This is a genomic window from Lactobacillus melliventris, assembly GCF_013346935.1.
Classification (GTDB): Bacteria; Bacillota; Bacilli; order Lactobacillales; family Lactobacillaceae; genus Lactobacillus.
Genome location: NZ_JAAEEB010000001.1, coordinates 1 through 115,343 on the forward strand (window position 1 = coordinate 1; position 115,343 = coordinate 115,343).

Consider the following 115,343-nt stretch of genomic DNA (forward strand, 5'->3'; position numbering starts at 1 on the left):
TATTCGCGTTCTAGTTTAGCTAAAGAGGTTTGGTGGGATAAGTATTTACTGCAAATTTCCATTTTCAAAGTAGTTGAATATTTAGTCATGAAAAAAGTGCTCCTAATAGTCAGATTAATGTCTAACTATTATGGAGCACTTCAAATCTAGAGGGTTAACTTCAAAGGCAGTGCTTTTTTGTGCTTCTTTTTTAATATAAAAAGAGCATAAAATGGTCAATTGTTGATTATGCTCCATTTACTTGTTAGGATTAAATTAAGGAAATATTGAAAAGGAGGAAAATTTATGGGAGAAAAAATACCAATGGTTGAGTTCAAAGATGTATCCAAGATATATCCTAAAATGAAAAATCCGGCTGTTAACCATATCAGTTTTGAAATAGATAAAGGTGATTTTTGCTGCCTAATTGGCACCTCCGGTTCAGGAAAGACTACTTTGATGCGGATGATTAATCGCATGAACAGCGTAACTAAAGGCGAGGTGCTGGTTAACGGCAAAAACGTTAAAAGTTTTAATCCCGTCAACTTGAGACGTCATATTGGGTATGTTATTCAAAATAATGGTTTGATGCCTCATATGACCATTAGGGAAAATATCATTTTAGTACCTAAGTTATTAAAATGGCCTAAGGAAAAATTGGCTGGTGAAGCGCAAAAGTTAATTCAAATGGCTGAATTGCCGGAATCATATTTAGACAGATATCCGACTGAGCTATCTGGTGGTCAACAACAAAGAATTGGAGTTGTACGCGCACTGGCAGCAAACCAAAATCTCATATTAATGGATGAGCCTTTTGGTGCATTAGATCCGATAACTCGTGAAAGTTTACAGAATTTGGTACAAAACTTACAAGTGCGATTAGGCAAAACAATTGTTTTTGTCACTCATGACATGGATGAGGCATTAAAGCTTGCAACTAAAGTAGTTGTTTTGCATGATGGGCAGTTGATTCAAGTAGGAACGCCTGAGGAAATTTTACATCATCCTGCAAATGACTATGTTAAAAGTTTGATCGGTGAAGAGCGCCTGTCCGAAGCAAAATATGAAACCGTAAAAGTTAAAAACGTGATGCTAACTAATCCGATTAAGATTGACTTGGGTGCTTCTTTATCCGATGCCTTAACCATGATGAAGGAAAACCGTGTTGATACCCTTTTAGTGGTTGATAACAGCGATCACCTGAAAGGCTATATTTCAATTGATGATTTGCAACGAAATTATTCTAAGGCAAGCAGCGTTAGTGATATCTTGATTACTAAAGTAAGCACAGTTGGTCCGGATGAATATTTGCGTGATAACTTTAGTCGTATTATGAGCCGTAACAAGAGTTATATTCCGGTAATTGATTCGGATAATAAATTAGTCGGTATAGTTACTCGTGCAAGTTTGGTTAATGTCGTTTATCAAAAAATATGGGGCGATAAGGGCCACATGCAAAATAATACGGGAAAAGAGGCGAACTGAAATGTCAGCCTTTTTTGCACAACATGGCTCAGAATTATTGGTAAAAACTTGGCAACAAATATATATTTCAGCTATTTCACTGGGCGTGGGAATTGCTGTAGCAGTTCCATTAAGTATCATATTAATGAAATTTCCGCGCGTGGCAAAAGTCGTGATTGCTATTGCCAGTATGTTACAGACCATACCTGCTTTGGCATTGCTTGCGATCATGATTCCATTTTTTGGTGTTGGTAAGCTGCCCGCAATTATTGCACTTTTTCTCTATAGTTTAATGCCCATTTTGCGTAACACATATGTGGGTCTGATGGGGGTAAACCCGGACACTATTGATTCTGCACGTGGCTTAGGTATGACTAATCTGCAATTAATTTTGAAAGTTGATATTCCTTTAGCAATGCCTGTAATCATGGCGGGAATAAGACTTTCTGCTATTTATGTTATTGCGTGGGCGACTCTAGCTTCTTATATAGGTGCTGGGGGCCTTGGCGACTTTATCTTTAATGGCCTTAGTTTATATCAGACTGATCTAATTTTTGGTGGTACCATTCCTGTTATCATATTGGCACTTCTAACTGATTATCTCTTGGGTAAGCTTGAACGTAAATTAACACCAAAAGGAATATAAGGAGGTATTCATCATGAAAAAGTATTTTAAAAAGATATTCCTGATGATAACAGCCTTGTTTATTATGTTAACTACTAGTGCTTGTGGCTTGCCTGGACTTTCTGATAGTCAAGGCAGTCAGGAAAATATTAGAATTACGGCACTAACAACTACTGAATCACAAATTATGGCTAATATTGTTGCCCAATTGATTGAACATGAAACTTCATACAAAACTTCAATTGTTAATAATTTGGGTTCTGCTCCTATGCAGCATCAGGCTCTAATTCGTCATGACGCCGATATTCAAGCTGCTGCTTATGATGGTGGTGAATTAACTGCAAATCTTTTATTGCCAGCTATTAAGGATTCCAAAAAGGCAAATGATACGGTCAGACGTGAAGTAAAAAAGAGATGGGATCAAACTTATTTGCATACATATGGCTTCGTTAATAATTATGCTTTTATGGTGAGAGCAAAAGACCAAAAGAAGTACCATCTGTATCAGATTTCTGATTTAAAGAAAGTTAAAGATAAATTTTCTTTCGGTGTAGCATCCGAATGGGTAAATGCTCCAGGAGTCGGTTATCCTGCTTTTCAAACAGCTTACGGATTAACCTTTTCTAAAGCACACCCAATGAATATCGGCTTAGTATATTCAGCACTGAAAAGTGGTAAGATGGATGTTATTCTAGGCTATTCTACTGATGGCCGAATTGATAGCTACAATTTGCACCTGTTGAAGGATGATAAGCATTTCTTTCCGCCATATAATTGTGGCATGCTAATTAATAACTATTTATTAAGAGAGCATCCTGAACTAAAGGCAATTCTGGAAAGATTAGTGGGTAATGTGAGTGTTCATGATATCCGTAAAATGAACTTCCAAGTAGATGACAAGCTACTTGAACCCGCTACGGTTGCACGGCAGTTTTTAGAAAAACATAATTACTTTAGGGGGGAGAAATAATGTCTCATTTATCTTTATGGCAGCAATTTATTTACTATTATGTCCATAATGGTAGTTATGTATTAGCACAATTTAATCGTACTTTCCTCATTTCAATCTATGGCGTTTTATTTGCAGCTATTATTGGTATACCGGTTGGAATTTTTATTTCGCGCAATGGACATTTAGGAGATTTTGTTGTAGAAATTGCGAACTTTATTCAAACGATTCCTTCGCTTGCCCTTTTGTCTATTGTAATGATTGGTTTGGGTCTAGGCGTTATGACCGTTATTGTCACCGTTACGCTTTATTCACTTTTGCCAATTATTAAGAATACATATACTGGTATGAGGAACGTTAATAAGAATGTCATTGATTCAGGAAAAGGAATGGGAATGACAAAGCTGCAACTGCTTTATATGGTGAGATTACCGCTCTCAATGTCTGTTATTATAGCCGGCTTGAAAAACGCTTTGGTAATAGCAATTGGTATCACTTCAATTGGTTCGTTCGTTGGAGCAGGTGGCTTAGGAGACATAATTATTCGCGGCACCAATGCTACTAATGGCAGTGCGATTATACTAGCTGGTGCCCTTCCTACAGCATTGATGGCAATCTTGGCAGATGTGATTTTGAATTTCTTGCAAAAAGTTTTGGAACCCAAAGGCCTTAAAAAATAAATTAAAAGTTTTTTGCATTTTTTTCGTATTTAATAATGTGAATAAAAATAATAAACATTTGTTCGCCTTTTTTCTTGCAAATATACACTAAAGCAAAGTATAATTATTACGTACTAAATTAAAGAAATTTTGATAGAGGAGGACAAGAGTCTTGGCCAAGGATGAAAAACAAGCTGCACTGGAAAATGCGCTTAAGAAAATTGAAAAGAATTTTGGTAAAGGCGCTGTTATGCGTATGGGTGATAAAGCTGACACCAAAATCTCGACCGTTCCCTCAGGTTCGCTTGCTCTTGATGCAGCCCTGGGAGTTGGTGGCTATCCCCGGGGTAGAATAGTAGAAATTTACGGACCAGAATCTTCTGGTAAAACAACGGTTGCATTACATGCAGTAGCTGAAGTGCAAAAAAGAGGTGGTACAGCCGCTTATATCGATGCCGAAAATGCTATGGATCCGGCTTATGCGGAGGCATTAGGTGTTGATGTTGATTCACTTATTTTGTCTCAGCCAAATACTGGTGAAGAAGGTTTACAAATTGCTGATACGTTGATTACAAGTGGTGCAATTGATATTTTAGTTGTTGACTCTGTTGCAGCACTTGTGCCTCAAGCTGAAATTGACGGAGAAATGGGTGACAGTCATGTTGGTCTGCAAGCTCGTTTAATGAGTCAAGCTCTGCGTAAGCTTTCGGGTAATATTAATAAGACCAAAACTATTGCAATTTTTATCAATCAAATTCGTGAAAAAGTTGGAATTATGTTTGGTAATCCTGAAACTACTCCTGGTGGTCGGGCACTGAAGTTTTATGCCACTATTCGTTTGGAAATCAGAAGAGCGGAAAAGATCAAGCAAACCGGTGGAGAAATTACTGGTAACCGTGTAAAAATCAAGGTAGTTAAAAACAAAGTTGCACCGCCTTTTAAAGTTGCTGAAGTTGACATGATGTATGGCAAGGGTATTTCACAGAGTGGTGAACTGTTGGATATGGCGGCCGACAAAGACATTATAGCCAAGGCCGGCTCCTGGTATTCATATCACGATGAACGAATTGGTCAGGGCCGAGAAAATGCTAAGAAGTACCTTGAGGATCACCCTGATGTCTATGACGATGTTCAAAAGCAGGTTCGTCAAGCTTTCGGTATTGATGAAGAATCAGTTGCTGAAAGAGAAGATCCTGAAAAAATAAAAGCTAAGAGAGCCCAAAAGGCTGCTGATACAGAAAAGGAAGCTTCTGCTAAAAAAGAAGCAGACAGCAAAAGCTAATTACGAGGAAATAAACCTTGACCTGTGAAAATGGGTTAAGGTTTTTTCATGTCGTTTGACATAAGTCCCATCGTTCTTTATTATTAATATTGTGTGAATAATCTAAAAAAATAAAAAAGGCGATAGAAATCATGATAAGTAAATTTTTGATTCCCGTCGCGATAGCTATAATTTCAATTATTGTTGGCGTTGTTGTAGGATACTTTATTCGTAAAAGGATCTGGGAGAAAAGGGCTCAGAACGCTCAAAACGATGCCGACCATATTTTAACCGAAGCAAAAGCACGAGTTGACGCTGCTAAAGCTGAAGTCAATGCACAAAAGCAAGCGGCTGATGCTATTAAACAAAGTGCGCAAAACACTAAAAAAGAAAAAATTCTTGAAGCTCAAGAACAAATTCAAGACTATCGACAAAAAGTTGAAGATGAATTAAACGACAAACGTGACAAAATTGCACGCGATCAAAATCGCTTAACCCAACGAGAGGATACTCTTGATCATAAAAACTCTTTGCTAAAAGAAAAAGAGGATGATTTAACTAAAAAAGATGAACAGCTAGAGCAAAAGCAAACAGAATTAGCTGCTAAATTGCAAAAAGCTGATGCATTAGTTGAACAGACTACGCAGAAGCTTTACGAAGTGGCTCATTTAGACAAAGAGCAGGCAAAAAAGCTTGTTTTAGATCAATTAGCAGATGAATTAGTTAAAGAACGGGCAGAGTTGATTAGTAATAGTAATCAAGAAGTAAAAGCTAAAGCTGACCATTATGCGCGCAAAATAATTATTGATGCAATTCAAAGTAGCTCGGCAGATACAGTAGCTGAAACAACAGTATCTGTAGTTGATTTGCCTAATGAGGAAATGAAGGGTCGAATTATTGGTCGTGAAGGACGTAATATTAGATCTTTTGAAGCTCTTACTGGAGTTGATCTTATAATTGATGACACTCCAAAAGTTGTAACTTTAAGTGGTTTTGATGCCATCAGGCGTGAAATTGCGAAAAGGGCAATGGAACGTTTGATTAAGGATGGACGCATTCATCCGGCTCGAATAGAGGAAACAGTTGATAAAGCTCGTAAAGAAGTAAACGATGATATTTACGAAGCTGGAGAAAGCGCTCTAATGGAGCTGGGAATTCATAAAATGAATCCAGAACTGGTTAAAATATTGGGTAGACTCAAATACCGGACATCTTATGGTCAAAATGTTTTGGGTCATTCAATTGAAGTTGCAAAATTAGCTGGTACAATGGCTGCGGAGCTTGGATTAAATGAAAAATTAGCCGTTCGCGCGGGATTATTACACGATATTGGAAAAGCAGTCGACCATGACATTGAAGGTTCACACGTAGAAATTGGTGTAGAACTGACAAGGAAGTATCATGAGCCGGATGTGGTTGTTAATGCAATTGCAGCACACCATGGGGATGTGCCTAAGTTATCATTTATTGCTGAATTGGTAGTTGCAGCGGATACCATTTCTTCTGCAAGACCTGGTGCTAGAAGCGAAAGTTTGGAAAATTATATCAGAAGACTTACCGACCTCGAGCAAATAGCAAATAGGTATGATGGAGTCAAACAAGCGTATGCTATTCAAGCTGGTCGAGAAGTCCGCGTGATGGTTGAACCTGACAAGATTTCAGATGATCGTATTACAGTTTTAGCACGCGACATTCGCAATCAAATTGAAAAAGAACTTGATTACCCGGGTAATATTAAAATAACAGTTATTCGTGAAAAACGTGCTGTATCAATTGCAAAGTAAATAAAAGGATTGAATGCAAAATTCAATCCTTTTTTGTTTTGTAATATATCTTCAAAATATGGCGTAAATTAACATAAAAAAGCGCAAAAAAGCACATTTTGGTAAAATGAAAGGGTATACAATACGGATTGAATGGAGGAACCTGCTATGAATCTAAAAATAACAACTGAATTAAAAGATTTCCTACTAGAATTAGGTTACCCATTTAATTCAATTTCTGGTTTACTTGATTCTAGCGTAATGGACAAATATCTGAATGCAAAGTGGATTAAAAATTCTCATGTATTTGAAATGTTAGACAAAGAAGCAAATGATAAACAGCTGTTGAAGTGTAGTGATGTTCGTAATTTTTACCAATTTGTTCCCCCATATTTTGCAGCTTTGTCAAGCAAAAATGGCTTACAGGCAATTTCCCGCCTAGCAGCTTACCAGCAGCTTATAGGTCCAATTGAAATGGGAACTTTTGAGGAAGGTGAAAAATTAAGAATTCATATTAAATATTTGGACAAATATCGTAAATTTTCACGTTTTAGCCTATTAGTAGATCAAATTTCTTTAGTAAGTCTGATTAGAGCAGGTACAAATAAATGTGTTATACCCGTATCTATTGGGAGCAAATATGAGTATGGATCAAGAATAAATAAATATTTAGGTATTGAAGCTCAAAATAGCTTAGACAATTATTTGGTGTTTAGAAAGTATGATTTGGAGCAGTCATTTGTAACCAAAAATGATGTAATGTGGAATTTCATGGAGCCTGGTTTGAAAAAGTACATAAAAGAATTAAATATAAATCCTCCAATTTCTGCAGTGGTACAAAACACTCTGTTTAAATTGATAGCCGGAGGTAATTTTCAGGTAAAAGACGTAGCAAATAAACTGGGTATTTCATCAAGAACATTACAAAGATGGCTGCAAAATGAAGGCACAACTTTTAAAAAACAGTTAAGTATTGTGCAGAAAATTTTGGCTCAAAATCTACTTCAAGACAGAACTTTAAATACTGTAGAAGTAAGTTTTCTAGTTGGCTTTAATAGTGTTTCTTCGTTCTATAAAGCCTTTAAGAAATGGACAGGAGTGACTGTTAAAGAATATAGGCTTCAAGCAATATTAAAAACTAATAGTATAAATGCGGTAATTTAATTAGGAGGAAACAAAATGTTTTTAAAAGATAACGAATCATGGAATGCAACTTATGATGTTGTGGTAATCGGTTTTGGTGGAGCAGGTGCTACAGCAGCACGTTTCGCTGCAGATAAAGGAGCAAAAGTCCTTTTAGTAGATAGTGCACCAGAGGGACATGAAGGTGGTAATACCAGATATTGTGGACAGATTGTTGAAGCAGGTTATGATTATGAAAAGCTAAAAAAGTATTATCAAAAAATGACTGCTCCACTTGATTTAGATGAGCAGGTGCTAGAAACTTTTGTAAAAGGGATGGTCAATTTACCAGATTACTTCGAAAAGTATCTCGGTGGTAAAGCATTCAGCGTTAAAAATAACCCAGGTAACAAAAATGTTGCTATGTTGGCATACATGAGTGCTGAATATCCCGAATTTGAAGGTGCAGATACAAACGACGACTTGTTAGTGCATGATCAAATATTCGATGCTGCTCTTTGGAAGAAATTGCGCCAGAATGTTTTAGATCGCAGCGACAAGATTGATGTGCTTTATTCAACGCCAGCAAAGCATTTAATTCAGGATACTGATAAGACAATAATAGGTGTACAGATTAAAAATAAAGGCAAGTTGTTCAACGTCCATGCAAAAAATGGTGTAGTTTTAGCACTTGGTGGATTTGAAAATAACGAACAAATGGTGCAGGATTATTTAGGTGAAACTAATTTATTACCATACGGTACGCTTTATAACAATGGCGATGGCATCAAAATGGCTATAGAAGTTGGTGCAGATTTGTGGCACATGAATAATTATGAACCAGGTGGAACTGTTAATTTAGCTGCTCCCAAAGGCCAAAGAGCTCATAACATTATGGCCTGGAAAGCATTATTTGCCGGTTCACTGATCACAGTTGGCGATGATGGTACACGTTATGTAGCAGAAGACGATCCAACCCGTCATGGTCATCGCTATAATCATGGTATTTGGAGAATCCCTTTAGCCCAAGTGCATCCTCATATGATTTTTGATCAGAATAAATACGATGAACTATTCTCAGCTGAGAATGATGAATTTCAAAAGGAAGCTTTAACTAAAGTGGTTAAGTCAGAAACTATCGCTGACTTAGCTCAAGAAATAAAAGTTGATCCGGCAGTTTTAGAAAATACTTTGAACACGTATAATTTCTTCGTTGATCGAGGAGTTGATTACCAATGTGGACGTAAGCCAGAGTCAATGACCAAAATTTCACTTACGGGTCCATTTTATTCGTTAGCTCAACAACACACCATGTTAAACACCCAGGGTGGCCCACGCCGAAATAAAAATGCTGAAGTATTAGATACAGATCAGAAAATTTTGCCACACTTATATGCTGCTGGTGAACTGGGTCATATAGGTGCAAATCAATATAATGGCGGGGGTGACATGGCTGACTGCTTAATATTTGGTAAGATAGCTGGAGAAAATGCCGCCAAAATTAAAGATGATCAAGTTGTTTCAGGTGCCAGTGTTAGTGAAAATAATGCTGATACTGCATTTCCTGAATCAGATGTTAAAGAAGAAAGCTATTCAACTGCTGAAAATCAATACATTGGTAAATCTTCAAGTGGCATGGGCAATGAAATCGTAGTGCGAGTAACAGTTGACAGTGATAAGCGTCCAAGCAATATTGAAGTTTTAAAAGAAAGCGAATCACCTGACTACGGTGAAAAAGCAATTAAGGAAATGAAAACAGAAATGCTAGCTAAGAAAACAGCTAACGTAGATGCTGTTTCTGGAGCTTCTGCATCAAGTCGCGCATTTAAAGAAGCTGTAGTATCTGCTTTGAAGCAGGCATAGATTTTAACGAAAGGATAAGAAATGGCAAATTTAAAAGATGGTATTTATCAGGGAAAAGGCTCTGGTAATCGTGGTGAAGTCAAGGTTTCGGTAAAAGTCAAAGACAATAAAATTACGGATATAACAATTGATCAACAAGATGAAACTTCTGGCATAAGCACTGCTGCTTTAAAAAAAGCACCGAAGCTAATTGTTGAGCATCAGTCATATAATATTGACGCAGTCACCGGAGCAACTATTAGTTTTCAAGCTGTACAAAAAGCAGTCAAAGTTGCTGTTTCAAAAGCTGGCGATCCCAGTGGTCTTGATAAAAGAGTTGATCTTAGAAATACAGTGAAAAAGGATGATGGTAAGGACTACCGTAACGTCAATCCAGATGATTTGCAATTTGAAGATCATGCTGACGTGTTGGTAATTGGTGCTGGAGCTGCTGGACTTGCAGCTTCCATTACAGCAAGGCAAAAAAGTGCTTCCGTAATATGTTTGGAATATACATCAAGCTATATGCTATCTGATATGACTCTGTCTGGAGGTTATTACAATGCTGGTGGTGGTACTAGCTTGCAAAAAGCGCAAGGTATTAAAGACTCTAAAGACAATTGGAATAATTATTTGAAAGCAGTCGGTCAAGGATACGAAGATGCGGATATGCGTGAAATAATAGTAGAACATGCTGCTGAAGATTATGAATGGCTTGCTGGAGAAGTTGGGGTCAATTTCCAAGAAGTACAAGAAATTGGCAATGAAGAAGCAATGAAAGAATATGCGACTCCGGCAGCAAGGTCTCATTTAACTGTCGAAAAAAGTGGCTATGGTCTTTCAAAGCCACTTTACAATAAGGCAAAAGCAGTTGGCACAAAATTTATTTTTAATATTACAGCTGAGAACTTAATTACTGATGAGAAAAATAATGTAGTTGGTGTACATACTAATAAAGGTAACTACAAAGCTCAAAGCGTTGTTATTGCAACTGCAGGTTTTTCACGCAATAAAGAAATGCTTAAAAGCTTTGCACCAGATTTTGCTGTAGGAGAATCATATGGTTCTATTAGGCAAATGGGTGATGGTATCACAATGGGTGCAGAAATTGGCGCCAAGTTAAAAGATATGTGGATGCCAATAGCAAATTCTATTGGAACTCAATCAGGCGATAATGTTTGTATTGGGCCTTTGTGCACAGCTTGGACAAAACCTTATATTTGGGTTGGAACAGATGCTAAAAGACACTTTAGAGAAGATATGTATTTCGAATACGCTTCTAAGAAAATTGCTGATCTAGATCATGGTTTCGTGTGGCTGATTTTCGATGAAGGAATGGCAAATGAAATGCCAGCTGCCTTTTCTGCCCCAGCTCCTTCACCGCATTTAAAACGCGAAGTAGAAGATGGCTACTTTAAAAAAGCAGATACTATCGCGGAATTAGCAGAGCAAATTAATTTAAACCCTAATGTGTTAGAGAAAACAATTGCTAAATGGAATAATGATGTAAACAATGGTCAAGATACGGAATTTGGTCGCCAAAAAGATTTAACTGCTTTTAAGGCTCCATACTATGCCGCTAAACTTGCGCCATCAACACCGGATATGGCTGGAGGATTGTGCATCAATACTAAAGCAGAAGTTTTGGATAATTTTGATAGAAAAATTAGTAATCTCTTTGCTGCTGGTAGTACGACAGGCGGATGGCGAGGAATGACCTATCCAGGTTGCGGAATGGGTATTACAAACGCTATTGTTTTTGGCAGAATTGCCGGTGAAAGTGCTGCAAAGAATGCTCAAGTAAAAACTGATACTAATTCTGGTGCTTCACAGAATTAGTTTTTGGAGTTAAATATAATTAAAACTGGATACATTTGCATCCAGTTTTTTATTTGGAAATATTTATGATAATCAACCTAATTTGTGCATTTTTGCTCTACCCTGTATAATTAAGACAACTTTAAATGAAAGTAGCCGACTATGTTTAAAATTATTGTTGAATTATTCTTTTTAGTGATTATACAGGCTGCGATCACACCTTTTATTAGGCGATTAGCTTTCGTATTAGGTGCTGTCGACATTCCCAATAAAAGAAGAGTAAATAAAAAACCGATGCCAACCCTAGGGGGATTGGGTATTTTTGTCACCTTCAATATAGGAGCTTTTATTCTCCTGCGCGATCAGTTTCCAACTCATGAAGCATTTAGCATACTTTTAGGCTCAAGTGTAATTGTCTTGACTGGCATAATCGATGATATTATGGAGCTGAAGCCAAGACAAAAAATGCTGGGTATTTTTATTGGCGCTTTAGTAATTTATTTTCTTGCCGGTATTAAAATGAATGTTCTCAACCTGCCATTTTTGAATAAACAAATAAATCTGGGATGGTGGAGTCTGCCAATTACCATTTTTTGGATCTTAGCTTTAACTAATGCTGTTGACTTAATTGATGGACTTGACGGATTGGCTGATGGTGTCTCTATGATTTCACTCATAACGATGGGAATTGTCGGCTATTTCTTTTTGCACACCGGCCAACTCTATATTCCGATCGGCTGTTTTATGCTGGCAGCTTGTTTACTGGGCTTTTTACCATATAATTTTCACCCGGCTAAAATATTTTTAGGCGATACCGGTGCTTTATACATCGGATTTATGATTGCCGTATTTTCTCTAAAAGGCTTGAAGAACGTAACTTTCATTTCGCTGCTTGTGCCGGTTACTATTCTAGGCGTGCCGATTACCGATACGCTTTATGCTATGATTCGGCGCAAACTTAATAATCGACCCGTTTCCCAAGCTGATAAGCACCATTTGCATCATCAACTAATGAGAATGGGCTTAACCCACAGACAAACGGTTTTAAGTATTTATGCAATATCACTGGTCTTTTCTTTTATTTCCCTGTTATTTTTATTGTCACCAATGTGGGGCATGTGGGTCTTAATTGCTGGTCTGGCAGTTGCACTTGAATTTTTCGTAGAGTCCATTGGGCTTTTAGGTGAAAAATATAAGCCTCTGCTGAATTTAACCCAAAAATTAATTAATTCACGCAGTAAAAAAGATCCAACAGTTGAGGTATGGCATTTGGGACAAGATAAACCTGAGCAATTAAAAAAGAAGAAAAAAGAATAAATTTTAAACTTGACTCACATTTCACATGTGAGTCTTTTTTACTGCTCATGGTAGTTGTGTTGAGTGACAGGTACTTCGTTATATCTTTGGGGAAGAAGCTCAAATTCTACTTTGCCCGCCAAAATATTGATTAAGTCATTTTCAAGCTGCTTTAACTTATCTTCATCAATAAAAATGGAAATTGTGACTTTCGCTCCATAATCTATATTATCAATGAAAATCTTTTTTTGATTAAGATAATGCTGAGTTTCGTCAAATTTTTTATAATCGACTTGAAATTTCAAGCCCTGTTGCTGCACGCGCTTAACCACTCCAATAGCTTCAACAGCCTTAGTGACACTGTTGGAATAAGCACGGATTAAACCGCCAGCTCCCAGTTTTATCCCACCAAAATAGCGCGTTACTACCACGGTAACGTTTTTAAGATTCATTAATTGAAGTGCCTTTAACTCCGGGACACCTGCGGTTCCAGATGGTTCACCATTATCGCTTGCTTTAACATGCTCGTCGTTTAATCCAATAGTGTAAGCAAAAGTGTTATGGGTAGCATCACGGTATTTTTGGGTAACAGCATTAATTGCTTTTTCGGCCTCTTTAACGGTTAAAGTTCTTATAACAGTGGCAATAAAGCGACTTTTTTTAATTATTAATTCGTGGTCACCGTTTTCCTTAATGGTTAAATAATCTTCTTTTTCGTTTTCGTTCAAAAAAATCAGCCCTTTTTTGCGTATTTATCATTGGAGGACAAAATGGAAAATATTTCTCATCTTGCTGGTCGTCAATGGCTTAGTAGTCAACTGGATTTTAGCACAAAGAAAGGTATAACAAAAATCAAGTCTGTTATCAACGATCGGTGTTCACGCTGCAATGCTAAAGTTTGGGCTAAATTGCCGAATGGCAAAAGATATTGTCGCGAATGTATCGGTTTAGGAAGAGTGGTTGAAGGCGATTATCTTATTCGTAATGAAGAGAAAGTAAACTTTCCCCGCACAAAAAACGGTGGCTTAACTTGGAGTGGTAAATTAACAGCTCAACAAGAAAAAATTGCTCAGGATTTGGTTAAGAACTATATGAATAAGCAAAATACTTTAGTTCATGCAGTAACCGGTGCTGGTAAAACTGAAATGATGTTTCCTTTGATTGCTCACTGTTTAGCAGAAGGTAAGCGGTGCTGCATAGCCGCACCAAGAATCGATGTAGTTAATGAATTATTTCCCCGCTTGCAAGTGGCATTCACTGAAATCAAAATTGGTAAATATCATGGGCATGAATACCAAGAGCCAGGCTTAGAGCAATTAACCATCTGTACCACCCATCAATTATTAAAATTTTTCTGTGCTTTTGACCTATTGATCATTGATGAAGCTGATTCTTTTCCATATGTGCAGAACCCTGAGCTTAATTTTGCTTCGAAAAATGCGCTTAAGAATAATGGCCAGATGGTCTATCTGACAGCAACACCTACAAAAGATTTATTAAAACTGGTTAAAAAGGGCCAAATTCAGCAATTAAAGTTAAATAGACGTTTTCATGGCTATTCCTTGCCTGTACCAAAAGAAAAACTGTTTTTACGTCCATTTTTAGAAGGTAAACGAATTAATCCAAAACTTGTGCAAGAAATTAGCAAAGTAATTAAGTCTAAGCATCCACTACTTTTATTTTTGCCCAGAATTGATTTGATTAAGCCATATGTTAGCGCACTTAGAAATGAGCCTGAATTTAAGCAAATAACAATAGAGGGTGTACATGCTAATGATGTACAGAGAATTGCAAAAGTTGATAATTTCAGGCGTGGACAAATACAATTGCTTGTTACCACTACTATTTTGGAACGTGGTGTAACCTTTAATCATGTTTGGGTGATTGTAGTTCAAGCAGATGATAAAATTTATAATACTTCTAGTTTAGTCCAAATTGCTGGTAGAGTTGGTCGCGCTAAGACTGATCCAACGGGTTTAATATTATTTTGCTACCAAAAATATACTTCAAGTCTGCGTAATGCTATGAAACAAATTCGTGAGATGAATAAATGAAAAAATGCCTATTATGTGGACAATATTTTATTTCAAAAATGTCATTTTTAAATTTATTTTCCTTGCACCGAAAGGATCGAAAAAGTATTTGTGACCACTGTTTAAAAAAGTTCATTCATGTACCTGAAAAGCATTGTCCAATATGCTCAGGCAGTTCGAAGCAAAATCAGATTTGTTCAGACTGTGTGAATTGGCAAAAAATATACGGCGAAAAGTTGTTAATTAATCACTCTGTGTATTTATATAACAGAGCATTTCATGATTTAATGGTTAACTATAAGCGCTATGGTGACTACATTTTATACGCTGCACTGCAAGAATTGTGTGTTAAAGAACTATCTGAATTTAAAGCTGATGTTTATGTTCCAGTTCCAACTTCTCCTGAGCACATCGCTAAAAGACAATTCGATACAATCACTGCACTGTACGGTAGTCTTGTTCCTTTAACAAACATGCTGGGTAAGAAAGCAGGACTAGGAGCCCAAGGAGAGAAGAATCGGGCCGAAAGATTAACTAGTGAGCAAAGTTTTTTTGTTAAGGAAAACTTTACGATTAATTTTCAAAAATGCACTGTCCTCTTGCTGGATGACATATACACTACTGGCAGAACGCTTTATCATGCTCGAGATGCGCTGGCAAAAATTTTCCCTAATGCGAAAATCAGTAGTTTTACCTTATGTAGATAAAACAAAATTGTTCAGCGCTTTCATGTTTTGTTATAATTTTGCTATAATATAGATAACATAAGACTGCCTCTAGCAGTTGAAAGGAGAATCTCATATGTTAAAGTATAATGTTCGTGGTGAAAATATCGAGGTAACGGATGCTTTAAGAAGTTACGTAGAAAAGCGCCTTAAAAAATTAGAAAAATATTTCGATTTAAATCAAGATATGATTGCTCATGTTAATTTAAAGGTGTATCGTGATCACAAGGCTAAAGTCGAGGTAACTATACCACTACCATACTTAGTATTGAGAGCTGAAGAAACAACTGACGATATGTATCGCAGTATTGATTTTGTTTCTGAAAAATTGGAAAGACAAATTAGAAAATATAAGACACGTGTAAATCGTAAGAGCCGTGAAAAAGGAATTAATGATTTCTTCGTTGAAAGTGCGGAGGAAGATTCGAAAGACAAAGAAAGTAATGAATTTACAATTGTTCGTAATAAACAAATTGGGTTGAAACCAATGAGTCCTGAAGAAGCAATCTTGCAAATGAATATGCTAGAGCATGATTTCTTTGTTTTTCAAGATGGTGAAACCAGCGGTACAAGTGTGGTCTATCGCAGAAATGACGGCCGTTATGGTTTGATTGAGACCAAATAGTAATAATATTATTAAGTAAGGGCCCCACATTTAGTGTGAGGTCTTTGTTTTGTTTATTTTTCATTTAGCGCTAATCATGGTAAAATTATAATGTGTTTTTATACTTTAACTACATATAAGGATCGATTAAATGGTAAACATTTTAAAGAAACTATACAATAACGATAAAAGAGAACTGAAAAAATTTGAAAAAATTGCAGATAAAGTTGAAAGTCATGCAGACGAATACAGTCGGCTTTCAGACGAAGAATTACAGGCAAAAACACCTGAATTTCGTGATAGATTGAAAAATGGTGAAAGCTTAGATTCGCTCTTGCCGGAAGCTTTTGCAGTTTCTCGTGAAGGAGCTAAAAGAGTTTTAGGCCTATACCCATTTCATGTTCAAGTATTAGGTGGTATTGCGCTGCACTACGGTAACATTGCCGAAATGATGACTGGTGAAGGTAAGACCTTAACTGCGACTATGCCTGTTTATCTGAATGCACTAACAGGAAAAGGCGTTCACGTTGTTACCGTTAACGAATACCTGTCCAGTCGTGATGCCGAAGAAATGGGCCAGTTGTACAAATGGTTAGGCTTAACCGTTGGTCTTAATTTGAATGCTATGTCTCCTGATGAAAAGCGTGAAGCATATAATTGTGATGTTACTTATTCCACTAACTCAGAACTAGGCTTTGATTATCTGCGTGATAATATGGTCGTTTACAAGGAGCAAATGGTTCAACGTGAACTTAACTATGCTATTATCGATGAGGTTGACTCAATTTTAATTGATGAGGCCAGAACTCCATTAATTATTTCTGGCGAAGCAGAACAAGCTAATGGTGACTATATTCGTGCTGACCGCTTTGTTAAAACTCTTAAAGAAGACAAAAGTGATGATGATGCGGATGATGATAAGGACTATGGTGATTACAAAATTGACTGGCCAACTAAGACTATTTCTTTAACTAGAACTGGTATTCAAAAAGCTTGTGATCATTTTGGCCTTAAAAACTTGTATGACGTTGAAAATCAGAAATTAGTGCATCACCTTGATCAGGCTTTAAGAGCAAATTACATTATGCTTAAAGACATCGATTATGTTGTGCAAAACGGTGAAGTCCTGATTGTTGATTCTTTCACTGGTCGTGTTATGCAGGGACGGCGCTATTCTGATGGCCTACACCAGGCTATTGAAGCTAAAGAAGGCGTTAAGATTCAAGAAGAATCCAAGACGCAGGCGACAATTACTTACCAGAACTTCTTTAGAATGTATAAAAAACTTGCCGGTATGACAGGTACTGCTAAAACTGAAGAAGAAGAATTCCGTGAAATTTACAACATGCAGGTAATTACTATCCCGACTAACCGTCCTTTGATCAGGATAGATAATCCGGATATTCTTTATCCTACTTTGTCATCCAAGTTTGCGGCAGTAGTTAATGAAATTAAAAAGCGGCACTCAAAAGGTCAACCGGTATTAGTTGGTACCGTTGCGGTTGAAAGTTCTGAAAGACTGAGTAAGTTACTTGACAAAGAAGGAATTCCTCACGCCGTTTTGAATGCTAAAAACCATGCTAAGGAAGCTCAGATTATCATGAACGCCGGTCAACGCGGTGCGGTCACTATTGCGACCAACATGGCTGGCCGTGGTACCGACATTAAATTAGGGCCAGGTGTGAAAGAACTAGGTGGACTTTCTGTTATAGGTACTGAACGTCATGAGTCTCGTAGAATTGATAACCAGCTCCGTGGACGTTCAGGTCGTCAAGGTGACCCTGGTGTTACTCGTTTCTATCTCTCACTTGAAGATGATTTGATGAAACGCTTTGGTGGCGATAGAGTCAAAGACTTCCTTGACCGTTTGTCTGACAATGATGATGACAAGGTAATTGAGAGTCGCTTGATCACTAGACAAGTTGAGTCTGCTCAAAAACGTGTTGAAGGTAATAACTATGATACCCGTAAGCAAACATTGCAGTATGATGATGTTATGCGTATTCAACGTGAGATTATTTATGGTGAACGGATGCAGGTTATTGGTGAAGAAAAGTCACTTAAGGATGTTTTAATCCCAATGATTCGCCGTACTATTAATAGTCAAGTTGATATGTTTACACAGGGTGATCGTAGTAAATGGCGGCTTGATTCACTGCGTGACTTCATTTCTTCAAGTTTGACGAACGAAGAAGAAACTGATGCAATTGACTTCAAGACAATTACGGTTCCTGACTTAAAGCAAAAGCTGTATGATATCGTTGAAGCCAACTATGAAGAAAAAGAAGCGATTTTGGCTGATCCTTCAGAAATGCTTGAATTTGAAAAAGTAGTTATCTTGCGGGTAGTTGACGATCGCTGGACTGATCATATAGATGCTATGGACCAATTACGGCAATCAATCAGTTTACGTGGCTACGGTCAACTTAATCCGCTGGTAGAATACCAGGATTCTGGCTACAACATGTTTGAAGAAATGGTATCAAATATTGAATTTGACGTGACTCGTTTATTTATGAAAGCTGAAATTAGACAAAATCTTAGTCGTTAATAGTTAAGATGGGAGGAGAAAGCAGCTGCTTTCTCTTTTTTACTGAAATTTTATTAAAAATAAAGGAGCTATTGTAAAATATGGAAATAAGTGACATTCAAAATGAATTGGATAGTTTGAAAAAGCGGTTAGACCACTTTAGGGGGTCTCTTTGACTTAGATTCAATAAACGAAAGTATCATTGTTAATGAAAATAAGATGCAAGATCCGACTTTTTGGGATGATCAGGAAAAAGCACAAGGTTTGATTAGTGAGACAAATGTGTTGAAAGAAAAACGTGATTCTTTTGTCAAGTTGGAAAAGGATTATCAAAATGAAATAACAGCACTAGAATTACTGCGTGAAGAAGCAGATCAAGATTTACAAAAAGAAGTTGAAACCGATCTGCAAAAACTGCAAACTGAGTTTCATGATTATGAGTTAGATTTACTCTTATCTGGCAAATATGATGATCACAATGCGCTGATTGAAATTCATCCGGGAGCAGGTGGCACTGAGGCGATGGACTGGGGCCAAATGCTCTTGCGGATGTACCAGAGATATGCCGATATTTGCGGCTTTAAATTTGAAATTAGTAATTATGAACCTGGAGAAGAAGCTGGTCTTAAAAGCGTTAGTGCCAAGATTACTGGTAAAAATGCCTACGGCCTGATGAAATCGGAAAATGGTGTTCACCGTTTGGTGAGAATTTCTCCCTTCGATTCGGCCAAGAGGAGACATACATCTTTTGCTTCGGTTGAAGTTATTCCGGAAATTGATGAGAGTATTAAGGTGGATATCGATCCTAAAGATCTCCGTGTTGACGTTTACCGGTCGAGTGGTGCAGGCGGTCAGCATATTAATAAAACATCAAGCGCTGTCAGAATCACTCATTTACCGACAGGAATCGTAACTACGTCTCAGGCGCAGCGTTCACAGTTGCAGAATCGGGAAACCGCAATGAATGAACTGCGAGCAAAATTATTTCACCTGGAAGAAGAAAAGAAACGTAAGCACAAGCAGGAGCTTAAAGGTGACCAAAAAGAAATTGGTTGGGGCTCACAAATTAGATCTTATGTTTTTCATCCTTATAATTTGGTTAAAGATCTGCGCACAGGCTATGAAACTTCCGATACAAGTGGTGTAATGGATGGCAAGCTGCAACCGTTTGTTTATGCATATTTACAATGGCTTTTGAGCCAGGAAAATCCAGAGTAGGTGATTAGATGAGTTTTTGGGGAATTGTTGGTTTAGTATTATTGGCAGTTGTTATTTTAAGTATTATTTTTGCCATATTTCACATCTTTTTCATGATATTACCGGCAGCCTTAGTAATTATTGGTATTATCTGGTTAATCAATCATTTTACCAAAAATGATGATAATAATGCTGGACACTCTGATCTTAATTCTGGTTCTTATAGCTGGGACAATTGGAATGAAAATAATCAAACTAAACCAAAACGGAAAAAAGTACGCGATGCTAAAACCAAAGATGTCGACAAATAATAAAGGGGCATTTTGAAATGACAAACGCTGTTAAATTAAGAAATTTAATTCGTGATAATAAAATTGTTCATGTTGTGCAGGGAAAACAATATATCAATAATAAGGAGATTGTTGTATCTGATATTTATAGACCAGGACTGGAGTTAACAGGCTACTTTGACTTTTACCCCCGCCAGCGTATTCAGTTACTTGGGCGTACAGAAATTTCTTATGCCGCTAGACTAGACCACGATAGTTTAGTGCAGGTTTTTAAAAAACTTTGTACTCCTGATACGCCCTGCTTTTTTGTATCGCGTTCTCTGCGAATACCACCGGAACTAGCTCAAGCTGCTGATGAGGCAGAGATTCCTATTCTTTCTTCACCAGAGTCAACTACCTATGTTTCCAGTATTTTGACGGAATATTTAAGAGAGCGACTAGCTGTCCGTGATACGATTCACGGCGTCTTAGTTGAAGTTAAAGGTATGGGCGTGTTACTGACTGGTGATTCAGGTGTTGGGAAATCTGAAACTGCTTTAGGCTTAATTCATCGTGGTCACCGTTTAATAGCTGATGATCGAGTTGATGTTTATCAAAAAGATGTGGAAACCGTGATGGGTGAAGCTCCGGAAATATTAAAACACCTAATGGAAATTCGTGGTATTGGTATCATTGATGTTATGGATTTATTCGGTGTTGGAGCTGTTAAAAACCGTGAAAGCATCCAGCTGGTTATCAAACTTGTCAATTGGGATAAGAAAGCTAATTATGATCGTTTAGGTTTTGAGGAAAGCAAACGAGATATTTGTAATGTTGAAGTTCCCCAAATCACTATTCCTGTTAAAGTCGGTCGTAACATGGAAGATATTATTGAAATTGCAACTATGAATTTCCGCGCCAAGAGAAGCGGCTATAATGCTACCAAAACTTTTGACAGTAATTTAACGAAATTAATTAAGAAAAACTCTCAAGCAGACACAGCAAAGGATAAGAATAAATGATATTGACCATCAATCCTGTAGCATTTAAATTAGGAAACCTAAGTGTCAAGTGGTATGGCATTATTATGGCTGTCGCAATTATTTTAGCTGTCTCAATGGCAATTTTTGAAGGGCGTAAACGTCAAATTGAAAGTGATGACTTCATGGATTTGCTGTTATGGGCTGTTCCTCTTGGATATGTGGGTGCACGCATTTACTATGTTATTTTTGAATGGCATTATTATTCTCAGCATCTTGACGAGATAATTGCTATTTGGAATGGTGGCATAGCTATCTATGGCGGCTTACTGGCCGGATTGGCAGTTTTACTGGTATTTTGTTATAAGAGAATGTTGCCACCATTTCTGATGCTGGACATCATTACGCCAGGAGTAATGGCTGCTCAAATATTAGGCCGCTGGGGTAATTTTATTAATCAAGAAGCTCATGGTGGGCCCACAACCTTGGCGTTTTTACAAAGCTTACACTTACCTGATTTTATTATTAATCAGATGAAAATCGGTGGAGTATACTATCAGCCAACTTTTCTATATGAATCTTTTTTTAATTTGATTGGTTTACTGATAATATTGTTATTAAGACACAGAAAGCATCTGTTTAAACAAGGCGAAATATTTATGCTCTATTTGGCATGGTATTCTGTCGTACGTTTTTTCGTAGAAGGCATGCGGACAGATAGTCTTTACCTTTGGGGATCGATTCGGGTTTCGCAAATGCTTAGTGTAATATTGCTGATAGTGGTTATAGTATTATTTATTTATCGCAGGCGAATTGTTAAACCCAAATGGTATTTAGACGGCAGTGGCTTGAAATACCCTTATAGTCGAGATTAATAATTATTTTAGTGAAAGAGAGTAAAAAATGACAAAAATTGCAGTTTTAGGAGCAGGTTCATGGGGTACGGTTTTAGGATCAATGCTTGCTGATAAAGGATATAATATCGTTCTGTATGGTAATAACGAAAAAGTTAATGACGAAATTAACCAGAATCATACCAATGAGCACTACATGAAAAACTGGCAGGTAAATAAAACGGCTGTTGCGACAGGTGACTTAAATGAAGCTTTAACGGAAGCCGAAATTGTATTATTTGTTTTACCTACTCAAGCTATTCGCAGTGTTGCTCAGAATGTAAGTAAAATTTTAAGACAAACTAATTCAAAGCCGCTTATAGTCACTGCTACCAAAGGTATTGAACCGGGTTCCAAAAAACTGATATCGGAAATTTTAACTGAAGAAATCTATCCGGATGATGAGGATAAAATTGTAGCTATTTCAGGACCTAGCCATGCTGAAAGTGTTGCTCAAAAAGATTTGACTGCCATTTCATGTGCTTCAAGCAGCATGGAAAATGCACAAAAAGTGCAGCGGTTATTTTCAAATGACTATTTCCGTTTATATACCAATAGCGACTTGATTGGTGTCGAAGTAGCTGGTGCGGTTAAAAATGTTATTGCAATCGCGGCTGGGATTTTAGTTGGTAAGCACTATGGTGACGATGCTAAGGCGGCTTTAATGACCCGAGGTTTAGCAGAGATTACACGCCTAGGAGTTAATTATTTTGGTGCCGACCCAATGACTTTTAGTGGTCTTGCAGGAATAGGTGATTTAATTGTTACTTGTACATCAGTCAATTCTCGTAATTGGCGCTGTGGTAAGCAATTAGGTGAGGGCAAGAGTCTTGACTATGTCTTGCAAAATATGGGTCAGGTTGTTGAAGGTGCTACAACAGTAAAGGCTGTGCACGAATTATGCGCAGAAAAGCATATTGATATGCCGATTAGTGAAGCTATCTACCGCGTTTTATACCAAAATTCTAATGTAGATGATGAAATTACCCAGATGATGGGTAGAAGTCCTAAACAGGAGATTAGACTTTAACATGCAAATCGTTGTAATATTTACTTACGAAAAATAAGAAAGTACTGGGGGTAAAACTATGACGGAAAAATATGACGTAATCATTATCGGAGCAGGACCTGGTGGCTTAACTGCTGCTCTTTATGCTTCTCGTGCAAACCTTTCAGTGTTAATGCTTGATCGTGGTTTGTATGGTGGGCAAATGAATAACACCGATGCAATTGATAACTATCCCGGCTTTAGTGAAATTAAAGGACCAGAGTTGGGCGAAAAAATGTACAATTCTGTTATGAAGTTTGGTGCCAAATTTGAATATGGCGACGTTCAATCTGTAACCACTGATGGTGACCTAAAAATAGTTAAAACAGATACTGGCGAGTACAGTGCACCTGCCTTAATTATTGCTACCGGAGCGGATCATCGTCATTTAGGTGTTCCTGGTGAAGATGAATATTCCGGTAAGGGTGTTTCTTATTGCGCTGTTTGTGATGCTGCCTTTTTTAAAGATGAAGATATTGCGGTTATAGGTGGCGGCGATTCAGCTATTGAAGAAGGAATTTACTTGGCTCAAAGTGCTAAGTCAGTTACGGTTATTCACCGGCGTGATCAACTACGCGCTCAACCAACTCTGCAAAAACGTGCTTTTGCCAATCCTAAAATGCATTTCATTTGGAATGGCTTAACTCAATCTATTGATGGTGACGGCAATAAGGTGACTGGCGTTACCTATAAAGATAAAGAGACCGGTGAAGAAAAACACTTAAAGACTCGCGGTGTTTTTATCTACGTTGGCGTTATTCCTCAAACTGCTCCTTTTAAAGATTTGGGCGTAACTGATGAGAATGGTTGGATTCCAACAGATGAGCATATGAGAACTAAGGTTGATGGTATTTTTGCCCTGGGTGATGTAAGGGCAAAAGACTTGCGCCAAATTGCTAATGCAGTTGGTGACGGCAGTATTGCTGGCCAACAGGCATACAATTATTTGCAAGATTTAAATGATCGGAAAATATAAGGATTACAAAAAGAATTCAGCTTAAATGAATTCTTTTTTTATTTTTACAGATAGCAATAGTGATAAATGCTAGAATATAATTTATGAAAACGAATTAAAAGCTAGAAAAAGAGGAACTTTACTGAAATGAAAGCAAGAGAAACATTTCAAAAATGGCAACAGACACAAAATTTGCCCGATTATTTAAAAGATCAACTGTCTAAACTTGGTCAAGATTCAAATTGGATTGAAGATGCGTTTGGGCAAGATATTAATTTCGGTACTGCCGGTATGAGAGGCAGACTGGAGCCGGGGACTAATCGCATCAATTTATACACTGTTGGCCGTGTAACAGAAGGTTTAGCTCGGTTAATAGATGAAAAGGGTGAGCAAGCTCAAAATAATGGGGTAGTAATTTCTTTTGATTCACGTTATCACTCACGTGAATTTGCGGATCATGCGGCCAGAATTCTAGGAAGCCATAATATCCATGTTTATCTGTTTGATGATTTAAGACCGACACCTGAATTATCATTTGCTGTTAGGTACTTACACGCTGCAGCCGGAATTAATATTACTGCTTCTCATAATGCCAAACAATATAATGGATACAAGGTCTATGGTGCTGATGGCGCCCAAATGGGTCCTGAAGATGCAGAGCGAGTTTTTGAGTATTCTCAAAGAGTAACAGATATTTTTAACGTTAAAGCAGCGCCAGTAGGGCAACTCCGTGCACGAAAAACTTTACAGCTGATTGGTGAAGACATTGATGAAGCATATTTAGCAGCATTGAAAACGGTAAATGTTAACACCGACCTTATCCGGCAAAATGCCGACAAATTAACCATTATTTATACCCCATTGCATGGTACAGGTAAAATGATTTATGATCGCGCATTCAGGCAAGGAGGTTTTACTAATGTAATTCCGGTTCCCAGCCAGACAATCATTGATCCGGAATTTCCAACAACTAAAAAACCAAATCCGGAATACCGTGATGTTTTTGATCCGGGAATAAAGTTAGCAAATGAAAAACAGGCAGACTTAATCATTGCCACCGATCCTGATGCTGATCGAATGGGTGCATGCGTGCGTACTAAAAACGGTGATTTTCAGGTACTAACTGGTAACCAAATTGCCACGCTGATGATTTATTATTTGCTGGTTAATTTAAAAAATAATGGTCAATTAGCCAGCGATTATGAATTAATTACCTCGGTAGTTTCCAGTAGCATGCCGTTTAAAATTGCCCAAGATTTTGGTATTAAAACCAAATATGTTTTGACCGGTTTCAAGTTTATTGGCGAAGAAATCGATCGCATGAGTAAGATGCATGATGGTAAATTCTTGATGGGCTTTGAAGAAAGCTATGGCTATCTTTTTAAGCCTTTTGCGCGAGATAAAGACGCTATGCAGGGTGCACTAATGTTTGCTGAAGTAGCTTCTTATTATGCTTCACGCAACATGACCGTGCTAGATGGTCTCAATGAAATTTGGCAAAAATACGGTACTTCATACGAAATTACTAAAGCTATTGAAATGCCGGGTATTGGTGGACAAAAGAAAATGGCGCTTTTGATGTCAAAATTACGTTCAGAGCATTTAGAAGAAATAAATGGGGTTAAGGTTAACAAAATCCAAGACTTTTTAAAGCAGCAAGAAATTACCGAGAATGGTGGTAAACCGCTAGCAGGGCTACCTAAATCCAATGTATTAAAATATTATTTGGCAGATGAAACTTGGCTGGCCTTAAGACCATCTGGTACAGAACCAGTAATTAAAGCCTACGTCGGAGTTAATAAGCCCGATATTGCAACTGCTCATGAGGCGGCTGAAAGTTATCAAAAGGCAATGGCAAAACTGTTAAAATAAGACAAAAAGGATGCGAAAATACGTTCGAGAGAGTAAAATATAATAAGTCAAATAAGAGTTGGGCAATTTTGTCCAACTTTTTCTACGAGGAGTCTTTCGATGATTAAACGACAAGAAGAACGTAAATTTGAACTCGTTTCTAAATTTAATCCAGCAGGCGATCAGCAACAAGCCATTGATAAATTGGCTGCTGGCTTTAAAAAAGGGTATAAAGAACAGATTTTGGAAGGTGCTACCGGTACTGGTAAAACTTTCACTATGGCCAATATTATTGCTAAGTTAAATAAACCCACTTTAGTCATTTCTCATAATAAGACTTTGGTGGGACAGCTATATGGAGAATTTAAAGAGTTTTTCCCACATAATGCCGTTGACTATTTCGTGTCATACTATGATTATTACCAACCTGAAGCATATGTGCCGCAATCAGACACATATATTGAAAAGGACTCAGCAATTAATGATGAAATTGACCAGTTGCGTCACCAAGCTACCAGCGACTTAATGGAACGTAACGATGTTATTGTCGTAGCGTCAGTTTCATGCATTTACGGCTTAGGTGACCCGAAAGAATATGCTGCGAGTGTGATTACGGTTCATGAAGGTGAAGAATATAACAGGAATACTTTGCTGCGTGATTTAGTTAATATTCAATATGATCGCAATGATATTGACTTTCAACGTGGTCGTTTTCGCGTTCGTGGAGATGTTGTAGAAGTTTTTCCTGCAGGCAACTCTAACCACGCTTATCGGATTGAATTTTTCGGTGATGAAATTGACAGAATTGTAGAAGTTGATGCCTTAACTGGTGAAGTTATTGGTGAAAGAGAGAGTATTTCACTTTTCCCAGCAACGCACTTCATGACCAATGAAGAGCAAATGAGACGGGCTCTTAAGGCCATTTCACAAGAAATGAAAATTCAAGTGAAAAAGTTTGAAGGCGAGGGAAAGTTGCTGGAAGCTGAACGTATTAAGCAACGGACCACTTTTGATATGGAAATGATGGGTGAAGTTGGCTATACCAACGGTATTGAAAACTATTCTCGTCATATGGAAGGAAGAAAAGAAGGAGAACCCCCTTATACTTTACTTGACTTTTTCCCCGATGATTTTCTCATTCTAATTGATGAGTCTCACGCAACTATGCCGGAAATTAGGGCAATGTACAACGGAGACCGCAACCGTAAAAAGACTTTGATTGATTACGGCTTTCGTTTACCTTCTGCGCTTGATAACAGGCCCTTGAAGCTGGCTGAATTTGAAAAACACGTTAACCAAATATTATATGTTTCAGCAACCCCGGGAGATTATGAACTAGAGCGTACTGATCACAAAGTTGAGCAAATCATCAGACCAACTGGTTTGCTTGATCCTAAAATTGAGGTTAAACCGGTTGAGGGTCAAATTGATGATCTAGTTGCTGAAATTAACAAGCGGATTGAAAAGAATGAACGTGTTTTCGTTACTACATTAACGAAAAAAATGGCTGAGGACTTAACAGATTATTTGAAAGATCTCGGGATTAAAGTGCAATATTTACACTCTGACGTGAAGACACTGGAACGGATGCAAATATTACGTGATTTACGTACTGGCAAGTATGATGTTCTAATTGGTATTAACTTATTGCGTGAGGGTATTGATGTACCGGAAGTTTCACTGGTCGCAATTCTTGATGCTGATAAAGAAGGCTTTCTACGTGCATACCGGCCACTAGTGCAAACAATGGGGCGTGCTTCCAGAAACGCAGATGGGGCTGTAATTATGTATGCCGATACAATCACAGACTCAATGCGGGAAGCTATTGATGCAACGCAGAGAAGACGTAAATTACAGATTAAGTTTAATGAAGAACATGGTATGAAACCAAAAACTATCGTTAAACCGATCAGGGATGTTATTTCTGCTACAAAAGTGGCGGATGAAGATACGCAAACTGATAGTTTTGCTGATTTGAACTTTGACGAATTAACCGTTAAACAAAAGAGAACCATGATTAAAGACTTGCGTAAGCAAATGCAGGAAGCTGCTAAGAAACTTGATTTCGAAGGTGCTGCAACCTTGCGGGATGCTATCATGGAACTGGAAAGTTCAACTAGAAGTCCAATTAAGAAAAAAGGGAAAGCATTAAATGGTAAATGATAAAATTGTTATTCGGGGTGCGCGTGAACACAATTTAAAAGACATTAACCTGTCTATACCTAAGGATAAATTAGTTGTTATTACCGGCCTGTCGGGTTCTGGCAAAAGTTCTTTGGCTTTTGATACTTTGTATGCCGAAGGGCGCAGAAGATATGTTCAATCACTGTCAAGCTATGCGCGCCAATTTTTAGGACAAATGGATAAGCCGGATGTTGATTCAATTGATGGCTTAAATCCTGCAATCTCAATTGACCAAAAAACGACATCGCATAACCCCAGATCAACCGTGGGCACGGTTACTGAAATAAATGACTATCTCAGATTATTATGGGCTCGAGTTGGGCACCCAGTTTGTCCTAACGATGGTACTTTAATTGAAAGACAGTCGGTTGAGCAAATGGTTAATCGCATTTTGGCTTTGCCTGAACGTAGCCGTATTCAAATTTTGGCACCAGTAATTAGAGCTAAAAGAGGAGCACATAAAGAAGTCTTTAAACGGGTACAAAGAGCAGGCTATGTTCGTGTAATCGTTGATGGCGCTATGCATGAAATCGGTGAAAAATTTGATTTAGAAAAAAATAAGCGCCATTCAATTGATATCGTGGTTGACCGTTTGATTGTTAAAGAAGGCATTCGCTCACGGCTTTTTGATTCGGTAGAGGCAGCTCTGCGCCTATCAGACGGCTATATGAATGTCGATGTTATCGGCGCAGAAACGATCAACTTTTCAGAATACTATGCTTGTCCTAAATGCGGCTTTACTGTAGGAGAAATGGAACCACGGCTTTTCTCTTTTAATGCGCCGTTTGGCGCTTGTCCTGATTGTGACGGCTTAGGCGTTAAGTTAGCAGTTGATGAGGACTTGGTTGTTCCGGATCAAAGCAAAACTTTAGCCGAAGGGGCAGTTGCACCTTGGAAAAATTCTAAGTACTACGGGGAAATGCTTGAACAGGCATGTACGGCTTTGAAAATTCCGCTTGATAAACCATTTTCTAAGTTGACGAAGAAGCAACAAGAGACAATTTTACACGGCTCAACTAAAAAAATTAAGTTTCATGTTACCGGTGATTTCGGAGTTAATAATACGACAGCGCCTTTTGAAGGCGCTATGGAGAATGTTGAAAGACGTTATTATCATCCGATGTCCAAATTCATGCGTGATGTTATGGGCAAATATATGACAGAACTTACTTGCTCAACTTGTCATGGTAAAAGATTAAATCGTAAAGCATTAGCGGTTAAAGTTAATGGTAAGGATATCGCTGAAGCATCAGAATTGGCAATCAGTCATGCCCTTGAATTTTTCAATAATATCAAACTTGATGAGCAGGAATCTGTCATTGCTAAGCCAATACTAAAGGAGGTGCGCGACAGGCTTACTTTCTTAAATAGCGTGGGCCTGGACTATTTGACTTTGTCGCGTTCTGCTAATACTCTTTCTGGTGGGGAAGCTCAGAGAATCCGACTTGCGACCCAAATTGGTTCCAATCTTTCAGGAGTCATGTATGTTTTGGATGAACCATCAATCGGTTTACATCAGCGTGATAATGACCGGCTGATAGCTGCTTTAAAGCGCATGCGTGATTTAGGTAATTCCTTAATTGTAGTTGAACATGATGACGAGACTATGAGACAAGCCGATTACCTGATCGATATGGGTCCGGGTGCTGGGACTTATGGCGGTGAAGTCATGGCTGCCGGTACGCCTGAAGAAGTTGAACAGAATGAAAAATCTCTAACTGGACAATATATGGCAGGTAAAAAGTTTGTACCTGTTCCGTTAAAAAGGCGTAAAGGTAATGGTAAAAAAATTACGATTACCGGTGCAGCTGAAAATAATCTCAAAAATTTAAAGGTTGAATTTCCTTTAGGCAAATTAATTGTGGTTACTGGAGTTTCAGGTTCTGGTAAATCAACTTTGGTAAATATGATATTAAAACGTGCTTTAGCACAAAAATTGAATCGAAATCAAACTAAACCTGGCAAATATAAAACTATCAGTGGCTACCAAAACATTGAAAAAATCATTGATATTGATCAAAGTCCGATCGGTCGCACTCCTCGAAGTAATCCCGCTACTTATACCAGTGTTTTTGATGATATTAGAGCTTTATTTGCCCAAACAAATGAAGCCAAGCTTCGTGGTTACACTAAGGCGCGCTTTTCTTTTAATGTTAAAGGCGGTCGTTGTGAAGCCTGCCATGGCGATGGCATTATTAAAATAGAAATGAATTTTTTACCGGACGTCTATGTTCCGTGTGAAGTTTGTCATGGCAGTCGTTATAATTCTGAAACTCTTGAAGTAACCTATCGCAAGAAAAATATTGCACAGGTTTTAGATATGACAATTAGTGAGGCTTGCTTGTTCTTTAAAAATATTCCTAAAATTGCGCGCAAATTACAAACAATTGTGGATGTCGGTTTAGGTTATGTCAAACTAGGTCAGTCTGCTACTACCTTATCTGGTGGTGAAGCGCAAAGGATGAAGCTTGCTGCGGAGTTGCAGAAGTTATCAACAGGTAAGAACTTTTACATTTTAGATGAGCCGACAACTGGTTTGCATACAGATGATATCAAGCGTTTACTGGAAGTATTGCAAAGACTCGTTGATCAAGGCAATACAGTTTTGATAATCGAACACAATTTGGATGTGATTAAAAATGCTGATTGGTTAATTGATCTGGGTCCTGAAGGAGGAGAAGGTGGTGGCCAAATAGTTGCCACTGGCACACCAGAGCAGGTAGCACAAGTTAAGGAAAGTTATACCGGTCAGTATTTAAAGCCAGTTCTTATGCGTGACACGTCACTAACAAAAAAGGCTAGTGCAAAAAGTAATTAAATAGTATTAATTGTTTGTGATAAAGTGTAAAATATAGCGCAAGGAGGAATAAAAATGGATAATTTTTCTAGTTACGGACAAAATCGTGGTTTTAATTGGGCCGCATTTATTTCTGGTATTTTAATGGTAATTGCCGGGTTATTTCTATTGCGGCACCCTGGTAAAGCACTACACGCATTTGTCTTGCTGTTTGCTATTGTCTCTATTGTCCAGGGATTTGTTTGGCTGGTATTTTACAGCCGTTTTCGGTATTTTATCCCTTCTAGCTGGTGGTCAATTGTTTCAGGAGTATTGGACATTATCGTTGGAATTTTGTTTCTTTACTCATACGACGCTGCTGGATTAACAATTGCCTACCTTTTTGCTTTTTGGTTCTTATTTGATTCGATTACCGGTATAGTTTTTTCATGGCAGATGAGAAGAATTTCTAATTTCTTCTTTTGGCTAAACCTAATATTAAATATACTAGGATTATTGATAGCAATCAGCCTGATGTTTAATCCGGCATTGTCTGCTTTAACACTAATTTGGTTAGTGTCATTCTGGTTATTAATTTTTGGAATTAATCAAATTATTGCAGCTTTTGTTAATCGCTAATAAATAAAAAGTTCATTAGAACTTTTTTTTACTCAAAAAAGTTAGGAAAAACCTGGTATGGTATAATTTTATTAATAGGGGGGTAGTTTGAAAATGGCTGAGCACAAAAAGCAACTACTGATTATTACAGGAATGAGTGGAGCGGGCAAAACCGTGGCTTCTCATGCTTTGGAAGATATGGGCTATTTTATAGTTGATAATTTGCCTCCATCGCTTTTACCTAGTTTTTGGGAATTAATTGTCAGGTCGGATGATTTTACTAAAGTAGCAGTGGTAATTGATTTACGAGTTAGACGGTTTTATAAAGACTTAGATAACGAGATCAATTCGCTTGAAGATAATGGCAACGCTCAAACTAGAATTGTATTTCTGGATGCTTCCGATAACACTTTAGTAGCCCGTTACAAAGAGACAAGGCGTGTGCCACCATTGGCAAGCAATGGTCGTCTGCTTGACGGTATTTTAGAAGAAAGACGAATTTTAACAGGTATAAAGAATCGAGCTAATGACATTATAGATACCTCTAATTTGTCACCTAAGGAACTAAAGCAGGAGCTGATTAATAGATTTAGTAAACAGCATAAACAGCCATTTTCCATTGAAGTGTTATCTTTCGGCTTTAAATACGGTATGCCGATTGATGCAGATATTGTGATGGATGTCAGGTTTTTGCCTAACCCATTTTATATACCTGAATTAAGGCCATTTACGGGACTCGATAAACGGGTTTTTAATTATGTAATGGATAAAAAACAAACCCAAACTTTTTATCAAAAATTTTTGGATTTGTTAAAAGTCGCTTTGCCAGGGTACATTAATGAAGGCAAAAGCAAATTAACTATTGCAATTGGATGTACGGGTGGTCAGCATCGCAGCGTTGCAATTGCACAGCAATTGGCACATGATTTGGCTGAAGACTATACAGTTGATATTACGCACCGCGAAATTAGTCGTTACACTAGAAAAAGGTGATTTTCATGACATATGCTGAAAAAGTGATTCGTGTAACTAGAAGTAGAAGACCACAGATTGTGGTCATTGGTGGTGGAACTGGGTTGCCAGTTGTTTTGAATGCGCTTAAAGAACAAGAAGCTGAAATTACTGCCATTGTGACGGTATCAGATGATGGTGGTTCATCAGGATCAATTCGCAACTTTATTAATGTTGTTCCACCTGGTGATATTCGCAATGTTTTGGTTTCTTTAAGTGGAATTTCACAGGAAGAAAAAGATATTTTTCAATATCGCTTTGATTCCTCCGATTCATTTTTTTCAGGGCATGCTATCGGAAACTTAATCATTGCTGCTTTGAATGAGATGCATGGCAATATTTTTGATGCTGTCCAGTCTTTGTCTAAAATGATGCATGTAGATGGACACGTGTATCCTGCCTCTAACGAGCCCTTAACACTTAATGCTGAGTTTGTTGATGGGACCATTCAAGCAGGAGAAAAAGAAATCACTGATAAGGATAAGAGGATAAAACGAGTTTGGGTTACCAATACAAACTCAAATTCTGAACCAAAAGCCGTGTCTAAAGTGCTAAATGCTATTAAAAATGCTGATGCAGTAGTGTTAGGACCCGGAAGCTTGTTTACTTCAATCTTACCTAACCTGATGATACCTAATTTAGGCGAAGCTGTTAGGAAAACTAGTGCAGAAGTAATATATATTTGCAATATTATGACGCAGCTTGGTGAAACCGATCATTTTTCAGACTGTGATCACGTTAAAGTAATTAACGCACATCTTGGTGGTCATTATATTAATACTGCTTTAGTTAATGGTGCCAAAATTGACATGTCTAAGTTTAATCCTAGTGATTACGATGCCTATATTGAGCCGGTGAAAAGAGACTTTAACGGACTGCGCGAGCAGGGCTGTCGGGTGATTACCGATGATTTTATTGACCAGCGTAGCGGATTGGTTTTTCATGACGGTAAGAAAGTAGCAAAAGAGATCATCAACCTGGCATTTGCCGCAATGGCTCGCAGGAAGGAATAACAAATAATGGCCAGCTATGCTAGTAACGTAAAAAAAGAGTTGACTTCGCTGCCCATTCACCGTGAACATGCCAAAGCTGAATTGGCTGCTTTCCTGCGTATGAATGGCGTTTTGAATTTTCATGAACACAAATTTAGTCTTGATATCACTACTGAAAATCCTGCCATAGCTAGACGTATTTTTTCATTGATAAAAACTGCATATAAGGTTGAACCACAACTGATAGTTTCTCGCAAAATGAAGCTTAAAAAAAATAATCAATATTTGGTGAGATTACAAAATCACGTTAAAGAAATACTGAATAATTTGGAAATTTTGACCCCAAGCTTGAATTTAATTACTAGCATTCCTAAAAGAATAATTAATTCACGGGAAGGGTCGATGTCATATTTGCGTGGTGCTTTTTTAGCCAGTGGCAGTGTGAATAATCCTAATACGAGTCGGTATCATTTGGAAATTTATTCTATTTATAAAGACCATAATGACGATTTGCTTCATATTATGAATGACCGCTTTAATCTGAATGCTAAAAGTACACCAAGAAGGCGTGGCTATATTGTTTATTTAAAAGAAGCCGAAAAAATTGGTGACTTTTTACATATTGTCGGAGCATTAAATGCAATGTTGTCTTTTGAAGATTTGCGCATTATGCGGGATATGCGTAATTCTGTTAACAGGTTGGTCAATTGTGATACAGCTAATTTAAAAAAGACGGCTAATGCAGCAGCCAAGCAGGTTGAAGATATTGAGTTGATTGAACGTAAAATTGGGCTAGAAAACATTCCTGAAAAATTGCAGGGATTAGCACGATTGCGACTTGAAGAGCCTGAATTGTCTTTAAAAGAAATAGCGCAACAGGTGCCGGATGGTCCGATTTCAAAATCTGGCGTCAATCATCGTTTTAAAAAAATTCACGATATTGCTGCAAGCTTAGAGCAATAAAAAAAGAAGCTCATCAATTGATGGGTTTCTTTTTTATTGCAGTTTATTGATATTATTTCTTTTGATTGACCATAATTTCATCGATTAAACCATAGTCTTTAGCTTGCTGTGCGGTCATGTAATTGTCCCGTTCAGTGTCCTTTTGAATCTTTTCTAAAGGTTGACCAGTAGTTTCATGTAAGATCCGGTTAATTTTTTCACGGCTCTTTAAAATTTCATTGGCTGCAATTTGAATATCAGTTTGCTGACCCTGTGCACCACCTAAAGGTTGATGGATCAAAACAGTCGAATTAGGTAATGCAAAACGCTTACCTTTTGCTCCGCTAGTCAGTAAAATGGAAGCCATAGAAGCTGCCATGCCGATGGCAATAGTTGAAACATCTGATTTAATAAAGTTCATGGTATCCATAATTGCCAAACCAGAAGTAATCACACCACCCGGTGAATTAATGTAAAGTGAAATATCCTTGGTGTTGTCTTGAGCATCAAGAAATAGTAATTGTGCAATAATTGAATTGGCCATATCATCGTTAATTTCGCCGCTAAGCATGATGATTCTGTCTTTCAATAAACGTGAATATATATCATATGCGCGTTCGCCACGTGCAGTTTGTTCAATAACTGTAGGTACAAGCATCTTTCTACCTCCTAAATATAATTAGCACTCTATCAAGTACAGTGCTAATTAAATCACTTACATTACTTGCTGTCAATGAAAGTGTATTAATTTTGTATTCTTTTTAGTGAGAGTTTTATTATATAATTTAAAGGTAAACTAAATATTGGAGGATATATTTTGAAGCTTTATAAGAAAAAATTACCATATTTACTGACATTGGTTGTCGGATTACTAGTTTGTACCGGCTTGTCAACTACATCAGTTGCGGCAGATTCGAATAGCGCTCAACCGCCAGTTCAAGATGACAGCAACAAGTCATCAAGCAACTCAACTGATGTAAATAATGATAATAATGCCACTAATGATCAAACAGGTAAATCTGATCAAACTGGGACAGACGACACCAATACTAAAAAACCTAAGCCTAAGCAAATTGTTACTGGTTTTTCTATGATGACCAAAGTTGCGGGCAACAAAAATTATAAGGTCTGGAAAGAAGTAAATAACGGAAAAGTTAGCACCAAAGTAGCTGACGGCATTAACTTTCGTTACAGTCATATTCAATCAGACCAGTTGATTGAAACTAAAAAATACCGCTATTGGCGCATTTATGTTAATGGCAGACAAGTAGGGTATGTTAATGAACGTTACTTTGCCAGAAATCAAATTGCGGTTCCTAAGACTATATCTCTAGTGCGCAATGAGTTCTACAACTTCCCTACCAGAGATGCTATTTCTTATATAACTAACAGCATGGGTACAGTAATTGACAACAGTCAAGTAACTGTATCAAAAGATAGCATTAATTGCGGGACTCCTAAGACATATAAAGTTAAATATACTTATGGAGATGCAACTGCTACAGTTAAAATAACTGTTAGAAAGAGTAAAAAAGAAGGGGTGGTCGATGCGAATACCGTTGCCTCCTTCCCAGCGCAACCTGGTACAAATGATTATCAGGCTTGGAAAACTCATTACGGTTCATCATTAAATTATATTAGCCCTACAGAATACACGCCTGAAACCAATAAACATACTTTGACTAGTGGTGATTTGACCTTAAAGACACGGTTATATCAACCAGTCTTATTAAGTGTAGCTGATCCATCAGACGATAATATTAACCGTGTTGGTCACATTCCAGAAGGTGTTACCGTTTCTAATGGCTGGGCATATACCAGTCTTTTAAGTCACACAAATTTGGTATCTGGTCATATTGTTGGTTATGATTTGAAAACTTTAACTGATCCGTTTGATGCGCAACATTTACTTGATATGTCGCAAAAGAAGTTTAACAATTATGTTAAAAACATCAAGGTAAGTCCCTATATTCCAATTGGTCATGGTCAGGCATTGGGCGCAAGTGATAAGTATATTTATGTGTTAAATAATGATAATACGCTAAATGACACTAACGACTCTGAAGAATTACTTCAAATCCGTAAGAGTGATTTGCAAATTAACAAGATTTGGACAATCAAAACTTGGATTGATGATGGCAAGAGTAATCGCTATTTCCAAAATGGTGTAATTGTATCAGATAAGGATATGTACACTGTTTACCATGACACAGAAAATAATTGTTATGAATACTGGGAATTCACTCGTACTGGAGATAATTGGTATCCAAAATTAGTCGGTAAAACCGATGGCAACTTTGTAAACAATAATTCACCTGTTCAAGGTTTTACTTATGATACCAAGAATAAAAACTTTTACTTGGCATTCAATGACTTAATCTTTAAGATTGGCCGCGATGGCAAGTTAAAAGATACTTATTCTTTTGATACCGGTCGTGAAATTGAAGGTTTATCAGTTAGTGATAATAAATTGTATGTAAACCTTGCACAAAGAGCTGAATTATTGGTAAGCATGAATATTAAATAAAATAAATATTTTTAGATGAGAGCTGAAAAGCTCTTATTTTTTTGGTTTAGGAAATGTCGTAAAAAACCTGAAAGTTATCTATTTTAGGAATTTTGCCATATTGTGATTGAGATATTTATTAAGAAAGTAACATAAAAAGACTAACCTAAATCAAATATTGAAAGTTAGTCCATAATTCGAATCTGATTGCTGTCTGAATTTTAAGATTTTGCATCTTTCAGCTCTTTTTTTCTTTGCTTTGGCAGTCAGGACAAAGGCCATAGATTTCAACGTGGCTGGATGAAGTGACAAAACCAGTTTGCTTATCTGCTTCAGTTCTCATCTGTTCTTCAATTCTACCAAAGTCAGGATAATAAACATCGGCGATTTTACCGCACCTTTTACAAATAATATGAAAGTGTGGTTTTACAAAATAGTCATAGTGCAGAGAATCATCACCATTTTTTATTTCAGTTACGATCCCCGCGTCTACTAATTTGTTGAGATTGTTATAAACGGTTGCACGATAAGCTGGCTCGTCTCCACTAATTGCTGTAAAAATTGTGGAAGCGGTGGGATGATTATGATGTACCATTAAATATTCAAGTATTTTTAAACGCGGTTTAGTTACTTTTAAGTGATGGCTACGTAGCAGACTTCCTGCTTCATCAGAAAAATTAGGCATGATTCTCATCTCCTCAATTAATTATAGTGTAGCATTTTTTATGTAAAAAAACCGCCTATTGCTAGGCGGTTAAGTATTATTTAGCTTATTTTTCTTCTTGTTTTCGTCTGATTGTTGGCATAATTAAACCAAGTAGGAATAATACCACTGGAGTGGCAATATTTAAACAAAGTGTGAATGGATCATTTGAATACATTCCCATTAAACAACAAGCAACTGTAACGGCTAATCCCCAAATTCCGGCAGTATAGGCTAACCACTGATGCTTAGTCATTTGATAGTTATCAGTACCGTTATGGAATTTTTCATGTTGTTTACGCAAAGCTAAGTAGGCAATGAAAACCCATAAATAACGCATTGGCATCACTATCGAATTTAGTTTAACTAATTGTGCCATTACGGTTTGTGCATCAGGCATAACGGCTTGCAATGCAATGATACCGCCAGAAAGAATGACAATCATCCAGATACCGTTAATATAAGCTCCATGTTTATTGACTTTTAATAACTTTTTCGGGATAAAGTCTTTTGCTTCTTTGCCTCCTAAAAGCATTCTCAAAGGAGCATCAATACTAATAACCAGTGCGGAAAATTGTCCAATGACGTTGCACCAGGCATAAATATAGAGGAATAATCCGCCCACGCCATAATATTCACCTAATTTTTGAAAAGCAATGTACGGACCATTTGAAATGTATTCATTCAAATTACCATTAACTACTTTAGGATCAAACATTAATGCTAAAGCAATGGTACCTAAGATGGCAGAAATCATAACCATTCCCGCTAATCCTAGCATAGCTTTCGGGAAATTTTTTGCAGGCTTTTTCAACTTGTTAACATATGGCGAAATCTTTTCAGCTCCACCTATAGCAAATACCAAAATTGAAAGTGAAGTAAAGTACTTCGTATTAAAATCTGGCATAAAGTTTTGCCAATTCCAGTTTATGCTGTTAAAACTAGCATGCGGATTAATCATCGGTGCCGCAAACATCATGATAATAAAAAGAATTGACATGATAAACATTGAAGTTCCAGCAATTGTTGATAAAGTTTTAATTACTGGAATCCCCCGGCTGGCTACCCAGCAAAAGAACAAAAATACTGCCAGCGTAGCTAATTGCGTCCAAGCTGTTGGCAAACTATCATACCATTTAGTATTACCAAAAATGCCCCAAGCCATGCCTCTTAAGCCCGTTGTACCTTTACTGGAAATATAAACCACATGTACTGCCCAGAATGTCCAACCAGCATAATAGGCCCATTTAGGTCCGATAGTGGCGTTAATCCAAGAAGCAACGCCACCCTCTGAATCTTTAAAAACTGATCCGAGTTCACCGACCATCAAGGCGTAAGGAATAAAGAAAAGCAGGAAAATAATAATCCAGCTGAAAATTACCTTGGTACCATCAAAGTATATGAATCCGTTAACAACGTTGCCAAAGCTCCACACAATAGAGAAAGCCATAGTGGCCAGCGTTGTCCACATCATCTTTTTAGAATTGTTTGGTGTTTCACCCATGAAACTTCTCCCTTATATAAAAATAACAATTTTTTATTTTAACTTAAATGTTTTTAAAAATCTAATAATAAGTCACTTGAAATTAACAACAAAAATAATTATTGATATATGAATTAAAAAAGTGTAAAACTATTATTATATAATAGAAGAAGGGGGTTGTAAGTTTAATGAAAAGAAAATTTAAAAGCAAGCTGCTGGTTGCTGGGACAATAGCTGCACTTGGCTTATTTGTTGGGAGTAATAATTCTTATATTTCTGCAAAAACTTACCACAAGGCTGTTACTAAAATAGCCGGTAATGGTAATTATGCAGTTTATCATTATGCTTCAAAAATGGGACCATCTGGCAAGTTTACGTCGACTAAATATTTTAAGCACGCACAGATTCAATCTAAACAGTCAATTGCCACTAAGAAAGGCAAGTTTTGGAAGATAATTGTTGACGGGCGTACGGTCGGCTGGGTTAACCAGAACTTTTTTGCCAGAAACAAGATTTCTGTTGCGCAGAACGTAAGTTTAGTGCAAAACAATCAATATTCGTTTAATACTAAAGACGCCATTAACTATGTGACTAATAGTGCAGGTACTGCTGTAGATACCAGCAAGGTAACAGTTTCTAAGTCAAAAATTAGTTCGGGCACTCCAGGTAAGACCACGGTTGACTATAGTTATGGCAAGGCTAAGGCAACAGTCAATGTTACTGTTCGCTCAGATAAGAATGAGGGTATAGCAAGAGCTGATAAAAAGCCTATGAATGAACCAAAGGAAGTCTCAACTTGGAAAGGTAGTTCCAAGTCTTCTTCAAGAAACTGGAACGCAGCGCATCATTATACTTCCGAAACTAGATCTAATACATTTAAAGCTAACGGTTTAACTTTAAAAACAAAGCTGTTCCAACCTCGTTTTGTCAGTCTTGGTTACAATCAATCTGGTGATAAGATGGGACAAGTAGGTGTAATTCCTGAGGGCATTACCGTGAATGGTTCAAACTTTACAGTTGCATTATTTAATTCAAGTAGTGCACAAAAGGGTCACTTAGTTTCTTATAATTTAAAGCATATTAATAAATTTAAGGCGCAAAATTTACAAACATTGAGCTGGTCAACCTTCAAGAAATATGCTTCACATATTAAAGTTAGTCCTTATATCAAGTTGGGTCATGGTCAGGCTATCGGCTCATCAGCTAATTACATTTATGTAATTGCTAATAACAACACTTCCAGCAATTCAAATGCTTCTGAAGAAATTTTACAGATACGTAAATCAGATATGAAGATTAATCAAATCTGGACCTTTAGAATTTCTAACTATGGTAGTCCTAGATACATTCATAATGCCACCTTTGCCGGTGACAACACGATGTATTGCCTCTTCCATAACGGTGGAAACGGCTATTATGAATATTGGAAAGTAACTCGCAATGGTGATTCCTGGATTCCAGTTGAAGTAGGGGCTACTAAAGGCAACTTTGTAAGCAATGGTTCACCAGTACAAGGATTTACGTACGATCAAAATCATAACCAATTTTATATCGGTTTTAATGATTATATCTTTAAAGTTGGTGAAGACGGAACCTATAAGAGCACCCATCACCTTCACGTAAGGCGTGAGATTGAAGGCTTGTCTTCATCAGGTAATAAACTGTACGTTGAATTTGCCCAACGCGGAGAGTTAACAGCTGGTAACACAAATTAGAAAAATTATTTTAAGCATTTTGTTAATCATATAAGTGCTCGACAACTGGCAAAATCAGGATTGGCAATTAAATAAATTATGAAAGTCACTGAAATTTCTCAGTGGCTTTTTCATTTTAGTAAGACTTTTATTCCTAAAATATTTAAGACTTTCTATATTTGAATGTAATTGTTTTTCAAATAAACTTAGTTTCTGTATTATGGTAGGCGATAAGAAAAGTAAAGAATACAAAAAGGAGGATTTTTTGGTTAAAAAAGACTTTATTGATACTTGTACCTTTTCAAGAGACGAAATGCAATTTTTAGCTGATTTAGGTCTAAAAATTAAGGAGACTATCAACCATGGCTATTACCCTCAGCTTTTAAAAGGTAAAAGCTTAGGTATGATCTTTGATCAGGTATCTACTAGAACGCGCTGCTCTGCTGAAACAGCAATGACTGAATTAGGAGGACATGCTTTGTATTTAGCTCCAGGGCAGATACAACTAGGAGAAAATGGTCATGAGGGTTTGGCTGATACTAGTCATGCTTTAGGTGACTTAGTTGATATCATTGGAGTGCGAACGGCTAGTCAAGAAGATATTGTGGAAATTGCCCAAAATTCGCATGCACCTGTAGTTAACTTCATGAGCGATGATGACCATCCTACTCAGGCTTTAGGTGATTTGATTACAATTAAAGAATTTTTACCGCAAAGTAAAAAATTATCTGATATTAAGCTGGTCTTTGTAGGGGATACAACGCAAATTACTGTTTCTGCATTATTTTTATGCGCTCAAATGGGAATGCACTTTGTGCAATACGGTCCTAAAGAAAAGCAATTATCTCCAAAATTATTGCGCAAAGCAGAAAAAATAGCTCAGCAAAATGGCGCCACAATTACTCTATCTGATGATGAAAAAGTCTTAGAAAATGCTGATTTTATTTATACTGATGTTTGGTATGGTCTATATGATCAAGAGCTTGATCAAACAGAGTATATGAAAATATTTTATCCTAAGTATCAGGTTAACGCAGAGATGCTGGCTAAAACAAACAATTCTGCGGTTAAATTTATGCATTGTTTACCTGCAAACAGGGGTGAAGAAGTGACAGCTTCTGTGCTTGACGGTGAAAACTCGATTGTCTGGCAACAAGCAGCAAACAAAAAGACGGCAATGAGAGCAATATTTACTTATTTGCTTAAAGATAAATTAGCTAAAGAAGACTTTTCGAACCAGATTGATAATGAGTTTCAAAGAGATTTAAAAAACATGCTTGAAAATTAAAATAAAAGAGTAGCTACTGCTAGATTGCAACAGCTACTCTTTTTAAATTAATTCAATGGGTCCCCTGAGAGTCGAACTCAGATTTTAAGAACCGGAATCTTACGTGCGATCCATTACACTAAGGACCCGAATTTGCACAACAACAAGTATAACAGAAAAGAAACAAAAATTGAATTGTTTTTTATTGATATTGACAAAAGAGCTTCAGTTTTGCATGTTTTAGTATCAATATCGACTAATTTATTAAGACTTTCTAATTGCGGCAATTTAACTTGAATTATTTTTGGAGTGTTGCTATACTGTATTTGTCGATTGAGGAATGGCTAAATTGATTAATGTCAATTTACGTTTCTCATATATTTTTAGACAATCTGGGACACCTAATGACAACAATTGGGTCAATTTGGTCCCAGAAGAAGGAGAGAAATTAATGTACTCGGAATTTCCTGTGCTTGAAGCTCTCGTTCCTGACATCTTAAAAGTTTTTCGGCAAAGATATCTTGTTCTTGAGCAAATATCGCTTAATGCACCTGTAGGTCGCAGAAGCGTAGCTCAGTCTTTAGGACTATCTGAAAGAAACGTGCGAACAGAAACTGAGTATCTGCGTGATCGAGGTTTGATTGAGATTAAAAGCTTTGGCATGTTTATGACAGAGAAGGGCAAAAAGATATTGCAAGAGGCGGCACCTCTGATAGATCGGTTGTTTAACGCACGCAAAACAGAAATTGATTTAGCGCGTAAACTCGGTATCGAGCGCACAATTATTGTGCCAGGCGATAGTGATTTACAAGAACTGGTATATGAGAGAATGGGTGAAGAGCTTAATGCAGCTCTTGATTTACTGTTACCCCTGGGACATTCAATTATTACTGTTTTGGGTGGTGAAGCTCTTGCAAAATCGACTAGGAATTTGTCTAAAAGTTTAAGTAAAAATCGACAACTGGAATTTGTGCCAGGTCGTGGGGCTCTGGGTGAAAATGTTGCTATTCAAAGCAATACTATTGTTCAGAAAATGGCTGCTGAAACTGGTGGTAAATATAAAACATTGTATTTACCGGAGCAGATTTCTCAAGCAGCTTACAATTCTTTGATCCGGGAATCCACTTTTACTGACGTGCTGGAAGATATTTCTCAGACGGATGTAGTAATTCATGGAATTGGACTAGCTCACGACATGGCAAGACGCAGAGGATACGATTCAATTCGCTTATCTGAATTGCGTGAAAAAAAAGTAGTCACCGAATGTTTCGGGTGTTTCTTCGATGGCGAAGGGAAGATTGTCGACCGCGTACATCAGGTTGGTTTGCAGTTTGAGAATCTAAATAAAATACCTCACATATTTGCATTTGCTTGTGGTGGCCGCAAGGCTAAAGCAATCAAGGCTTATATGCCAAATGCTCCGCATCAAACCTGGTTAATTACTGATGAAGGAGCCTCAGAGAAGATTTTAAAGGAGAAGTAATTCTCATTTAAAATAAATTGATGTTTACAGTTCTTACATAGTTCTTAAGGAGGACTTTAGAATATGACAGTTAAAATTGGTATTAACGGCTTTGGCCGTATTGGTCGTTTGGCATTCCGTCGGATCATGGATTTAGGCGAAAAGTCAAAGGATATTGAAGTTGTTGCTATTAACGACTTGACTACCCCAGCACTTTTGGCACACTTGCTAAAATATGACTCAACTCATGGTACTTTTGACCACGAAGTTTCAGCTACTGAAGATTCAATCGTTGTAGATGGTAAGAAATACCGTGTATACGCAGAACCACAAGCTCAAAACATTCCTTGGGTTAAGAATGATGGTGTTGACTTTGTTCTTGAATGTACTGGTTTCTACACCAGCAAGGCAAAGTCACAAGCTCACCTTGACGCAGGTGCCAAGAGAGTCTTGATTTCAGCTCCTGCCGGCAATGACTTGAAGACTATTGTTTACTCAGTAAACGATGACACTTTAGATGCAAACGACAAGATCGTTTCAGCTGGTTCATGTACTACTAACTCATTAGCACCAATGGTTGACGCTTTGCAAAAAGAATTTGGCATCAAGGTAGCTACTATGACTACTATCCACGCTTACACTTCAACCCAAATGCTTTTGGATGGACCTGTTCGTGGTGGTAACATGCGTGCTGCTCGTGCTGCTGCAGTTAACATTATTCCTCACTCAACTGGTGCTGCTAAGGCTATTGGTCTTGTTGTTCCAGAATTGAACGGTAAAGTTAACGGTCACGCACAACGTGTTCCAGTTACTGATGGTTCATTAACTGAATTAGTTTCAATCCTTGACAAGAAAGTTACTGCTGACGAAGTTAACTCAGCATTGAAGAAGTACGAAAGCCCATCATTTGCTTACAACGATGACGAAATCGTTTCAAGTGATGTAGTTGGTATGACTGCTGGTTCAATCTTTGACCCAACTCAAACTATGGTAACTACTGCCGGTGACAATCAATTAGTTAAGACTGTTGCTTGGTATGACAATGAATACTCATTCACTTGCCAAATGGTTCGTACTTTGTTGAAATTTGCTACTCTTTAATCTGTAATATTTGATTACTGTTAAGTGGTGAAAGAGAAGGCGGAGGGAAATTCTTCCTTCCGCCTTTTTTTCAAAATAAAAATAATTAAGTTATCGGAGGATATAGATGGCTAAATTAATTGTTTCTGACCTTGATGTAAAAGACAAAAAGGTTTTAGTTCGTGTTGATTTTAACGTGCCAATTAAAGATGGTGTGATTGGCGATGACAACAGAATTGTTGCTGCACTTCCTACTATTAACTACATCATTGAAAATGGTGGTAAGGCAATTTTACTCAGTCACTTGGGACGTGTAAAGTCAGATGATGATAAGAAAGAATTGTCATTAAAACCAGTTGCTGACCGTTTGAGCGAGCTCTTAAAGAAGCCAGTTACCTTTGTTCCAGCTAACGAAGGTAAAGAAGTTGAAGATGCCGTTGCCAAGATGCAAGACGGTGACGTTGCTGTTCTTGAAAACACTCGTTTCCAAGATATTGACAATGACTTTGGCAAGCGTGAAAGCAAAAATGATCCTAAGTTAGGTGAATACTGGGCTTCATTAGGTGACATGTATGTTAACGATGCCTTTGGTACTGCTCACAGAAGTCACGCATCCAATGTTGGTATCGCTGAAGCTATGAAGAAAGATGGCAAGCCTGTTGCTGCTGGTTTCTTAATGGAAAAGGAAATCAAGTTTTTAGGTGATGCTGTTGCTAATCCTGTACACCCATTTGTTACCATCTTAGGTGGTGCTAAGGTTTCAGACAAGATTGATGTTATTACCAACCTAATTCCTAAATCAGACCACATTTTAATTGGTGGCGGTATGGCTTATACTTTCTTAGCTGCCCAAGGTCATGAAATCGGCAAATCATTGTTTGAACCAGATAAAGTTGACCTTGCTAAAAAATTGTTAAAAGACGCTGATGGCAAGATTGTATTACCTGTTGACAATGTTGCAGCAACAGAATTTTCAAACGATGCTGCCCGTAAAGTTGTGGGCGATGACATTCCAGAAAACATGATGGGTCTTGATATCGGTCCTAAGACTGTTGCCAAGTTCAAGGATGTTTTAAAAGATGCCAAGACTGTTGTTTGGAATGGACCAATGGGTGCCTTTGAAATGTCCAACTTTGCTGAAGGTACTCTAGAAGTTGGTAAGGCTCTTGCTGATTTAACTGATGCTACTACTATTATCGGTGGTGGTGACTCAACTGCAGCCGCTAAACAACTTGGTATCGCTCCAAAGATCACCCACATTTCAACTGGTGGTGGTGCTTCTTTGCAATATCTTGAGGGTAAAGAATTACCAGGAATTGCCTGCATTTCAGACAAGTAAACTTTAAGAAAGGACATTATTTACATGCGTACACCAATTATTGCTGGTAACTGGAAATTACATATGAATCCTAAGCAAACAACTGAATTTGTTGCTGCTGTAAAGGATAAATTGCCAGAAGCAAGTAAGGTTGAAGCACTAATTTGTGCTCCTGCCGTCGATCTTGAAAGTTTAGCGAACGCAGCAGCTGGCACAAACCTGCGCGTCGGTGCAGAAAATGCTTATTTTGAAGATGAAGGTGCCTTCACTGGTGAAACTTCACCTAAAGTTTTAAAAGAAATGGGCATGAACTATTGTATTATTGGTCACTCCGAACGCCGTGGCTATTTTCACGAAACAGATGATGACATTAACAAGAAAGCTAAGGCTTTATTTGCTAATGGCGTTACTCCAATTATTTGCTGTGGTGAATCACTTGAAACACGTGAAGCTAACAAGCAAGAAGATTGGGTAGTTAGTCAAATTAAGGCTGCACTTGCCGGTTTGTCAGCTGATCAAGTTTCAAGTTTAGTTATTGCTTATGAACCTATCTGGGCTATTGGTACCGGTAAGACTGCCAGTTCTGACCAAGCTGAAGAAATGTGCAAGACTATTCGTGATACTGTTAAAGATCTGTACAACGAAGAAACTGCTGAGAATGTTAGAATTCAATATGGTGGTTCAGTAAATCCAGGTAATGTTAAAGAATTAATGGCTAAACCTGATATTGATGGTGGTTTAGTCGGTGGAGCTTCACTTAAACCTGATTCATTCTTAGAATTAGTAAATTACCAAGATTAATTTTTAACTGTATACGATAAAATAAGTCTCTGATTTTTCAGAGACTTTTTTTGTTTAATATTTCCACTATCGCTTGCTTTTATCATAGTGCGTGTCCATAATAGGATGAAATAATTCCAATATGGGAGGTAAAGACTATGAAATTACGTAAAACAATTACTTGGTCAGTTATTGTGGCTGCCTTAGCTGCAGCAAGTGGAATTAGTGTTAATCAGACGAATTTGGTTCAGGCGGCAAGTACTTCAAAAAATGCCAAAATTACTACTAATAAAACAAAATATGGCTTTAAGAGAGACTTTAAGTTTCCTAAATCATGGCGTGGTAAATGGTTTAGTAACACACATGATAAGGTAAGCAAAATGACCATTAAAAAGAATGGTTTCAATACGCCTTGGATCGGAGAATATGTCGAATTGGTATCTGCAGGTAAAGTAAAAGGTACTAATAAATACTTGTGGCAAATGCCGCAAAGTTGGTTTACCAAGCATGATAAAATTTTTAAACATTTAGGTAGAGTAACCACTAATAAGATTAGCAACAAAAAATGGCTTGTCTTTAGTCCAATAGATGAAAACAATATTGAAATTGGCTTCGCTTTTAGATTAAGGAATGAAAAAGTTGCAGGTAAAACGCAACAAGTAATATTTGAAGCTAATCCTAAAACCGGTGAAATCGTTGACCAGTTCTTCCGTTCACCAAAATTAGCGCAAAAATATCAACACTATAATTTTAAGGGTGAAACTTATGCACCTTCATTTAACCAGTATTAAGTAAAGTAAATATGTGATTTTAAAACTAATTCTCAATTAAGGAATTAGTTTTTTAATAAATTGAATTACTTTATACAATCAACCAGTTTATAATTATTACTATAAATAAAAACACGATATTGTTTTACAGGAGAGAAAAATGGCTAAAAAAATTATTACTATATTTGCATTAGCAGGCTTAGCTATACCTATGACAGTGCCACTTGCAAGTGTTCAACCGAAAACAGTGCAAGCTAAGAAAACCAATAAAAACAAATATGGTTTTGCAAAACAATTTAAATTTCCCAAAACCTGGCGTGGCAAATGGTATAGTAATAACAATTTTACCCCCAATCCAATGATTATTCATGCGTCTGCGATCAATATGCCGTTAACTAATGATTATTTTAAAGTAATAAAAGTCGGAATGGTCAAAGGCACAAAGAAATATCCTTGGGAAATGCCTTCAGCTTGGCAAGAGGAAAATCAGAGCGTTTTAGGAAAATATTTACGAGCATCTAGTAAAAAAATGCATGGGAGTAAGTGGATCATACTAAGTCCGGTACAGGAAAAAGCAATTAAAAACGGAAATGCTTTCACAGTTAAGACTGAAAAAATAGCTGGTAAAAAACATAAAGTTTTATTTCAAAGTAATCCAGAAGATGGTTTAGTAACTAACCAATTTTTTAAAACAAAATCTATAACAAATAAGTATAGTGCATTTGAATTTAAAGATATGAAATATAGTAAAGTTAACCCACGTTAATTATTGAAACTGTAGTCGCAACTAATTGTGATTACAGTTTTTAGTTTTAAAAAGGAGAAAAAGTGAAACTATTATTAACAGGAGATAGCATTATTGCTCGCAAAGAAGGTTTAAAATTACCTCGTATTAACAATGCAATTAAAGCAAAAATACCTGATATTGAGATTGCCAATACTGCAGTTTCCGGAGTAAACTCGGGAGCTTTTTATGCATTATTGCCTGACTTGATCCTAAAAGTTGAATGCTGCGATGAGTTGGTATTGCTTTTGGGAACAAACGATATAGCAAAACACAAGCGGGTACCTATCGCTCAATTCAAGAGAAACATGGCTCTTATTATATCTAGCATAATTTGTTTATATTATCCTCAAAATGTAATTTTAATTTCCCCGCCTGCTGTTGATCAAAATAGGCAAAATAAGCGGACCAACCGTGAAATTGCTGTTTATACTGTTGAGCTGATTAAGTTAGCAGAAACCTACAATTTAAATTTTATTAATCTATTCCAAGCTATGATTGATCATGGCAATTTAACAACACTCTGTAAAGGGCAATTGGATGACGGCTTACATTTTGGAAAAGAAGGATATAACCTATTAGCAAATTTAATAGTTAAAAAACTGCAAGAATAGGAATCAAGCTCAGTATTAGAAAAATCCTTGCTATGGAGCTAACTCTAAGGTATACACTTTATTACAAATTAATAAAGGAGTACCAAAATGATAGAAACAACACTAAATAATGGTATATCAATTCCTACTCTAGGTATAGGCGTTTTTCAAATAACTGACCTGACTATGGCTGAAAATGTAGTTGTGGATGCAATCCGAATAGGATATCGTCTAATTGACACAGCTTCATCATATGGTAATGAAGAGGCTGTAGGAAAGGCCATTAAAAACAGTGGAGTTGATAGAACCGATTTGTTTATCACCACTAAATTGTGGGTATCTGATACAGGTTATGAGGCAACCAAACGGGCAATTACCAATTCTCTAAGAAAATTACAGCTTGATTATTTAGATCTGTATCTAATACACCAACCTTATGGTGATGTTTATGGTTCCTGGCGTGCAATGGAAGAAGCATATAAGGCCGGAATTATCAGAGCAATTGGAGTTTCTAATTTTTCACCAGACCGTGTTCTCGATTTAAGTTTGTATAATGATATCCGTCCTGTTGTTGACCAAATTGAAATTAATCCTTGGATGCAAGAAGCAAAAGAAGTTTCTTTCCTCCAAGAAAATAAAATTCAACCCGAAGCTTGGGCACCTTTCGCGGAAGGAAAGCATCATATGTTTACTAATTCACTAATTAGGCAAATAGCTGCAGATCATCATAAAACAACTGGTCAAGTTATCTTACGCTGGTTAGTTCAAAGAGGAATAGTAGTAATTCCAAAATCAATTCATCACGATCGCTTGGTAGAAAACAGTAAAATTTTTGATTTTGAATTAAATCCAGCTGAAATGGCACAAATAAAAAATCTGGATAAAAATGAAAGTCAGTTTTTTGATCATCGTGATCCAGCATCAGTGAAAAATATTCATGATTTAATTAGAAACGTAGATTAAAGGAAAACGAATTTTGACAATAAACGAAATCAGTAAAAAATTTAGCTTATCTAAAGATACCTTACGTTACTGGGAAAAAGAAAAGCTGATACCTACTGTTAAGAGGGACAAAAATGGCTATCGCGTGTATGACACAAAAGAACAAAACTGGGTTTTTTACATTATGGTTTTACGTAAAGCAGGTATGTCTATCAAAAAAATAAAGAAGTTTGTCAATTTATATATGAAAGACTATTCAACTGCAGAAATACGGAAACATTTGCTAATTGTGCAACGAAGCCAGCTGAATAAGGAAATTATAAATATTAAAAAAACAGTTAATTATCTTGATTATAAAATTGATCATTTTGATGATCAATTGTTAAGTTTTGAAAAAGAAAAACTGGCATATGAAAAACGCATTTAAGCCTTGCCACGATAAACGCTCTTAAAACTAATTAGTAATTTTAGGAGTGTTTTTGTTATTGGTTAGAAGTTAAATTTGGAACAATTACAATTATATCTTGTTTAGCATAATTTAATTTGTTAATATTACTAATACATTAAAAAATAATTAAATTATTTGCTGAAATTATTTTACTGCCATGTGAACTAATAAAGGAGGGCCAAAATGTATCATTATCTCAAAAAACATGCATTTGCAGTTATAACATCTTGTCTATTACTTTTAGTAAATTCTGTATTGCAAGTTTTGGCTGCTACCAAAATGGCCGTACTGGCAAATTATTTAATTGCCGGCAAAATTAGGCCTTTTGTTAGCATGTTGGTAGTGATCTTTTTACTTTGGTTTCTCACGTTTCTTATTTCTTTTCTAGAAAGTTATATTCAAGAAACAGTTATACAAGATATTCTTAGCAATATTCGCAATGACATTGTTACTAGTCTAATTAAACTTTCTCAAAATGAATTTAAACAAAATCCAGTGGATTATTATGAGTCTTACCTGCAAAATGATGTCAATTTAATTCAAAAAGAAGGTCTGAATACCTTTTTTCTAATAATACGTTTTAGTGGTAATGCAATTTTTGCGTTAATAGCTTTATACCTTTATAGCAATATTCTATTTCTTGCAGCTATTTTATTAGTTTTAGTGATTATATTAGTCCCGCGTTTCTGCAAAAGATTTCTGACAGCAGGGGTTACTAAAATTTCTCAGGCTAACGAAAATTTTTTAAAATTTACTAGTAGCGGTTTACACGGCTATGATACTCTATACGCTTTTAACGCTTTGGGTGAAATCAAGAAGTTAGTCGCGACGGGATCACAAAGTTTAAAGCAGGCAAATGTACATAACACTGTCAGACGTTCCGCTGTGGATATTATTACAGGTGTAATCAATATTGGTAGTCAACTTCTTATTCTAGGTATTACAGGACTTCTTCATTTTCAAGGAAAAATTAGTGCAGGTGCTATTTTGTCCACTGCTGAATTAGCTACTAAGGTTTTTGACTCTGCCGGAATTATTAATCGTTACTTTGCACAATTGCTTTCTACTTCCAGTATTTTTGCTAAATTTAATGAGCTGAAAGGACAAGAGGAAAGTGAAAATGAAAATTTTGTTAAAACTAATTTTTCAATGGAGTTTCAGTCACTGGAATTTAAAAATGTCACCTTTTCATATCCTAATGCAAAAGAAAAAATTCTGCATAATTTTTCTTATGTCTTTAAAAAAGGTGATTTTTATAAATTAAATGGGATCTCTGGCCGGGGTAAATCCACGTTACTTAAATTAGCAACGGGTCAACTTACTCCTACTAAAGGCGAAATTTTACTAAATGGGATCAATATTACTGTTATACCCCGTAACGTAATAAACTCAATAATTATCTATCTGCCCCAGACAGTGACAGTGTTTCCTCGCAGTATTAATTATAATATCTTGCTGGGACGAAACTATAATAAAGCAAGTCTAGATAGGGTAAAACAAGATTTTGAAGTTAATGAAAATTGGCATTATAATTCCTTATCTGGCGGTCAAACTCAACGTATTGCGTTAGCTAGACTAATCGATACTAAGGGTAAATTAATTTTACTGGATGAGAGCTTTTCCAGTATTGACCTGAAAACAGCACAAAATTTATTGCAAAAATTATTAAATAGGGTGGAAAGCGTAATTGTTGTTTCACATCGAAGTGCAGAAGTTGCTAACTTTTCCTTCAAAAATTTGCTATTAAAATAATATTTTGTAAACTAGCCTAAAAAAGCGTTACTAGCAGTTTAGCTAAGCTATCATGCAAGTAGCGCCTTTTTAATTAAAATTAACATTATATTTACGACCAACGGGTGGAAAAGTTGGCAGTCGTAACGGGGTGGTATGCCATTGAGTAAAAAGCGTGGCACACAATAGGATAAAGGGTACATCTTCAGGACGATCAATATCACAAATTAAAACGACACCCTCACTGCGAACAACAGTCCTAACTGTGGCAACTTTTTTGACACCAAAAAGAAATTTATAGCTTCCTTTTTTAATACTGCCAGTAACTATGTAGTTTAAGCGAGTAACATAGAAAAGGTTAGCTACCTTATTGTTTAACCTTTTAACTTTAACCAAAGAGTGATTAACCACATCAATGGTGTAAGAAGAGATAATGCCATTACCATCAGTGTACAGTCGTCCTATTTCTTTGCCGGTAAACCTTTTTAAGTACAGGGTGTGATTAGGATTATCTAAATTACCTTGAATAATATATTCAATTTGGTCTTCTTCATTTGCGACAGGTATTTGACCATATTCCTGTTTCTGAGTTAATTCCAATAAGTAGCGCATTTAAGCACCTCTATTCTTTTGCGTTATTTTTAATAAATTTCCTTAAAATATAAGCAACTCCATTATCATTGTTTGATTTAGTCCGGACTTGTGCTAATTTCTTAATAGCGGGTACTGCATTTGCCATAGCTACTCCAACACCTGCATCCCTAATCATACTGGCATCATTGAGATTATCCCCAATTGCGGCTACTTCCTCTGTTTTGATACCTTTTTTTCTGGCATAATCTAAAAGAGCAGGGCCTTTCTGTGCTTTAATATCGTTAATCTCAATGTTAGCTGCAGAGCTTGATGTCACAACAACACCGTCTACATCCTTGATTTCTTTTTTAACTTTAGTAAAAGCAGCAGGTCCGTGTGCATCAAAAGCAATTATTTTCATAATTTCGGTTTTGGGGTTAGTTAATAACTTATCAAAGTCTTTTTCCAATGTCATACTAAACATAGCGTTACTACCAGCCGCGGTTGCAACTGCTTTTTTAAAAGTTACTCCTGGATTCAGAGTCATTAGTGCACGAGCTAAGTTAACCACACGTTTACTGATATCACTTGAATATATTTGCTCGGCGGTAACTAATTCAAAATAAATATTGTTTTGTTCAAGAATATTTGCGATTACACGTGCCTTCTCATTAGGTAATTTATGCTTAATCTGCAAATTATCATTTTCATCATATACTAAGGCACCATTGATATTAATAAAACCCGTTTTTAAGCCATAATCTCTAATAGTTTTCCGTGATTGCCGTGGTGCACGCCCCGTAGCTACTAAAAATTCAATTCCATTTCTTTGTGCTGCTCGAATTGCAGACGCGTTTTCGTCTGAAATTCTCATATCGCTGTTAAAAAGGGTTCCGTCTAAATCACAAGCTACTAATTTAATCACAGATAATTAACTCCTCCTAGTTACAGATCATTTCTTTATCTACCATATTACCATATATGAAGAAATTCTTACTTTTATAATTTTAGATAATAAAAAGAGCTAAAATGTATTAAATTTCACCACATCGATAATTAATTTCATGATACCATAAAAGTTAGTGAAAGAGAGGCCTGTTGAAGTAATGAAAAAGTTTATTGGTAACGACTGGGATGAAATATTAGCTCCCGTTTTCGCAAGCAAAGAATATCAGCAATTACATGAATTTTTAAAAACAGAATATGCTACAAAGAAAATTTATCCTGATATGTATCATATTTTTACTGCTTTCAAACTAACCTCGTTTGCAAATACGAAAGTTGTGATTTTAGGACAAGATCCATATCACAATCCTGGTCAGGCAACTGGAATGAGTTTTTCGGTTAATCCGGGAGTGAAATTGCCTCCTTCCCTTCAAAATATTTATAAAGAATTATATGACGATGTTGGTTGCCGTCCAGTTAATCACGGCTACTTAAAAAAATGGGCAGATCAGGGAGTATTATTGTTAAATGCTGTTTTGACAGTTCCTTATGGTCATGCTAATGGTCATCAGGGAAAGGGCTGGGAAGCTGTGACCGATGCCGCAATTAAAGCTTTGAGCGATCGTGGTAAAGTAGTCTTTATTTTGTGGGGGCGCTTTGCTCAAAACAAAATCGTTTTAATTGACCAAGACAAAAATTTTGTGATTAAATCAGCTCATCCAAGTCCATATTCAGCTGACAGGGGATTTTTTGGTTCAAGACCATTTTCGCGTTGTAATGAAGCGCTGAAAAATTTTGACGAAACCCCAATCGATTGGCAATTACCCACAAAGGTTACACAAGCAGATTTAGCATAGGTAGGAGATAAATGAGCGTTTTTGATCTATTAAAAAATAAGGTGCAAAATTCGAAAAAAGTATATCAAATAGTTTTTCCGGAAGGAAATGACATACGTATTTTAAATGCAGCCAGTCAGTTATCCCTGGCAAATATTATCAAGCCTATTTTATTAGGTAATACTGAAAAAATAACCAATATAATCCGCAAAAACAATTTAGCTTTTAACGAATTAGCAATAGTTGATCCGATTCACTATAAAAGCAAAAAAGCGATGGTCCAGAGCTTTGTAAAGGCACGTAGAAAAAATGTCCCGCAGGCTGATATTGCTGAAATATTAAATGAGCCCAATTATTTTGGTACTATGTTGGTGAAAATGGGTCTGGCCGATGGCATGGTATCTGGAGCAACTCATTCAACCGCTGAAACGGTTAGACCTGCTCTACAATTGATTCATACCTCTGAAGGGATGAAACGCGTTTCTGGCAGTTTCATTATGGAACGCCAAGATGAGAAATATATTTTTGCAGATTGTGCTATCAATTTAGAGCCAGATAGTGAAACATTGGCGGAAATTGCATACCAATCAGTTCAAACCGCACAAATGATTGATATAAATCCTAAAGTTGCATTTTTGAGTTTTTCAACTAAAGGTTCAGCTAAAGGCGATATGGTTACCAAAGTTAAGAAAGCCGCTGCGCTTTTTCATAAAGAGCACCCTGAAATTCCAGCAGATGGCGAACTGCAATTCGATGCCGCTTTTGTGCCGGATGTGGCGGCTAAAAAGGCTCCTGCTTCCGCAATAAAGGGCCAAGCAAATATCTTCATATTTCCTGAACTGCAATCTGGTAATATTTCCTATAAAATTGCTCAGCGTTTGGGCAATTTTGCAGCTATTGGTCCTATTTTGCAGGGATTACAGAAACCTGTTAACGACCTGTCACGCGGTGCCAGTACACAGGACGTTTATAATATCGCAATTTTAACTGCTGCGCAGGCGTTATTAAGGGATGAAAACAATGAAGCTTAGTATTGATTCTGCTCAGAAAATGCAGGAGCTTGGTGCAGCTATTGCTCAGACTGCCCAGGCACATGACTTATTGCTGTTAAATGGCGATCTCGGAGCTGGTAAAACGACTTTAACTCAGGGAATTGGCAGGGCACTGGGAATTAAACGCCCAGTAAAAAGTCCCACTTTTACTATTGTGAGGGAATATCCTGAAGCCAAACTGCCTCTATTTCATATGGATTTTTATCGCTTAGAAAATGATGATTTATCTTCCATCGATTTAACTAACTATTTGTCTGAACCGGGAATAGTTGTAATCGAATGGCCAGACGTAATCCAAAAAGAGCTTCCTGAGCAATTTTTACAACTGACCATTAAAAGAGTAGATGATAGTTGGTCTTCAACTAAACGAGTAGTTGAATTTGAGGCAAAGGGTGAAAGATATAAACAATGGGTCAAAAATATTTTGCAGCTACTAGCCTAAAAAGTAGGGTTTTTAAACCCTGCTTTTTTGCTTATATTTGGTAGACCAAACCTTTGAGAGCCTCGTCTCCATATTTTTCATTTTGTGCTATCAAAATACCTGCACAGGCCTCACTATCGCTAAGAGCATTATGATGGTGCCATAATTCCACATTAAGAGCTTTAGAAACTGTATCCAGTTTGTGATTAGGTAGCTTGGGTTCAAATAATTTGCTGGTCTGCAAGGTATCGATGACGAAATAATGCGGTTCAGGAATATCATAGCGAGCTAAGCTTTGCCGCATTACATTAGTATCGAACCGAGCATTGTGCGCTGTAACCAACATCCCAGGCTGATAAAGTGCCTTAATTTTAGGCCAGACTTCAGCCATAGTCGGGGCATCCTTAACGTCTTCTGCAGTGATATCGTGGATTTGAATATTGCGTGCATCAAAAGGCATTTGCGGATTAATTACCGTATAAAAGCGATCTACAATTTGGTTGTTGCGAACCATTACCAAGGCCAAAGAGCAGGCACTTTCAGGATGTCTGTTGGCTGTTTCGAAATCCATCGCAATAAAATTCATGTTATCTCCTTTAAATTTTAATTTTAGTATAACATATGATGAAGCTCTTAACTGAATGAGGTAAAATAGAAAAAGATTAGATAAAAGGGGATTTTGGTTTTGAAGTTATCAGATTTAACCAAAAAAGGTTTAGAAATAAAAAAACAGGTTCCACTTAGTAAATACACATTTACGAAAACAGGAGGTCCAGCTGAATTACTTGCTTTTCCTCACAGTGAAAGTGAATTAAGAGATTTAGTCCTTGCTGCTTATGATAACCAGATTCCCTTAACTGTAATAGGCAATGCTTCTAACCTAATTATACGTGATGGTGGTATTTCAGGTCTGGTTTTAATATTAACCGCGATGAACCAAATTAAGGTTGAAGGTAATCAAGTTGTTGCTCAAGCAGGAGCCACTATTGTGGATACGGCTTTTACAGCTGCACATCACGGCCTAAGTGGGTTAGAATTCGCAGCTGGGATACCAGGAAGTGTTGGTGGTGCAGTTTTCATGAACGCTGGTGCTTATGGAGGTGAAACTAGTAACGTTATTCAAAGTGTCAAGGTGATGACGCGGAAGGGAAAAATAAAGCAATATTCTTTGTCTGAAATGAATTTTTCTTATAGACATTCATTAGTCCAGGATAATGGTGATATCGTTATAGAGGCTGTTTTTGCATTAAAAAGATCTGCCAAAAGTCGTATTTTAGCAGAAATGAATTATCTTAATGCTTTGCGTAAATATAAACAGCCGCTTGAATACCCCTCGTGTGGCAGTGTTTTTAAACGACCGGCCGGTCACTATGTTGGTCCAATGATTATTAAGGCAGGATTACAAGGTAAGCAAATTGGTGGCGCTCAAGATTCCACCAAGCACGCCGGATTTATTGTAAATAAGGGTAATGCTACTGCGACTGATTACCTCAATTTAATTCATCTGATACAGGCAAAAATTAAGTCTCAATTTGGTTTGGATTTGCAAACTGAAGTTAGAATAATTGGCGAACCTGATGAATAAACTGCTACAATTATTATGTTCACACATTAGAGAAAGGAGTATTTATGCAAACTAGCGGAGCACATATTTTTACTTGGGGCAACTTATCTACGATTCTTGATGTCCTGATTATCTGGTTTGTAGTTTATCACTTAGTTATTTTAATCAGGGGAACTAAGGCTGTCCAACTAGCCAAGGGAATTGTGCTGATTTTTATCGTGCGTATTATTGCAGGGATACTGCAACTACATACCACGACTTGGCTGATTGACCAAATTGTTTCTTGGTCTGTAGTTGGAATTATTGTGATTTTTCAACCAGAAATTAGACGTGGTCTCGAACATTTAGGACGCCTGCCAATTTTTGGCGGTCGCGAGGACAGCGTGCGAAGTGAATCAATTAAATTCATTAATGAAATTGACAAAGCTATTCAATATATGTCAAAAAGAAGAATTGGGGCACTCATTACTATCCAGCAAGAAACTGGCCTGGAAGATTATATTGAAACTGGGATTAAGCTTAACGCCGATGTTACAGGAGAATTATTAATTAACATTTTTATTCCTAATACTCCATTACACGATGGTGCCGTGATTATTAACAAGGATCACAAAATTGCAGTGGCAGCAGCTTATTTACCATTATCTGATAATAGTATGATTCCTAAAAGATTGGGAACCCGTCACCGGGCTGCTGTAGGGATTTCCGAAGTGACAGATGCAATTACCGTCGTTGTGTCGGAGGAAACAGGTGGGGTAACAATTACCCGTAACGGTCGCTTTATGGTCGATATGACTCGGGATGAATATCTAAAATATCTTACTGCTGAATTGGTACCAAAGAAAAATGATAATGATAAATGGTATCAAAAAATTATCCGTAAAATATGGAAATGGGGTGCTGACCGATGAAAGAGTTTTGGAAAAAATCTTGGTTTATCAGGCTGGTTTCCCTTTTAATTGCAGTTTTATTAGTTATTTATGTCAATTCCACCCAAGAAGGATTTTTATCTCAGGGACAAACTGAAAAGACAAAGCAAACTGCTAATAAGACTGAAACTATCAAAGTACCTTTGCAGGTTTCAGTTGATACGGATAAGTATTACGTTGTAGGCTATCCCGAAAGAGTTAGTGTTACTTTGGAAGGGTCTACGGCACTTGTTACTTCTACGATCAATACCCAAAATTTTAGAGCTTACATTGACTTGACGAAAAAAAGCATTGGTAAGCATAATGTCAAAATTCATATTAATGGCATTAATAAGCAAATTTCTTATTCAGTCAAGCCGCGAAATATTACTGTTGACATTCAGCGACGTAAGTCAACTACAATGCCTGTACAAATAGAGTATAATAAGGGTGCTGTAGCCCCTGGTTATCAGAGAGGTCATTCCAGTGTTTATCCACAACAGGTGGAGGTAACTGGGGCTCGCTCAGAAGTTGATCAAATCGATCAGATTGTTGCCAGGGTGGTTTTACCTAATGGTATTGATCACACTTATGAGCGCCAGGTAAACCTGATTGCAGTAGATAATAAGGGCAGACAGTTGAATGTAATAATTGATCCTGCAACTGCTAAAGTAACAATACCTATTACAACGGCAAAAAAAGTAGTAAAAGTTCAGCTTAAGCCTGAACATGAAAAAACAAATAAAATTTACTCATTGACTGCTAAAACTAAATATGTAACTTTATATGGCAATGAAGATGCTCTGGCGAAAGTTAAGCGCTTGAAAGTTCCCATTGATTTAGGTTCTGTTAATGTTTCTGCTACCAAAACTATTACTTTCAATTTACCTGACGGTGTAGTTAAATCGAATCCAAGGCAAATCAATGTTGATATAAAGGTAGAAAATACAAAAGACACACAAAATGTTGATAAATAAGAAAGAAAGGTTGTTTTAGTAATGTTAAAATATTTTGGCACTGATGGTGTTCGTGGGGTGGCTAATCAAGATTTATCTCCTGAATTGGCATTTAAACTAGGGCGAGACGGTGGTTACGTCTTAACTAAAAACAAGTCTAAAGTAGAACAGGCCAAAGTTTTGGTTTCTCGTGATACCAGGATTTCTGGCCAGATGTTGGAATATGCCTTAATATCGGGACTTCTTTCTGTTGGAATTGAGGTCTTGGAGGTAGGTGTAATTACTACACCGGGATTATCGTATCTAGTTCGTGCTCAAGGCGCTGATGCAGGTGTTCAAATCTCTGCTTCCCATAATCCTGTGGAAGACAATGGTATTAAGTTCTTTGGCAGCGATGGTTTGAAATTGTCGGACGAAATGGAAGGCGAAATTGAAAAATTGATTGATGCTCCTGAAGATAGTTTACCTCGACCTTCTGCTAAAGGATTAGGTTCTGTCACCGATTTTCATGAAGGCAGTGCCAAATATTTACAGTTTATTGAAAATACTATTCCCGAAGACCTTAGTGGTATTAAGGTTGTGATCGATGGTGCTAATGGTGCTGCCAGCAGTCTAATTTCTCGCTTATTTGCTGATTGCGGTGTTGACTTCACTACTATTGCTATTCATCCCAATGGCCTTAATATTAATGATCACGTTGGAGCCACTCATACTGAAAAACTGCAGGAAGAAGTAGTGAAACAGGGTGCACAACTTGGTCTTGCATTTGACGGTGATGCTGATCGTTGTATCGCTGTCGATGAAAATGGTCATGAGGTTGATGGCGACCATATTATGTATATACTTGGCAGCTATATGGAAGATGGTGGCCGTTTGAAAAAAGATACAATCGTTACCACTGTAATGAGTAATCTGGGATTTACTAAAGCACTGCAAAGACGTGGTATTAAAAATGTTCGGACTCAAGTGGGCGACCGCTATGTTTCAGAAGAAATGCGTGCGCATGGTTATAATTTAGGTGGAGAACAATCTGGTCACGTGATTATGAGTGATTATCATAATACAGGTGACGGAATGTTGACAGGTTTACATTTGATGTTAGTGATGAAAAGAACTGGCAAAACTCTAACTGAGTTACTAACTGATTTTAAAGAATATCCACAGTGTCTGGTAAACGTTCCGGTAAAAGATAAGAACTCCTGGAAAGAGCATCAACCTATTTTAGATGTAATAAAAGAGGTTGAAAACGATATGGGTGACGATGGTAGAGTATTAGTGCGACCTTCCGGAACACAGTCACTTTTGCGAGTAATGGCTGAAGGACCAACCCAAGAGGAAACTGATGCCTATGTGAAGAGAATAACTGATGTAGTTGAAAAGGAAATGGGCGTGTAAGTAAAATAAACCCATTGCATTTTTGAGCTAAAAAGCAGGTAAATAAATAATAAGACCCCAAAATTGACTTCAATTTTGGGGTCTTATTATACAAACTTTACTCAAAAATATTTGTATTATTCTTTTACATCTTTTTCTATATTGGCTGGCGTGACATCAGCTGCTGTATTCACTGGCTTTAAATGTTTACCAAAAATATATTTAGCAGTAGAAACCTTTACAAAATTACAGTTTAACACTGATGAAGGTGAATCTAAAACTTCATAAAACAGCTCTGCTTTTTTATCTTCTGGAACCCATATATATCTTAAACTTGTAACCGAAACCGTATCACCAGGTCTAAATCTTGATTCGTCTCCCAATTCTCCTTTTGTATTATAAAGATATGCGTCATTCACAAATTTTACAGTCATAATATTGGTATACGGTATTAGACTTTGACGAGGCGGTGTTTTAAGGTCGTCTCTTAAAACAAACAAGTTTTTATTGTTTTTTATGCGGTATACTTCTAGAACTACACCATTATCAAGCATATCAATTTTATTCGTACCCGCTAACTCTTCTCTATTACTAAAACGATCAACTACCAGTTTCGTTCCTTTTTTAACATATTTATCGGTAAATTCACCTTTATTATTAACAAGTCTGGCTTTTGTAAAATCTTTATCAGAAGAAAACGGCCAGGAAGCTATTGTAACAGTAACATAATTAGTAACTAGTCTATTTCCATTGATACTGTCAACATTCACAGCTTTAATATACCCACCATGACCGATATTGTAGTATTGCTTCCCCTTAATTGTCTTATATGGTAGATAATACCAGTTCATATCTTCGTCACTAAACGAATAACGCTTAGTATTTGGATCAGATAAGGCTTTAATTTTGCCAACGTATCTTACTAAAGCACCCTTTTTTAGCAGCCCATTCGTTTTAAGATAAGAATATTTTTTCTTACCCTTTTTGTTATAAACACGAGTCTTATGATTTAAGGTTAGCTTGCCTTGCTCAGAATTTACATTTGACGTAGTAGTTTGAGCTTGAGCAATATTAGTTGTAGTAACTGCTAATGATGTTGTTGTCAATATTCCAGCTAATAAGCTAATAAACAATTTTTTGTTAATTTTCATTGTAATTACTCCTTTATCCTTAAATTCTAATAGCTAGCTATTAAATTGTCTATTAAAACTGATAACTTCACGTAAAACAAAAAGGCAGCAACGAGCCTGCTTATTTTTGAATAATATTTAAATATCATTTTTGATTTTTATCTGACGGCTTATGCTTATTCAAAGATATAACTATTTAACTGTTCTCGGTTTAAGATTTTCATCACTTATTTGGGCAAACTTTTGTGTTAGTAATAGTAATTTTACATTATTGTATAGACCAATTTTTAAAATATTGCTTGACCAATTTATTAAAAAAGGCTAATATTCCATACGTAAGTTTAATTAACTAATTAATCCAAATTAATTATTTTTACTAGACCAAAGGAGAAGAATATGTGTGGAATTGTTGGCATAGTTGGAAAGTCTGCTAGAGAAATTGTTTTAAATGGGTTGTCTAAGCTTGAATATCGCGGATATGATTCTGCAGGAATTTACCTCAATGATTTGGCAGGAAAAGAATATTTAACTAAAACTGCTGGTCGTATTGAGGACTTGAAGAACAAAATGACTCCAGAAGAGCAGGGTATGATTGGAATTGGTCATACTCGTTGGGCAACACACGGTAAGCCCACTGAAACTAATGCTCACCCCCAATTTGATGAAACTAAGCGCTTTTATTTGGTTCACAATGGTGTAATTGAAAATTACCAGGAAATAAAAAAGCAGTACTTAGATGACGTTACCTTTAAATCGGACACAGATACCGAGGTAATAGTCCAATTAGTTAGCAAATTTGCTCGTGAAAAAAATGAAGACGCCTTTACGGCTTTAAAGCAGGCTCTACAAGTAATAAAGGGATCATATGCTCTTTTATTGGTAGATAATCAAAATCCAAATCATATTTTTATTGCTAAAAATAAATCTCCTTTGATGTTGGGACTTGGTAATGGTTTTAATGTGATCGCATCCGACGCTTTGTCTATATTGGATCAAACCAAAACTTTCGTTGATTTACAAGATGGTGAAGTCGGAGACATTACTCAAAACGGTTATCAGCTTGAAACTATTGCAGGTCAAAAGGTTGAACATCAACCCTATGAGTTAAATATTGACGAAAATGCTGCTTCTAAGGGTACTTATGAATTTTACATGCTTAAAGAAATTTGTGAGCAGCCGAGTGTTTTACGGCACTTAGATCAACATTATCTTGATCAAAATGGTGACCCTAAAGTAGATGCTAAAATTATTAATGCCCTATCCCGGACAGATAGACTGTATATCTTTGCTGCTGGTACCAGTTATCATGCGGGCTTAATTGGTAAACAACTTTTTGAAAAGCTGACTAAGATTCCAACTGAAGTAGGATTTGCATCTGAAGCAGGTTACCATTTTCCAATGATGTCAAAACACCCATTCTTTATTTTCTTATCGCAATCAGGTGAAACGGCTGATTCACGCGTTGTCTTGCAACAAGCGATTAAACGTGGTATTCCTAGTCTAACTTTGACGAATGTTCCCAATTCTACTTTAGCGCGCGAAGCTAATTATGCCATGTCACTTGAAGCTGGGCCCGAAATTGCTGTAGCTTCAACTAAAGCTTATACTGCCCAAGTTGCCGTTCAAGCTATAGTTGCCAAGGCATTAGGTGAAAAATTAGGTGTTAAAGATGCTGCAGCTTTTGACTTGAAAAAGAATTTCGCTTTAGCTGCAGAAGGAATAGAACAAGTGATTTCCAGTCAAGCCAAAATAGAGCAACTAGCACAAAAAGATTTAATACCTAGTCGCAATGCATTTTATATTGGCAGGGGTATTGATTATCCGGTCGCTTTGGAAGCTGCCCTTAAGCTTAAAGAAGTGTCATATATTCAAACAGAAGGTTTTGCAGCAGCGGAATTAAAGCATGGCACAATTTCATTGATTGAAAAAGGCACGCCTGTAGTCGCTTTAATTAATGACCCTGTTACGGCGGATTTGATGCGGGGAAACATTCAGGAGGTAATTGCACGTGGAGCAACTGTTATTACTATTGCGCGTAAATCATTAGCTAAACCTAGTGATGATATTGTTTTACCTGAAGTTGATTATTATCTTTCGCCACTTGTTAGTGTAGTAGCAGCACAATTATTTGCATATTTTGCAGCTAAAGATAAAGGACTAGATGTTGATAAGCCGCGTAATTTGGCGAAAAGCGTTACTGTAGAATAAACTTTTTGAGTTTCTGTTTTGTTTTAAAAGAGAATATTTTTTGAAAAAGTCGTAAGTAATTACGACTTTTTGTATAATAAAGAAGATAGTGAAAAAGTGCAGGAGGATATTATTTTGGCAATAAAATTGATTGCGGTTGATTTAGATGGTACTTTACTTACTACTTCTAAACAGATTTCATCTGAAACTGAAAGGGTACTGAAACAAGCTGACAGTCAGGGCATTAAGGTGGTTTTAGCCACAGGTCGACCATTGTCTGGTACAATTGAATTTAATAAACAATTAGGTTTACAAGGCGCAAGACAATATGACATTGTTTTCAATGGTGCAGTAATCCAGGATCTGGCGGGAAATATTTTAATGAATGAAGAAATGAACTACCGTGATTTCTCTAATATGCGTCGCTTGCAAAGATTAGCCCATGTCAACCTTCATTTTGAAACTCCTGAGTGTTACTGGACATGTGATCGTGATATAGGAATAAATTTAGCTAGAAATGCTACCTATAATAAAAATGTGATTAAAGTGAGGAAAGCTGAAGAGATACCACAAGATTTTACTTTTAATAAAGTGGGGCTTAGTGTTCTTGATGATGAACGTGAAGTTGATAAATTGTGGAATAATATCCCTCAATGGGCCTTTGCCAAGTATGATATTGTCCGCAGCTTTTCTTCTATTGTTGAAATTAACATTAAAGATGCTTCTAAGGGTAATGCAGTCCAGCAATTAGCCGAGAGACTAAAAATTAAGTCAAGTCAAGTTATGGTTTTTGGCGATCAGGGCAACGATATTTCGATGTTTACTAATCCTGATTTCAAAAAAGTAGCCATGGGTAATGCTGTGGAAATGATCAAAGACTATGCAGATTATGTGACTGCAGATAATGACAATGACGGAATTGCCAAAGCACTAAAAAAGTTTGTTCTGTAGTAAAATAAAACTAGGTTGATTATTATGGTAGAAAAAAATAAAGAACATAATATTTCCGAAGCTGAGTGGGAAGTTATGAGAATAGTGTGGACTTTAGGAGAAATTCACACTGGTGATGTAATTCAGCAACTGCAAGCAAAAAAGGATTGGTCTGAGTCAACTATTAAAACTCTGATGGGTCGCTTAGTCAAAAAGGGTCTGCTAAAAACCCGTAAGGACGGTCGCCGTTTTGTATACTCCGCTACTGTTACGCAGATAGAGATGATGATTCAAGTCACTAATGAAATGATGTGTCACATGTGTGATATGCATAAAGGTAAGGTAATGATAGCAATTCTGAAGGATATGCCTCTTTCTCAAGGTGATATTACCCAGATTGAAAAAGAACTTGTTCTAAAAAAGGAGCATGCTCCTGAAATGGTTAATTGTAACTGTCTGGCTTCGGGTCAACATGTCTGTTAGATTAAACAGTTAATATTTTTTAGGAGGTTAATTAAATGAGAAAATTCGCTAGTATTTTGTTACGGCTAATTTTTGTTGCAGCGGTGGCTGTTTCCGGTTTTCTAATGATAGAGTCCCCGATAACAGTGAATGTGCAAAATGTTCGTGGTCTGGCTCAAACAGTGATCAAAAAGAGTGTTAACAATACAGGTGACTCAAGACTAAAGAGTACATTGAAACTGGCTAAGGACTTTGGTGTTGAAGACAAAATTCTCGAACAATTACCTAAAAAATATCATCATGATATGTCTTATACCAGTTTGTACAATTTAGGTGCAAGTTACCAGGAAAATGGTGAAGTGACGGCTAAAAGTTTATCTTTTCCAGAGAATAATGATGTGCAAAAAGCAGTTAGCAAATTGTTACTAAACAAAATTAACGACGGTTTGAAAGAAAACCAGAATCAGGTTAATCAAAGTATCACTATTTTCCATTATTGCTTTTTTGCCGCAATACTAATTTTTATCCTATCCGCTTTGTTAATATTATTTGGTAAATATTGGGCTGCAATTATTTTGTTAATTGCATCTGTGGGAACCTTTGGAGCATTACAATTCTTAGCTAACCAATTAGTACAATGGCTGGAAAGTAATGTTGCTCAAGGAATTTCGTTAACTGTTTCTCCAGTGCTGTGGGCAGGATTGGCAGTAGGTGTGATAACAGCATTGATTTGGCCATTAGTTTTAAAGCTAACAAAAAAAGAATAAAATATTAATTTTAAAATTAAGCATTACCTAAAAAATTAGGTTAATGCTTATTTATTTTAACGTAACGTAAATACTTATTAAATGTGTGCTAAAATTAATAGTGATTTGAATGTATAAATAAAGGACAAATTAATGTACTACTTTTTAAACAATAGATTAGACGCAAATAGTTCAGGGATAGAGCACGCAGAAGTAAAAAGATTAATGCTTTTTAAACGCAATCACGTTAAGGCAAAAATTGTTATGTCAGAGTTTAATCGCTTTGCACATCGTAATTTACCTTTGTATGGCATGACTGATGATGATTATGTCAATATGTTTGACTTCTTTGCCGGTACGGTAAAGTTTGCTAGTCGCGTTGTCACGATAAAAGATTTACCGATACCAAACTTTAATAAGGTGAAGAAAATCAATAATGGTTATGAAGTGTACGAAGATAATCGTAAAACCATGACTATTAATATGTTGCCTAATGGTAGTGTGGACACGATTAAATATTATAACGGAGATGTCAACTGCATTAAGCAGGACTTTTATGATACTCGTGGGTTTAAAAGCCTAACACAAATTTATGATACAGTGGATGGACATTTAGTCTGTGAATTGTTTTTCCGTCCCGACAATACCATATATTACGAGATTTCATATGAAAAAAGACCGAATTCATATCCAGCAACTAACATTCAATTGACTGATATTCAAGGTGTTGTACACTCACTTATGAATAGTGGTCAAGCCTTTACTATTATGCTTGATGAATTAAACCAGCAGGATGGGGCTGAAAGGTCAACCTTTATCTCTGATCGCAGTAATATTACCAACGTGCCAATGATTAATATGAAAACGCCTGCCAGAAAAATCGAACATTTTCATAATATTCACTTCAGAGACTACTGGGATCCTACTTCACCTCTTACTTACAACTCAATTTCTAATAACGAATTACTCAGTAAAACCGACTTAGTAGTCACTCCTGGAAAACATCAAGCGGATGACATGCGTGAAAGACTAAGAACGCAAGTGCCGATAGTAGCTATACCTGTGGGAATAGTACCAGATGAGCAGTTACATGCAGAGCATATCCCAATGAGTGAGCGTATAAAAGGGAAAATAATAATTGTAGCTCGTTTATTCCATGAAAAACGAATTGATGACGCGATCAAAGCCTTTAATCAAGCTTATCAAAATAATGATACACTTACTCTAGATATTTATGGTTATGGCAATGGCGCGGATAATTTCAAAGAAGAAAACATGCTAAAGAAACTGGTGCGAGATCTCGAGTTGGAAAATGTAGTTCACTTTATGGGTTACACCCAAGATATGGATTATGTTTATGACAATGCTCAACTTTCAATTCTTTCTTCAAGATACGAAGGAGCCCCGCTTTCAATAGTTGAAGCTCAATCACACGGCGTTCCGGTATTTGCATATGATATCAATTATGGTCCAGCAGACTTGATTGCTGATGGTCAGAGCGGTTTTGTTGTGCCAAGTGGTCATATAGATGACTTAGCAGCTAAAATTAGTGAATTCTTTGCTAGTCCAAAATTACGCAGGAAAATGAATGAGGGTGCTTATCAAAATGCTAAGCGCTTTTCCAGTGATAATGTTTGGCGTTACTGGCAAAAATATGTGATTAATACAGATAAATAAATAGCATTTAAAAAGTCACTTTGAAATTCAAGGTGGTTTTTCTTTGCTTTTAATTTATTGCATTTCAAAAAAATGTGAGTTACTATGGTTATTTAGTTAGCTTGCTAACTAAATAACCAGGAGGAATTCGAATGGAAAGAAAATTAGATGCAAAATTAATTTGTTCAATTTTCGCAGCTGGACTGATGTCATTTTCAGGTGTGCTAATTGAAACGGCAGGGAACGTTACTTTTCCAGTTTTAATGAATGATTTTCATGTTAATATGGCCACAGTACAATGGATGACAACGGGCTATTTACTGGTTGCTTCCATTATTATGCTACTATCAGCATATTTAAAAAGAAACTTTAGTTCGAAAAAGCTGTTTGTAATAGCCGCTTCTTTATTTATTTGCGGATTGGTGATCGACGCAGTTGCTAACCAATTTATTTTTTTAGTTATTGGTCGCGTAATTCAGGGCGCGGGCGCAGGAATAGCTATTCCCTTAATGTTTAATATCATTTTGGAAAGGACACCGCTTGATAAACTCGGCCTCCTTATGGGAATAGGAACAATGATTACTGCTGTAGCTCCAGCTTTAGGGCCAAGTTTTGGCGGGTTGGTTGTTAATAATTTAGGCTGGCGTTATATTTTTATCTTTATTATCCCCGTGATGGTAATATCTTTGATCATGGGCTTAACTTCAATAACAAGTCAAACCGAGAGCATTAAGCATACTAGGCTTGATACTACCGGCTTTCTGAGCATTGCTTTAACGTTTATTGGTTTAATTTTTGCTTTTAGCAACTTGTCTACAATTTTACAAAAACCGTTCATGTTTATTTTACCTTTAGCATTAGGAATAATCAGTTTAATCATTTTTATTAAGCACTCATTGAAAACTACTAATCCATTGATTAATATTCGTGTTTTTAAAAACATCAGATTCACTCAAGGAATTACAGCCTACTTTATTTTCCAGATAAATACCTTGGGTTTGTCTTTCATCTTGCCTAATTATGTCCAAATTGTCAACCATTCTACTGCGATGACTGCGGGGCTATTACTACTAACCGGTGGGCTCGTAGGAGCAATTATGTCACCAATTAGTGGCAGGTTACTTGATAACTACGGACCAAAAAAGCCAATTATGACTGGAGCTGTTTTTGAAATAATTGGTGGCATATTATATTGTTTATTTGCTTCATCGTTAACCTCTGGCAAGATAATCTTGTTTTATACCATTACGATGCTGGGAATAGGTTTAGTAATGGGTGATACTATGACGGCTTCTATTGGTCAACTTGACGAAAAAGAAAGTACTGATGGTAACGGTCTGTTCAATATGGCACAGCAATTTGCTGGTGCGGTTGGCACTGCAGTTATTTCAGCCATCATGCAATTCGTAGAGCAGATGAGTAGTCAAAATTCTACTTCTGGAAAATACATTGATGCCGCACAAGTCGGTCTAATTTTTATTCTAATTATTGTCCTTATTGGTGTATACTTACTTTATCAGGCTACAAAACCAGTAAAAGCAAAGGAATGAAATAATGAAAAGATTAGGATTGGCATTGCAGAGAGTACAAAATACGTTTAACCGCAACGCTGATCACTATGCCAGAAAAATAGGTCTTACTGGAACGCAAATGTTGATTATCGAATACTTATCTTCCTTTGCCCAAAATAAGCCAATTTATCAAAAAGACATTGAGCATGAATTCAATATTAGAAAGTCAACGGCTACCAATGTTTTACATTTAATGGCAGAAAAAGACCTAATTACGAAAAAAGTCAATCCACATGACACTCGATTAAAAGCAATCATCCTAACCCCTAAAGCTGTTAATTTAGAACAAAAAATTTCTAACTATGTTTTTCAGTCTGAGAATAGTTACGCTGCAATTCTTGGAACTGAAACTAAAAATGAGTTAGTAGAGAATTTACAGAAACTGAATGACGCTATTTCGGAAAAATAGGATAAATTAAAAACTAGTTATTGTTTTGAGGCAATAACTAGTTTTTTCTTAATTTTTATTATCTTTCGTAATTAGGTGCTTTCTTGGTAATTTGCACGTCATGTGGGTGAGATTCTCGTAAACCAGCATTAGTAATTTTTACAAATTGAGCATTTTCTCGTAAGTCAGCAATTGTAGCGGCACCGACATAACCCATGCCCGAGCGCAGACCGCCAATAATCTGGAAGACAATATCAGAAACATCACCTTTATATTCAACGCGTGCTTCTACGCCTTCAGGTACTAACTTGTTAGCCTCGTTTACTCCGCCTTGGAAATATCTGTCTGAAGAGCCATGAGCTTGGGCCATTGCACCGACAGAACCCATTCCGCGATAAGTCTTAAATTTGTGACCGTCACTTTCGAAAATTTCGCCGGGTGCCTCAGTAGTCCCTGAAAGCATGCTACCAAGCATAACAGCATTACCACCAGCAGCTAGAGCCTTAACAATATCACCTGAATACTTCATACCGCCATCGGCAATTATTGGTTTGTGGTATTCTCTGGCAGCAGTAGCAGCATCATAAATTGCAGTAACTTGCGGAACTCCGACACCAGCTACGACACGTGTGGTGCAAATAGAACCTGGCCCAATTCCAACTTTGACAATATCAACACCTGAATCGAAGAGAGCTCTAGCAGCATCACCAGTAGCGATATTGCCGGCAATAAGGGTAATATCAGGGAAATGTGCCCTAATTTCTTTTATCTTACGTAAAACTCCAGCTGAATGACCATGTGCAGTGTCAATGACAATTGCGTCTGCTCCTTTTTCTATAAGTGCTTCAGCCCGTTCAAAAGTATCACTGGTCACGCCAATCGCAGCAGCGACGAGCAGATGATTATTGTCATCGACAGCTGCTTTGGTAATGTTAGATGGAACAACAACATTTTTGACGTTTGCTACTTCTCCAGCTTGAGCGGTGATTGACATATTTTTATGGATCACTCCTAAGCCGCCTTGCAGTGCAATAGCTATGGCCATTGCACCTTCAGTCACAGTGTCCATTCCCGCGCTTATTATAGGAATATTTAGTTTAAGATTAGGTGCCAGTTGAGTATGTAAATCTACTTCATTGGGTAATACGTGGCTTTCGGCTGGAATTAATAAAACATCATCAAAAGTTAGACCTTCTTTAACAAATTTTGTTGTCCAATTTGACATTTAATGCACTCTCCTTTTTAAAATTATTAAAGTTAAATTGATTACACTTTACTAGTGATTTTGATCTTGGTCAAGATAAAATCAAAAACTATATTGATAAAAGTATAATATTACTTTGAATCTATTTCAACATTAAAAGCGAACAAATATTCTATATTAGTTTTTATTGTAAATAATAAAAGCTAAAATTCTGATTTTTAACATTTTTACATTACTTTATCGTTGGGCATTAGCTATTAAAAATCATTTTTATATATCTTGATATTGTTCGCCTTTACAATAAAATAATAAAGCAATTAAATACTATTTAAAAACAATTAAAACTATGTTAAAATTATTTCTAATGCTGTTGATTAAATATCTATCTAATAATGAGGTTAAACCAATGGCATTGGCAAAGTATGGTGATTTTGTTCAATAAGAGCAATTATTAAAGGACACTTTCCTTTGGTAATTGCCTTTTTGTGCCGGATTTGATAAAAAATGGAGTTTGAAACATGGTCGAAAATGCAATTGAAGTACATGATCTGTCAAAAAAATATGCGGTGGCCACCAGAGGCGAGACTTGGCATGCTATAGCAAAAAATATTTTTAAGCCAGAAAGAACGGTTGTTAATGCCGTTAAATCCTTAAACTTTACTATTAAACCAGGAGAGAAAGTAGGTTTTATTGGACAAAATGGTGCAGGTAAAACTACTACTATAAAGATGTTAACAGGTACTCTTTTTCCATCTTCAGGTTACTGCAGGGTCAATGGCTTTGATCCTACCAAAAGGACTAATGATTTTAAAAAATCAATTTCGGTGGTGATGGGAAACAGGTCACAACTTTTTCCCGATTTAACTCCCAGAGATTATTTAAAGCTCTTACAATCAATGTATGATATTTCTGAAACATCTTTTCAAGAAACAGTTAATAATCTAGCTCGAGTATTAAACGTTACAAGAAAGTTAGATACTCAAACACGTAAATTATCACTGGGAGAGAGGATGAAAATTGAATTTTTAGCGGGTGTAGCCACCAGACCTAAAGTGCTCTTTCTAGATGAGCCTACAATAGGGCTTGATGTTTTGGCAAAAAGAGACATCCGCAAATTCCTTTTGCAACTAAATAAAGAAGAAAAACTGACCGTCTTCTTGACTTCCCATGATATGGAAGATATTGCGACTATCTGCGACCGCTTAATAATTGTTAATCACGGAGAAATTATGTGGAATGGTCAAAAACAGGATCTACTAGATAAATTCAGTAGTAATAAATACATTACTTTTGATAAATCAGAAACTTTTGCTGAGAAGAATATTGAGGGTAAAATAATCAATCAGGATGATTTAACAATTACCATCAAAGTTCCAAATGAAGAAGTTGATGATATGATTGCATTCCTTGCCAAAAACAAGCAGGGTTCAAATTATCAAATAAATGAACTGAAGCTGGAAGACATTATCTTAGAATTATTTGCCGAGGAGAATCAAAAATGTTAAAAACATACCGTGCAGTAAGTAAAATTTCCCTCAAGTCTATTTTAGCGAATAAAAGCAGTGTGGTGATTTTGCTACTGCAAGCTCTTGTGCCAAGTATAGTAATGTTTTATCTGTGGTCTTTAATATTAAATCACGGGCAAACAGTGGGCGGATTTACTAAAAATCAAATTGTTATTTACTACATTGGCGTTAACTTTATCAATTCCTTTGTCTGGTATGCAATTGATTGGGAATTAAATGATGATATTCATTCGGGTGAATTGTCAAACATTGTTCATCGACCAATAGCAATTGAAAAATATTATTTCGCTAAAATGGTTGGCGACCGATTAGCAAATCTACTTCTGCTGGCTCCAATACTGATAATTGGAATATTATATATTCTAGTAAAAAATTTATTGCAGATATCACTGATAGTGCTGTTGGAATTTGCCTTTAGCATTATTATGTCAGCGGTGCTTTGGTTTCTTTTCTCTTACATCATAGGTAGTGTTGCTTATTGGTTTGATAACCTCTTCTTTGTTTTACTAGTAAAAGAAGTGTTGGTAAACTTGCTGGCTGGTTTTTATTTTCCCTTAGAAATCTTGCCGCCTTTTTTGGTAAAAATAACCAAATGCTTACCTTTTCAGTATTTTAGTTCTTTTCCCATAGATACTTTGGTAAAAGGGCTCTCCCTACAATCTTGGCTTAATAATACTGGAATTGAGATTGCTTGGGCAGTTAACTTTTATGTAATTGTACAAATAGTTAATAGAAAAGGGCTTCAGAGATATTCTGATGTAATGGGTTAGATATGAAAAATAAATTTAAACTGATCGGTTCTTTAATCAAGATAGCCTTTTTAGAGACTATTAGTTTTAGGTTGGATACTGTATTTGGTATTATTTCCTCAGTACTTTGGTTGGGTATCCCAATTGCTTTCTTTAAAGTAATTTATTTAAATGTTGACACTGTTGGAGGCTGGAGTTTTAAGGAATGCCTCTTATTAGTTGGGGTTTATACTATGCTAGATGGCTTCCTGATGGCCTTCTTAGTCAAATCGATGCCTAAAATGGAAGCTGATATTAGAGAGGGTACGCTTGATTCGGTGCTCCTAAAGCCAATTAATACTAAACTATTTTATTTTTTAAGTTCCATTGAATTTACTCAACTAATAAATTCCGTTTTGGGACTGGTAGTAATTATTTATGCGTGTCAAGGAATAAAAATTAGTCTTATCCAACTAGTTTGTTTCTTATTTTCCTGTGTATTAGGCTGCATATTGTATTATTCATTATGGTATCTCTGGACAATTTCAGCTTTTTGGTTTCCAACTAATTTTGGCAGAAATGATTTATTTTTAAGTATGATACAAATGAGTCGTTATCCTGCAAGTATTTATCGTGGCCTGGGCAATATAATATTTAATTTTATTTTGCCTTTTGGCCTAGTTGCATGCCCCGCAACAATTATTCTATTAAGGCCAGAAGAATGGCATATTTTGCTACTACAGCTTTTAGTTGCTTTAATATTTGTAGTACTGGATCATGTAATCTGGAATTTAGGCCTCAAGAAGTATGATGGAGCTGGTAGATAGCTAAGTAAACTGTTTTCCATAAAGCTTGCACAGCCGTATAAATTTTTTTAGAATATTCCTGTCAGTTTTTATTTTAAAATATGGGAAAAGGGATAAGCGGTGAAAGACGAACTAGTTACAGTTAGTTTAGATAATGCAGTAGTAAAAAATGCTAAGTTTAATTTGGAAAAATATGGTATTTCAGTTGGTAAATATCTCCAGTTAATGTGCTACTGGCTGCGGAAAATAAAACAGAACTTAAGCAAATAATGTTAGATAAAAATGACCTCACTCAATGGTTAAAGCGATTAGATGCCGATTGATAGTGCTGAAACTTACTGATGTTCTCAGTAAGTTTTTTTTGAGCATTTATGTTTACATTTGTAGATACATAATTTATACTAAACTTAGTTTACAAATGTAGACATTAATAATAAGCTTCATCGGGGAGGAATTATCATGAATAGGATTATTATTTTATGCTTAGGACTCGCACTTATTGCCTTTATCGCATGGTGGTTCTTTGGTAAGCACCAAGTAGCAACAGAAAATGCGTCTGTTAGTTCGAATAAGCAAAGTGTTGATATTGAGGTCAAAGGCGGATATTCTCCAGAAAAAGTTATCTTAAAGAGAGGAGTACCGGCTACCTTAAACTTTAAAAGAACCGATTCTTCTAGTTGCTTAGACCATGTTATCTTCTCAGATTTTGGTATAAATCAAAAATTGCCTCAAGGTAAAACTGAACCGATTAAAATAGATACATCCAAAGCCGGCGAATATGAATGGGCATGCAGTATGAATATGTTTCATGGTAAGGTTATTGTCAAATAGATTGTCAAATAGATAGGGTAAAAGAATGAAAATAACAACACGTTTTTGGACGTCGCTAATATTATCACTACCGATGCTAGTTGAAATGATCATTCATCCTTTTACTGGCTGGATGTTGCCTGGCGGAGAATGGACCATGCTGATAGCAACTACGATTATTATGTTGATTTCAGCCGGTCCATTTGTTTCCAGTGCTTGGTCTGCATTTAAAAAACATCATTCAAATATGGACACCCTGGTTGCTTTAGGGACATCAATAACTTATGTTTATAGCATTTATGCCATGTTTACCGGCAAACCCGTATTTTTCGAAAGTGCGGCTTTAGTCATTACTTTTGTTTTACTAGGGCAGGTTTTAGAAGAAAAAATGCGGTCTACTGCTTCAAATGCTATGGGAAAGTTACTTAATTTAGGCGCAAAAGATGCTCTGGTTAAAAAAGGTGATCATTTTGTCAGTACTCCCATCACTCAGGTAGTTAAGGGCGACTTAATTCAAGTGATGCCTGGACAAAAAGTTCCAGTAGATGGCAAAATTGTTTCCGGCAATTCCAGTGTTGACGAATCTATGGTAACTGGTGAAAGCATGCCGGTTAAAAAGATTAGTGGTGACCAAGTTATTGGGGCAACAATTAATCAAACAGGTTCATTTGTAATGGAAGCTCAAAAAGTTGTCAATGATACCATGTTGGCTCAAATAGTGGCTATAGTAAAAAAGGCGCAGAACAGTCATGCGCCAATTCAAAAATTAACCGATAAAGTTGCCAATATTTTTGTTCCTACTGTTTTGATTATTGCAATTCTAACTTTTTTAGTTTGGTATATTTTTCTCGGTAAAAATATTGCAACTGCTTTAGTTTTTGCTGTTGCAGTAATGGTGATTGCCTGTCCTTGTGCTTTGGGTCTGGCTACCCCAACAGCCTTAATGGTAGGAACTGGTCGTGGTGCCAAAATGGGCATTTTAATCAAAAACGGCGAAATTTTAGAGGCTGCAAACAGCATTGATACTATAGTTTTTGATAAAACGGGAACGATTACCAAAGGTCAACCACAAGTAACAGATATTGTTGGAGATAAAGAAAATGTCCTACAATATGCTGCCAGTTTAGAAAAATTTTCTGAACATCCTCTTGCTCCGGCTATTTTAACTACAGCTAAAAAAGAAAAAATTGATTTTCTACCAGTAGAAGACTTTAAAGTTATTGAAGGGCAAGGTGTGAGCGGCCTTATTAATGGAAAAAAGATTTTGGTAGGCAGACCCAAAGATCGGGATGCAGTTCTTATTTCACCAGAGTTTAAAGCTAAAGCTGCAGCTTTGACGAATGCCGCTAAAACTGTAGTAGCAGTCGTTGTAAATAATAAAGTGTTTGGTTTAATTGCAATTCAAGATGCACCTAAAGAAAACGCCAAAAAAGCAATTTCCGATTTACATCAATTAGGACTTAAAACGGTTATGCTCACCGGTGATAATCAGCAGGTAGCTACGGCGATTGCAAAGCAGGTTGGTATTGATCAAGTAATGGCTGAAGTTTTACCAGTTGATAAAGCTGATACCATTAAAAAGCTGCAGAAAAAGCATCATGTGGCTTTTGTGGGTGATGGGATCAACGATGCGCCAGCTCTTACCCAAGCAGACGTAGGAATTGCCATGGGTTCCGGTACTGATGTCGCAATCGATGCAGGTGGCATCGTATTAATTAAAAACGATTTGGAAGATGTTGTACGCGCTTTGAAACTGAGTCGCAAGACTTTTAACAGAATTAAGTTAAATCTATTTTGGGCCTTCATATATAATGTTTTAGGCATACCAGTAGCTGCTGGTTTATTTGCTGGGGTAGGTCTTACTCTAAGTCCAGAAATTGCCGGCTTAGCTATGGCGTTTAGTTCACTATCAGTTGTTATCAGTTCTGTTTTATTAGGAAAAGCAAAAATATAGCATTATAAAAGTAAAAGGGCAGTTGAATTATATTCAACCGCTCTTTTTTTACTGTGTGAACTTTAATAATGATGTTTTCCTTTGGCTAAAACAGGCTTGATTTGAATAATATAAGCAAAAATACCAATAATAAGCCAAATGAAGGTAATAAATATGCTGTAAGTAAGATTCGCATGACCAGTTTTAATATAAGTAACTGGTTCTGAAAAAGGAAATAATAAAGCAATTGCTTTTAACCAATCAGGATAAGCTGAAATTACAACTAGTACTCCTGATATTAATTGGGCTAAACTACTAAAAATATTCTCCAAAAAATAAGGATCATTCATTTGCCAGGAAATAGCCCAAGATACAAAGCCTAAAGCGCAGCCATAAAGACATAAAAGCGGTAGCATGAGCAAAGCTCGTCCAATAATGTCTAGGGGCGCACCTACTAAGTACAATAGAAAGAGGTTAATTAGTGCTAAAGTGCAGCCTATAATAATGGCAACAATGCACTTAGTAAGCCAATATCTGAAACTAAAAGGCTTTTTGGCAATTAATTCAAAGTCAATCTTTAAATTTGCATCGGTAATCACAGCAGAACAAAATGTCTCAAGAGTAAGTACCGCTGCATCTATTGCAATTGAACTGATGGCAACATCCCAATTAAACTGATTAGAATACTGCATATTGATTAATACTAACAGGGCTAGATTAATCATGGGTGTGATAAAAAAGTAGGTCAGCTTTGTCCGCCAATTATTCAAAAATGAAAGGCCTGAGAACTGTGTAGCAAACATTAGATAATTTTCAGAGCTCCTTTCCTTCTTACCAGGTCGTTAATTTTTCTGACAATAACCACAATTAATACAATCCAAAGAAGTAAACTGCAGAAATAAGAAGACCAGTTGAGGCTTTTATTATGGGATAAAGCAGCAATTGGTGCCGTGATTGGAATAAACCATTGTGATACGTTGGTTAATGGTCCTAAAATGGTATTATTGCCGAATAATCCTGCTAATAATAATATTGGGGTTCCGATTAAACTCTCATAGACCATTGCATTTGGTGACAGAGTTAGAAAAGATGAAATTAAGATGCCCATTACTGAGCACCCGATCCACATTAGAAAAATTAGCAAAATCTGGTCCAGAGAAATTTTACCAGTAGCTGCTCCTAATATTTTGGCCAGAATAAATGCAATCGGAAACGAAAATAGGCCATAGCTCGATGCAGGCAAAAGCAAGGTAATTAAAGAAGCTCGCTCGTCATATTGACTGTTTAGCAAATATGGCAGCGTTCCTTTGTAACGTTCAAAACTAATGCAACCGGCAACGGTTGTACAAGAAGTCCACATGCCAAAAATACCGCTTTGGAGCCATATTTGTGTATTAGCCAAATTATGTGTAGCGTACGCCATAATATATTGCATTAAGAAGATAGAAGTAGTACTTGTGATCGTCAACCAGACAAAATATTGATCTGAAAGATAATCTTTAACATGAAAGAGGAAAAGACGAATAAAACGCATTTTTATTTCCTCCTTAATTTAGGCGCTAAAGCTAAGTAGGCTTCTTCTAAATTTTTAGGTTTTTGATTTATTTCTTTTTCAGCTAAGCCAAAAACAGCATTAATGGTGCCGGTAAAAAATACTTTTCCTGCACCTAAAATGACTACCCGCTTAGCCAATTTTTCAACTTCGGACATAGTATGACTGGTTAATAAAATACTAATACCCGAATCAGACAAATTTTTGATTGTATTCTGCACACTTTGTGCAATTTCAACATCAAGACCACTTGTGGGCTCATCCAAGAGCAATAGATTAGGATTATTGAGCAAAGAGCGTGCTATATGCAGTCTTTGCGTCATTCCTTTAGAAAATTCTCCCACTTTTTTATTGGCAACATTCAGAAGGTCAACAATGGACAGAACCCGTTCAATTTCTTTATTCTGCTTGCGCAAAGGTACCTTAGCCAAGTCATCAAAAAATTGTAAATTTTGCTTAGCTGTAGCGTTACGATAAAAACCTAAATCACCACCAAAAGAAACGCCTATGTTTGGTCTCTTTCGTGCAGTGGTAATATCTTGACCATTTAAAATCACATGGCCGGAAGTAGGGATTAAATAACCGCCAATGATTGAGACAATAGTAGTTTTTCCAGCACCATTAGGACCTAAAAGCGCCAGTATCTCTCCTTGGTCAATTGTAAAAGAAACATCATCTAAAGCTTGAAATTTCTGCTTTTTATCCTTATATGTTTCTTTTAAATGTTTAACTTGTAAAATATTATTCAATTTTTTCTCCAAAATTAATTTGTAGTAACTTTATCATTTAAAAAGGAAGGATGATAAATATTTCGTATACAGGTTAATTTGAAGATCTTTTCATGAACATTAAATCTAATAAGAAAAGTATAGCACAACTTTATTTATTTTTTAATTTTTTTACGAATAAAAACCTGCTCATTGCGAGCAGGTTATAATTAATCAACCGATTTTAAAGCTTCTAACATATCGAGGTCTTTTAACTTTTTATTAACGATAAAACCTAAAATGATAGTGATCACACCAATTACACCTAATGGCCACAGAAAACTTGGAGCAGATAATGCCGGATTAAACATAACATTGTCAGGTGGAACAACATAAAGAATGTAGCGATAGAGCAAATCACCAGTTAAATAGCCAACCAATATACCAATGCCTGTTAAAAGAATAGTTTCGCGATAAATATACATTGTTACTTCATTATCATAGAATCCTAAAACTTTGATTGTTGAAAGTTCCCGTATTCTTTCAGCAATATTAATATTAGTAAGGTTATATTGAATTACGATTGCCAAAAGTCCAGCAACTACTATCAACACCAGCATAATCAAATTTAAGGATTGAACCACGACATCCAGCTCTTGACTAACAGCTGTATTTTGGACAACACCGGCCACTCCGGCTAAAGCCATAAATTGGGCAGCTATATTTCTAGTGTTTTTGCGACTAGGATTGTTTAAGTTAACTAAATAGGCGTTAGATTTAAAATTGCGCTTAAAGATATCCTGATATTGAGTCTTATTCATGAAGACAAAATGTCCCATGTACATTTCCGTAATACCAGCTACTTTCATTCTTCTAGACTTATTATCTTTGTCCGTGAGCGTTAGATATCCGCCTTTGCTTACTTTAAGCAGAGTTGCCAACCGTTCCGATATGATGACGCCATTATTACTTAAATGCAGAGTTTGTTTGGTTTTACGATCAGTCAAATGAACGTAATCTTTTAATACCTTGTCAGAAGACGGTGCAATTAACGTAATGTCTTGGGTGTCACCGGTTTTACCGGCAATTTTAGACATAGATTCGTAATAAATTGGAGTCTCCGATTTAATATTGTTTTCGTTTAACTTATTATTGAGAGTCTTTTGCTGGTTAACTGAAATACCAGGCTTTTGGGCGACAATCATGTTGTAATGAATTAGATCGTTGAACTGCCTGTTATTCATGTTAGTAATTGAATTTTTGACAGCGAAACCTGCAAAAAGCATAGTAGCAGCACCACATACACCAAAGATGGTCATCAGCATGCGTTTCTTATATCGAAAAATATTACGAGCAGTAACTTTATGGGTAAAACTGAGATGGTTCCAAATGAAAGGAATTTTTTCCAAAAGAATTGTGGATCCGGCAGCCGGAGCTTTTGGTAACAAGAGGGCAGCTGGCTTTTCTCTAAATTCATTCTTCGCAGTTAAATATGCCGGTAAAACTGAACTAATCCAAGACAATAGGAGAGCTACCAGACTGATCTGCCAGTGAAAGTGTAATTCAATTGGTGGGATCGTTAATGACTTGTAATATGCATGATAAACAATCTGCGGCATCAAAGTATGGCCTAAATAAACTCCTAAAATGGTACCGATGGTACCTGAGATGAAGCCATATGCCAGAAACTTATTGATAATGACATAATCATCATAACCAAGTGCTTTCATTGTGCCGGAATTTATTCTTTCTTCGTCGATAAAGCGATTCATGGTAGTAAATGTAACTAAAGCCGCAACAAAATAGAGAAAAATCGGAAACACTTTTGCTAAATCTTCAACTACTTGTGCCACAGTTGTATAAACTAAATTACCTTCACCACCAGGAACTTCTCGCCGGTTATACACACTATAACTGGGAAGAGCTAACTTATTTAATTGCCTTTTCGCCTTGTTAATTTGCTCTTTACCAGTTTTTATTTTTTTGGTTGCATTACGTGATTTTAGTGCAAATACTTTTTTCTCTTGTTGGAGTTTTTGTTCCTCAGCAGCTATTTCTTGTTCAGCTCGCTCTAATTGAGCCTGGGCAGATGGTGGCAAATTTACACCAGCAGCTTTAGCTTGAGCTATTTTTGCATTTAATTTTTCTTTTTGACTGGCTAATTGCTTTGCGGCAGCGTTAATTTGATGACTGGCAGCTTTTAATTTTTGTTCAGCTTCATGGATCTTCTTTTCTTGCGGCGCAAGTTTTTTGCCAGCAGCAGAAAGAAACCTTGCTTTTCTTTGATGGGCAGTATTTTTTAAATCATCCTGTAAAACTCTTTTATGATTCTTAACCTTGCTGGTATAAGTCTTGCCATAAGAATCAAGCCCCCTCAAATCTTTATATCTTAAGTTGGCAGTCGTATAAACAGTATGGTTAAAAGCGTCAGGATCGACAACTGCATAACCTTTCAGTTCCCCTGTGCCGCTATTGCTTTGGCCTAAATTGACATTGGATAAAATTTGACTAGAGCGCACAAAGCCCACAATTTTAAAACTTTTCCGTTTTAATAGAGTCGTACCTAAAACATTTTTCTTTTCAGTAAAAGTGATTTTTTGACCAAATTGATATTTATTAGAATAATGGTCTGCTAAAGCAATTTCGTTTGACTTAGTGGGCAGATGACCTTTACGAACTTCATATTTGCCCACAGAATTGGGCTTAGAAAAAATGCGAAAACTTTCCTGACTGTTTTTGATAACGGTATCCGTCATGTAACCAAACTCCACAGCCTGCAGGCCCTTAGTTTTCTTGATTTTTTGCGTATCTTTATGATCTAAGCCGTAATTGCAAATAACCGTTAAATCAGCAGTATTGAGCTTTTGTGCATAATGATTGCCAGTATCACGCATATCTGGGCCAGTAACCATTAAACCAACTAAAGCAAACGCACCGATCATCATGAGTCCCATGATAGAAATAAATTGGCCCTTGGTATGCTTAATTGATTGCCAAAAATCTTTTAGAATAACTTTATTCATGATTAGCCTTTTCTACCATTTAACATTTGCAACACTATCTGGATGTGAATTTTCTTCAATTTGGGTGACCTTACCATCATGGAAATGAATTACCCGGTTAGCAAGAGGAGCCAGAGCACTATTATGTGTAACTATAACTACTGTAGTTCCGTTGTTGCGGCTCATATTAATAATCGTTTGTAAAACACTTTTTCCCGTTTGGTAATCAAGTGCACCAGTGGGCTCATCGCAAAGTAAAATTTTAGGATTCTTGGCAATAGCGCGAGCGATTGCTACTCTTTGCTGTTCACCACCAGATAATTCTGCCGGAAAATTATTAATGCGGTTTTTGAGACCAACATCAACCAAAGTTTTTACCGGATCAAGTGCGTCAGGAACGATTTCTGATGCCAGCTCAACGTTTTCTCTTGCTGTAAGGTTTTGAATTAAGTTATAAAATTGAAATACAAAGCCAATATCAGTCCGGCGGTAACTTGTCAGCTGCCGCTTATTATATTTAGCAATATTATTACCATCGATAATGACATCACCGGAACTGTTAGTATCCATTCCACCTAAAATATTTAGAATAGTTGACTTACCAGCACCGGATGCACCCAAAATAATGGCCAGTTCACCTTTTTCAACAGTAAAACTAACATCATTATTGGCTAATATTTCTGTATCTCCTGTATGGTAACGCTTAAAGTTGTGTCGTACGTCAATATAACTCATGAAAATTTGTCCTTATCATTTTTAAAACAATATTCATATTCTTATTCTAATCTAAATAGCTCTCTAATACTTGCAATACGCCCATTTCGTTATTAGACGGTGCCTCATATTTAGCAATTTTTTTAAGGTCTTCATGTCCATTTTTCATTGCATAACTATATCCCGCTAATTCGATCATTTCTTGATCGTTTAAACCATCGCCAAAAGCAATTAATTCTTCAGGTTTAACATTAAAATAACGCAGGAAATATTTTAAACCCTGTCCCTTATTAACGCCACTCGGCATTACATCTATATTATTAAAACCACTGGTAGTACAATGAATTCTTTCTGGATTTGTCTGATTGAATTTTAGTTCTAATTCGTGTGCAAGTTCAGCAGAGCATTCTAAGGTCAATTTGGTTAGGCTATCACTTGGAGGAATATTTATAAGGTTGCCAATTTCACAGGCGTTAGGATAAAAATAATGCATCAAATTTTTAAAGTTGCTTAATGCCTTTTTACTCAGATATGAGTTGTTCAAGCCACTGGCAGCAATTTGAACATAAGGATAATTGGTTTGAATAAAATTAATTAATTTTATGCCAGTTTTATAAGTAAACACATGGCGAACTATTATTTGATTGTCTTTCGTTAAAATTGAACCATTATCAGCGACAATATCAATCCGATCTAAAAATTCATAAAAATCTTGACGTAAACGTGATAATGGTCTGCCACTGGAGACGATAAAGTGAATGTGTCTTTGGCGCAATTTAGTTAAGACTTTTTCGAAGCGCTCATGATCAAACTGTTTTTCATCATTTTCAAAAGTTCCATCCATATCTACGGCTACAGCTTTAAAGGGAATATTTTTCATATAGATCTCCTTAATTTATTTCAGTCACTACTATTATATAGTAGATATTTGGATATTTTAACCACTGTGGGAGAAATAATATTGAGTACTGCTATTTTTGAAAGCATTTTTAACTAAATTTTTCTGATATATAAAAACTCCGAAACCAAAATAGTTTCGGAGAATAGAGCTAATTTAGAATTTAGTCGCTAACTTGAGTAGGCCTTCTTCTGCCGACAAGCCAACAAACTAGGATTGCCAAAATTGTTTCAATAATAATCATGACAATATTTACCCCAATTTTAATTTGACCAAAATTAATTGCGGCATTGTGAAATAGTGTATTTTTCTCACCAAGGTATAGATCAAAAATAATAGAACCGATTATCAAAACAAAAATAGTTGTCCATTGCTTCTTGTTAAATGCAATACCGTATTCTTCTTCACGTCTTCTGATACTTGGTAAAATAGCACCTAAGCCGATTAATACAATGATAGCAACAATATTGATTATTAATTCATACCACCAGTAGCCACTAAATTTTTTAATGTCCTGAGGTGCGATTCCTAAAATAGTTGCTGCAGCAGTCACTATTAGTAAGAATAAACCAGCCAGATATCCCAGCTTATCGTTCTTAATAAAAACGTAGTCTGAGGTAAACTTTTGCGAGTTTTTCCTGATCTGCATGAAAGAGAAGAAGATCCAGCAGGTTACTCCAGGAGAAATAATTCCATTCAAATTCAGCAGCCAATTAAAGATATCGTTCATATCTGGTAGGAAGATACCTAACAGCATAATAAACGCTGACAAAGAAACAGTTAAAATGTAGCCATTAATAGGTAGACCGTTTTTGTCTTTTTTCTGTAAAAACTGAGGCATATACTTATCGCCAGTATCAGAAATGAGCATCCTAGTCATGGCATCAAGAAGAACAGCTAATAAAGCGGCATTATAAAAGACAGATGTCCAGGCCCAAACGTAGAGCAAAGTTTTACCTAAGCCATATTGGTGTCCTACCATGTCAAAAACGTAATAAGCGCCGTTCATTTTTAAATCATTTGGAATATGGTAGCTATTAAAATATATCCCCAAAGCAAAAGAGCCAAAGACTGTCAGGAAAATAGTCATTAATGCCAAGGCAATCATTGCTTTAGGAAAATCAGACTTAGGCTTTTTCATCTTAGTCACATAGGGTGCCACCAGTTCACAACCATTCAGTGCGTAAATAAGCATTGCAATAGTTGTCCAATAATGCATGTCAAACTTAGGAATAAGTGTCCGCCAGGTAAACGGTTGTGTTGCCATGTGACCACCGGATTTTGCTAGTCCCAAGAAAGCCAAGAAAACAAACATCAAGGTCATAATGAGCATTAATCCACCACCAATTGTAGACAGAACTTCCATTGAATGAGAAAAATAATGTTCAACAATAATAAAAATAATGAACATCGCAAAAGTCATCAAGGCGAATTTGGTATTAGAAATTTGACTTTGAAACTTTTCAGAACCGGTCAAAGCCCAGCCAATATCAACGATTATTTCGTTAGCTGAATCAACTGCATAAGGAATTGACGCTGCCCAGTATGTCCAGGCAGTAAAATAGCCGAGAAATTCTCCGTTAGTTCCACGAACCCAGGATGATAAGCCGCCACCTTCATTATTAAAAACAGACCCCAGCTGGCCCACCATTAATGAATAGGGAATGACATAAAACAAGCACATGATAATCCATGAAGTAACAACCGGCATTCCCTGATTTTGAAAGTTGTACATAATATCGTCCAGCCCGATCACGGTACAAAAAGCCATTAGGGTTAAGACTGGCCAAGATATGTACTTCTTGTTTGAATTTATTTCCTCCACTAAAACTCTCTCCTTTGAAAACAATTAATGTTTTTATTTTACTAATTAAATAAAAAATTGACCAGAGTCAAGGTAAACTTATTTTAATGAAAACGGATTAATTTATGTTAAAAAGTGAAGCTAAATAATTGCTAGTATTGAAATTTGTGGTGCTATGCGGTAAGATAATATCGTTAATACGCTATCAAAAGAAAGAAGGATTCTTAAATGTCAGGACATTCAAAATGGCACAATATTCAAGGCCGCAAGAATGCGCAAGACGCAAAGAGGGGTAAAATTTTCCAAAAATTATCTCGTGAAATTTATATGGCTGCAAAGAATGGTGGTCCTGACCCTTCCGGAAATCCTAATTTGCGTATGGTAATGGATAAGGCTCATGCAAATAACATGCCTAAATCTAATATTGATCGTGCTATTAAAAAGGCTGAGGGAAATTCAGACGAGCATTATGATGAAATTACTTATGAAGGCTATGCTCCAGGCGGTGTAGCAATATTTGTTGAAGCATTAACCGATAATAAGAACCGAACAGCTTCTGCTGTTAGAGTTGCTTTTACCAGAAATGGTGGCTCTCTTGGTGCTACGGGTTCTGTTGCATATATGTTCAATCGTAGGGGCTACATTGTTATTGACCGCTCAACAACTGATGCTGATGAAGATCAAATGTTACTTGATGTAATGGATGCTGGCGGTGATGACTTGCAAACCAGCGATGATGCATATGAAATTTACACCGACCCTAAGCAATTTGCTCAAGTACGCGATGCACTTGAAAAAGCGGGCTATAAGTTAGCCAATGCAGAATTGACAATGATACCTGAAACAACCACTCCAGTTCCAGATGATAAAAAAGAACAATTCGACCATTTGGTAGATGCTCTGGAAGATGATGATGATGTTCAGAATGTCTATACAGCAGCTGCAGATGAAGATTAAATGCTGACTAAATATAGAAGGCCTTTATATTAAATGATCAAAGTAAGAAGCATATAAAAGTATGAGTATACTTTTATATGCTTTTTTTACCTAAAATTTTATATAGATAAAAATAGAATTAGTTTCTTTTTAGGTTATTTTTTTAAATCATTAGTCATTTCTGCTTGATCTTCTTCCATAATGAAGCGAAGCATCTTAACATATTTTTCTGGAACATTTTGCCCATGATACAACAGTTGAATATTTTCATCAGCTATATCTATGCAGTAATTACTGTTACTTTCTTCTTGACCTAATAAATAGTCAGTCGAAACATGGAGTTGTTGAGCTACTTTTGTTAATGATTTAATTGAGGGCTTAATGGTTTTCCAACGATAAATACTATTTTCACCGATATCAGCTTTTCTAGCCAGTTCTTTAACGGACATTCCATGTTTTTTGGCAGTATCAAAAATACGGGAGTAAACATTCACTTTTAATTCTTCCTTCAAAAAGTATCATAAATGATTGCATTTTTGTACTTGACCGCTACCATATGTGGTAATATAATAAAATTGTTCACGTAGTGGACAGCACAAAAATTTCATTATTGTGTAAGTTAATTAAGTAGCCGAAGTGTGAAGTCTGACTACTTTTTTAGCTTACATAAATAGTATCACTTGTGGTAGTTGAAAAAGCAAATAAATGGTTGCATAAAGTAATGTAGTCTTTTTAATACCCAAGAATAGACAGTTCCATTAAATGTTAAAACAATTCATCAACTCATAGCAATGGTTTAAAAAATGAAACAAAATTTTCACAAAAGATCACTTTGCGTCAAATAAATTATTATTTTAAAAAAATTGTTATTTATAAATTAGAAGAGCGAGAATACATGAAAAAATCAAGTAAATTCTACAAAGAAGGGAAAAAATTCTTATTATCTGGTGCTACTATTGCGCTTTTAGATTTTTGGACTGTAAATAATCAGGAGGTAGTGCATGCAGCTAAAGTACAAAGTAGACAAACTAAAGTAGCTAAAAAAATTAATGTAGTTTCAAAAACTAACACCTTAAAATTAAAGAAAAGACCTAAAATTATAAAACACCATTTTCAATCTAAAAAAGTAAAAAAGGAAAACTTAACAGACAAACGTAAAGAAATAACATCGGAGTCTACCGCAAATAAAAAGTCTAAAACTCGAAGCAATTCTTTTAAATCTGAGGTCTTAAAAAATCAACAGGTGAAGACTGTACAAAATTTATCAGTTCAGGATCAAAATTATTTAAATAGTAAAACAAACGTGGAGAGTAACAAGGATAGTTATGATAATGACAATAAATCTGAAGTTATTAATCGGAAAGAAGGTGTCAGTAGTCCCAATACTGTTGTTGTAGATCCCAATAATTATTTAAACTATTTTCAACAAAATGGTAGTGCAGCTAGGGAAGGAAATTATACCACGTATACGGATAAAGATGGTGCTTCAGTTGGTAAACAAGTTCTAACTAGTGGTAGTAACCAAGCTGGCAATGTCACATTTAGGGATCCAATTGACTTGAATCAAGACTTTGTTTTCGAAGGCTCAATGAATTTTGGAACAACGACGACGGTTGGTAATGATACTGGTATTGCTGATGGTATTGCCTTTGCCTTTTATACTGGAGAAAAAAATCAAGTCGGTCAAACTGGTGGAAATTTGGGTATTAATGGCATACCTAATGCTATAGGTTGGAAATTTGATACTTGGTATAATGACGGTGTGAATACTGGCCCAGTAAATGGAACTAATGATGTGGAAATTTCATCAAAGGATGAAGCATATGGCGCTTTCGTTTCTACTGATAAAAATGGACTAGGAAGTGTGGATACAACCAATGCGAGTCTTTTTAAAGTTCCTTTAAGTTATGTTAATCAAGGACAAGATAATCCTGTTTTATTAAAATATATAGCAAACGATCACACACTTACAGTTACTATAACAATTAATGGACAGAAATATACTTCTTCTAGACAGTTACAGTTTGATAATACAAATCAATATCTTTTTTTCACTATATCGGCTTCTACTGGAGTTTTACCAACAAAACAACTATTTACAATTAAAAAATTTATCTATGCAAGTAAGCCACAAGCTAAGTTTGTGTACAAAGACATTGTAGAAAATAAATGGTTAGATGAATACTCGCATACTGAAATAGGTACTGCAGGAAACGAAATTTTCCCTGATAAAAATAATAATAATCATGATAAAACTATTAACCGTTTAGAAGAACTAGGATATGAAGTAGTTTCTGATGAGTTTAAACCAGGTGATAAATTTCAAGATAGTCCACAAAATTTCGTTGTCTCTTTGAAGCATAAAACCCAAAAATTCAATCCTGGAGAAAATATACCTGGAACTGATAAAAATGATGATGCCAACCTAATTAAAGAAGTTAAACAGACCATCAAGTACGTTGGAGATCCAAGTCCATTACCCGCCAATGTTCAGCCAGCCGATAATGTTCAAATAGTGAGGTTTACCCGTTATGGCACAGTTGACCTAGTTACTCATAAAGTTATTCTGCCGTATGGTCCATGGACTCCAGCAAGTCAGACACTTAAAGATGTTAATTCACCTGCGATTTCAGGGTATGTGGCAGATCAAAAAGTAGTAGTAGGTACAGAAGTAAATCCAGCCAGTCAAGATATTATTAAGGTTGTTAAATATACCAAAATTCAAGGTGGTAATGGTTCATCCAACAGTAGTACTGGTTCGAATGGCAGCAATGGTTCAAACGGCATTAACGGTTCAAATGGCAGCAATGGCTCTAATGGCAGCAATGGTTCAAATAGCAGCAATGGCTCTAATGGCAGCAATGGTTCAAATAGCAGCAATGGCTCTAATGGTAGCAATGGCTCCAATAGCAGCAATAGCTCTAATGGCAGCAATGGTTCGAACGGATTGAACGGTAAAGTTGATCGTGGAAATAAAGGTGGGTTTAATAATACTGTAAATTCACAAAAGAACAATGATTCTAATAATCCTAATGCTGAAAGTCAGAGAAATAAATTACCAAAAACAGGTAAAGAAGAGAGTTCAAATTTATCTTTGCTAGCTTTAGGAAGTTTAATGCTGGTTGGCACATTAGGAAATGCAGTTTACAGATATATAAAACGAAAAAAAGAAAATTAGGTTTAATTTTATTTTAATAATTAAGATAAAGGAGAGAATTAGAAACTCTCCTTTTTATGCTTTATTAGATTGTTACATCAGAACATTTAAAATTCGCAAAAGGCTCATATGCTAGCGTGAGCTTTTTTAGTTATTAAAAAATTTTATCTCAATTTCGCGTATTTAATATTAGTACAAAGTAAAGGAGGGAATTGATGAGAATCAAAGACACAGTTAATAATATGATTGAAGAAGCAATAAATAAGCGTGCAAGTGACATTTTTTTCTTATTGCAGAGGAATAAGTTAGCAGTTAACTTTAGAACAATTGTAGGAATCAAAAATCAAGCTCACTATCCAGTGAATGAAGGGAAAGAAATAATTAATTTTTTGAAATTTAGTGCTCAAATGGATATAGCTGAACACCGGAGACCTCAAGTGGGAGCTTTTGAATATGAGTATAAAAATGTTGTGTACTATTTAAGACTTTCCAGCATTGGAGACTTTAATGATAATGAATCTTTAGTTGTTAGGATTATTTATCAAATTGATTCTGGCAAATATTTTTTTAATAGGCAAATTGAAAAGTTAACAGACTTAACTAGAAGAAGGGGATTGATAATTACCAGTGGGCCAACTGGGTCGGGTAAAACAACTACTATGTATAATTTGGCAAAAATAGTAGGTAAAAACCAAATGGTAATGACTATTGAAGATCCTGTTGAAATTCAAGAGGCGGATTTCTTACAAACACAGGTTAATTTAGCAGCTGATATTAGCTATGAGGGACTACTTGAAGCATCTTTGCGCCATCGACCAGACATTCTGATTATTGGAGAAATTAGAAATAAAGTCACTGCAAGATTAGCTGTAGATGCAGCTTTAAGTGGCCACCTTGTCTTTGCTACGGTTCATGCCAAAAGCACTTTACAAACTATTTCTAGATTAGAAAGTTTACACGTTAGTACAGCAGATTTGTATAACTGTTTGACGGCTGTATGTTATCAACGCCTTTTACCTACAGCAGATGGTTTTGCCTGTTTGATGGATATTGATAGCGGCTCCCAATTGCAAGAAGATATTAGCCAAGAAAAAAGGGCAGATTTTGTCTCTTGGTCGGAAAATTTAAGTGAGCTCAAAGAAAGAGGAAAAATAAGTGCGCAAATGTTTGAGCAATATCAACAAGGATAAATTAACGAGTAAAGAACGACTAGAGTTTTTAGAATATTTACAAAATAGTTTATCTAACGGCTTTTCCCTTAATGCGAGTTTAGAAATGATGCCAGTAATATGGCCAAATCACAAAAATATTTTTATTAGATTGTGTACTGAAATTCAAGCAGGGAAGAAATTGAGTTCAGAAATGTTAAAGTTAGGTTTTTCTAAAACAATAGTAACTCAAATCGAATTATCAATGGCTCAAGGAAATTTAACAGAGTGCCTGACTCAAATTGCCACACTGGATCGCTTGAAAAATGATCAGCTTAAAAAACTAAAATCTGAGCTGACCTATCCATTTGTTTTAGTTTTGATGATGATTTTCCTTTTACTATTTATGCAAACTTTTGTAGCAAATCAATTTGCTGAATCTGGTGAACATACTGGCGATTATATGTTGTTAATTTTATTATTTTCCTGCTTAGAAATAATTTATTTTATGAGTAAAGTCTTGCTTTTACTAAAAAAACAAGATTATATTTCTCTACGTAAACTGAGGCATTTTCCCATTATTGGGCCCTTAGTGCAAATATACGTGGAATATATTTTAATTTACGATGTTGGACTTTTGCTTGCGAGTGGGTTCTCTTTACAAAAAATTTGTGATTATGCTGCTATGCAGGTGGAGGGCTCATTACAACAACAAATTGGCTTGAGTGTGGGTAAGCAGTTGGCTCAGGGAATAAGTCCTGACTTAATAATCAAAAAAGAGGATTTTTTACCGAATGAATTACTTTTGTTATTACAAACCGGTTCAAAGAAAATAGATTTAAGTAAAAAATTCATGCTTCTAGGACACGCACTTTTTAATGAATTAGCACAAAGAATAGAAAAGTTAATTGTAAATATACAACCTTTTTGTTTTATTTTAATTGGATTATGCATTATTGGCTTATATTTGAAGCTATTATTACCAATGTATGCAATGATGCAAAAAATTTGAGGAATAATGATGAAGAAAAAAATACTAAATTTGATATCGAAAAAGAGTAAAGTTAAGGGATTTACTTTAATAGAAATGGTAGTTGTAGTTGCAATAATTATGATGCTTTTAGTGATTATTGCTCCGAACTTAGCAAAACAAAAAAACAATGCAAATAGAAAAACGGATGACGCCTTTAAATCAACTTTACAAACTCAAGTAACTTTATACGAAGATGATAAAGATCGTAATGGTAAAACAATCAGTTTTCAGAACATGTTTGAAGATGGTTATCTAACTAAGAAGCAACTGACAAAGTCGAAGGACTATGCTGTAAAAGATGGTATCGTTGAAAAGAATGCTAAATAAAGTTAATTTAAAAGGATTTACTCTCGTAGAAATGGTTATTACCTTGGCCATAGCAATAATCATCACAGGAATAGGTGCAATAGAGTTAAATGCTTATAAAGAAAAATTAATTTTAGAGAATACAGTTGGAGAAATTAGGAGTGCAGTGGAACAAGCCGCTCGTGTTTCAGCAACAAGTAAACAAGCATGTGTTGTTAGGTATTTTCCAGATTTGAAAGAAATAGAATTTGTCGGAGATAATTACTTTAAATCATTAAAAATAAGCCAGTCAATACATGTTTATAATTTGTCTAATTTAAAAATATCAACTACCGGTTCAATGGCTCCTCATACTATTACCATCAGTAACGATAAAAATACACGAAAGATAAAATTACAAATGACTTGGGGACGTGCTATAAATGATTCATAAAAAAATGTGTGGCTTTTTAGTAATGGAAAGCATGATTGGATTAATAATCGCATGTATTGGAATTACCACTGTAGAATTAATAATTGGGGAAAGTAGACTTATTGAAAGGAAAATTGAGCAAAAAACTGACCGTACTTATGCTTGGAACGTGATGAAAAAAGCCAACGTTAAACAGGTAATGGTACATGACCGCCTTTATCGTTTTGTAGATAATAAAAAAATTCTCGATGTAAAAAATAATAAAAAATATGAAATTAAAAAGTAAAGGCTTTATTTTAGCTGAAGCAATGTTCTCAGTTCTTATTACCTTAATTGTAGTATTGATGTTACAAAATTTGTTAAAGACATTGACATTAGCTAATAAAGCGCACCATAAAACAGATGATGTTGTTTTTTCATATGTGCAATTAAATCGGTTTATAAATGATGAAAAGGGTATAAAGGCTTATACCTTACCTAAAGATTCAAATTTCTCAAAAGCAGTGTTTGTAAAAACAAATAAGAAGAATGAGACAACTACCTATTATTTGACGCTATACAAAGATATGGTACGCGTGACAACACCTAAAGGAGGGCACATGCCTTTATTACTGAATGTTGAAAAAGCTGATTTTCTTACAAAAGATAGGTTGATTAAAATAAATGTAATGGAAAAAGATGGTAGAAAGTCTGAATTATACTTTAAATTTAATTCTCGTCCCAATTTGAAGAAGAAGGTAGTAAATGATAAAAAGCAAAAGTTGGAAAATAAGAGGTAACGCACTTTTAAGTAGTGTCTTAGTTTTGACTACCTGTTTGATTTTTATTCAATTTTATTTAGAAGTTTATCAAGAAAGTATGGAAAATAATTTTTTATTGATTGAATATCTGATTAATAATTGATTTGCTTGCTCTTATAACCTTGTTTCTATTAAAATTAAAATGTTTAGGAGATAAGGGGAAGAAATTATGGATAATATAGAAAAACTTTTTAATAATTTTTTGGATTGTGTTAAGTGTTTACAAGTAGCTTTGAATGTCTCTTTGGGTGATGCTCTAGTTGAAACCTTTGACAATTTAGAAAATAATCAGATAAAAGTTGAGTTGGGAGCTCCTGACAAAGAGACCGTTCAAAAATTGAGTCAAAAGTATGCTAATTTGCACTACGATCAGCTTTCACCAAAAATTAAGATACAAATCTTCACTTTGTTAGTTTTAAAAGCTGTTAATGAAGATGGGCTAGATGTTAATCAAATGCCGACTCCACCTGCTATTGCTACTGTTATAGCTATGTTTATGCTCAAACTGTTGCCAAAAGAAAAACTAATTATTGCTGACCCGGCAATTGGCACTGGCAATTTGCTATTTTCTGTAGTCAGACAACTAAAAAATTCCAACCATTCTAAAGCGGATTTTGAACTTTATGGTATTGATAATGATGAAGAAATGCTAAGCTTTGCAGATATTGCAGCCCATTTGAATAAAATTGATATTGAAATGTTTTGTCAAGATGGTTTAACTCCTTGGATGTTTCCCAGACCAGATGTTGTTGTAAGTGATTTGCCTGTAGGTTATTATCCGGTTGATGATAATGCTGCTAATTTTGCTACTAAATCTGTGAAAGGTCATTCGCTTGCTCACCTTTTATTTATAGAACAAATTATTAAGAACCTCAGGCCAGCTGGTTATGCTTTTCTACTCGTACCACAGACAATTCTTTCTGGTAAAGGCGGCAGTGACTTCATGCCTTGGCTGTCAGAAAAAGTTTTTTTACGGTCAATAATTGAATTGCCTGACAATGCTTTTCAAAACAAATTTAACCAAAGATCAATTTTAATTTTTCAAAATCATGGAAAAGATGCCAGAAATAGTGAAGTATTTCTCACAAAGTTAGACTCGTTTAAAAAGGAAGAAGACCTAATAAAGCTTAATGTTAAACTAAATGAGTGGTATACTAAAAATATTAATTGATTTGTGAAAAGTTAAAAATTCAAGTTTATGGAGGGAATTACATTTATGAAAAAAGTTTTAGCAATCAACTCAGGCAGCTCTTCTTTTAAATATAAGTTGTTTGCTTTACCAGAAGAAAAGGTTTTGGCAGAAGGAATTGCCGACAGAGTAGGCATTAATGGATCCTCTTTCCAAATTGAACTGGCAAATGGCGAAAAACATACTGAGAAAGTTGCAATTCCAGATCAGGAAACTGCTGTTAATTTATTGCTTTCGGCTTTGAAGAAATACCATGTTGTTAATGACCTAAGCGAAATTGTTGGTGTAGGTCATAGAATAGTTGCGGGTGGCGAAGAATTTACCGATTCGGCACTAATTGACAAGGCTAAGTTACAAAAAATTTATGATTTAAAAGAATATGCCCCCCTTCATAATCCTGCAGAAGGCAAAGGCATTGAAGCCTTTATGAAATTACTACCAGGAGTTCCTGAAGTAGGCGTGTTTGATACATCATTTCACCAAACTTTGGATCCTGTTCACTACATGTATTCAATTCCTTACCATTATTACGAAAAATATGGCGTACGTAAATATGGAGCCCATGGTACCTCAGTTCGTTATATAGTTGGTCGTGCGGCTCAAATGCTTGGTAAAGATGCCAAGGATTTGAGACTGATTGTTTGTCATCTTGGTTCAGGTGCTTCAGTTACTGCAGTTAAAGGTGGCAAGTCTTTTGATACATCTATGGGCTTCACTCCATTAGCAGGCATCACTATGGGTACTCGCTCCGGTGATGTTGATCCATCTGTTTTGCAATATATCATGAATAAAGACCATATTGATATTAACGAAATGATTGATATTTTGAATGATAAATCTGGTCTATTAGGTATTTCTGAGATTTCCTCAGATATGCGTGACCTAGAGAAAAATTCTGATAAAAAAGCTGATCTTGCTAGAGCTATTTTTGTAAATCGTGTCATTCAATATATTGGTTCTTACATGGTTGAAATGAAAGGTGCAGATGCGATTATTTTCACTGCTGGAGTAGGTGAGCATGATTCTGGTATTCGTGAAAATATCATGAAATCATTTGAATTTATTGGTTTAAACCCTGATTTAGAAGCAAATAAATCAAATGGTGAGAAATTTATTACGAAGCCAGATTCAAAAATTAAAGCTTTAGTTATTCCAACTGATGAAGAATTAATGATTGAACGGGATGTCGTTCGTTTAGCTCACTTGAGTTAATGATGAAATTTATAATAAAATAGAGAAGTTGCTAAGAAAAACTTAGCGACTTTTTTTGTTTATTTTTGATATTATAGTATTCGAAAAGCAAAGCATCATCATAATGAAATATTATATTTGATTGGCAAAAAACAAATTGGCTCAAAAATTTCGAGACAAACTTAATAGTGATGGCTGAGCTGGTCTGACTATCAAAATAATTTGCAAAAGTATGGTCGGCTGCGATAGAAAATAACTGTAAACCTGAAGGAAATGGTAAAGGAAAAATAAATGATTAAATTAGTTGCAATTGATGTTGATGACACACTATTAAATAGTCAGGGAAGGTTACTTCAATCTACTATTGAAGTAGTTAAGAAGGCAGTAGCGCGAAATATCAAGGTAGTACTTTGCTCTGGACGACCATTAGCTGGTGTGAAGCATTTTTTGAATGAACTAGGAATAGTTCAAGACAATCAATATGTTGTTACTTTTAATGGCGCTGTCATTGAGACAGTGACAGGTAAGACTCTTCAACAATTGGGAATTGATCAAACAACTTATGAAAAGATTGACCAATATTCTAAAGAGCATGGCGTGGCTTACAATGTTGTCGCTGAAAACAGTGCAATCATTACAAGTAATTTAAATGTTAATCGAATTACTATTGTCCAGGCGTGGGAAAATAGTGCTGGTGTTCTAATCAGAAAGCCTGATGAACTACCTAAAGATGAACAAATAATTAAGGCCGTTTTTGCTGACGAAAAAGTCAAGCTTGACGAAGTTGAAGCTAATGTTGTAAAAACCTTTGGCAAAGAAAATTATGTGGTGCGAGCAGCCGATAACTTTTTAGAAATAATGCATCCAGATGTTAACAAGGGGGTGGCACTTAAATTTTTGACAAAAAAACTAGGATTTGAAACTAATGAAGTGATGGCAATTGGGGATGAGCGAAACGATATACCTATGTTTAGGGTTGCAGGAACTTCAGTAGTTATGGCAAATGGCTCTTCTGAAGCGAAAAACCAAGCTAACTTTGAAACTGCATCAAATAATCAAGATGGAATTGCCTTGGCTTTTGAGCAATTTGTTTTTTAGATAGAATTCAAGGTTCCGCTTTGACATTAGGCAATTTCGCTTTGTTATGCTATAATTGTATTACCCAAAGCGGGGGTGTTTTGGGATTCGACAGGCGTAGATTCGCATTGACTGCGGTTCGTAGGTCACGTCTACGTAAAAACGTCACAGTTTTATAACTGCAAATAAAGAAAATTCTTACGCATTAGCTGCCTAGTTTAGGCGCATGTGTTGCTTGTTTTCGGATTACTCACGTCTGAATTCAAGTATCAACTTAGTGAGTTACGTTTGACTACCTCATCTGAATAGTTAAAAAGAGTCATTCCAGGTTAGCTAGTCCATACTAGCCCTGTTATATGGCGTTTTGGACTAGTGAAATTCAAATAATATAACTATGATCGTAGATGTCAGTGACGGAGTGCGTTTGGACAGGGGTTCAATTCCCCTCACCTCCATAAATATATTAATAAAGCCCTATGAATAAAGCGTTCATAGGGCTTTATTTTACTTTTGTATGGTTAAAAAAATTAAACTGGAATTTTTATTTTTTTAGTAGGAATTATAAACTTCTATGTTCTTTTACTAGGCTACGATTTATTCATTAATTTTTATAGTACGACTGTTATTTTTTAATATAAAAACAATAAAAAATCCAACATCTGCCTACTATTTAACATTTAACTTAGCTTTAACAGTCATTTTTTGCAGAATTAGCTCAGTGAATATAACAAAAGAAAGTTTTTTGAATGATTATGAAACAATTAATTATGTAGCAAAAATGCTAATTAACTATATAGACAAAGGAAACAATAACGTATTATGATAAAAGAGTGGCGGAAAAAGACCAAGAAGTAAAAACGAATATCTTAATTCCTTGTGTTAGCTGACAAGTAACTAGTATAAAATAAAAGAAATGAAAAATAAGAACTATTTATTTTTCATTGAGCTTTCAAAAATGGTGATTGTATAAGCATATCTAACTACGTTTCAATTTTGTTTCGTGCTTAAAACAGATAAACTTTCACAAAACAGTTTTAAAATGAAAAGTTATTTAAGTTATTTTATTATCGACCCTACGAAATTATATAAAAGTTGTTTGATGACTAGAAAGTTGAAGAAATGGATCCACATAAAATGACATTGCAAGAGTTAGGAAAATATTTTTATGGTCGCAATGTTGAGTTTACGTTGAAAAATGGTCAAAAGAAGGAAATTTTTGTTCAGGATATATTGAATGAAGATGATGACGAACCAGAATTAACTTTTCTTGGAGGTTCTGTTGAAAATGAAATTAAAATCTCGGATATTTTGAGTGCTCGTGAAATTTAGCATTAAAAAGATCTGGAGTATCAAGCTATAGAAAATAGTGGAGGAAAAATGAGAAAGAATACAGCATGGACTATCATTTTAATTTGTTCACTTGTTGTTATTGTTCTTAGAATTCTAATAATGGCAGGGAGCAAATTATAATCGCTAAAAAGGTCGAAGTTAAAAATAAGTTTGTCTATTTTGTATATATAGTATATTCAGAATATTTAAAGACTAAATCACTTTGAAATTTGCTTTATCTAATGCTTTTTTGTGCGCTATAATAAAGTACACATAGTTTGAATGAGCAAAAAATAAACAATGAAAAAATTAACACAAAAGTCCAAGTTACTAATAGGTTATGCTATTTCAGGACTTGGCGATCAGTTTTATACTTTTGCAATTCCACTTTTGATGTTGTCGAGAACACATTCATCAATAATAATGGGACTGTTAACGGCAGTCGAATATTTGCCTACAGCATTATTTGGACTAACAATTGGACCAATTTTTGACATGTATTCTCGTAAAAAAATCATGCTTTTTTCTCTGATTATACAAATGGTGCTAATTATAATTGCACCATTTTTGGTTATAAGAAACGTCTCAATATATTGGCTGCTATTGGTCATTTTCCTACTTGGCAGTTTCGACTTAATCACTTGGACAGGCTACCAGATATTTATTGCAGAATCGGTAAAAAAAGAAGAATTATCATCTGTTTCGGGCCAAGTTGGTTTAATTTCGTCTGTGCAAAAAACTTTCGGCCCAGGCATTGCAGCTGTCATTATTAATTTGATCAATTATATTGGTGGTTTTTTATTAGATGCTTTAAGTTTTGGCTATTTAACTTATGTTATTAAAGACTATGAACCTTTACAAACAGAAAATGGGGCAATGAAAAAAGAAAGTTCCTTTAACAAAAGTGCTAAAAAGGGGATTTCCTTTTTATTTGCTCATCATGACATTAAATGGCTGCTTGCAAGTTTTTTTGTTGCTAATGTTGGTTTTCAAGCAGTCGTTCCCATGTTAACGTTTTTATTAAAACAGGAAATGAAAGTTTCAGTTAACCTAGTAAGTGTTTTTTACACAGTAGCTGCAGTTGCCAGTATTATTGGCAATTTCATCTACCTGCGTATCAACAAGAATATGAAACTTGGTACACAGATGATTATGATTGGACTTCTAATAATGTGCGGCTTTATGATAATGCTAAATGTTCAGTCTTTCTTTTGGGTTACCTTTGGTTATGCAATAGTGTCCTTTGGTTGTGTTTGGTCACAAGCAAACTTTTTTACCATTATTCAAGCAGAAACACCGCCTCAATTTAAAGGAACAATAACATCAATTTCTACATCACTTACCCGAATAATTGGGCCCATTATGTCATTAATTAGTGGTTTCTTAATTAAAGCAGAAGTTCACTCCATCTTTGTTGTAGCTTCTGTTTGCATGTTTCTTTCTGTATTTATTTCCCTAGTTACTGGTTTAGGCGAATTAGGTAAACTGGAAAAGCTGCATTAATTGCAAAAAAGCAAAAACTTATTTTTTAGACAAGCAATGGTCTAATAAATTACAAATAGCTGGATTTTTATAAATTGCCACAACATCATATTTTAGTTTTGGTAAGTTGGGTAAGTAAGTAACGCATTTAGCATAAGTTTCTGGCAATGGCAGTTCTTCTGGATAGATAGCCATACCATAATCTAAAACAACATTCGATAATGCCGCGTCGAAACTGTCTAAATAAATAATTTGTTCATAACAAATGTTCTTTTTGGCCAAAATTTTTTTAATTTTTGTTTGTACATCATTCTTATCTGTAGCAGTCCATTTTTGCAAGAAAAGGGGCTGCTTTTTTATAACATTCCTTTTTAGCCTACCATCTTGATTAACAGCTTTTTTGCTCAGTAAAATCCCAAAATTGGCAGTTCCGATTTTCTTAACATGAATATTCTTAATTTTACTTACCGCTGTTGAGAAACCAATCAGCACATCGTAATCCTCTGCATCAAGTTTCGGTATACTAGTAGCAAAATTTTCGGTATCTAATTGTAATTGTAAGCCTGAATTGTTTTTTGTAAGTAATCGCGCTAAGCTAACGGCCCAATAATCAAAACCATGTAAATAATGTACTCTCAACGTTTGAAATGAATCATTTAACTGACCAATTTTTTCATTAAATTCATAATATTTTTTAAGTACCGGTACTGCACAGTGATACAGATTAATGCCCGCTAAAGTAACTTTAAAATGGGAAGTTGAACGATCAATCAGTTGCACGCCTAAATCTTCCTCTAAATTTTTTATTGCGTTACTAATGGCTGTTTGAGAAACAAAATTTCTCTTAGCGGCCGGAGTAAATCCTTGAGTTTCTACAACATCTATAAAATATTTATATGCTAATAGGCTATATTTCATCACATTTTGTCCTTTTACTTATAACTTTATCTAATAAGTTATCATCATTATATGTTAGCGCTTACTAAAAAGCGAGGGTAAAATTGAATTGTAACGACAGTTACCTTTACTAAATTAGTTTTGTAACTAAAAAGGAGAAGTATAATGGCTGAAAAATATATTTTAGCGATTGATGAAGGTACTACAAGTACACGTGCAATTATTTTAGACCATTCTGGTAAAAAAGTAATTGATTCACGGAAAGAGTTTAATCAATATTTTCCTAAACCTGGCTGGGTAGAACATGATGCTAACGAAATTTGGAATTCAGTTTTATCGACTATTGCCAATTCGTTTATTAATTCAGGAATTAAGCCTGACCAGATTGCGGCTATTGGTATTACTAACCAACGGGAAACTACTGTAATTTGGGATAAAAAGACTGGTTTGCCAATTTACCACGCAATTGTCTGGCAATCACGGCAAACTTCAGATATCGCCGATAAAATCATTGCTGACGGGTATTCCGATATGATCCATGAAAAAACCGGTTTAATCCCTGATGCATATTTCTCTGCAACTAAAATTCGCTGGATACTTGACCATGTTCCTGGCGCTCAGGAGCGTGCTGAAAATGGTGAATTATTATTTGGCACCATCGATTCATGGCTCGTCTGGAAACTGACTGGCGGCAAAGTTCATGTTACTGATTACACTAATGCCAGCCGGACAATGCTTTTTAATATTACCAAACTTGATTGGGATGATGAGATACTAAAATTATTAAATATTCCTAGAAAAATTTTACCGGAAATTCGTTCTAATTCTGAAATTTATGGCACTACTGCGGAATATCACTTTTACGGCAGTCAAGTTCCCATAGCTGGAATGGCTGGTGACCAGCAATCAGCTCTGTTTGGTCAATTAGCTTTTGAACCAGGAATGGTTAAAAACACTTATGGTACCGGTGCGTTCACTGTTATGAATACAGGGGAAAAGCCAAAATTCTCGGCCAATAACTTGTTAACGACTGTGGCATATGGCATTAATGGCAAAGTAAATTATGCTTTAGAAGGTAGTATTTACGTTGCCGGTTCTGCTATTCAGTGGTTGCGTGATCAATTGGGCATTATTGATGACGCTCCTCAATCAGAAGAAGCCGCAAAACGTTCCAAGGATAACAATGAAGTTTTTGTCGTCCCAGCATTTACCGGTCTAGGTGCTCCATACTGGGACTCAAATGTCCGTGGTTCAGTCTTTGGCTTAACTAGAGGTACGACAAGGGATGATTTTACAAAAGCAACTCTACAATCTTTGGCTTATGAAAGTCGCGATGTTATTGATACTATGCATGAAGATACCAAAATTAAAATTCCTAAATTAAAAGTCGATGGTGGTGCTGCCAATAACGACTATTTAATGCAATTCCAGGCAGACATTTTAGGAATTGAAATAGAGCGTGCGGCTAATCTTGAAACAACCGCTTTAGGTGCTGCTTTTCTTGCAGGTTTAGCTATTGGCTATTGGAAAGATTTCGAGGAAATAAAGAAAATCCAAAAAGTCGGCAAGATATTTAAACCACAAATGAGTGGCGCTGAAAGAGACCATCTTTATGAAGGGTGGAAGTCAGCTGTTAAGGCTGCTCAAAGTTTTTCATACAAACCTTACCAAAAGAATTAGTTAACAGTTTTACTAAAAGAAAGAGGTTATACCATGGCGTTTTCAATTAAAACCAGACAGGAAGAAATTGAACGTTTAAAAAATGAAAAATTAGATTTATTGGTTATCGGTGGCGGTATTACTGGAGCTGGCGTTGCATTGCAAGCTAGTGCAGCTAAGATGAAAACCGGTTTAATCGATATGCAGGACTTTGGTGGCGGAACTTCATCACGTTCAACCAGGTTAGTTCATGGTGGTATTCGCTATCTTAAGACTTTTGATGTCCAAGTAGTTTCTGATACTGTCAAGGAACGTGCAATAGTTCAGCATATTGCTCCTCATATGACTAGGCCTGACCCTATGATTTTGCCGATTTATGATGAACCGGGAACAACCTTTACCATGTTTTCGGTCAAAGTAGCAATGGATTTATATGATCATTTAGCTGGAATCGAGGGTGACTCTCCTTTAATTAAGTATGCCAACTATACAATGGATAAAGCAGAAACTTTAAAACGTGAGCCACAATTAAACAGTGAAAATTTACAAGGCGCGGGCGTTTACCTTGACTACCAAAACAATGATTCCCGTTTAGTAGTAGAAAATGTCAAAAAGGCACATGAATTGGGATGCTTGGCTGTTAGTCGCCTGAAATGTATTGCGATCCTTCATAACGAGCAAAAGCAGGTTAACGGAGTACGCGTCCATGATAACTTAACCGGTGAAGAATTTGAAATTCATGCAGATGTAGTTATTAACACCTCCGGGCCTTGGTCCGACTTAGTAAGACAGGAAGATAAAGCAGTTTATAAGAAGCCACGTCTGCGTCCTACAAAGGGTGTTCACTTAGTAGTTGACCAATCACGCTTAACTGTGCCGCAACCTACTTACTTTGGCTCAGGTACAGCAGACGGTCGTATGATTTTTACTATTCCAAGAGAAGGTAAAACCTATTTTGGCACTACCGATACCGACTTTACCGGTGATTACGCTCATCCAACTGTTGAACAAAGCGATGTCGATTACTTGTTAAATATTATTAATAAGAAATATCCTTCCGCTCATTTAACTATTGACGATATTGAAGCCAGCTGGGCTGGAGTGCGTCCCCTAATTGAAGTCGAAGTTGAAGGCAATGAAGCAGCAGATGCAGCAACTGGTGCCAGTGTCTCTGACAGTACTTCGGCACCGTCCGCTGTCTCTCGCGGTAGTTCATTAACTGAAGCTGAGGATGGCTTAATTACTCTAGCTGGTGGTAAATTAACAGATTATCGTATTATGGCTAATGGTGCCATGAAGAAAATACAGCAAAAGCTTCATGACAAGTTTTCTAAGAACTTTACTTTACAAAATTCTGCTGAAATTAAAGTTGCAGGTGGTGACTTTGATTCAGACCATGCAGAAGAAGAACTTGCTCGGATTGCTAAAGATGGCGTAGCAGCTGGAATTACTGCTGATGATGCCAAGGAAATTGCCAACTTGTTTGGCTCACAAGCAGAGCAAATCTATGACTATGCAAAAACGATTAAGCCCGCTGCAGGATTAAGTCTGGGCGAAACAGCAGCCCTTGATTATTCACTAGCTGAAGAAATGACATTGACACCTGTTGACTATCTCTTAAGGCGTACTTATCACATTTTATTCAAGAGTGATACTTTAAACCAGGTTAAAGAAGGTGTCGTTAACCATATGTCTGATTACTATGGCTGGGATAAAGAGCAAAAGACTCAATATGTACATGATTTAGAGCAGGAAATAGCACAATCACGACTAGATAAACTAAAGAATAAAAAATGATAGATTAGCAAAAAGAAAGTAGTAAATTATTCCCCTAAAAAGCCCGTCAAGATAAACTGGCGGGCTTTTTCTTGCCCTTTTTTAAGCACACTATTACAATTAAATTATTTTATGTGAGCAGGGGCTAGCAAAAAGTATTATTATAACAATAATAAATGTTGTCATATTTGAAAAAATAGTTTTAAATTTACATCTTAAAAGATTAAACTAATAGAGAGGTGATTAAAATGGAGCCAATTTTTCTCACTCCTTATTTCAGACCAAAAATTTGGGGTGGACGCAAATTGAAAACAATCTTTAATTATAATATCCCAGATGGCAAGGTAGGAGAAGCTTGGGTAATTTCCGGCTATAAAGAGGATGCTTCTACAGTAATCAATGGTCAGTTTAAAGGGCAAAGTCTGCGTCAGGTTTATCAAGAAAATCCGACGCTATTTGGCAACCCTGAAAGTAAAGAATTTCCGCTGCTTGTTAAGTTCCTGGATGCAAATGATAATTTGTCTGTCCAGGTTCATCCCAATGATGAATATGCTCGCAAAGTAGAAAATGATAGCGGAAAAACTGAAAGCTGGTATGTTTTACAGGCTGATCCTGGATCATATCTAATTTATGGGCATACTGCCAAAACTCGCTCAGAACTGACTGAAATGATAGAAAAGGGAGAATGGGATAAACTTTTACGCAAAGTACCTGTAAAAACTGGTGATTTCTTTTATGTCCCCTCAGGAACAATCCACGCACTTACTAAGGGGATACTAGTTATAGAAACCCAACAATCTAGTGATGTGACCTACAGGTTGTATGACTATGATCGTGTTGACCAAAAAACCGGTAAGAAACGCGAACTACATACCCAAAAATCAATCGCTGTTACACAGGTCCCACATGTTGATCCTAAACTGGATATTAAAACAGATCACGTGCAGGATGCTACTATAAAAACTTTGGTTGCACCACCCGTTTCACCTCATTTTTATTTGTGGCAAATAGATTTAGCTGGACAATGGCGCACTGGTTTAAATAGTCACCCCTACTTATTATTAACAGTTATTAAGGGAACGGGCACTCTTCAAATTGAAAGTAAATCATATGACCTAGCAATTGGAACAAATCTGATAATTCCTAATAACATTAAAAAATTTACATTCACAGGTAATATGAAATTGGTTATTTCTACGCCTAATAATTAAGGAGAATAATAAAATATGATCTATATAGTTTGTGGCTCAATTATGTTAATAGTTGGGCTATTATGGCTCATTTCACCTCCGAAAAGACCTTGGCCGTTTTACGGATATTATTCGTACTTGGCCACAGTGAATAAAGCAAGTTTTAAATTTGCTCAGCATAAAGCAGGTGGTTATTTTATTATATTTGGTTTAATGCAATTATTATTAGGAGTTGGAATCCATTTACTTAAATGGGATCGTTACTTTTTACTTTGGCTGCTGACATTTTATCTTTTCATTATCTTTCCAATCATGGCTACTGAAAAAAGTCTTAAAAAATTTTTGATAATTCGTCATGAATTGCCGGCAGATTATATAGACCCTGACAAAGTAAAAAAGGAGAGAACAAAAGGATTTAGGGACAGAAAATGAAACTGAAAATTTTAATGGTCGAGGATGATCAGTCGGTTGCAGAAATGATGGGGATGTTTTTCGAAAAAGAAGGATGGTCCATGGATGTTGCCACTGATGGGGAACAAGCCGTTAAAATGTTTGCTGAGAATCCTGATCAATATGATTTGATCACTCTAGACCTTAATTTACCTAAAAAAGATGGCATAGAAGTTGCTAAAGAAGTTTGTGCAATCTCACCATCAATTCCAATCATTATGCTTACTGCGCGCAGCAGTGAAGAAGAACAAATTCAAGGATTTAATGCTGGTGCCGACGACTATGTATCTAAGCCATTTAGTCCTTTGGCACTAATAGCACGTATTAAGGCTTTGCAACGCAGAATCAGAATTGATGATAAGCAGGAACAAACCAAAACAGCAGAATCCGGAGAAAAATTTGATGTGGTAACTAATCATATAAAGATTTCCACAAGCAGACGTGAAGTATTATATGACAATAAACATGTTCAAAATATTACCCCCAAAGAATTTGATTTGTTATATACCATGGCCCAGAAGCCAAAGCAGGTCTTTTCTCGTGAACAATTATTAGAATCTGTTTGGGGTTATAATTATTATGGTGAAGACCGAACCGTGGATGCACATATTAAAAAATTGCGCCAAAAATTGGAAAAAGTAGGTGCAAATGTCATCCAAACCGTTTGGGGTGTTGGCTATAAATTTGATGATTCGTAGGCTTTATTATGAAGTTGATTTATCAGCATATGCTTAGTTTTTTACTAATCATTATTACTACGGTATCAATAATCGGTTTTTCTGAAATTAATAATACTACTCAACAATCGTACGAATATAATTATCGGCGAATGGAAGATTTTGCCGCGGCATTAGGTACTTTGGCTACAAATGATAAAAAGGACGGAGCAGCAATGCTGAATCCCAAATTTTTAAATAAGCTGGAATTTGTCCTTCATAGCGATAGGGTGTATCTTAGCGTTTTTAATGCACATGGTTCACAAGTTTATCCTCAAAGAAATGACAAAATTAAACTTACCCCTCATCGCCTGGGGCAGTTAAAACATGGCAAGAAGTTACGTATTAAAAATAATAACGAAGCACTCTCCAGCTTAGGCTATAAAAAGGATGCTTGTACTGGTGTACTTTTACCCTGGAAGGATAAGGGAAAATTTATTGGTGCAATGTGGTTAGGAGTCAGAATTGCCCAAGTAGAGCGACCTGTAAGAATCGCCAAGCAAAATCTCTTCAACGCGTTAGTTTCTACCATTATTGTAGGTTTAGTACTCAGCTTGATTCTTTCTTTTTATGCAACCAATAGAATTAAAAAGTTATCTGTCGCTACCAAAAAAGTTACAGCAGGTGACTTTGATGTGCAGACACATTACTGTGGTCATGATGAAATAACTCAGCTGGCAGATAACTTCAACCAGATGGTTCGGACTTTAAAAAAATCAAATCAAGAAGTGAAAGAGCAAGAAAAAAGGCGAGACCAGTTTATGGCTGATGCTGCTCATGAAATGCGCACACCTTTGACTACGATCAATGGTATTTTAGAAGGCTTACAATATGATGCAATTCCTGATAAAGCTAAGCCCAAGTCTATTGCCTTGATGAGTAGAGAAACTAAGCGGTTAATTCGTTTAGTTAATGAAAATTTGGATTATGAAAAAATTCGTAATAACCAAATAAATTTAGTTAAAACGCGCTTTAATGCCAGAAAGACATTTGAAGATGTAACAATGCAACTTAAGCAAAATGCTGCTAAAGCTGATGATACAATCTTTATCACTGCTCCAAAAAATCTGCCTGTTTATGCAGATAAAGATCGTTTTACCCAAATAATGGTTAATTTGGTGCAGAATGCAATTCAGTTTACAGCTAACGGTAAAATTGAAATTAGCGGTTATAGAATTGCACACGCAACGGTAATTATGATTAAAGATAATGGTATCGGAATGAATCAGCAACAAATTAAATACGCTTTTGAAAGATACTTTAAGGCTGATCCTTCACGCAGCCGCTCTGGTAAAGGAGAATATGGTTTAGGATTATCTATTGTATCCTCTTTGATCAAACAGCATGGTGGCAAAATTAGTGTCCAATCTGCAATCAATCAAGGAGCGGAATTTACAATCATACTTTTTGACCAGGGTTATGAACAATATCTTGAAGATTAAAAAAATCATTTCCACAAAAGGAAATGATTTTTTATTTGTGTGACTTATTTGTCATTTTTACTTGTTTCGTGCCAAACTTTTGCAGTTACAGGAATTGAACCAAGATTAGTCATTTCATCTTTTCCTACCACAATTAGATTATTGGGACCTTTAGCTAAATTATTGAAACTGTCTAAGCTTTGATTCTTAAAATAGCCATCACTGGCTTTTGCTAAGGTCAATTGTAACTGGTTAATGCGATACGCTTCTGCGTCTGCTTCGGTTTTAACAGCTTCAGCTTTGGCCTTTGCTGTAGCAATCAGAGCGTCATTTTTAGCTTTGGTAGTTAATTCAATATTTTTAGCTTCACCTTCCGCCTTTTCAATAGCTGCTATTTTTTCACGGTCTGCAGTAAGCTGCTTATCCATTGCTCTTTGAATCTCTGGACTAGGTAAAAGTTCATCAATATTGACCCGAACGACCCGAATGCCATAAATGTCTGTTAAATCGCCAATAGCTTCTGAAAGTTGAGTGTTAATGCTGCTAGTTGAGCCTAAGGCGTCGTTTAAGTCCATTCTTCCAATGATGTCACGCAAGTGTCCTCGAATGAGTTCGACCATAGATTTGACCGAATCCGTGTTGTTGTAAAAATACTTGTAAGAATCTGTTACCAAATAATTTAGAGTTAGACTGGTAGTGATTTCTGCATTGTCTTTAGTAATAATTGAATATTTTGAGATTTCTGCGGGAAACATTGCCAGTGAGACCTTACGTAATCTCTGAATTACTGGAATAATCAGTACCAATCCAGCCTTTACAGTTCTGGAATACTTTCCCAGTGTTTCTATTAAGCCTTCATTATTTTGAGGTACAACACGGCAGCAGGAGAGTAATAAAAGTACAATAACTAAAATAATCACTACATAAAGCATTTTAATCCTCCAAAGATTCCGAATTCTTATTTTTCTTTATTATATGACTTTTTATTCTTTTTACTAGATTTATTTTTCTTTTCAGTTAAGTGATTACCAGAAACAGATTCAGGAATGGTAGTAATTTCCTCCTCACGTCCCTTTAATTCGATGGCATCTGTCTTATACAAACCGGTAGTAGATTTGCGGTGTTTACTTATCAGCGCGGTTGATTTATTGTTTAACTGCTGTCTAATATCTTCCATTTGTTTAAAATTAGTTAAGTAGTCAAACTCATTTGGGTCAACTGGTTTAAAACCGCTGGGAGTGTAAAACCGCAATAAATTATGATTATTTAATAAATCTGAATATTTTAATGATTTTTTACCTTCTTTTGCTAACTTGTTTATTTCATATTTTTCTTGTTCATTAAAATTGATAATTTGCTTGCCGCTTTTACGGTCATAGACTACTCCCTTAAGACCCTTACCACCGATAATGACATACTTTTGACTGACAATCGTGCCATTCCTAAAAACAACCCACGGACGATATTTGGGAGCTAACAGATCATGGCCAAATTGAATATAATTACGGTTAGAAATGCCTAAAAGATGAAGTATTGTTGGCAAAACATCAATTTCACCAGCGACTTCGTGTTTAATTTTTCCTTTGAGATTGGGTGCGTGGATCATAAAAGGCACGCGTTGCATTTGTACGTTATTGAAAGCATTCCAGGTATCAGAGCTTTCACCAACAATCGGTGCTAAAGTTTCATTCTCCGAATTAGTTAAGCCGTAATGATCACCGTATATTACTACCATAGTGTTTTTGATTAAACCGGATTTCTTTAAGTAATCGAAAAATTCGCGAATAGATTGATCCAGATAATGGGCTGTTTCAAAGTAGTTGTTAATTGACTTGTCCGCAGTATCACTGGTTTTAAACGTTGGATCCAGATCTTCTTCATCCATATCAAACGGCGTGTGATTAGTTACGGTGATGAATTTAGTATAAAAAGGTTGCTGCATTCTTTCTAAATATTTAATACTTTCAGCAAACAATATTTTGTCTTTAATACCGTAGCCAATGTGGTCGTTTTTATCATGGCTAAAGTAATTTTGGTCAAAGAAATAATTATAACCAAGATTTTTATAAACATCATCGCGATTCCAAAAAGAACCTACATTACCATGAAATACCGCTGACGTATAGTTGCCGTGTTGACGTAAAATCTGTGGTGCAGCCTGAAAGGTGTTTGAACTGCCCATCGCTGTAAATAAAGAACCATCAGAAATACCGTATGTGCCAGTTTCCAGCATGTTCTCCGCATCACTGGTACGACCAATACCGACTTGATGGTAAAAATTGGCAAAACTCAAAGTGTGTTTGTCGTGATAAATTGAATTGAGGTAAGGTGTGACCTCTTTTCCGTTAATTTTCAGATCAATCAAAAATTGTTGAAAGCTCTCAAGATGAATAATAATAACATTTTTGCCCTTTTCTTTACCGAAGTACTCTGGATTTGCGGGCAATTTATTTCTTTGGTTATAAGTCAAAATTTTGTTTAAATCGGCAGTATTGGCATTTCTATTTACCTGTTCCGTTTGTTCATTCTTAATACCATCATAGACAGTATAAGTATTAATACCGAGGTACTTGACAATGTATGAACGATCAAAAGTTGTCCCTAATAACCTTGGTCTGGATGATTCGGCCAGAAAAATATTTAGTACCAAAACCAAACTACCGACAGAAGTAACAGCAAAAGGGGTAAGAAGGCCAAAAGATTTCTGATCAATTTTTATTTTGTGAGTGATTAATAGTGTAACTACAACGATAAGATCAAGCCACAATAATAGATCGGAAGGCTGAAGTAGTGCTACAGCGCTTTTTCCTAAGCCAGGAGCGACTTTTCCAGCATTAGTTATGGTCTTGACGGTGATAAAATCAGAGAATTGACGGTAATAAAGAATATTTGCAAATAACAATCCTGAATTTGCAAAATCAAGCAGCAGCATGGCACAATAAGAAACAAGCGGCTTAGAAAAATAAAGTCCAATGCTAATAAGTAAAATAGCACTGCCAACCGGACTCAGCCACATTATAAAATGTTGATAGGGGTCGGAAATACCCAAGTTGAAATCATGATAGGCAGCAAAAATGTATTTCAGTGTAAATAAAACAACCAGAAGGCAAAAAAAGCCTATACGAGTCTGAATGAAATTGGTCAGATTTTTTTTATTCAAAATGAACTCTCCCTTATCAGACTATTTTAAAAGTTTCTGGACTTTTAGACAATCTTTTCCAAATAGTTAGACCTTTTTTAATAATTAAACAGGAAATTTGAGTATAATTTAAATGAACTCTATTTTAGGAACTGAACCAGTATGATATTTTTAGGACCAATATATAACCAGCTTTCACAACTTTATGCGACCAAAATAAATCATTTTGCTTTGATTAAGCTAATCATGTTGGCACTTGATAAAACTCTTTTTTACTTTTTATTTTTTATGGTAATGCGTTTAATTTGGCTGATGACTATTAGAAGCAGACGCACTGTAAAGTCAGAAGCAGCAGTATGGCTATTTGCTTTTTATTTGATATTAGTTTTAATGTTGACGACCTTTCGCAATACGTATTTTCCTTGGAATCTAACCTTAAACCTTCACAGGCCTCTTAATGAAATTAATTTTGTCTTTCTCAGGGAAACGTGGAAAATGTATCACGCTCAAAGTAGGCTTGATTTTTTTTATAATTCTTTGGGTAACATTCTTTGTTTTGTACCTTTTGGCTTTTTGTCACCATTTGTTTTTCCCAAAAAGCAAACGTTCTGGCGGGTTTTATTAGCCGGAATTATTTTTTCGGTTTTCATTGAAGGGATGCAATTTTTGCTTGAAACTGGAGTGACCGATATTGATGATGTGTTCTTTAATAGTTGCGGCACGGCGGTTGGCTATTTTGGTTACTTATTGGTTATGTTAATCAGGAGAAAGTCTCGTAAAACTAACTAAAAGGTCTGGCATTTATAAAATAAGATTGCTAAAATGTTCTTGTGAAAGAAGTATTTAATTCAGTAAGGAGAGCGTAAATATGAGTTTAATTAAATTTGATAGCACCAAATTAACCCCATTTGTTCATAAAAATGAACTAAGTGAAATGCAGGCTATTGTTGATGCTTCTGCTAAAGAGCTTAAAGATGGCACAGGTGCAGGCAATGATTTTCTAGGCTGGATTGATCTGCCAGTTAATTATGACCAAGATGAGTTTGCCAGAATTAAAAAAGCCGCTAAAAAGATTCAAAGTGATTCTGAAGTATTGGTATGTATCGGAATAGGTGGTTCTTACTTAGGTGCTCAAGCTGCCGTTGAATTTTTGAATGGTGCGTTTTACGGTAAGGGTAAAGAAAAATATCCTACTATTGTTTTTTGCGGCAATTCATTGTCCGGCTCATACTTACATGACTTAATCGAGTGGGTTGGCGATAAGGACTTTAGCGTAAATATTATTTCTAAGTCTGGTACAACTACTGAACCAGCTGTTGCTTTCCGCATTTTTAAAGATAAATTAATTAAAAAGTATGGTGAAGAAGAGGCTAAGACCAGAATTTTTGCTACCACCGATAAGGCTAAGGGAGCATTGAAGACTGAGGCAGACGCTGAAGGCTACGAAGAATTTGTTGTGCCGGACGATATTGGTGGTCGTTACAGCGTTTTGTCGGCTGTGGGTCTTTTACCAATAGCTGTTTCTGGAGCTGATATTGATCAGTTGATGAAAGGTGCTGCTGATGCCAGAGCCGATTACACCAATACAGACTTGAGTAAAGCAACCCCTTATCAATATGCTGCATTGCGTAATATTTTGTATCGCAAGGGTTACACTACTGAAATAGTTGAAAATTACGAACCAACTTTAAGAATGTTTAGTGAATGGTGCAAACAATTAATGGGTGAATCTGAAGGTAAGGATAATAAAGGTATTTGGCCAGCAAGCGCCAATTTTACTACCGACCTTCATTCATTAGGACAATATATTCAAGAAGGCAGAAGAAACCTCTTTGAAACTGTTATTAGAGTTGAAAACCCCACAAATGATGTCGAAATTCCTTCTGATGATCGCAATTTAGACCAGCTGAATTTTTTATCCGGTAAGAGTTTAAACTTTGTTAATGAACGTGCTTATGAGGGTGTTGTTCTGGCTCACACAGATGGTGGAGTACCGGTAATGACAGTTAACATTCCAGATCAAACTGAACATACTTTAGGCTACTTAATTTACTTCTTTGAGTTGGCTATTGCTGTTTCTGGTTATGTCAATGGCATTAATCCATTCAACCAGCCAGGCGTTGAAGAATATAAGCGTAATATGTTTGGTTTGCTTAACAAACCAGGTTATGAAGAATTACACGATGACCTAGCTAATAGATTTAAACAGGAAAACTAATTTTTATTTATTGCAACTTCTTTTAAATAAGACTAACATAAATATATAGAGATTAACCTGTACATCATATATAGTGATATTTAATCATAATGGAAAGGGTAAAAGTTTATGACTTTTAACCCTTTTTTATTAAGGAGAAATATATGGAAGAAAAAAGAGAGACACCAAAACGGGTTTTGGCGATTATCAGTTGTGCTTTAATGGCTTTTGTTTCAATACTAACTGAAACTAGCTTAAATGTTACTTTTCCCACTTTAATGAAACAATTTCATATCGGTTTGGGTTTAGTTCAGTGGACTACAACTGGGTACTTACTGACAATTTCTGTAATTATGGTTGCGAGTTCATATTTGAATGATCGTTTTTCCGCGAGACAATTATTTTTAACTGCTGCAATTGCTTTTATTGCCGGATCGGTTGTAGCGGGCTTTGCGACTAATTTTGGGGTCTTACTGGCAGGTCGCTTAATTTCGTCAATCGGTGCCGGTCTTTCAATTCCATTAATGTTCAACATGGTTGTTGAACTGATGCCGCAAGAAAAATGGGGTTTTTACATGGGACTAACTGGCTTAGTTATTATACTTGCACCATCTTTGGGGCCAACCTTTGGTGGCACTGTGGTTTACTATTTTGGCTGGCCACTAATTTTTGAAATTGTAGCTATAATTGCAATAATCATCATGATCTTGGGCCTATTTGTGGTAGAGCAATACCATGAAAAAAAGCATCCCAGCTTTGACTGGTTAAGCTATATCGTTATTGCCAGTGCAATGATTATTTTTAACTTAGGCTTTAATCGCATTAGTAATGGTTTAACAGATGTCGGCTTTTGGCTCAGCATGGTAGTAGTGGCGATTTTAGTATACGTATTTATTAAACTTTCACGCTCAAGTAAGAAGAAATTAATAAACTTGAGTATTTTCAAAAATAAGCCCTTTATTTTTGCCATGATTTCCTATCTGTTACTTCAGTTTATTAATATTGGCACTAGTTTTGCCGTTCCTAACTACGTGCAGATTGTTAATCACGCTAGTTCTCTTGTTGGTGGTTTAGTTTTACTTCCGGGATGTATTATTAGTGGTATTTTAAATCCGTGGTTTGGACGTATTTATGATAAAAAGGGTGCACCGTTACCTTTGTTGACCGGAACAGTATTTTGTTTAACAGCATGTCTGCTTTTTGCGATTTTTAGCTTAAAAATTAGTACAGTGATGGTCGGTGTCTTTTACGGAATTATGATTATTGGTCGCCAAATGGCGTTTAACAACACAATGGCAGAGGCCTCAAAACTGCAACCAGAAGAATTGCATACTGATGCTACCGCAGTCTTTCAAACTGGCCAGCAATATGCTGGCTCAATGGGGACTACAGTAATGGCTGCCATTATTTCTTCTTGGCAAAAAAGACCGGGCAATTATGCTGCACTCACTGCTCAAGGAAGTCAAGAAGCCTTTCTATTTTTGACGTTTGTCAGTGTCATAATTTTACTAAGTTATTTAAACTTGTTTAGACTTGAGCAAAAAATGAGATAAATAATTAAATAGTTTCGTTAATTGCTGTAACTTCATTTGCAATAAATGAAGTTATTTTTTGCCAGATAATTAACATTAAAATAAATTAACATTTTAGTGTACATTTTTAAATAAAATGATAAAATACTTAATAATTAATTTTAAGGGAGGAAAAAGCAATGAGACGAATTAGCAATCAGCATATTTCGATTTTGTCACAAATTATTTTGCTGACAAAGCATACTTAAGAACTATTTAATTAAAGGAGTATAAATATGGCTGATACAACCAACACCAATAAACTAACAGTAAAAACTTTTCTTAATAAGATTTTAGCCGGAACCGCAACTGGAATTATTGTGGGGCTGATTCCCAATGCAGTTGTCAGCGCAATTTTAAAGTTATTTGGACAAAATCCGGTGACTGCAACTATTAATCAAGCGCTTTTGATCTTTCAATGTGCTACGCCACTATTGATTGGTGCGTTAATTGCGATTCAATTTAAAATGGAGCCACTCGATGTTGCTATTGTAGGAGCTGCCGCATATGTTGGTTCTGGGGTAACCAAGTTTGTGCCACAGATCGTTAACCCAGCCACTAAAGCTCAAGGAGTTTTTGTATCTGCAGGAACAGGCGATCTGATTAATACGATGATTACAGCTGCTACAGCTGTGGGACTTTTGCTATTAGTTGGACAACATTTTGGCTCTGTCAAAATTGTTGCCGCACCGATTTTTGTGGGTGGTGGAGCTGGTCTAATTGGCATGTTAATTTTGCCTTATGTTAGTAAAATTACCACTTGGCTGGGCACTGTAATTAACTCCTTTACTAACCTGCAACCAATATTAATGTGTATTTTAATTTCCTGTATGTTTGCAGTCTTAATCATTTCGCCAATATCAACTGTTGCTATTGGTATGGCTATTCAGTTAAATGGTATCTCCGCGGGAGCAGCTGCGATGGGAGTGGCCGCAAC

General features: G+C 36.0%; 103 protein-coding genes and 1 other RNA gene (1 of these 104 running past the window's edge). 84 read left to right on the forward strand and 20 right to left on the reverse strand.

Going from position 1 to position 115,343, the window contains the following annotated elements:
* The first annotated feature begins 285 nt into the window (after nt 1–285).
* The 10 genes from GYV61_RS00005 to GYV61_RS00050 all read left to right on the forward strand — a co-directional run bounded on the left by GYV61_RS00005 (nt 286) and on the right by GYV61_RS00050 (nt 12,799).
* Nucleotides 286–1,464, forward strand: coding sequence for a betaine/proline/choline family ABC transporter ATP-binding protein (locus GYV61_RS00005; protein ID WP_174794299.1), 1,179 nt, complete (start codon nt 286–288; stop codon nt 1,462–1,464).
* 1 nt (nt 1,465) lies between these two features.
* Complete coding sequence (locus tag GYV61_RS00010; RefSeq protein ID WP_174794300.1) at nt 1,466–2,089, forward strand: ABC transporter permease; 624 nt, start codon at nt 1,466–1,468, stop codon at nt 2,087–2,089.
* 13 nt (nt 2,090–2,102) lie between these two features.
* On the forward strand, nt 2,103–3,038 hold the full coding sequence (locus GYV61_RS00015) for an osmoprotectant ABC transporter substrate-binding protein (protein WP_174794301.1): 936 nt from the start codon (nt 2,103–2,105) through the stop codon (nt 3,036–3,038).
* On the forward strand, nt 3,038–3,697 hold the full coding sequence (locus GYV61_RS00020; RefSeq protein WP_046324596.1) for an ABC transporter permease: 660 nt from the start codon (nt 3,038–3,040) through the stop codon (nt 3,695–3,697). Before GYV61_RS00015 ends, GYV61_RS00020 begins: the two co-directional genes overlap by 1 nt.
* A gap of 151 nt (nt 3,698–3,848) precedes the next feature.
* Complete coding sequence (gene recA / locus GYV61_RS00025; protein WP_046324597.1) at nt 3,849–4,958, forward strand: recombinase RecA; 1,110 nt, start codon at nt 3,849–3,851, stop codon at nt 4,956–4,958.
* A gap of 131 nt (nt 4,959–5,089) precedes the next feature.
* Nucleotides 5,090–6,721, forward strand: coding sequence for a ribonuclease Y (rny, locus tag GYV61_RS00030; RefSeq protein ID WP_174794302.1), 1,632 nt, complete (start codon nt 5,090–5,092; stop codon nt 6,719–6,721).
* 147 nt (nt 6,722–6,868) lie between these two features.
* Nucleotides 6,869–7,864 (forward strand): helix-turn-helix transcriptional regulator, encoded by a 996-nt coding sequence (locus tag GYV61_RS00035; RefSeq protein WP_174794303.1) that lies wholly within the window; start codon nt 6,869–6,871, stop codon nt 7,862–7,864.
* A gap of 15 nt (nt 7,865–7,879) precedes the next feature.
* Complete coding sequence (locus tag GYV61_RS00040) at nt 7,880–9,685, forward strand: FAD-dependent oxidoreductase (protein ID WP_174794304.1); 1,806 nt, start codon at nt 7,880–7,882, stop codon at nt 9,683–9,685.
* A gap of 21 nt (nt 9,686–9,706) precedes the next feature.
* Nucleotides 9,707–11,503 carry an FAD-binding protein gene (locus GYV61_RS00045; protein WP_174794305.1) on the forward strand — a complete coding sequence of 599 codons (1,797 nt, stop codon included), beginning with the start codon at nt 9,707–9,709 and terminating at the stop codon, nt 11,501–11,503.
* A 141-nt stretch (nt 11,504–11,644) separates the two neighbouring features.
* Nucleotides 11,645–12,799 carry a glycosyltransferase family 4 protein gene (locus tag GYV61_RS00050; RefSeq protein WP_046324601.1) on the forward strand — a complete coding sequence of 385 codons (1,155 nt, stop codon included), beginning with the start codon at nt 11,645–11,647 and terminating at the stop codon, nt 12,797–12,799.
* A 38-nt stretch (nt 12,800–12,837) separates the two neighbouring features.
* Here the strand turns inward: GYV61_RS00050 and GYV61_RS00055 are convergent, their stop codons facing one another.
* Nucleotides 12,838–13,506 (reverse strand): YigZ family protein, encoded by a 669-nt coding sequence (locus tag GYV61_RS00055; RefSeq protein ID WP_238786728.1) that lies wholly within the window; start codon nt 13,504–13,506, stop codon nt 12,838–12,840.
* Between the two features lie 42 nt (nt 13,507–13,548).
* On the opposite strand from GYV61_RS00055, the gene GYV61_RS00060 reads away from it, so the two are divergent.
* The 17 genes from GYV61_RS00060 to whiA all read left to right on the forward strand — a co-directional run bounded on the left by GYV61_RS00060 (nt 13,549) and on the right by whiA (nt 34,407).
* A complete protein-coding gene (locus tag GYV61_RS00060; RefSeq protein ID WP_174794306.1) occupies nt 13,549–14,832 on the forward strand; it encodes an ATP-dependent helicase ComFA in 1,284 nt (427 codons plus the stop codon).
* The gene (locus GYV61_RS00065) at nt 14,829–15,518 is read left to right on the forward strand and encodes a ComF family protein (protein ID WP_174794307.1); all 690 of its coding nucleotides are present in this window, start codon (nt 14,829–14,831) and stop codon (nt 15,516–15,518) included. Before GYV61_RS00060 ends, GYV61_RS00065 begins: the two co-directional genes overlap by 4 nt.
* 94 nt (nt 15,519–15,612) lie before the next feature.
* The gene (hpf, locus tag GYV61_RS00070; RefSeq protein ID WP_174794308.1) at nt 15,613–16,161 is read left to right on the forward strand and encodes a ribosome hibernation-promoting factor, HPF/YfiA family; all 549 of its coding nucleotides are present in this window, start codon (nt 15,613–15,615) and stop codon (nt 16,159–16,161) included.
* Between the two features lie 130 nt (nt 16,162–16,291).
* The gene (gene secA / locus GYV61_RS00075; RefSeq protein ID WP_174794309.1) at nt 16,292–18,691 is read left to right on the forward strand and encodes a preprotein translocase subunit SecA; all 2,400 of its coding nucleotides are present in this window, start codon (nt 16,292–16,294) and stop codon (nt 18,689–18,691) included.
* Nucleotides 18,692–18,771: 80 nt separating this feature from the next.
* A protein-coding gene (gene prfB, locus GYV61_RS00080) for a peptide chain release factor 2 (RefSeq protein ID WP_174794310.1) occupies nt 18,772–19,888 on the forward strand; the annotation gives its coding sequence in 2 pieces (ribosomal slippage) (nt 18,772–18,843 and nt 18,845–19,888; 1,116 coding nt in all).
* An 8-nt stretch (nt 19,889–19,896) separates the two neighbouring features.
* Complete coding sequence (locus GYV61_RS00085; RefSeq protein ID WP_046324608.1) at nt 19,897–20,178, forward strand: hypothetical protein; 282 nt, start codon at nt 19,897–19,899, stop codon at nt 20,176–20,178.
* Between the two features lie 17 nt (nt 20,179–20,195).
* The gene (gene hprK, locus GYV61_RS00090; RefSeq protein ID WP_110445862.1) at nt 20,196–21,158 is read left to right on the forward strand and encodes an HPr(Ser) kinase/phosphatase; all 963 of its coding nucleotides are present in this window, start codon (nt 20,196–20,198) and stop codon (nt 21,156–21,158) included.
* The gene (lgt, locus tag GYV61_RS00095) at nt 21,155–21,991 is read left to right on the forward strand and encodes a prolipoprotein diacylglyceryl transferase (RefSeq protein ID WP_174794311.1); all 837 of its coding nucleotides are present in this window, start codon (nt 21,155–21,157) and stop codon (nt 21,989–21,991) included. The genes hprK and lgt overlap by 4 nt, the downstream gene beginning before the upstream one ends.
* Nucleotides 21,992–22,019: 28 nt before the next feature.
* Nucleotides 22,020–23,039: an NAD(P)H-dependent glycerol-3-phosphate dehydrogenase gene (locus tag GYV61_RS00100; protein ID WP_046324611.1), complete on the forward strand. Its 1,020-nt coding sequence runs from the start codon at nt 22,020–22,022 to the stop codon at nt 23,037–23,039.
* Nucleotides 23,040–23,097: 58 nt separating this feature from the next.
* On the forward strand, nt 23,098–24,033 hold the full coding sequence (gene trxB / locus GYV61_RS00105) for a thioredoxin-disulfide reductase (protein WP_122025853.1): 936 nt from the start codon (nt 23,098–23,100) through the stop codon (nt 24,031–24,033).
* Between the two features lie 126 nt (nt 24,034–24,159).
* On the forward strand, nt 24,160–25,884 hold the full coding sequence (locus GYV61_RS00110) for a phospho-sugar mutase (RefSeq protein ID WP_174794312.1): 1,725 nt from the start codon (nt 24,160–24,162) through the stop codon (nt 25,882–25,884).
* Between the two features lie 99 nt (nt 25,885–25,983).
* Complete coding sequence (uvrB, locus tag GYV61_RS00115; protein ID WP_174794313.1) at nt 25,984–28,026, forward strand: excinuclease ABC subunit UvrB; 2,043 nt, start codon at nt 25,984–25,986, stop codon at nt 28,024–28,026.
* A complete protein-coding gene (gene uvrA, locus GYV61_RS00120) occupies nt 28,016–30,865 on the forward strand; it encodes an excinuclease ABC subunit UvrA (protein ID WP_174794314.1) in 2,850 nt (949 codons plus the stop codon). The genes uvrB and uvrA overlap by 11 nt, the downstream gene beginning before the upstream one ends.
* A gap of 54 nt (nt 30,866–30,919) precedes the next feature.
* The gene (locus tag GYV61_RS00125) at nt 30,920–31,462 is read left to right on the forward strand and encodes an HdeD family acid-resistance protein (protein ID WP_122025857.1); all 543 of its coding nucleotides are present in this window, start codon (nt 30,920–30,922) and stop codon (nt 31,460–31,462) included.
* A gap of 93 nt (nt 31,463–31,555) precedes the next feature.
* Nucleotides 31,556–32,434, forward strand: coding sequence for an RNase adapter RapZ (rapZ, locus tag GYV61_RS00130; RefSeq protein WP_174794315.1), 879 nt, complete (start codon nt 31,556–31,558; stop codon nt 32,432–32,434).
* Nucleotides 32,435–32,439: 5 nt separating this feature from the next.
* Nucleotides 32,440–33,465, forward strand: a complete 1,026-nt coding sequence (locus GYV61_RS00135; RefSeq protein ID WP_046324618.1) for a gluconeogenesis factor YvcK family protein — start codon at nt 32,440–32,442, stop codon at nt 33,463–33,465.
* 6 nt (nt 33,466–33,471) lie between these two features.
* Nucleotides 33,472–34,407 (forward strand): DNA-binding protein WhiA, encoded by a 936-nt coding sequence (whiA, locus tag GYV61_RS00140; RefSeq protein WP_174794316.1) that lies wholly within the window; start codon nt 33,472–33,474, stop codon nt 34,405–34,407.
* A 52-nt stretch (nt 34,408–34,459) separates the two neighbouring features.
* Here the strand turns inward: whiA and clpP are convergent, their stop codons facing one another.
* Entirely contained in the window at nt 34,460–35,044 is a 585-nt protein-coding gene (gene clpP, locus GYV61_RS00145; RefSeq protein WP_034977497.1) for an ATP-dependent Clp endopeptidase proteolytic subunit ClpP, read from the reverse strand.
* A gap of 159 nt (nt 35,045–35,203) precedes the next feature.
* Here clpP and GYV61_RS00150 point away from each other — a divergent pair, with 159 nt between their 5' ends.
* Nucleotides 35,204–36,913: an SH3-like domain-containing protein gene (locus tag GYV61_RS00150; protein ID WP_238786729.1), complete on the forward strand. Its 1,710-nt coding sequence runs from the start codon at nt 35,204–35,206 to the stop codon at nt 36,911–36,913.
* 217 nt (nt 36,914–37,130) lie between these two features.
* Here the strand turns inward: GYV61_RS00150 and GYV61_RS00155 are convergent, their stop codons facing one another.
* Together GYV61_RS00155 and GYV61_RS00160 are read right to left on the reverse strand one after the other, a co-directional pair.
* Nucleotides 37,131–37,577: a Fur family transcriptional regulator gene (locus GYV61_RS00155; RefSeq protein ID WP_174794317.1), complete on the reverse strand. Its 447-nt coding sequence runs from the start codon at nt 37,575–37,577 to the stop codon at nt 37,131–37,133.
* 85 nt (nt 37,578–37,662) lie between these two features.
* On the reverse strand, nt 37,663–39,099 hold the full coding sequence (locus tag GYV61_RS00160) for an APC family permease (protein ID WP_174794318.1): 1,437 nt from the start codon (nt 39,097–39,099) through the stop codon (nt 37,663–37,665).
* Nucleotides 39,100–39,266: 167 nt separating this feature from the next.
* On the opposite strand from GYV61_RS00160, the gene GYV61_RS00165 reads away from it, so the two are divergent.
* The 12 genes from GYV61_RS00165 (at nt 39,267) to GYV61_RS00220 (ending at nt 51,968) form a co-directional block, all read left to right on the forward strand.
* Nucleotides 39,267–40,793, forward strand: coding sequence for an LBA0864 family S-layer associated protein (locus GYV61_RS00165; RefSeq protein ID WP_174794319.1), 1,527 nt, complete (start codon nt 39,267–39,269; stop codon nt 40,791–40,793).
* A 244-nt stretch (nt 40,794–41,037) separates the two neighbouring features.
* On the forward strand, nt 41,038–42,060 hold the full coding sequence (argF, locus tag GYV61_RS00170) for an ornithine carbamoyltransferase (RefSeq protein WP_174794320.1): 1,023 nt from the start codon (nt 41,038–41,040) through the stop codon (nt 42,058–42,060).
* A 430-nt stretch (nt 42,061–42,490) separates the two neighbouring features.
* Entirely contained in the window at nt 42,491–43,522 is a 1,032-nt protein-coding gene (locus GYV61_RS00175; protein WP_046324624.1) for a sugar-binding transcriptional regulator, read from the forward strand.
* A gap of 63 nt (nt 43,523–43,585) precedes the next feature.
* Nucleotides 43,586–44,602 (forward strand): type I glyceraldehyde-3-phosphate dehydrogenase, encoded by a 1,017-nt coding sequence (gene gap / locus GYV61_RS00180; protein ID WP_110445874.1) that lies wholly within the window; start codon nt 43,586–43,588, stop codon nt 44,600–44,602.
* A 106-nt stretch (nt 44,603–44,708) separates the two neighbouring features.
* A complete protein-coding gene (locus GYV61_RS00185) occupies nt 44,709–45,920 on the forward strand; it encodes a phosphoglycerate kinase (RefSeq protein ID WP_174794321.1) in 1,212 nt (403 codons plus the stop codon).
* 24 nt (nt 45,921–45,944) lie between these two features.
* Complete coding sequence (gene tpiA, locus GYV61_RS00190; RefSeq protein ID WP_174794322.1) at nt 45,945–46,700, forward strand: triose-phosphate isomerase; 756 nt, start codon at nt 45,945–45,947, stop codon at nt 46,698–46,700.
* 137 nt (nt 46,701–46,837) lie between these two features.
* A complete protein-coding gene (locus GYV61_RS00195; RefSeq protein WP_174794323.1) occupies nt 46,838–47,470 on the forward strand; it encodes a hypothetical protein in 633 nt (210 codons plus the stop codon).
* Between the two features lie 139 nt (nt 47,471–47,609).
* The gene (locus tag GYV61_RS00200) at nt 47,610–48,215 is read left to right on the forward strand and encodes a hypothetical protein (RefSeq protein ID WP_174794324.1); all 606 of its coding nucleotides are present in this window, start codon (nt 47,610–47,612) and stop codon (nt 48,213–48,215) included.
* Nucleotides 48,216–48,277: 62 nt separating this feature from the next.
* Nucleotides 48,278–48,847, forward strand: coding sequence for a GDSL-type esterase/lipase family protein (locus GYV61_RS00205; protein ID WP_174794325.1), 570 nt, complete (start codon nt 48,278–48,280; stop codon nt 48,845–48,847).
* A gap of 87 nt (nt 48,848–48,934) precedes the next feature.
* A complete protein-coding gene (locus GYV61_RS00210; protein ID WP_174794326.1) occupies nt 48,935–49,789 on the forward strand; it encodes an aldo/keto reductase in 855 nt (284 codons plus the stop codon).
* Between the two features lie 13 nt (nt 49,790–49,802).
* A complete protein-coding gene (locus tag GYV61_RS00215) occupies nt 49,803–50,195 on the forward strand; it encodes a MerR family transcriptional regulator (protein WP_174794327.1) in 393 nt (130 codons plus the stop codon).
* Between the two features lie 204 nt (nt 50,196–50,399).
* Nucleotides 50,400–51,968 carry an ATP-binding cassette domain-containing protein gene (locus tag GYV61_RS00220; protein WP_174794328.1) on the forward strand — a complete coding sequence of 523 codons (1,569 nt, stop codon included), beginning with the start codon at nt 50,400–50,402 and terminating at the stop codon, nt 51,966–51,968.
* 69 nt (nt 51,969–52,037) lie between these two features.
* On the opposite strand, the gene GYV61_RS00225 is transcribed toward GYV61_RS00220, so the two are convergent.
* Together GYV61_RS00225 and GYV61_RS00230 are read right to left on the reverse strand one after the other, a co-directional pair.
* Nucleotides 52,038–52,559 (reverse strand): LURP-one-related/scramblase family protein, encoded by a 522-nt coding sequence (locus GYV61_RS00225; protein ID WP_174794329.1) that lies wholly within the window; start codon nt 52,557–52,559, stop codon nt 52,038–52,040.
* A 10-nt stretch (nt 52,560–52,569) separates the two neighbouring features.
* On the reverse strand, nt 52,570–53,445 hold the full coding sequence (locus GYV61_RS00230) for a Cof-type HAD-IIB family hydrolase (RefSeq protein WP_110445883.1): 876 nt from the start codon (nt 53,443–53,445) through the stop codon (nt 52,570–52,572).
* 181 nt (nt 53,446–53,626) lie between these two features.
* On the opposite strand from GYV61_RS00230, the gene GYV61_RS00235 reads away from it, so the two are divergent.
* Genes GYV61_RS00235 through tsaE form a run of 3 tightly spaced genes read left to right on the forward strand, consistent with a single transcriptional unit; the run spans nt 53,627 to nt 55,795 of the window.
* On the forward strand, nt 53,627–54,322 hold the full coding sequence (locus tag GYV61_RS00235) for a uracil-DNA glycosylase (protein ID WP_174794330.1): 696 nt from the start codon (nt 53,627–53,629) through the stop codon (nt 54,320–54,322).
* An 11-nt stretch (nt 54,323–54,333) separates the two neighbouring features.
* Nucleotides 54,334–55,332 (forward strand): phosphate acetyltransferase, encoded by a 999-nt coding sequence (gene pta, locus GYV61_RS00240; RefSeq protein WP_174794331.1) that lies wholly within the window; start codon nt 54,334–54,336, stop codon nt 55,330–55,332.
* Nucleotides 55,322–55,795, forward strand: coding sequence for a tRNA (adenosine(37)-N6)-threonylcarbamoyltransferase complex ATPase subunit type 1 TsaE (gene tsaE, locus GYV61_RS00245; RefSeq protein ID WP_174794332.1), 474 nt, complete (start codon nt 55,322–55,324; stop codon nt 55,793–55,795). The genes pta and tsaE overlap by 11 nt, the downstream gene beginning before the upstream one ends.
* Nucleotides 55,796–55,826: 31 nt before the next feature.
* Here the strand turns inward: tsaE and GYV61_RS00250 are convergent, their stop codons facing one another.
* Nucleotides 55,827–56,360 (reverse strand): 3'-5' exonuclease, encoded by a 534-nt coding sequence (locus tag GYV61_RS00250; protein WP_046324639.1) that lies wholly within the window; start codon nt 56,358–56,360, stop codon nt 55,827–55,829.
* A gap of 99 nt (nt 56,361–56,459) precedes the next feature.
* On the opposite strand from GYV61_RS00250, the gene murB reads away from it, so the two are divergent.
* From murB to glmM, 4 genes are read left to right on the forward strand one after another with little or no spacing between them, the layout of a single operon-like run.
* Complete coding sequence (gene murB / locus GYV61_RS00255) at nt 56,460–57,359, forward strand: UDP-N-acetylmuramate dehydrogenase (RefSeq protein ID WP_110445888.1); 900 nt, start codon at nt 56,460–56,462, stop codon at nt 57,357–57,359.
* A gap of 44 nt (nt 57,360–57,403) precedes the next feature.
* On the forward strand, nt 57,404–58,249 hold the full coding sequence (gene cdaA / locus GYV61_RS00260) for a diadenylate cyclase CdaA (protein WP_174794333.1): 846 nt from the start codon (nt 57,404–57,406) through the stop codon (nt 58,247–58,249).
* On the forward strand, nt 58,246–59,223 hold the full coding sequence (locus GYV61_RS00265; RefSeq protein WP_174794334.1) for a CdaR family protein: 978 nt from the start codon (nt 58,246–58,248) through the stop codon (nt 59,221–59,223). The genes cdaA and GYV61_RS00265 overlap by 4 nt, the downstream gene beginning before the upstream one ends.
* 21 nt (nt 59,224–59,244) lie before the next feature.
* Nucleotides 59,245–60,597 carry a phosphoglucosamine mutase gene (gene glmM / locus GYV61_RS00270; RefSeq protein WP_174794335.1) on the forward strand — a complete coding sequence of 451 codons (1,353 nt, stop codon included), beginning with the start codon at nt 59,245–59,247 and terminating at the stop codon, nt 60,595–60,597.
* A 116-nt stretch (nt 60,598–60,713) separates the two neighbouring features.
* Here the strand turns inward: glmM and GYV61_RS00275 are convergent, their stop codons facing one another.
* Nucleotides 60,714–61,727 carry an SLAP domain-containing protein gene (locus GYV61_RS00275; RefSeq protein ID WP_174794336.1) on the reverse strand — a complete coding sequence of 338 codons (1,014 nt, stop codon included), beginning with the start codon at nt 61,725–61,727 and terminating at the stop codon, nt 60,714–60,716.
* A gap of 375 nt (nt 61,728–62,102) precedes the next feature.
* Here GYV61_RS00275 and glmS point away from each other — a divergent pair, with 375 nt between their 5' ends.
* The 7 genes from glmS to GYV61_RS00310 all read left to right on the forward strand — a co-directional run bounded on the left by glmS (nt 62,103) and on the right by GYV61_RS00310 (nt 69,667).
* Nucleotides 62,103–63,914 (forward strand): glutamine--fructose-6-phosphate transaminase (isomerizing), encoded by a 1,812-nt coding sequence (gene glmS, locus GYV61_RS00280; RefSeq protein ID WP_174794337.1) that lies wholly within the window; start codon nt 62,103–62,105, stop codon nt 63,912–63,914.
* Nucleotides 63,915–64,028: 114 nt separating this feature from the next.
* A complete protein-coding gene (locus tag GYV61_RS00285) occupies nt 64,029–64,844 on the forward strand; it encodes a Cof-type HAD-IIB family hydrolase (protein ID WP_174794338.1) in 816 nt (271 codons plus the stop codon).
* Nucleotides 64,845–64,868: 24 nt separating this feature from the next.
* Complete coding sequence (locus tag GYV61_RS00290) at nt 64,869–65,306, forward strand: CopY/TcrY family copper transport repressor (protein ID WP_174794339.1); 438 nt, start codon at nt 64,869–64,871, stop codon at nt 65,304–65,306.
* A gap of 35 nt (nt 65,307–65,341) precedes the next feature.
* Nucleotides 65,342–66,052: a hypothetical protein gene (locus GYV61_RS00295; protein WP_174794340.1), complete on the forward strand. Its 711-nt coding sequence runs from the start codon at nt 65,342–65,344 to the stop codon at nt 66,050–66,052.
* A 132-nt stretch (nt 66,053–66,184) separates the two neighbouring features.
* Nucleotides 66,185–67,708, forward strand: coding sequence for a glycosyltransferase (locus tag GYV61_RS00300; RefSeq protein ID WP_174794341.1), 1,524 nt, complete (start codon nt 66,185–66,187; stop codon nt 67,706–67,708).
* Between the two features lie 131 nt (nt 67,709–67,839).
* Nucleotides 67,840–69,237 (forward strand): DHA2 family efflux MFS transporter permease subunit, encoded by a 1,398-nt coding sequence (locus GYV61_RS00305; protein WP_174794342.1) that lies wholly within the window; start codon nt 67,840–67,842, stop codon nt 69,235–69,237.
* Between the two features lie 4 nt (nt 69,238–69,241).
* Nucleotides 69,242–69,667 carry a MarR family winged helix-turn-helix transcriptional regulator gene (locus GYV61_RS00310; protein ID WP_174794343.1) on the forward strand — a complete coding sequence of 142 codons (426 nt, stop codon included), beginning with the start codon at nt 69,242–69,244 and terminating at the stop codon, nt 69,665–69,667.
* Nucleotides 69,668–69,725: 58 nt separating this feature from the next.
* Here GYV61_RS00310 and guaB read toward each other — a convergent pair whose 3' ends face one another.
* On the reverse strand, nt 69,726–70,871 hold the full coding sequence (gene guaB, locus GYV61_RS00315; RefSeq protein ID WP_174794344.1) for an IMP dehydrogenase: 1,146 nt from the start codon (nt 70,869–70,871) through the stop codon (nt 69,726–69,728).
* 497 nt (nt 70,872–71,368) lie between these two features.
* On the opposite strand from guaB, the gene GYV61_RS00320 reads away from it, so the two are divergent.
* The 6 genes from GYV61_RS00320 (at nt 71,369) to GYV61_RS00345 (ending at nt 76,674) form a co-directional block, all read left to right on the forward strand.
* The gene (locus GYV61_RS00320; protein WP_174794345.1) at nt 71,369–72,355 is read left to right on the forward strand and encodes an ABC transporter ATP-binding protein; all 987 of its coding nucleotides are present in this window, start codon (nt 71,369–71,371) and stop codon (nt 72,353–72,355) included.
* Complete coding sequence (locus GYV61_RS00325) at nt 72,349–73,146, forward strand: ABC transporter permease (RefSeq protein WP_174794346.1); 798 nt, start codon at nt 72,349–72,351, stop codon at nt 73,144–73,146. Before GYV61_RS00320 ends, GYV61_RS00325 begins: the two co-directional genes overlap by 7 nt.
* Nucleotides 73,147–73,148: 2 nt before the next feature.
* Nucleotides 73,149–73,931 carry an ABC transporter permease gene (locus GYV61_RS00330; RefSeq protein ID WP_174794347.1) on the forward strand — a complete coding sequence of 261 codons (783 nt, stop codon included), beginning with the start codon at nt 73,149–73,151 and terminating at the stop codon, nt 73,929–73,931.
* Between the two features lie 99 nt (nt 73,932–74,030).
* Nucleotides 74,031–74,180, forward strand: a complete 150-nt coding sequence (locus GYV61_RS00335) for a hypothetical protein (RefSeq protein ID WP_174794348.1) — start codon at nt 74,031–74,033, stop codon at nt 74,178–74,180.
* 189 nt (nt 74,181–74,369) lie between these two features.
* Nucleotides 74,370–74,741: a cupredoxin domain-containing protein gene (locus tag GYV61_RS00340; RefSeq protein WP_174794349.1), complete on the forward strand. Its 372-nt coding sequence runs from the start codon at nt 74,370–74,372 to the stop codon at nt 74,739–74,741.
* 25 nt (nt 74,742–74,766) lie between these two features.
* A complete protein-coding gene (locus GYV61_RS00345; protein WP_174794350.1) occupies nt 74,767–76,674 on the forward strand; it encodes a copper-translocating P-type ATPase in 1,908 nt (635 codons plus the stop codon).
* 62 nt (nt 76,675–76,736) lie between these two features.
* Here GYV61_RS00345 and GYV61_RS00350 read toward each other — a convergent pair whose 3' ends face one another.
* The 7 genes from GYV61_RS00350 to GYV61_RS00380 all read right to left on the reverse strand — a co-directional run bounded on the left by GYV61_RS00350 (nt 76,737) and on the right by GYV61_RS00380 (nt 85,297).
* Nucleotides 76,737–77,456: an antibiotic transporter permease gene (locus GYV61_RS00350; protein WP_174794351.1), complete on the reverse strand. Its 720-nt coding sequence runs from the start codon at nt 77,454–77,456 to the stop codon at nt 76,737–76,739.
* Nucleotides 77,456–78,187, reverse strand: a complete 732-nt coding sequence (locus GYV61_RS00355) for a multidrug ABC transporter permease (protein WP_174794352.1) — start codon at nt 78,185–78,187, stop codon at nt 77,456–77,458. The genes GYV61_RS00350 and GYV61_RS00355 overlap by 1 nt, the downstream gene beginning before the upstream one ends.
* Before the next feature lie 2 nt (nt 78,188–78,189).
* Nucleotides 78,190–78,954 (reverse strand): ABC transporter ATP-binding protein, encoded by a 765-nt coding sequence (locus GYV61_RS00360; RefSeq protein ID WP_174794353.1) that lies wholly within the window; start codon nt 78,952–78,954, stop codon nt 78,190–78,192.
* A gap of 188 nt (nt 78,955–79,142) precedes the next feature.
* Complete coding sequence (locus GYV61_RS00365; RefSeq protein ID WP_174794354.1) at nt 79,143–81,935, reverse strand: ABC transporter permease; 2,793 nt, start codon at nt 81,933–81,935, stop codon at nt 79,143–79,145.
* Nucleotides 81,936–81,947: 12 nt separating this feature from the next.
* On the reverse strand, nt 81,948–82,649 hold the full coding sequence (locus tag GYV61_RS00370; RefSeq protein ID WP_046324661.1) for an ABC transporter ATP-binding protein: 702 nt from the start codon (nt 82,647–82,649) through the stop codon (nt 81,948–81,950).
* Between the two features lie 46 nt (nt 82,650–82,695).
* On the reverse strand, nt 82,696–83,508 hold the full coding sequence (locus tag GYV61_RS00375) for a Cof-type HAD-IIB family hydrolase (protein WP_174794355.1): 813 nt from the start codon (nt 83,506–83,508) through the stop codon (nt 82,696–82,698).
* Nucleotides 83,509–83,689: 181 nt separating this feature from the next.
* Nucleotides 83,690–85,297 carry an APC family permease gene (locus GYV61_RS00380; RefSeq protein WP_194240780.1) on the reverse strand — a complete coding sequence of 536 codons (1,608 nt, stop codon included), beginning with the start codon at nt 85,295–85,297 and terminating at the stop codon, nt 83,690–83,692.
* Nucleotides 85,298–85,558: 261 nt separating this feature from the next.
* Here GYV61_RS00380 and GYV61_RS00385 point away from each other — a divergent pair, with 261 nt between their 5' ends.
* Nucleotides 85,559–86,287, forward strand: a complete 729-nt coding sequence (locus tag GYV61_RS00385) for a YebC/PmpR family DNA-binding transcriptional regulator (RefSeq protein ID WP_122025907.1) — start codon at nt 85,559–85,561, stop codon at nt 86,285–86,287.
* 134 nt (nt 86,288–86,421) lie between these two features.
* On the opposite strand, the gene GYV61_RS00390 is transcribed toward GYV61_RS00385, so the two are convergent.
* Nucleotides 86,422–86,760 (reverse strand): helix-turn-helix domain-containing protein, encoded by a 339-nt coding sequence (locus tag GYV61_RS00390; protein ID WP_174794357.1) that lies wholly within the window; start codon nt 86,758–86,760, stop codon nt 86,422–86,424.
* Nucleotides 86,761–87,161: 401 nt separating this feature from the next.
* Between GYV61_RS00390 and GYV61_RS00395 the strand changes: the two genes are divergently transcribed.
* The 13 genes from GYV61_RS00395 (at nt 87,162) to GYV61_RS00455 (ending at nt 99,411) form a co-directional block, all read left to right on the forward strand.
* A complete protein-coding gene (locus GYV61_RS00395; protein ID WP_174794358.1) occupies nt 87,162–89,444 on the forward strand; it encodes a lectin-like domain-containing protein in 2,283 nt (760 codons plus the stop codon).
* 194 nt (nt 89,445–89,638) lie between these two features.
* The gene (gene comGA, locus GYV61_RS00400; RefSeq protein WP_174794359.1) at nt 89,639–90,613 is read left to right on the forward strand and encodes a competence type IV pilus ATPase ComGA; all 975 of its coding nucleotides are present in this window, start codon (nt 89,639–89,641) and stop codon (nt 90,611–90,613) included.
* The gene (locus GYV61_RS00405; RefSeq protein ID WP_194240773.1) at nt 90,591–91,583 is read left to right on the forward strand and encodes a type II secretion system F family protein; all 993 of its coding nucleotides are present in this window, start codon (nt 90,591–90,593) and stop codon (nt 91,581–91,583) included. The genes comGA and GYV61_RS00405 overlap by 23 nt, the downstream gene beginning before the upstream one ends.
* Before the next feature lie 6 nt (nt 91,584–91,589).
* On the forward strand, nt 91,590–91,931 hold the full coding sequence (gene comGC, locus GYV61_RS00410; protein ID WP_232352193.1) for a competence type IV pilus major pilin ComGC: 342 nt from the start codon (nt 91,590–91,592) through the stop codon (nt 91,929–91,931).
* Nucleotides 91,921–92,343 (forward strand): prepilin-type N-terminal cleavage/methylation domain-containing protein, encoded by a 423-nt coding sequence (locus GYV61_RS00415; protein ID WP_174794361.1) that lies wholly within the window; start codon nt 91,921–91,923, stop codon nt 92,341–92,343. The genes comGC and GYV61_RS00415 overlap by 11 nt, the downstream gene beginning before the upstream one ends.
* On the forward strand, nt 92,333–92,608 hold the full coding sequence (locus tag GYV61_RS00420; protein ID WP_174794362.1) for a type II secretion system protein: 276 nt from the start codon (nt 92,333–92,335) through the stop codon (nt 92,606–92,608). Before GYV61_RS00415 ends, GYV61_RS00420 begins: the two co-directional genes overlap by 11 nt.
* Nucleotides 92,592–93,101, forward strand: a complete 510-nt coding sequence (locus GYV61_RS00425; RefSeq protein ID WP_174794363.1) for a ComGF family competence protein — start codon at nt 92,592–92,594, stop codon at nt 93,099–93,101. Before GYV61_RS00420 ends, GYV61_RS00425 begins: the two co-directional genes overlap by 17 nt.
* A gap of 190 nt (nt 93,102–93,291) precedes the next feature.
* On the forward strand, nt 93,292–94,293 hold the full coding sequence (locus tag GYV61_RS00430) for a class I SAM-dependent methyltransferase (protein WP_174794364.1): 1,002 nt from the start codon (nt 93,292–93,294) through the stop codon (nt 94,291–94,293).
* Nucleotides 94,294–94,338: 45 nt separating this feature from the next.
* On the forward strand, nt 94,339–95,523 hold the full coding sequence (locus tag GYV61_RS00435; protein ID WP_110445916.1) for an acetate/propionate family kinase: 1,185 nt from the start codon (nt 94,339–94,341) through the stop codon (nt 95,521–95,523).
* Between the two features lie 270 nt (nt 95,524–95,793).
* Nucleotides 95,794–96,600 carry a Cof-type HAD-IIB family hydrolase gene (locus tag GYV61_RS00440; protein ID WP_174794365.1) on the forward strand — a complete coding sequence of 269 codons (807 nt, stop codon included), beginning with the start codon at nt 95,794–95,796 and terminating at the stop codon, nt 96,598–96,600.
* A 71-nt stretch (nt 96,601–96,671) separates the two neighbouring features.
* Nucleotides 96,672–97,037, forward strand: a transfer-messenger RNA (tmRNA) gene (ssrA, locus tag GYV61_RS00445).
* Nucleotides 97,038–97,698: 661 nt separating this feature from the next.
* Entirely contained in the window at nt 97,699–97,908 is a 210-nt protein-coding gene (locus tag GYV61_RS00450; protein ID WP_046324673.1) for a hypothetical protein, read from the forward strand.
* 300 nt (nt 97,909–98,208) lie between these two features.
* Nucleotides 98,209–99,411 (forward strand): MFS transporter, encoded by a 1,203-nt coding sequence (locus GYV61_RS00455; protein WP_174794366.1) that lies wholly within the window; start codon nt 98,209–98,211, stop codon nt 99,409–99,411.
* An 18-nt stretch (nt 99,412–99,429) separates the two neighbouring features.
* Here GYV61_RS00455 and GYV61_RS00460 read toward each other — a convergent pair whose 3' ends face one another.
* Nucleotides 99,430–100,308: a LysR family transcriptional regulator gene (locus tag GYV61_RS00460; RefSeq protein ID WP_174794367.1), complete on the reverse strand. Its 879-nt coding sequence runs from the start codon at nt 100,306–100,308 to the stop codon at nt 99,430–99,432.
* Between the two features lie 144 nt (nt 100,309–100,452).
* On the opposite strand from GYV61_RS00460, the gene glpK reads away from it, so the two are divergent.
* The 6 genes from glpK (at nt 100,453) to GYV61_RS00490 (ending at nt 107,520) form a co-directional block, all read left to right on the forward strand.
* Nucleotides 100,453–101,967, forward strand: a complete 1,515-nt coding sequence (gene glpK, locus GYV61_RS00465) for a glycerol kinase GlpK (RefSeq protein WP_174794368.1) — start codon at nt 100,453–100,455, stop codon at nt 101,965–101,967.
* 33 nt (nt 101,968–102,000) lie between these two features.
* Nucleotides 102,001–103,743: an FAD-dependent oxidoreductase gene (locus GYV61_RS00470; protein ID WP_046324676.1), complete on the forward strand. Its 1,743-nt coding sequence runs from the start codon at nt 102,001–102,003 to the stop codon at nt 103,741–103,743.
* A 227-nt stretch (nt 103,744–103,970) separates the two neighbouring features.
* Nucleotides 103,971–104,933 carry a mannose-6-phosphate isomerase, class I gene (manA, locus tag GYV61_RS00475; RefSeq protein ID WP_174794369.1) on the forward strand — a complete coding sequence of 321 codons (963 nt, stop codon included), beginning with the start codon at nt 103,971–103,973 and terminating at the stop codon, nt 104,931–104,933.
* A 15-nt stretch (nt 104,934–104,948) separates the two neighbouring features.
* Entirely contained in the window at nt 104,949–105,344 is a 396-nt protein-coding gene (locus GYV61_RS00480; protein ID WP_174794370.1) for an SdpI family protein, read from the forward strand.
* Entirely contained in the window at nt 105,341–106,060 is a 720-nt protein-coding gene (locus GYV61_RS00485; protein WP_046324679.1) for a response regulator transcription factor, read from the forward strand. The genes GYV61_RS00480 and GYV61_RS00485 overlap by 4 nt, the downstream gene beginning before the upstream one ends.
* Nucleotides 106,061–106,068: 8 nt before the next feature.
* Nucleotides 106,069–107,520 (forward strand): sensor histidine kinase, encoded by a 1,452-nt coding sequence (locus GYV61_RS00490; protein WP_174794371.1) that lies wholly within the window; start codon nt 106,069–106,071, stop codon nt 107,518–107,520.
* Between the two features lie 44 nt (nt 107,521–107,564).
* Here GYV61_RS00490 and GYV61_RS00495 read toward each other — a convergent pair whose 3' ends face one another.
* Nucleotides 107,565–108,431: an SPFH domain-containing protein gene (locus GYV61_RS00495; protein ID WP_174794372.1), complete on the reverse strand. Its 867-nt coding sequence runs from the start codon at nt 108,429–108,431 to the stop codon at nt 107,565–107,567.
* 26 nt (nt 108,432–108,457) lie between these two features.
* A complete protein-coding gene (locus GYV61_RS00500) occupies nt 108,458–110,659 on the reverse strand; it encodes an LTA synthase family protein (RefSeq protein ID WP_174794373.1) in 2,202 nt (733 codons plus the stop codon).
* A 141-nt stretch (nt 110,660–110,800) separates the two neighbouring features.
* Here GYV61_RS00500 and GYV61_RS00505 point away from each other — a divergent pair, with 141 nt between their 5' ends.
* The 4 genes from GYV61_RS00505 to GYV61_RS00520 form a co-directional block, all read left to right on the forward strand.
* A complete protein-coding gene (locus GYV61_RS00505; protein ID WP_046324683.1) occupies nt 110,801–111,427 on the forward strand; it encodes a VanZ family protein in 627 nt (208 codons plus the stop codon).
* Nucleotides 111,428–111,506: 79 nt separating this feature from the next.
* Nucleotides 111,507–112,856, forward strand: coding sequence for a glucose-6-phosphate isomerase (locus GYV61_RS00510; RefSeq protein ID WP_174794374.1), 1,350 nt, complete (start codon nt 111,507–111,509; stop codon nt 112,854–112,856).
* Nucleotides 112,857–112,999: 143 nt separating this feature from the next.
* Entirely contained in the window at nt 113,000–114,388 is a 1,389-nt protein-coding gene (locus GYV61_RS00515; protein WP_122037478.1) for an MFS transporter, read from the forward strand.
* 254 nt (nt 114,389–114,642) lie between these two features.
* Nucleotides 114,643–115,343: the 5' portion of a PTS sugar transporter subunit IIC gene (locus GYV61_RS00520; protein WP_174794375.1), read on the forward strand. The gene runs 388 nt beyond the window's last position; 701 of the gene's 1,089 nt are visible here — the first part of the coding sequence; the start codon lies at nt 114,643–114,645; its stop codon lies beyond the right edge, outside the window.

Excerpts from the sequence above, each read along its gene's own strand:
- GYV61_RS00225 (WP_174794329.1), bottom strand. The coding sequence starts at position 52,559 with ATGCGCTACTTATTGGAATTAACTCAGAAACAGGAATATGGTCAAATA.
- GYV61_RS00460 (WP_174794367.1), bottom strand. The coding sequence starts at position 100,308 with ATGAAATATAGCCTATTAGCATATAAATATTTTATAGATGTTGTAGAA.
- GYV61_RS00175 (WP_046324624.1), top strand. The coding sequence starts at position 42,491 with ATGTACTCGGAATTTCCTGTGCTTGAAGCTCTCGTTCCTGACATCTTA.
- glmS (WP_174794337.1), top strand. The coding sequence starts at position 62,103 with ATGTGTGGAATTGTTGGCATAGTTGGAAAGTCTGCTAGAGAAATTGTT.
- GYV61_RS00275 (WP_174794336.1), bottom strand. The coding sequence starts at position 61,727 with ATGAAAATTAACAAAAAATTGTTTATTAGCTTATTAGCTGGAATATTG.
- GYV61_RS00355 (WP_174794352.1), bottom strand. The coding sequence starts at position 78,187 with ATGCGTTTTATTCGTCTTTTCCTCTTTCATGTTAAAGATTATCTTTCA.
- GYV61_RS00295 (WP_174794340.1), top strand. The coding sequence starts at position 65,342 with ATGAGAAAATTCGCTAGTATTTTGTTACGGCTAATTTTTGTTGCAGCG.
- GYV61_RS00350 (WP_174794351.1), bottom strand. The coding sequence starts at position 77,456 with ATGTTTGCTACACAGTTCTCAGGCCTTTCATTTTTGAATAATTGGCGG.
- gap (WP_110445874.1), top strand. The coding sequence starts at position 43,586 with ATGACAGTTAAAATTGGTATTAACGGCTTTGGCCGTATTGGTCGTTTG.
- GYV61_RS00330 (WP_174794347.1), top strand. The coding sequence starts at position 73,149 with ATGAAAAATAAATTTAAACTGATCGGTTCTTTAATCAAGATAGCCTTT.
- GYV61_RS00085 (WP_046324608.1), top strand. The coding sequence starts at position 19,897 with ATGAGTTTTTGGGGAATTGTTGGTTTAGTATTATTGGCAGTTGTTATT.
- GYV61_RS00425 (WP_174794363.1), top strand. The coding sequence starts at position 92,592 with ATGAAATTAAAAAGTAAAGGCTTTATTTTAGCTGAAGCAATGTTCTCA.
- GYV61_RS00515 (WP_122037478.1), top strand. The coding sequence starts at position 113,000 with ATGGAAGAAAAAAGAGAGACACCAAAACGGGTTTTGGCGATTATCAGT.
- GYV61_RS00005 (WP_174794299.1), top strand. The coding sequence starts at position 286 with ATGGGAGAAAAAATACCAATGGTTGAGTTCAAAGATGTATCCAAGATA.
- GYV61_RS00370 (WP_046324661.1), bottom strand. The coding sequence starts at position 82,649 with ATGAGTTATATTGACGTACGACACAACTTTAAGCGTTACCATACAGGA.
- GYV61_RS00220 (WP_174794328.1), top strand. The coding sequence starts at position 50,400 with ATGTATCATTATCTCAAAAAACATGCATTTGCAGTTATAACATCTTGT.
- GYV61_RS00065 (WP_174794307.1), top strand. The coding sequence starts at position 14,829 with ATGAAAAAATGCCTATTATGTGGACAATATTTTATTTCAAAAATGTCA.
- GYV61_RS00450 (WP_046324673.1), top strand. The coding sequence starts at position 97,699 with ATGGATCCACATAAAATGACATTGCAAGAGTTAGGAAAATATTTTTAT.
- GYV61_RS00100 (WP_046324611.1), top strand. The coding sequence starts at position 22,020 with ATGACAAAAATTGCAGTTTTAGGAGCAGGTTCATGGGGTACGGTTTTA.
- GYV61_RS00420 (WP_174794362.1), top strand. The coding sequence starts at position 92,333 with ATGATTCATAAAAAAATGTGTGGCTTTTTAGTAATGGAAAGCATGATT.
- GYV61_RS00510 (WP_174794374.1), top strand. The coding sequence starts at position 111,507 with ATGAGTTTAATTAAATTTGATAGCACCAAATTAACCCCATTTGTTCAT.
- trxB (WP_122025853.1), top strand. The coding sequence starts at position 23,098 with ATGACGGAAAAATATGACGTAATCATTATCGGAGCAGGACCTGGTGGC.
- pta (WP_174794331.1), top strand. The coding sequence starts at position 54,334 with ATGAGCGTTTTTGATCTATTAAAAAATAAGGTGCAAAATTCGAAAAAA.
- whiA (WP_174794316.1), top strand. The coding sequence starts at position 33,472 with ATGGCCAGCTATGCTAGTAACGTAAAAAAAGAGTTGACTTCGCTGCCC.
- GYV61_RS00495 (WP_174794372.1), bottom strand. The coding sequence starts at position 108,431 with ATGCTTTATGTAGTGATTATTTTAGTTATTGTACTTTTATTACTCTCC.
- rny (WP_174794302.1), top strand. The coding sequence starts at position 5,090 with ATGATAAGTAAATTTTTGATTCCCGTCGCGATAGCTATAATTTCAATT.
- GYV61_RS00300 (WP_174794341.1), top strand. The coding sequence starts at position 66,185 with ATGTACTACTTTTTAAACAATAGATTAGACGCAAATAGTTCAGGGATA.
- GYV61_RS00365 (WP_174794354.1), bottom strand. The coding sequence starts at position 81,935 with ATGAATAAAGTTATTCTAAAAGATTTTTGGCAATCAATTAAGCATACC.
- GYV61_RS00325 (WP_174794346.1), top strand. The coding sequence starts at position 72,349 with ATGTTAAAAACATACCGTGCAGTAAGTAAAATTTCCCTCAAGTCTATT.
- GYV61_RS00045 (WP_174794305.1), top strand. The coding sequence starts at position 9,707 with ATGGCAAATTTAAAAGATGGTATTTATCAGGGAAAAGGCTCTGGTAAT.
- guaB (WP_174794344.1), bottom strand. The coding sequence starts at position 70,871 with ATGTCAAATTGGACAACAAAATTTGTTAAAGAAGGTCTAACTTTTGAT.
- GYV61_RS00185 (WP_174794321.1), top strand. The coding sequence starts at position 44,709 with ATGGCTAAATTAATTGTTTCTGACCTTGATGTAAAAGACAAAAAGGTT.
- cdaA (WP_174794333.1), top strand. The coding sequence starts at position 57,404 with ATGCAAACTAGCGGAGCACATATTTTTACTTGGGGCAACTTATCTACG.
- GYV61_RS00340 (WP_174794349.1), top strand. The coding sequence starts at position 74,370 with ATGAATAGGATTATTATTTTATGCTTAGGACTCGCACTTATTGCCTTT.
- GYV61_RS00415 (WP_174794361.1), top strand. The coding sequence starts at position 91,921 with ATGCTAAATAAAGTTAATTTAAAAGGATTTACTCTCGTAGAAATGGTT.
- GYV61_RS00480 (WP_174794370.1), top strand. The coding sequence starts at position 104,949 with ATGATCTATATAGTTTGTGGCTCAATTATGTTAATAGTTGGGCTATTA.
- hprK (WP_110445862.1), top strand. The coding sequence starts at position 20,196 with ATGACAAACGCTGTTAAATTAAGAAATTTAATTCGTGATAATAAAATT.
- comGA (WP_174794359.1), top strand. The coding sequence starts at position 89,639 with ATGAGAATCAAAGACACAGTTAATAATATGATTGAAGAAGCAATAAAT.
- GYV61_RS00380 (WP_194240780.1), bottom strand. The coding sequence starts at position 85,297 with ATGGCTTTTTGTACCGTGATCGGGCTGGACGATATTATGTACAACTTT.
- GYV61_RS00155 (WP_174794317.1), bottom strand. The coding sequence starts at position 37,577 with ATGCCTAATTTTTCTGATGAAGCAGGAAGTCTGCTACGTAGCCATCAC.
- uvrA (WP_174794314.1), top strand. The coding sequence starts at position 28,016 with ATGGTAAATGATAAAATTGTTATTCGGGGTGCGCGTGAACACAATTTA.
- GYV61_RS00455 (WP_174794366.1), top strand. The coding sequence starts at position 98,209 with ATGAAAAAATTAACACAAAAGTCCAAGTTACTAATAGGTTATGCTATT.
- GYV61_RS00485 (WP_046324679.1), top strand. The coding sequence starts at position 105,341 with ATGAAACTGAAAATTTTAATGGTCGAGGATGATCAGTCGGTTGCAGAA.
- GYV61_RS00015 (WP_174794301.1), top strand. The coding sequence starts at position 2,103 with ATGAAAAAGTATTTTAAAAAGATATTCCTGATGATAACAGCCTTGTTT.
- GYV61_RS00290 (WP_174794339.1), top strand. The coding sequence starts at position 64,869 with ATGGTAGAAAAAAATAAAGAACATAATATTTCCGAAGCTGAGTGGGAA.
- uvrB (WP_174794313.1), top strand. The coding sequence starts at position 25,984 with ATGATTAAACGACAAGAAGAACGTAAATTTGAACTCGTTTCTAAATTT.
- lgt (WP_174794311.1), top strand. The coding sequence starts at position 21,155 with ATGATATTGACCATCAATCCTGTAGCATTTAAATTAGGAAACCTAAGT.
- GYV61_RS00035 (WP_174794303.1), top strand. The coding sequence starts at position 6,869 with ATGAATCTAAAAATAACAACTGAATTAAAAGATTTCCTACTAGAATTA.
- rapZ (WP_174794315.1), top strand. The coding sequence starts at position 31,556 with ATGGCTGAGCACAAAAAGCAACTACTGATTATTACAGGAATGAGTGGA.
- GYV61_RS00385 (WP_122025907.1), top strand. The coding sequence starts at position 85,559 with ATGTCAGGACATTCAAAATGGCACAATATTCAAGGCCGCAAGAATGCG.
- GYV61_RS00310 (WP_174794343.1), top strand. The coding sequence starts at position 69,242 with ATGAAAAGATTAGGATTGGCATTGCAGAGAGTACAAAATACGTTTAAC.
- GYV61_RS00375 (WP_174794355.1), bottom strand. The coding sequence starts at position 83,508 with ATGAAAAATATTCCCTTTAAAGCTGTAGCCGTAGATATGGATGGAACT.
- GYV61_RS00110 (WP_174794312.1), top strand. The coding sequence starts at position 24,160 with ATGAAAGCAAGAGAAACATTTCAAAAATGGCAACAGACACAAAATTTG.
- GYV61_RS00165 (WP_174794319.1), top strand. The coding sequence starts at position 39,267 with ATGAAAAGAAAATTTAAAAGCAAGCTGCTGGTTGCTGGGACAATAGCT.
- GYV61_RS00345 (WP_174794350.1), top strand. The coding sequence starts at position 74,767 with ATGAAAATAACAACACGTTTTTGGACGTCGCTAATATTATCACTACCG.
- GYV61_RS00505 (WP_046324683.1), top strand. The coding sequence starts at position 110,801 with ATGATATTTTTAGGACCAATATATAACCAGCTTTCACAACTTTATGCG.
- GYV61_RS00040 (WP_174794304.1), top strand. The coding sequence starts at position 7,880 with ATGTTTTTAAAAGATAACGAATCATGGAATGCAACTTATGATGTTGTG.
- GYV61_RS00320 (WP_174794345.1), top strand. The coding sequence starts at position 71,369 with ATGGTCGAAAATGCAATTGAAGTACATGATCTGTCAAAAAAATATGCG.
- GYV61_RS00250 (WP_046324639.1), bottom strand. The coding sequence starts at position 56,360 with ATGAATTTTATTGCGATGGATTTCGAAACAGCCAACAGACATCCTGAA.
- glpK (WP_174794368.1), top strand. The coding sequence starts at position 100,453 with ATGGCTGAAAAATATATTTTAGCGATTGATGAAGGTACTACAAGTACA.
- GYV61_RS00210 (WP_174794326.1), top strand. The coding sequence starts at position 48,935 with ATGATAGAAACAACACTAAATAATGGTATATCAATTCCTACTCTAGGT.
- GYV61_RS00235 (WP_174794330.1), top strand. The coding sequence starts at position 53,627 with ATGAAAAAGTTTATTGGTAACGACTGGGATGAAATATTAGCTCCCGTT.
- GYV61_RS00395 (WP_174794358.1), top strand. The coding sequence starts at position 87,162 with ATGAAAAAATCAAGTAAATTCTACAAAGAAGGGAAAAAATTCTTATTA.
- secA (WP_174794309.1), top strand. The coding sequence starts at position 16,292 with ATGGTAAACATTTTAAAGAAACTATACAATAACGATAAAAGAGAACTG.
- GYV61_RS00195 (WP_174794323.1), top strand. The coding sequence starts at position 46,838 with ATGAAATTACGTAAAACAATTACTTGGTCAGTTATTGTGGCTGCCTTA.
- tpiA (WP_174794322.1), top strand. The coding sequence starts at position 45,945 with ATGCGTACACCAATTATTGCTGGTAACTGGAAATTACATATGAATCCT.
- GYV61_RS00200 (WP_174794324.1), top strand. The coding sequence starts at position 47,610 with ATGGCTAAAAAAATTATTACTATATTTGCATTAGCAGGCTTAGCTATA.
- GYV61_RS00435 (WP_110445916.1), top strand. The coding sequence starts at position 94,339 with ATGAAAAAAGTTTTAGCAATCAACTCAGGCAGCTCTTCTTTTAAATAT.
- clpP (WP_034977497.1), bottom strand. The coding sequence starts at position 35,044 with ATGCTTGTACCTACAGTTATTGAACAAACTGCACGTGGCGAACGCGCA.
- GYV61_RS00470 (WP_046324676.1), top strand. The coding sequence starts at position 102,001 with ATGGCGTTTTCAATTAAAACCAGACAGGAAGAAATTGAACGTTTAAAA.
- tsaE (WP_174794332.1), top strand. The coding sequence starts at position 55,322 with ATGAAGCTTAGTATTGATTCTGCTCAGAAAATGCAGGAGCTTGGTGCA.
- GYV61_RS00430 (WP_174794364.1), top strand. The coding sequence starts at position 93,292 with ATGGATAATATAGAAAAACTTTTTAATAATTTTTTGGATTGTGTTAAG.
- GYV61_RS00265 (WP_174794334.1), top strand. The coding sequence starts at position 58,246 with ATGAAAGAGTTTTGGAAAAAATCTTGGTTTATCAGGCTGGTTTCCCTT.
- GYV61_RS00050 (WP_046324601.1), top strand. The coding sequence starts at position 11,645 with ATGTTTAAAATTATTGTTGAATTATTCTTTTTAGTGATTATACAGGCT.
- hpf (WP_174794308.1), top strand. The coding sequence starts at position 15,613 with ATGTTAAAGTATAATGTTCGTGGTGAAAATATCGAGGTAACGGATGCT.
- GYV61_RS00490 (WP_174794371.1), top strand. The coding sequence starts at position 106,069 with ATGAAGTTGATTTATCAGCATATGCTTAGTTTTTTACTAATCATTATT.
- GYV61_RS00020 (WP_046324596.1), top strand. The coding sequence starts at position 3,038 with ATGTCTCATTTATCTTTATGGCAGCAATTTATTTACTATTATGTCCAT.
- GYV61_RS00305 (WP_174794342.1), top strand. The coding sequence starts at position 67,840 with ATGGAAAGAAAATTAGATGCAAAATTAATTTGTTCAATTTTCGCAGCT.
- GYV61_RS00135 (WP_046324618.1), top strand. The coding sequence starts at position 32,440 with ATGACATATGCTGAAAAAGTGATTCGTGTAACTAGAAGTAGAAGACCA.
- GYV61_RS00060 (WP_174794306.1), top strand. The coding sequence starts at position 13,549 with ATGGAAAATATTTCTCATCTTGCTGGTCGTCAATGGCTTAGTAGTCAA.
- glmM (WP_174794335.1), top strand. The coding sequence starts at position 59,245 with ATGTTAAAATATTTTGGCACTGATGGTGTTCGTGGGGTGGCTAATCAA.
- manA (WP_174794369.1), top strand. The coding sequence starts at position 103,971 with ATGGAGCCAATTTTTCTCACTCCTTATTTCAGACCAAAAATTTGGGGT.
- GYV61_RS00125 (WP_122025857.1), top strand. The coding sequence starts at position 30,920 with ATGGATAATTTTTCTAGTTACGGACAAAATCGTGGTTTTAATTGGGCC.
- GYV61_RS00010 (WP_174794300.1), top strand. The coding sequence starts at position 1,466 with ATGTCAGCCTTTTTTGCACAACATGGCTCAGAATTATTGGTAAAAACT.
- comGC (WP_232352193.1), top strand. The coding sequence starts at position 91,590 with ATGATGAAGAAAAAAATACTAAATTTGATATCGAAAAAGAGTAAAGTT.
- GYV61_RS00440 (WP_174794365.1), top strand. The coding sequence starts at position 95,794 with ATGATTAAATTAGTTGCAATTGATGTTGATGACACACTATTAAATAGT.
- GYV61_RS00160 (WP_174794318.1), bottom strand. The coding sequence starts at position 39,099 with ATGGGTGAAACACCAAACAATTCTAAAAAGATGATGTGGACAACGCTG.